Genomic DNA, 113,109 nt, shown 5'->3' on the forward strand with positions numbered 1-113,109 from the left:
GACGCGATCGTTGTCGCGCGCGCGCTCGAGGATTGCGCGGCGCTCCGGAACGGTCGCGTAATCCATGCCGTAGACCGGCGACGTCTTCGGCTGGGTCGAGTAGAACACCGGGAAATATTCGTCGGCCTGCGGCGCGGTCGCGAAGGTCTCGCCCTGGAGCGACTTGATGCGATAGCCGGACACGCCGTCCGCGACGGCGGCGGCCTCGTATTCGGCGCGCTCCTTGCGGTTGACGCGCGGCAGCCAGGCGATGCGCAGCATGCCGGGATGACGTTCGAACAGCCGGGAGCTGAAGGTCTCGAATTCGCTGCGGGTGATTTCCTCGTTGGTCGATTCGAACAGCGTACGTAGCGCGACGAGCCTTGAGATGTACTCGCTCATGCCGTTCTGCATGACGATGGCTTCGGTTTCGGCGGCGTTCTCGAACTCGATCCTGTTGACGCGGTCTTCCCATCGCGCCACGGCGGCGGCGCCGACGAGCGAGAACAGAAGACCGACACCGATTGCGACGAGCGCGGGGCGATAGAGTCCGAGCAGCGGCGCGGCAAGCCACCACCCCGTCCTACGTTCCCGATCCTGATTGTTCTGCCCCCGACCGCCCATCTTGATCCCGCAAATCCCCCTCGGCGCGGCAACCCACTTCTGGTTGAGCTGCCGGAACCGCTATCGGACAAGGATCGGGGTTAAGAACCGCACAATTTGAGAACCGGGTCGTCGCAGATTGCGCGGCTTAGTTAACGATTGGCCTGCAAGCAGGGCCCATTGTGCGAGTAATTTGCCGCTTTTCCCCGGAGTCTTACGGAGCACCGTTACATCAGCGGTTAGCGAGCTGTTCAGGACGACGGGACTATCGTTTCCGGCAGGTATTCCCTCATCCGGCAAGCATCCTCATGACACGATCGCGATCAGCGGCCTGCGTCGCATTGGCCGTCGCGCTACTCGCCGCCGCCAATCCTGCAGCGAAAGGCGACGAGGTCGGCGTCAGCGACGATGCGATCCTGTTCGGCCAGGCCGCCGCGCTCGAAGGCCCCTCCTCCGCGCTCGGACAGCGGATGCGGCAAGGCATCGTCGCGGCATTCACCGAGATCAACGAAAAGGGCGGCGTCCACGGCCGCAGGCTCCAGCTCATCAGCCGCGACGACGGCTACGATCCCGACCGCTCGGTGGCGCAGACGCTGCGGCTGATCGAGGACGACAAGGTGTTCGCGCTGATCGGCGCGGTGGGCACGCCGACCGCGATGGCGACGATACCGATCACCAGTACCAGGAACATTCCCTTCATCGGACCGTTCAGCGGCGCCGAATTCCTGCGCGACCTCGAGCTTGCGAACGTCGTCAACATCCGCGCGAGCTATGGCGCTGAGGCGGAAGCCTGGGTCAAGCACCTCACCGAGGATCGCCACTTCACCCGCATCGGCATCTTTTACCAGGACGATTCCTTCGGCCGCGACGGTCTCGCCGGCGTGAAGCGCGCGCTCGCCAGGCGCGGCCTCGAGCTCGCCGCCGAAGGCACCTTCGAGCGCAACACCCGCGCGGTCGGCTCGGCCTGGCGCATGATCAAGCGCGCCGAGCCCGAAGCCATCGTCATGGTCGGGACCTACGGCCCCTGCGCGGAGTTCATCAAGCTCGCGCATCGCAGCGGCTTCCATCCGACCTTCGTCAACATCTCCTTCGTCGGCGCCAATGCGCTCGCCCGAGAGCTCGGCCCCGACGGCGAAGGCGTCATCGTCTCGCAGGTCGTGCCGTTTCCCTGGGATCGCTCGCAAAAGCTCGTCGCCGACTACCAGGCGGCGCAGAGGGCGTTCGACCCGACGCTGACACCGGACTTCGTGTCGCTCGAAGGCTATCTCTCCGGCCGCCTCGCGGCCGCGGCGCTGGAGAAGGCCGGGCCGCAGCCGACCCGCGCGAGCCTGTTGCGCGCCATCAACGACGTCGGCCGCTTTGACATCAGCGGCAGCATCGTCACCGTCGGCGCGCGCATGACCGACGCGCCGCCGAAGGTGTTTTTGACCGTGATCCAGAAGGACGGAACGTTCCGGGCGGTCGATAGGCTTTAGGGCCGCCGCCTCCAGCGGTCGGCGTTGACGGCGCCTTGCGGGACCTCGCCTTTGACGATCGCCTCGACCTGCCGCACCGTTTCCAGCGACTGGTACTCGATCGCCTGCGGCGTCAGCCCGCCGACATGTGGCGTGGCGATAACGTTGGGAAGCCTCGCCAGCTCCGGGCTCGGCATCTGATCGGGCGCGCGGCCGACATCCATCGCCGCGCCGGCGATGCGGTTTTCGCGCAGCGCGCGTGCCAGAGCGGCCTCATCGACGAGATTGCCGCGCGAGAGATTGATGAACACGGCATGCTTCTGCATGCGCGCCAGCGCCGCCTCGCCGATCAAATTCTCGGTCTGCTCGTTGGCGATCGCGAGGCAGACGACGTAGTCGGACGCATCAAGAAGCTCCTCGAGACTGACCTGTCGGATCGCGCTGTCGCTGACATCAGCGAAGGGATCGGAGACCAGCACCTCCATGCGCATCACCTTGGCGATTTCGGCGAGATAGCGCCCGATGCTGCCATAGCCGATGATGCCGATCCGGCTGCCGGCGAGCTGGCGGCCCATCCGTGCCTCGACCTTACGGCCGGCCTGGTAATCCGCCGTCGCACGGGACACGCCGCGGGAGAGATCGACCATGAAGCCGAGCGCGAGCTCGGCCACCGCCTGCACGAAGCCGGGCCCGGCGCGGGTCACGAGCACGCCGGCGTTCGAGGCCGCTTCCACATCGACATTGCGAATGTCGACGGCGCAGCGGACGAAGGCACGCAGGCGCGGCAATTGCGCGAAGATCTCGCCGCGCCCTTCCGTCATGCGATCGGCGACGATGATGTCGGCGTCTTTGGCGGCGCGCACGAGGCCGGCGGCATCCAGCGTGTCGTCGCTCTCGTGCAGGATCACCTCGGCGGCTGCCCGCAGGCCGTTCAGGCTGCGGTCGCCGTAGTAATTGCGACGCATCTCCGGCGTATGGGCGAGCAACACTTTCAAGACAGGACTCCCTTAGTAGCCGAACGCCCGCGGCAGCGCGGTCGAGAGCCATGGCACGAAGGCGATGACGAGCAGGCAGAGGAACAACAAGCCGAGATAGCCCATGATCGGCTTCACCGTCTGCTCGATCGGCACATTGCCGATCAGGCAGGCGCCGTAGAGTCCAAGCCCGAGCGGCGGCGCGAACAGGCCGATGCCCATCGCGATGACCAGCACGACGCCGAAATGCAGGGGATCGACGCCGAGCTGCACAGCGACCGGCAGCAGCAGCGGCCCGAAGATGATGAGCGCGGCGGCGCCTTCCAGCACCGAGCCCATCACGATCAGCACCGCGATCGCGAGCAGGATGAACAGCCAGACGCCCGAGGTCTTGGACAATCCAAGCATGAAATCGCCGACCGCATGCGGCACCTGCTGCAAGGTCAGCGTGAACGCCAGCGACTGCGCCGCGGCGACGATGAACAGCACGAGCCCCGCGCGCGTCGCAGCCTGGACAAAACTGTGCGCGGCCGATTTGAAGCCGAGCTCGCGGAACACGAGACTGCCGACAACGAGCGCATAGGCGACGGCAAAGGCGGAGATTTCCGTGGCTGTGGCAAAGCCGCTCTTGAAGCCAAAGAAGATCATGAAGATCAGGCCGAACGAGGCGATCGCACCGCTCCAGAGGCCCGACACCGGCATCTGCGGCGCGACGTCCTCGGTATCCGCCGGCCGCTTGCCGAAGATGATCGAGACCGCGATCAGGACCAGCGCCATCAACGCCGCCGGCAACAGTCCCGCGACGAACAGGCCGCCGATCGACAGGTTCGCGACGAAACCCAGGATGATCAGGTTGATACAGGGCGGAATGGTTTCCGCCATTACCGCGGACGCGGCGAGCAGCGCCACCGCGCCGCCCGGATTCTGCTTCGAGCGGCGCGCCGCCGGGATCAGCACCGAGCCAACCGCCGCGACATCCGCCATCTTCGAGCCCGAGATGCCGGAGAATAGCACCATCGACGCCACCATCACGACGTTCAGGCCGCCGCGCATGCGGCCGACGCCGCGCTGTAGCAGCTCGATCAGCCGCACCGACATGCCGTTGGCTTCCATGAGGTAGCCGACGAGGATGAAGAAGGGAATCGCGAGCAGCACGAAATTGTCGATGCCGCGCGCCATCTGCTGGGCGAAAATCACGCCGGGCAGCGCGCCCTCGACCCAGATGAAGATCAGCGCGGCCAGCGCCAGCGCGAACCCGATCGGCAAGCCGCCGAACAGGGTTGCGAAGAAGCCGATAAACATCAGCGTGCCCGCCGACGGCACCGTGGACGGCGACAGATAATCCCAGGCGAGATAGAGGCCGCTGACGATGACGACCGCAACGAGACCCCTGACGATGTCGGGCAGCGGCCGCGCGCAGAGCTGGTCGATCGCGAACACCGTCATGAACAGCGCACCGACGCCCATCGGGTAGAAGGTCAATTCCAGCGGCAGGCCTGAGCCGGTGGTCTGGCCTGAAGTCAATGATCCCAGCTTGATCGCGTTGTAGGCGACATAGCCGGAGATCAGCACGACCAGAAGCGCGCTCCCGGCATCGACCAGCGTGCGCAGCCGCACCGGCAGCAGATCGCGGAAGAAGGACACGCCGACATTCTCGCCGCGCGCGAGCGCGCTCGCCGCGCCGAAGAAGGCCGAGCCGACCATCAGGCCGCGCGCGACGTCGTCGGACCATTCGACCGGCGCGTTGAAGCAGAAGCGCAGCAGCACCGACGCGCAGACGACCACGAGATCGGCGGCCAGGAGGATGGCCGCAATCGCGTCGCTGAGGCGAAGCAGCAGCGTAATGCTCCCGTGGCGGCCGCCCGAGAGGGGCACGGCGGCTGTCAACGCCATCTCAGACTTGGTCATCTCAAGCTTGCGTCGCGCGGATGATGTCGATGACGGCCTTGGACTCCGGCCGCGCCTTGATGAAATTCTCGTGCTGCGGAGCGACGCGCTTCTTGAAGGCTTCGCGGTCGCATTCGGCCACCGTCACGCCCTTCTCGGTCAAAGCCGTCAGCGCCTCCTTCTCGACCGCAAGCCCATGGGCGCGCGTGTCGGCCGCGGCCTTCTTGGCGGCATCGAGGAAACCCTCGCGCAGCTTCGGATCCATGCGGTTGTAGGTCACGTCGCTGAAGTAGATCGCGAGCGGCGAGAAATTGTGCTGCGTCAGTGCATAGAATTTTGCCGTCTCGAAGAACTTGCTGGCCAGGATCGTCGGCGGATCGTGCTCCAGCCCGTCGAGCACGCCGGCCTGCAACGCCGTGTAGATCTCGCCGAAAGCCAGCGGCGTCGCGGCGGCGCCCATCAGGCGGAGGCATTCCGTGATCACCGGATTCGGCAGCGTCCTGATCTTGAGGCCGGCGAGATCCTCCGGCGTCTTCACCGGCTTCTTCGCGAGCACACTGCGTGAGCCGAAATTATAGGCCCAGGCGATGATGCGGATATTGCCGCCCTTGAGCAGCGCGTCCTCGATCGGCTTGGCGGCGCCGGAATCGAACGCCTTGGTCTGCTGCGGGAAGCTCGAGAACAGAAAGCCGAGGTCGAAGGTGCCGACCAGCGGCACCAGATTGGCCGAGATCGACGAGCCCGACACCATGAGGTCGATGACGCCGAGCTTCACCGAATTGATGACGTCGATCTCCTGCCCGAGCTGGTTGTCCGGGAAGAAAGCGACCTCGACCTGCTCGCCGAGCCCGTTGCCCTTCAGGTTCTTGACCAGGTTGTCATAGTAGACGCGGCCGTTGGCGTATTTCGGATCGTTCGGCAGCGAGGAGGAGCATTTCAGCTTCAGCGTCGCCGCTTCGGCGCGACCGATGATGGCAGGAGTGAGAACGAGGCCGGCGGTGACCGCCGTCGACGACTTGATGAACGTGCGACGGCTCACGGGCACGATGGTCATGGCGCGGTCTCTCCCCGAATATTCTTGTTTACGGCCGAGATCGCTGCCACGGCCTGTTGCGCGGACTGTATGGCCAAAGCGACGGGGCAGGCAAGGGTTGCGGCCGGCCGCCGCAAAGCGGCGTGTTGCGAACATCGACGGCATCGGCGCGGTCAAAACAACCGTGTTTTTCAGGCATTCTCGATCAGATCGGCCTGCCGGCCGATGTGCGACAGGACGCTTCGCGCAGCAGCAGGGATCAATCCAATTGGTGCATGGATCAATGCGCAATTCACATGGATGCCGCCGGAGCGATACCCGGCGGCTCCGGCAGACGCCCTGCCCCATTTTGCCGCAGCTTGCAGCGTGACCCAGTGCACAGACAGACGCGTGGCTGCGACCTAGAAAAGGTGACATCATCGTGCGCATTGCCGATGGAGGTGACACCATGCGCCGTCCGGTCCTTCGCAATTTGTTTCTTGCATCCAGCCTTGTCGCGCTCGCGCAATTGATGACGCCGACGGACGCCGACGCCGAGGCGCGGCTCGCACTCGTGATCGGTCAATCGGCCTATCGAACCGTGCCGGCGCTGCCCAACGCCGCCAACGACGCCAAGGGCATGACGGAGCTGCTCGGCAATGCCGGCTTCACCGTCACCACGGCGGCCAATTTGGCGCAGAACGAGATGCGCGCTGCGATCTCCGATTTCGCCGGCAAGGTCAGCGCCAGCGGCGCCGACACCGTCGCACTGGTGTTCTATGCCGGCCACGGTCTCCAGATCGACGGCGAGAACTATCTGGTGCCGGTCGATCTCGATCCCAAGCGCGAGGCCGATATTCCGCTCCAGGGCGTGCGGCTGAACGATCTGCTCAACACGCTCGGCGCGCTGCCGACGCGGGCACGCATCTTCATGCTCGATGCCTGCCGCAACAATCCCTTCCCCGCGCTCAGCGGCGCCGGCCACGGGCTCGCGATCGTCGACACCAAGGCCGGCGCGCCCGGCTCCTTCATCTCCTATTCGACCTCGCCCGGCGCGGAAGCCGAGGACGGCAGCGGCATCGACAGCCCCTACACCACCGCAGCGCTGAGTGTTGCCAATCAGCCGAACCTGCCGATCGAGGAAGTGTTCAAGCGCATCCGCATCGCCGTGGCGCAATCGACCGACGGGCGGCAGATCCCGTGGGAAAGCTCGTCGCTGACGACCGACTTCAAGTTCTTCGGCGGCGAGAGCAGCGGCGGACAGCCTGCTCTCCCGGGCGCATCCGCCATGGCACTCGCCAGCGGCACGCGCAGCGTCGCGGACTGGCGCAAGGATTTGCAGGGCAAGGAGCCGAAGGCTGCCTATGAGCTGGTGATCGCCGACGACACTGTCGAGGCGTATCAGGCCTATGTCGAGCTCTACGCACAGGCCTCCTACACGCCGCGCCTGCGCACGATCCTGGAGCGCCGGCGCCAGATGCTGGCCTGGGAGCGGGCCACCGCGATCAACACCCGCGCTTCGTTCGAGGCCTATCTGGCCAACTGGGACAACAGCGATCTCGCCGCAACGGCGCGCCGGCTGCTGCTCCGCGTGCAGAACCGCAACTATGCCTTGCCCGTCACGGCCGCTGCGGCCCCTGCTCCGGTCGCCGTCGCAATGGCCCCGACCTGCCCGTGCTCGGCGCCGTCGACACCGGCAACGCCGGTCAATCCGGCGGTGGCGCCCGTCATCAAGAAACGCGTCGACGACACGCCGCCAAAGCGAAAGGTGGTGGAGACGCCGCCGAAGCAACGCCGGCCGCCTCCCGACGAAGTGGTCTACGAGCGCGCGCCGCCCCCTGGCCCGCCACCTGAAGCCGTGGGCGTCGGAATCGGTGTCGGGATTGGTCTCGGCATGGGCATGGGCGGCCGTGGCGGAGGCGGCTACGGACGCGGCGACTACAACCGCGGCAGGTATTGAGACCGCTCGCGCAATGCGGAGGACAAATGTGCCCTCCGTCATTGCGAGGAGCCCTTGCGACGAAGCAATCCAGACTCCCTCCGCGGTGGGATTCTGGATTGCTTCGCTTCGCTCGCAATGACGATGGAGAGGCTGACCACCAACGACTCTTCCCCCTTCCGGAAATGCTGTAGTCTGAGCGACGCCAGCCTTTCCGGGGATTCCATATCGATGCCGCACGACGCGCCCGCCAAGAACTCATGGCCGCTGTTCCGGTCGCTCGCGTCCTATTCCCTGCCCGGCGATCTCATGGCGGGGCTGACGCTGGCGGCGATTGCGATCCCCGAGCAGATGGCCACGGCGCGGCTCGGCGGTTTTGCGCCGCAGATCGGCTTCTTTGCGTTCATCGCGGGCTCGCTCGGTTTCGCGCTGCTCGGCGGCAACCGCTTCCTGTCCTGCGGCGCGGATTCCACGATCACCCCAATCTTCGCCGGCGGACTTGCCGCGCTCGCTGCCACCGGCTCGCCCGAGTATCAGGGGCTTGCCATCGCCCTGGCGCTGATGGTCGGCGCGATGATGCTGGCCGGCGGCGCTTTCCGCCTCGGCGGCATCGCCAACCTGTTGTCCGTGCCGGTGATGGTCGGCTTCCTCGCCGGCATCTCCGTCCACATCATCGTCTCGCAACTGCCGGGCGTGCTCGGGATTCCATCACCAAGCGGGCCGACGCTCGACCGCATCGGCGTGCTCGCGACCGAACTCGGCCGCACCAACCCCTTCACGCTCTGCATCGGTCTCGGTGTGCTCGCCGTGGTCTTCATCTCCGAAAAGATCAGCGCGAAAATTCCGGGTGCGCTGATCGGGCTCGTCGCCGCGACATTGGCCGTGATCGGCCTCGGCCTCGAAAGCAAGGGCGTCAGCGTCGTCGGCGCGGTGCCGGGCACGCTGCCGCGACCGACCTTGCCCGACCTTGCGCCGGAGCTGTGGGTGCGCCTGGTGCCGCTCGCCTTCGTCATCACCGTCGTGGTGATGGTGCAGACCGCCGCGACGACGCGGTCGTTCCCGTCCGATCCCGACAAGCCCGCCGATGTCGACCGCGACTTCCTCGGTGCGGGCGCCGGCAGCGTGCTGTCCGGCCTGTTCGGCGCGTTTCCGGTCGATGCCAGCCCGCCGCGAACCGGGATCGTTGCCGAGACCGGCGGACAATCGCAGCTCGCGGGCCTTGCGGCCGGGGCAATCGTGCTGGCGCTGCTCGCGTTCGGAACGGGGCTGCTGCAGCATGTTCCGGACGCCGCGCTCGGCGGCATCCTGCTGTTCGTGGCGCTGCGGATCATTCGGGTGAAGCAGATCGCCACGATCTACCGGCAATCGTTCAGCGAGTTCCTGCTGATCGTCGCCACTGCCGCGCTGATCATCGTGCTGCCGATCGAGCAGGGCGCCTTCCTCGGCATCGTGCTGTCGCTGCTGCACGGCATCTGGAGCACGACGCGCGCCAAGCTGGTCGAGTTCGAGCGCGTGCCGGGCACCACGATCTGGTGGCCGGCGCATCCGCACATCACCGGCGAGCGCATCGCCGGCGTCGCCGTGATCGGGCTCCAGGCGCCGCTCTCCTTCCTCAACGCGCCGGGTTTTCGCAGCGACGTGGCGAAAGTGCTCGGCACGTCGGCGCCGCAGCTGCTGGTGCTGGAGGCAAGCGGCATGGTCGAGATCGACTTCACCGCCGCGCAGATCCTGCTCGACGTCTTCAAGGCGTGCAGCGAACAGGGCGTCACGGTCGCGCTGGCGCGGCTGGAATCGGTGCGCGCGCAGAACGCGTTCGAACGTTTCAGACTGTTCGACGCCCTGCCCCGCGAGCACGTCTTCCACAGCGTCGACGAGGCCGTGCGCAAGCTGGCGAAATAACCACCGCCTTCACTCGGTCCGCCGCCCCAAAGGGGGCGATACTTTTGGTCGCCGGCCATTTTGGGGAGCGAGACCATGGCCGCCGCGTCAAAGCTAGCACTTGATTTCCTGCTGCGACGGGCGACAATGACGTCGCGTCAGCTTCCGGTATCGAACTTCATATAAGACGGGGAAAACCCGCTTGGCCACGGCTATACCGTCGCTGCGCGGGAGGGATCGTTATGACGGTGGGGTTCGAGCGCTCGCTGCAGCGCCGACATGATTCAGGCCGCCGGTCTTATCGCAGTAGGCTTGCGAACGATGCAATCGCGCCGCTGCTCCGCGAGCAATTCAACCTGTTTCGCGGCGCACTCGCCGCCGCAGTGCCGCAAAAGTGGCACCACCACATGATCATCGAGCCAACGTATTGCGCAGGCGACGCCGTGCGCATGCGTCGAACCACGGAGACGCAATAGACTGAAAGGGACTCCAAGCCGGCGCAAGACTGGCCGCAGGGGCATCAGGTCGGACACATCGAGGGAGGGATGCATGACGACAGTAACCCGACGTAGCGTCCTCAAGGGCGGTACCGCGCTTGCGGGCGGCATGGCCGGCATTCTGGCGACTGGCAGGGCGCCCGCCTATGCGCAAGCCGCCACGGTGCACTGGCTGCGCTGGACCGACTTCGTTCCGGCATCAGATCAGCTGCTGCGCACCGAAATCGCCAAGGAGTGCGAGAAGTCGCTCGGCATAAAGCTCAATATCGAGACCATCAACGCCAACGATATCCAGGCCCGCGTCACCTCGGCGATCCAGTCGGGGTCCGGCCCCGACGTCGTCTGCGTCCTCAACAATTGGGGGCAACTTTACGGCGAAAGCGTCGTAGACGTCAGCGACATCGCGGAAGCGCTCGGCAAGAGCCAGGGCGGCTTCTACGAAACGTCCCGCGCCGTCGCCAATGACGGCAAGAAATGGATTGGAGTGCCGTGGAGCATCGTCGGCCTGCAGATCGCGTACCGAAAGTCCTGGTTTGCCGAGATCGGCTACACCGACGGAAAATTTCCCCAGACGTGGGAAGAGTATCGCGAGGCCGGCAAGAAGCTGAAGGCAAAGGGACGGCCCATCGGCCAAACGCTGGGCCACACCTTCGGCGATGCCCCCGCCTTCGCCTACCCCTACCTGTGGTCCTGGGGCGGCAAGGAGGTCGAAGCAGACGGCAAGACGATTGCGCTGAATAGCCCGGCAACCGTCGAGTCGGTTAAATTCATGGCGGCCTTCTGGAAGGACGCCCTCGATGAAGGCGGGCTCGCCTGGGACGATTCCAACAACAACCGCGCTTTTCTGTCCGGGACATGCAGCGCCACGCTCAATGGCGCCTCGATCTACATCGAGACTCTGCGCAAACCGGATACCTACAAGACGGAGACCGGCGCGCCGCTGAAGGACGACATCCTGCATGCCGCGCTGCCCAAGGGCCCCGGCGGACAGTTCAGCTATCACGTCCCGTTCTCGAACCTCCTGATGGGTTATTCCAAGAACCAGGATGCGGCGAAGAAATTCCTTGGCTGGATTCACTCCAAGGACGTCTACGACAAGTGGTTCGTCTCCCAGAAGGGCTTCTCGGTCGGCCCGACCACGGATTGGGAAAAGCACAAGCTGTGGGGCGACGACCCGATCATGCTGCCCTACAAGCAAGCCGCCCGCACAGGGCGCTTCGCTGGCTACGAGGGACCGTCAACGCGCAGGGCAGCCGAAGTCGTAACCAAGTACGTCATCGTTGATATGTACGCAAAGGCCGTCCAAGGCATGCCCCCCGAGGATGCCGTGAAGTGGGCGGAAGCTGAGCTCAGGAAGGTCTACGTCTGAGGTTAAGCCGTCCCTCCCCATTTTTCCTGGGGCAAGGAATTCGGCCGACGAGGATCGAACATGGCGATTAGCGCGGTTTCCGACACCACGCTCCGCGAGGCGCCCCCTCCCCGGCGACAGCGTTTGCTCGAGGACGAGCGCTGGCTGGCGTTCGTGCTGTTGGTGCCGACCATCGTGCTGCTCGGCATGTTTATCGCCTATCCCTTCATGCGAGGGATATTGCTGTCGGTCACCAGCTCGCGCGTCGGTATTCCCGGCGACTTCGTCGGCCTCGCCAACTTCTACAAGATCTTCAATGACGGGATCTTTCGCACCGCCGTTTACAATACCTTCCTCTATACGGGCGTGACCACCGTCTTCAAGCTGGGACTCGGGCTGTGGCTGGCCATGCTGCTCAACCGTAATTTCCGCGGCAAGGCTTTTACCCGTGCCTTCATCCTGCTGCCATTCATTATTCCGACCGTGCTCTCGACTTTCGCCTGGAAGTGGATGTTCGACCCGACGTTCAGCGTTCTCAATTGGCTCCTCTACCATCTCGGCTTGATCACCGGGCGGATCAATTGGCTGGGCGATCCGGACCTCGCGATGATCTCGATTATCATCGTCAACATCTGGCGCGGGGTGCCGTTCTTCGCCATCAGCTTGCTCGCCGGCCTGCAGACCATCAGTCCCGAACTGAACGAGGCCGCCGCCATCGACGGCGCCAAGCCGTGGCAGCGGTTCTGGCACATCACCTGGCCGCTGCTGTTGCCCGTGACCATGGTCGTGATGCTGTTCTCGGTGATTCAGACGTTCGCCGATTTCCAGATTGTCTATGTGATGACGGGCGGCGGGCCGGCCAACGCAACGCACCTGTTCGCCACCTACGCCTATCAGATCGGCGTCGGCACAGGCCTCCTAAGCGAGGGCGCCGCCATCTCGCTCGCCATGTTTCCGGTCCTGTTTCTGGTCGTCGTCATGCAGCTTCTCTACATCCGCCGCGTGGAGGTTCGCTGAGCCATGATCGAAGGCGCAAGGTGGCGAAAGTGGGTGTTCTTCTACGTCCCCATGACGTTGTTCCTGCTTTTCCTGCTGTTCCCGTTTTACTGGATGGTGATCACTTCGGTGCGGCCGGACGGCGAGCTTTACCGACCCTGGAATTCGAGCAACTACAATCCGTTCTGGACCTGGAAACCGACCTGGGACCATGTCAGGTACCTGTTCGAGGAGACGCTGTTCGCATCGTGGCTGTGGAACACGACGTTCATCGCGCTCGCATCAACCGCCATCTCGCTCGTGTGCGGTGTGTTCGCCGGCTATGCTCTGTCGCGGCTGAACTTTCCATTTGCCGGCAGCCTGGGCACCGCCATCTTCATTACCTATCTGGTGCCTCAGACGCTGCTGTTCATTCCGCTGGCAGAGATCATACGCAACTATCGGCTGGGTGACACGCCTTGGTCATTGATCCTGACCTATCCAACTTTTCTTATTCCATTCTGCACCTGGATCATGATGGGCTACTTCAAGGCGGTACCCAAGGAGCTCGAGGAATGCGCGCGCATTGACGGCGCCTCGCGCTGGCAAGCGATGCTCTACATCGTCATCCCGGTGGCGATCCCGGGCATCCTCTCGGCCGGCATCTTTGCTTTCACGCTATCCTGGAACGAGTTCATCTATGCGCTCGTCTTCCTGTCCTCGCCAGAGCAGAAGACTGTGCCGGTCGGCGTCACATCGGAGCTGATCCGCGGCGATGTATTCTACTGGGGGCCGCTGATGGCTGGGGCCCTGCTTGGATCGATACCAGTCGCTATCGCATATTCGTTTTTCGTCGAGCACTACGTCGCGGGACTGACCGGATCGGTGAAGGGCTGACAGCACCACGGTCAAGGGAATTCGAAAGCGCGCATGCAGACTGCGCATAGACCCTTGGGAGGCAGGTGGAAGCGAATGGGCCAGGTCGTCCTCAAGGGGATCAACAAGTTCTTTGACAACGTGCACGCTGTCAAAGACGTCAATCTTCAGATCCGCGACAAAGAGTTCATGGTGTTCGTCGGCCCTTCTGGCTGTGGCAAGACGACGACGCTCAGGATGATCGCCGGGCTCGAAGCGATCAGTTCCGGCGATATCTCCATCGACGGCAACGTGGTCAATGAATTGGCGCCCATGGACCGCGACATCGCCATGGTGTTCCAGAATTATGCCTTGTACCCGCATATGACCGTGTACGACAACATGGCGTTCGGCCTGAAGATGCGCAAATTCGAGAAACCCGAGATTGACAAGCGCGTGGTGGAGGCAGCTGACGTCCTCGGCATTGGTGAATTGCTAACGCGCAGGCCACGCCAGCTCTCAGGCGGTCAGCGCCAGCGCGTGGCGTTAGGCCGTGCTATCGTGCGCCACCCCCGCGTGTTCCTGTTCGACGAGCCGCTGTCGAACCTCGATGCCAAGCTGCGGGTGCAGATGCGCGTTGAGCTGAAAAAGCTACATCTGCGTCTCGGCACCACAGCCATTTACGTTACTCACGATCAGGTCGAGGCCATGACGCTGGGTGACCGGGTCGTCGTCATGAGAGACGGCGTGGTGCAGCAAGTGGGGGAGCCGCTCGAACTCTACAATCATCCCTCCAACAAGTTCGTCGCCGGCTTCATAGGCTCCCCAGCCATGAATTTCGCGGCCGTTACGGTGACCGAGGCGAACGGATCGCTGATTGCCGAGAACTCCGGCCTGCGCATCAAGCTGCCGGACGAGACCGCGCAGCGGCTGCGCGGCCGTATCGGGCGCAAGGTCATGCTCGGCGTGCGGCCGGAGGACCTCACCGTGGCGGGTAGCACTGATGTCGGCCACCCATGCTTCGATGCTGTGATTGAGGTGGTCGAGCAACTCGGCTCGGAAATCCTGCTCGATATGAAGGTCGGCGAGAGTATCATGGTGGCGAGCGTCGAGCCGACCGCGAGGGTGAGGGTGGGCGACAAGCTGCGCGTTGCCATGCGGCCTTCCAGGCTTCATGTTTTCGACGCGCAGACCGAGGCGGCCATCTGACGCCGGCAGAGGATCAATTCCACCGGTGAGCGGGAATTCGCCTTCTTGTCACCAGCTTCGATGACGCCCGGAGAGCGCGATGGCACTTGGCTCGTTGCCGGGCATACCGGATTTACGAGTACACGCCCCTTCTGTAATGGGCCCGATGATGTCAAGCCTCCCGAGTGAACGTCACGCCGCCGAGCTCATGCTTCTGTCCGTGGTCGACGCCTGGCCGCCACATCATGCTGTCAGAGGGAGCGGTGAGCCTATCTAGATACGCGTGGTTCGTCAGACGACGGCCACTGGGCGTGTAACGGCTTCACCGGATCCACCGTCCCGGCGACGGGACTTCGGGCATTGGGCTTCAGTTCAGCCCGGTTGCGTTCTTAATTTCCTCCGCCTGTTCTATGCCGCTATCGGCCCCGCTTCAGCCCATCGGTAAGTTGTGCCGTCGACCCAGATCCGATGCAAGATCACTGCGAGCTTACGTGCCAGGGCGACTTTTGCGCGCTTCGAGCCTCGCCGTTTGGCGACGTCCATCCCCCAGCGCTTGAGTTTCGAGAACCGTGTGATACGCGATAGCAGAACGTTGGCGGCTTCATACAAGACCGTCCGCACCGTCTCATCGCCGGCCAGCGTGATTCCGCCCGTGACGTCCTTTTCTCCCGATTGATATTTCTTTGGTGTGAGCCCGAACAGCGCGCCTGCTGCCTTTGACTTTGCAATGCGCTTAGGATCATCAATCGCCGATTTGTAGGTAATAGCCACTAGGGGACCAACGCCTGGCACTGTCATCAGCCGGCGACAGACCGCATCGTCACGCACAGCTGCCAGCACAGCCTTGTGTAGCCTTCCGTATTCTGCCTTCAGGGTCGATCGCGCCGAAAGCATCGCATCGGCAATGCGCTCCAATGTCGCCTGGCCCGCAACCAGCTCTCGAATCCGCGCTTCGAAATTCCTTCGCGTCACCGGACCAACCTTCAGACCGAAGCCGCGCAAAATCCCTCGGATACTTAGTTCTACATCGATGAGCCGCCCGAGAAGCTGTTTGCGTGCGATCAGGAGTGCCCGGATCTCTTGCGCGTCAACCGACTTTACGTGTACCGATCGATACCACCCCATCCGGATCAACTGGGCGATCCCGCGGGCATCCTTCCGATCCGTCTTAACCGTCATTGCAGACAACGCGGCCTTCACGTGCCGCGTTTCCAGCAGAACTGTTTCGAATCCTGCACCTCTCAGGCCCGCATGCAGCCATTGCGACAGCGGCCCAGCCTCCAGCCCGATCCGCTTCACTGCAAAGCCGAGCGCCTCAAAAAGCTCAACTAAGGCGCCGGGCTCGCTTGCGACCTTTGCTTCCCTCAGGATCTTACCCTGGGCGTCCACAACACACACGCTCGACAGTTCCAATGACACGTCGATTCCGGCATAATTGTCCACGGCTGTCCTCCGTCTCCAGATGCTTGGGGCCGACTCAAATCGTGACCCCGTTTCATCATCTATCGGGGGACAGCCACCATCATGACCCCTTGCTCGGAGCCGGGCCCATTACCGCATCTAGGCCAGCGCAGGGTGATCCCGCTGCACCGCCTCGCGGATCCAGCTGGCATGGATCGCGCGAAACAGGATCTGCGCGGTCTTGAGATCGTCCGCCTTCATGCAGAGATCGACGATGCGATGGACCGCGGCGTCGCGCATCAATCCATCCGAGATCTTCATCGCGATTTCCATCGCCACCTTGGCCGCGCGCTCGTACCGCCCGCTTTCGCGCTTGTCGTTGCGCGCCGAACCGGCCGCGCTCGCGGCTGCGGCGTCACAGATCGCGCGGATGCGCTCGGCGGCCTCGATGTCGCCGAGCGGTGCTTCGATCGTCTCGTGCCAGATGTCCGCCGGCTTCTGCTTCGCGAACCACTTCATCGCCCCGTCACCAATGGTCCTCCAGCCGCCGTAGTTCCGCGCTCCCGCCTCGCCCAGCATAGAGAGGCCCATCGAGATCGGCGAGGCGATTTTCTGCCACACATCATCGATATGCATTCAGGACATCCGACGCGGTCCGATGGCCTCGAACTGCGCCTTCTGCTCGTCATTCAGCGTGGCGTAGAAATCCTCCAGCGCCGCGCGAACCGACTTGACGCCGTCGAGCATCGTGTCGAGCCGCTTGCGGACCGCCGCCATTCGCGCCGGCGGCGTCATCACGTCGCTGGGCTGGCAGGCTGCCTTGAGCGATGCGCTGACCTTGGCGCTGGTATCCTGGAGCACCTGTAGCGCAGCGCGCTGGGTGTCGTTGGGATGAAGCCTCGCCTCGATATCGGCGCTCGGCCAATCGAGCGCAGCAGACGTCGCGCAATTCTGGACCAGCGATCCCCCGGTGTTGGTGGAAGCCGTCGCACGACGCTGATCCTCGGCCAGCGCATTGAAGCGCGCCTTCTGCTCGTCGGTGAGCGAGCCGTAGAATCGATCGAGGGCGGGCTGAACGAGATCGACGGCTTTCTCCATCGCCTCGATGCGCTGCTGCATCGCCGTCAGCCGACCTGGCGCTGTCGCCGCGACCTGCGACGGGCAGGACGCGCGGATCATCTCGGACGCCTGGATCGAGGCGTTGCCGAGCTCGTCGAGGCTTGCGCCTTGCGCCTCGGTCGGCTGCACCGCGGCGGCGATCTGGTCGATCGGCAGGCCGACGATTTCGCGGCGATCGCTGCCGCAAAGCCGATCCAGCGGGACGCCACGCGCCTGGCGCCGTCCTTGCGGCCGCTGCGGCAGATAGGCCGAGAGACCATCATAGCCATAGGGTCCGAAGATGCCGGCGTAGATGTCCGGATAGCCATAGCCCCAGAAGCCGAGACCGTCGCCCCAGATCGTGTAGTCGTAGAGATCGTTGTAGGCGAACGGCCAGAACAGCGGTCCGACCCAGCCATAACCGCCACCCGCATGTTGCCACCACCCGCTGCTGGCGCCGTGCCAGCCGGCGAGTGCGGCCGCCGCCGCGATCTGGGCTCGTGCGGCCGGATTGCTGATCAGACGGCCGTTGCGGAAGGCGCTGGAATGCGCGTTGAGGGCGTTGCGAAAATTCGCAGGACGGACGGCCGCATTGCGGATCTGACCGAAGTTCGGCCCACGATGTCGGGCTCCCGTTGCGAAGCGAGGCCCGCCATGATGCCCGCCGCCATGCGCGTGTCCGAAGCCATGACCGCCAAAATGGCCGCCTCCATGATGACCGCCACCATGATGACCACCCCCATGATGACCGCCGCCGTGATGGCCGCCGCCGCCATGCCCGCCTCCGTGCCCACCACCATGGCCGCCACCGTGCCCGCCCTTGCCCAGAGCCGTGCCCGCCAGCATGCAGGCAAGCGCCATCACGGCAATTCCAATGACAGGTCGCAACATCGCATCCTCCCGCAGAGCCGCGCCAAGGTGGCATCGGAAATCGACGGGATTGGAACCGGCCTGACTGCCGAAAGTTCCGCGACCGCGACGCAGCCGGCCGCGCGCTATGCCTCCGGCACGATCTTGCCGGGATTGAAGATGTTCAGCGGATCGAGCGCATTTTTCAGCGCCCGCATCGCGTCGAGCGCTTCGGGGCCGAGTTCCGCCTTGAGATATTTCTGCTTGCCCTGGCCGATGCCGTGCTCACCGGTGCAGGTGCCGTCCATCGCCTGCGCGCGTTCGACCAGGCGATGCATGAACTCCTCGCCGCGCGCCATCTCATCGGCATCGTTGGTGTCGCAGACCAGCGAGCAGTGGAAATTGCCGTCACCGACATGGCCGACGATCGGCGACAGCAGGTTGAGGCGTTTGAGATCTTCCTCGGTCTCGCCGACGCAATCGGCAAGCCGCGAGATCGGCACGCAAACGTCGGTTGCAACCACGCCGATGCTGTCGCCGGGACGCAGCGCCTTCACCGACCAATAGGCGTCGTGTCGCGCCTGCCACAGCTTGGTGCGATCCTCCGGTTTGGTGGTCCAGGAGAAATCACCACCGCCGCAATCCTTTGCGATCTCGCCGAAGGCCTTGGACTGCTCGCCGACCTCGACCTCGCTGCCGTGGAATTCCATCAGCAGCAGCGGCGTTTCCGGCAGCGTCAGCTTCGAATAGGCATTGCAGGCCTTCACCTGCGCGGCGTTGAGCAGCTCGATGCGCGCCACGGGAATGCCGGTCTGAATCGCCAGGATCACCGCCTGACATGCCCCGTGCACGGTCTCGAACGACACCGCGCCGGCCGCGATCGTGTCGGGGATGCCGCGCAGGCGAATGGTCAGCTCGGAGATGATGCCGAGCGTGCCTTCGGCACCGACGAACAGATGCGTCAGGTCGTAGCCGGCGGATGATTTCTTGGCGCGCGTGCCTGTCGTGATGATCTCGCCGTCGCCGCGCACGACCTTCAGCGCGAGCACGCTGTCGCGCATGGTGCCGTAGCGCACCGCGTTGGTGCCGGAGGCGCGGGTCGAGGCCATGCCGCCGAGCGAAGCATCCGCGCCGGGGTCGATGGGGAAGAACAGGCCCTGGTCGCGCAGATGCTCGTTCAGCGCCTTGCGTGTGACGCCGGGCTGGATCACGCAGTCGAGGTCCTCGGCATGCACCGCGAGCACCTTGTTCATGTCGCGCAGGTCGATCGAGATGCCGCCGGCCGGCGCGTTGACCTGGCCCTCGAGCGAGGTGCCGGTGCCGAAGGCGATGACGGGGACGCGGTTCTTGGCGCAGATCCGCACCACGTCCTGGATGTCCGCGGTCTCCTGCGCCATCACCACGCCGTCCGGCGGCTGGTTGACGATCCACGTGGTGGTATGGCCGTGCTGCTCGCGAACGGCCTGCGAGGTGATGAGGCGGTTGCCGAACCGTGCGGCAAGCTGCTCCAGCGCGCTTGCGAGGGCTTTCGGCTCGACCCGCGGCGGATTATTGGTGATGGTCGTACCCACGGATAGTCCTCCCGACAGAAGAACCGTGGCAAAGGACATCTGACCGGTCAAGTCAAGCGACCGCGCGCATAGCAGGAAAGACACATGCCGGAGACCGCCGCCGAGCCGTTCCGCTCGTCGATCATGCAGATCGAGCCACAATGGATCGACTATAACGGCCATCTCAACATGGCCTATTACAACGTCATGTTCGACCGCGCGATCGACCAGATGTGGTTACAGCTCGGGATCGGGCCGGGCTACATGAAGGAGCGAGGCGGCTCGACCTTCACTGCCGAATGCCATGTACGGTATCTGCGCGAAATCCACCTCGGCGATCCCGTGCAGGTGTCGGTCTGGCTGCTCGAAGCCGACGACAAGCGGTTGCATACGTTCCAGGAGTTGCGGCACGCGACCGAAGGCTGGCTGTCGGCGACCTCCGAAAACATGTCGCTCCACATCGACATGGGCTCGCGAAAGGTGGCGGCCTTTCCGCCCGATATCCGGCAGCGCATTGCAGCCGTCGTGGGCGCCCACGGCGCCGTGCCGCGGCCCGAGGGCATCGGCCGGAACGTGGCGATGCCCTCGAAGCGGTAGTGCATGATCCGGAAAAGAAGCGGTTTTCCCTCGCGACAAACGCGGAATGCGTTTGCGCGGAGATCATGCACCCATCAGACCGCGCTATACCCTGTTGCGGCCGCGGGCGAGGCCGACCACGGCCGAGACCAGGAACAGCACGACCGCGATGAAGAAGATGATCTTGGCGATCTCGATCGAGGCGCCGGCGATGCCGCCGAAGCCCAGGATGCCGGCGATCAGTGCGATAACCAGAAACGTCACAACCCAGCCTAGCATGGTCAAACCCTCGTCTTGATGTCTGTCTGCGTCGGCGCGGCTGGCCGCGCCACCTGTCCAGACAATCTCGACGCGGGAACGATGGTTCCGGCACGTATAACGGTGAAATTCGCGCTTCTCGCTGGAACAAATCGGGCCGCCGCGCACGTGGAAAACCCCGCCCCGGCGCCCCATATAGGCACCAATCCCTGTTAAGAAGGCTCCCTCCCGCCACCCCGCGGTGCCAACGTGGGGCCAAATGATTCGCATGACCGAGCCGAGCAAGATCACCAGCGTCCCCGACCACCAGCCCGCAGCCGGCGGCATCGCCGCGCGTGCGCGCGCCTCCGTGGGCCCGAAATATCTGTCCGGGCTCAATCCCGAGCAGCGCGACGCCGTGGAGACGCTGGACGGCCCGGTCCTGGTGCTGGCCGGCGCCGGCACCGGCAAGACGCGCGTGCTGACCACGCGCATCGCCCACATCCTCAGCCAGGGCCGCGCCCGCCCCGCCGAGATCCTGTCGGTGACCTTCACCAACAAGGCCGCACGCGAGATGAAGCATCGGCTCGGCCAGATGCTCGGCCACGCGGTCGAAGGCATGCCGTGGCTCGGCACCTTCCACTCCATCGGCGGCCGCATCCTGCGCACCCATGCCGAGCTGGCGCAGCTCAAGTCGAACTTCACCGTGCTCGACACCGATGACCAGGTGCGCCTGCTCAAGCAGCTGCTGCAGGCCGACAACATCGACGACAAGCGCTGGCCGGCACGCATGCTGGCCGGCCTGATCGACGGCTGGAAGAACCGCGGCCTGACGCCGTCGCAGGTGCCGTCAGGCGAAGCCGCCGTCTTCGCCAACGGCAAGGGCGGCAAGCTCTATGCGAGCTATCAGGAGCGGCTGAAGATCTTGAACGCCGCCGATTTCGGCGACCTGCTGCTCGAGGACATCCGGATCTTCCGCGAGCACCCGGACATCCTGCGGCAATACCAGCAGCGCTTCAAATTCATCCTGGTCGACGAATATCAGGACACCAACGTCGCACAATATCTGTGGCTGCGGCTGCTGTCGCAGGCGCCGGCGTCTCCCTCCTTCACCGCTCCCCGCGTGCGGGGAGAGGTCGCATCGCAAAGCGATGCGGGTGACGGGGACTCTCCGCAGACTGAACTCGTGGAGACAGCTCCTCAGCCCGAGCCTCTCCTCGTAAAGGACGGGGAGAGGGAGAAGCCCCACGTCAAAAACATCTGCTGCGTCGGCGACGACGACCAGTCGATCTATGGCTGGCGCGGCGCCGAGGTCGACAACATCCTGCGCTTCGACCACGATTTCCCCGGCGCCAAGGTGATCCGCCTCGAGCGCAATTACCGCTCGACCGGCCACATCCTCGCCGCCGCCTCGCACTTGATCGCGCACAACGAAGGCCGGCTGGGCAAGACGCTGCGCACCGAGGATCATGACGGCGAGAAGGTCACGGTGACGGGCTCGTGGGATTCCGAAGAGGAAGCCCGCGGCATCGGCGAGGAGATCGAGCAGTTGCAGCGCCAGGGCGAGAAGCTCAACGAGATCGCGATCCTGGTGCGCGCTTCCTACCAGATGCGCGAATTCGAAGACCGTTTCGTCACGCTCGGCCTGCCCTACCGCGTGATCGGCGGCCCGCGCTTCTACGAGCGCGCCGAAATCCGCGACGCGCTGGCGTATCTGCGCGTCATCAACTCGCCTGCCGACGATCTCGCCTTCGAGCGCATCGTCAACGTGCCCAAGCGGGGTCTTGGCGACGCTACCGTGCAGATGCTGCACGACCACGCCCGCAAGCGCCGCATCCCGCTGTTCGAGGCGGCGCGCGCGGTGGTCGAGACCGACGAGTTGAAGCCGAAGGCGCGCGGAAGCTTGCGCGACGTCGTCGCCCAGTTCGACCGCTGGCGTGCCCAGCGCGAGGTCACCGCGCATACTGATCTCGCCCAGATCGTGCTCGACGAGAGCGGCTATACCGAGATGTGGCAGAAGGACCGCTCGGCCGACGCCGCCGGCCGGCTGGAGAACCTGAAAGAGCTCGTGCGCTCGATGGAGGAGTTCGAGAACCTGCAGGGGTTTTTGGAGCACATCTCGCTGGTGATGGATCGCGACGGCGGCGCCGAGGAAGACGCGGTGTCGCTGATGACGCTGCATTCGGCCAAGGGCCTCGAATTCGACAACGTGTTCCTGCCCGGCTGGGAGGAAGGCCTGTTCCCGAGCCAGCGCACGCTGGACGAACAGGGCCGCGCCGGCCTCGAGGAAGAGCGCCGGCTCGGCCATGTCGGCCTGACCCGCGCCCGCCGCCGCGCAAAGATCTACTTTGCGACCAACCGCCGGATCCATGGCACCTGGTCGACCACGATCCCGTCGCGCTTCCTCGACGAACTGCCGTCCGCCAATGTAGAGATCACGGAATCCAAGGGCGGCTCGGCCTGGGGCGGCACCGGCGGCTACGGCGCCTCGCGTTTCGACGACATGGAGGCGTTCGGCTCCACCTATTCGACCCCGGGCTGGCAGCGCGCCCAGGCCAACCGCAACCGGGGCGGTGGACGCAGTGGCGGCGGCCAGAGCGGCTTCGAGGAACAGTCCTCGTCGTTCTCCTCCTCATCCAGCCCGGATTTCGGCAGCTTCTCCTCACGCCGCCGTGGGCCGATGACGATCGAGGGCGAGCTGGTCGCCAAATCCACCGGCACCACCTCGGAATTTTCCCTCTCCGACCGCGTCTTCCACCAGAAATTCGGCTACGGCCGCGTCACCAAGATCGACGGCAACAAGCTCACCATCGCCTTCGACAAGGCCGGCGAGAAGAAGGTCGTGGACAGCTTTGTGCAGCGGGCGTGAGGCCTGCCATGCCTCAGTACATTGCGATCATCGAGGACGCAGGCCCGGACGACGCCGTCAGCTTGTGGTTTCCCGACCTGCCCGGCTGCATTTCCGGCGGCGACGACGTCGACGAGGCCCTGGAGAGTGCGCCCGAGGCGCTCGCATTTTATGCGCAGGAGCTGAGCGCGGACGGCCGCCAGCTTCCCGCGCCGCGGACGTTGGACGAGCTCAAGGCCGACCCTGCTGTGGCCGACGACCTCAGGAAACACACGGTCGCCCTGATCGAATGGCCGCCCCTCCCCGACGCGGAGTGAGGACTGTTCGCCGCACTGGCCGGACGTTCGACGGTTCTCGCCCGAACAGCCCTTGACCATCGCGAACTTCCCCGTATCAGATGCGCCCATGGTCCGGGGCTCCATCACACTGATCTTGCTGGCATTGGGGATGCCGTCGCTAGCGGCGGCGGAGACCATGAGCTTTGGCGATTCGATCGGGCTCCTGGCCAAGAGTTGCGGCGCGGAAATCGTCGCCAATTGCCGCGGCGTCAACCCGGACTCGACCCGGCTGAAAGAGTGCCTGTCCCGCAATCGCGACGTGCTCTCCCAGCAATGCCAGAGCGATTATCTCGGCGCCTTCGACGCCATCCAGAAGCGCGTCGCCGCGCGCGTCACGGTGGCGAACGCCTGCCAGCGCGAGATCGTCAAGGTCTGCGGCGGCTCGACCAAGGAGACCAGCAAGTCGATCCCCTGCCTGGTCTCGACGCCCAAGGGCATCAGCAACAACTGCCTGAAGGCCGTCGACGACGCGGGGTATCGGTGATGCGCGCGAACGGAATCGCCATCACGATGGTCCTGGCACTGCTCCCGGGCGCAGCAAGCGCGCAGACCGCGGCGCCGACCCGTGACGACATCGTCGGCAAGCTGAACCATTTCGAACAGGCCGCCGAGGCCGACCTTCCCGCGCTGAAGCAGCAGGTGATGGAGCGCGCCAAGGCCAGGATCAAGAACGATCCGGGTCCGGTGAACCGGCCGCTGATCGCGCCTGATCTGGCCAACCTTCCCGCCTTCAACGCGCAGATCCAGTTCGACGCCGACACGCCGATCATCCAGCCGACATCCTACCAGACCGTCGGCCGCATCGCGGACGCGCTGGTCCATTCCTCGCTGCTGCCCTACACCTTCCTGATCGTCGGCCACGTCGAATCCAATGCGAAGACGCGCGAGGCCAATGCGATCCTGAGCCAGCGACGCGCCGATGCGATCCGCGACGTCCTGGTGAACACCTTCAAGATCTCGACCAAGCGGCTGCATCCGATCGGCCTCGGCGAGGAGCAGTTTCTCGACCGGGCCAAGCCGACCTCGGCCGTCAACGGCCAGTTGCAAATCCTGACCTATGCCAAGGTGCCGGAGGACGCGCCTGCGCATCCGGCTGCGGCGCCTGGGCCTGCGGCGAAAAAGCCCGCCAAGAAGCGCTGAGCGAGATCGCTTCCCCTGACGGAACTCTTTGAAGTTTCGACCATTTTGCGGCCTGTCGAGAGCGCAACAGCCATGCTTTGCGCGACATGCGAGCCGGTTTGTGCACTGCTCTATCAGGTGCTATAGCCTCTTTTCGCCCATCCCCGACCCCATGCTGCACGAGACCGAGATGGCTGGTTATTTTCAACGCCAACTGGCCGATTACGTCGAATATCATCGCGATCCCTGGAACTGCGCGATGCACGTGGTCGGAATCCTCCTGCTCTTCACCGGTGCCGTGCTGCCGCTCACTCTCGTGCGTTTTCCCATCTTCGGGATCGAGGTGAGCCTGGCCGTGGTTGCGGCCCTGCCGGTGCTGGTCTACTGGCTGATGTTGGACGCCGGGATCGGACTCGGCATCCTCGCCGCGATGATCGTGCTGCTTTCGGTCGCAACCGCAATCGGCAATCAGGCCTCGATCGTCATGATGTGGTCGATTTTTGCGGTGCTGATCGGATTTGGCGTCGCAGCGCAGATCGTGGGCCACAGGGTTTTCGAGGAACGGCAGCCGTCGATGGTCGACCACCCCGCGCATTTCCTGCTTGGACCGATGTTTGTCATGGCGAAATTATTCATTGCACTGGGCTTCCGTCGCGACCTTGCCGCGATTCTGGCGCCTGTTCCGACCAATTCCCTTTCAACCCGATAGCTCTAGAAGCGAAACAGTAAACCTTCTGCATGGCTCTCGTACTGGTTACCGGTGGCAGCGGCTTCATCGGACATCATCTCGTAGAAGCGCTCCGCGCCCGTGGGCAGCGGGTACGCGTTCTCGATGTCCGCGCGCCGGCCGCAGCGAACGCGGACGTTGAACACATCCACGGCTCGGTGCTGGACGGTACCGCGGTCGAGGCCGCGATCGCCGGTGTCGATCAGGTCTATCACCTCGCCGGCCTACCCGGCATGTGGGTCGCCAACAAGCAGGACTTCCACGACGTCAATTGCCGCGGCACCGAAATCGTGCTTGCCGCGGCGATGAAGCGCGGCGTGTCGCGCTTCCTGCACTGCTCGACGGAATCGATCCTGTTCCCCTATTCCGACCTCAACGGCGTTGCCGCCGAAGAGGCGCTGCAGCCGGCCGATGCGATGCCCGGCGCCTATACGCGGTCGAAGTCGCTCGCCGAGCACCACGCCGCGAAGGCTGCGGCCGCGGGCTTTCCGCTCGTGATCGGCACGCCGACCATGCCGATCGGTGCCGCCGACCACAATCTGACGCCGCCGACGGCGATGCTGTGGTACTTCCTCCAGAAGAAGGTGCAGCCGCACCTCAACTTCCTGGTCAATCTCGTCGATGTCCGTGACGTCGCGATGGGTCTCGTGCTGACCATGGAGCGCGGCCGCATCGGCCAGCGCTACATCCTCGGCGGCGACTGCGTCCCGCTCGGCAACATCCTGCGGATGATGTCGGCGATGAGCGGCCGCCGGCAGTTCCCGGTCGTCGTGCCCGGCAAGATCGCCGAGCTCTCCGCGATCATGCTCGAATCCATCTCCGATCGCATCACGCGCCGGCCGCCCAACGGTACCGCCGAGGGCGTTCGCATTGCGCTCGCCGCAAGCGACCTCTCGATCGGCAAGGCGCGCACTGAGCTCGGCTACGCGCCGCGCCCGATCGAACCGGTCTTGCGCGAAACCATCACCCATCTGCTCGCCCGCAACGGCCAGCGGCCCTCCGGCGCCATCGAGCATCACGCGCTGTCCTCGCGCGCGAGCTGAAGCCGCCGCCCAAACGCAAAGAACCTTCATGTCCTTCGATTTCAGCAAGCTTCTCTCCGTGGCCTGGGGTGGCTGGACCACGACCTGGCCGACCGAACTTCTGGCCCTGATCTGGCTCGCCTTTCTCGCCAGCTGGGTCGGCGCCTCGTTTTGGCAGGGGCGGACCAAGAAGCAGGTTATGACACTGGAGTCGCAGCGCTATCGCCTGCCGATCCTGGTCGGCGGCATCCTGTACACGCCGTGGGTTGCACAGGTCCTGGGCTGGACGCCGCTCTGGGTGCTCGGCAACACCGGCATCGCCGTTGCCGCGGTCCTCTCGGCCGCCGGCATCGCCTTCGCCTGGTGGGGCCGGCTGCATCTCGGAAAATTCTGGTCCAACACCATCACCCACAAGGAAGACCACCGCGTCATCGATACCGGTCCCTATGGCATCGTGCGCCACCCGATCTACACCGGGCTGATCTTCGGCATGCTGGTGACCGGCGTTGCGATCGGCCTGGTGACGACGATCCTTGGCGCCATCCTGATCTCGCTCGGCATGTGGCAGAAGGGCCGGATGGAAGAGGTGTTCCTGTCGAAGGAGCTCGGCGAGGATGCCTACGGCGCCTATTGCCGCCGCGTGCCGATGATCATTCCGTTCCTGTCGCCGCGCTGAGGCGCCCCGAAGGCGCAGTCCCTGCCGTCCGCTTTCTCTGCACGACGTTACTGCTAATGTGGGACTTGCGCCCGATCCAGGCGCTTGCTTGTCAGCCAAGCAAGCGACAATACGAAATATCTCGCCGGACGAGAGCAGATCTGCGAGGGCATCCGCCCAGCCGGGGTGCCAGAGGAGTGATGTCCGTAAACTGACAACACTGTGGAGAGCCTATCATGCAGTTGTCAAAGGTCGCTGCGTTGGCGCTTGTTGCTAGCTGTCCAAGCCTACTGTCTGTATCTCGGGCGGGGGCCGCTTCCGAATGCTCAATCTCAGGGACACTAGCGGATTGGGGCGAGAACTCGACGGCCGACATTGACCTCACGTCTGGAGGAAGTTGCCAATTTCCAATCAAGATGCGCGGCACCTTGAGTAGCGCGGACATCTCTCAAAAGCCGTCACACGGCAAGCTGAAAAGGCTCAACCTGTCTACGTTCGAATACAAGGCGAAGGCGAGATATAAGGGGAGCGATACTTTTGCCATCAGAGCAACGGGGCAGGGCCCGACGGTTTCCGGCACGTCGGTAATCACTGTGCACGCGACGATCAAATAGCGTTCCGCGCATCGATTGCGTGGTGAACGCGTAAGCGAGAGCCACGCGATGTCTCGCGCCAATGGCAACACAATGAGAAGGGACCATCGGAGCGACCGATGGTCCCAAACGCTTCAAAGGTTCTTCGTTAGCAAAGGCTTTGCTGTGTCTTGCCAAGTTTGGCTGCGAGCAGACTTGGCGGGCTGCCTGCAGGGTTGATGCTCGCTTTACGCTGGCCTTCTGGACCCTGGCCTCTTTGACGCTGGCCTTACGGACACTGGTCCCGTCGGACACTGGTTGCCATCGGCTCTGGTCAGGTCGGCGCTCGTCGCTCTCGGCGCTGGATGGTGCGAGAAACCGGCTCGATCAACCAATGCCAATTGAACTGCCACCCCAACAAATAGTCTAGGTGTTGTTGTCTGTTCCTCTCGAAGAAATTTGGGTTAGCGAGGCTGCCAATTCCCGCATCGTCGGATGAACGACAACCGGCAGCCCGCCGACCGAATTGCGAACGGCGCACGTCCTCGCGCTGGACCAGTCAGCGCGAGTTTTGCTTTTTCGGGGATCGCGCCCTCCTGGCGGGTCTTGTCATTGCAATGTCAGCCGCGGCAGGGCTTGCAACTGACGCCGCGAGAATTTCGTGTTGAGCATACATCCAATGGACTTCCGCCTTTCCGTCGGGTTGACCATCGGCGACCCAGAGGTGGTAGGCGCGCTCGCGAATTGCCTCTTCCAGATTTGGCATGGGATTTTCCTTGCGAATGATCCGCCCGGCCCCGGCCAAAAGACTTGCTCTCGTAAGGTTAATGAAATCTTAACGGGGAAGCGGAAGCCAAGCGTCGCGCGGGTGCGGCCCAAGGGCAGTCGGCGCTGCGAGAAATCTCGGCAGCCCTCGTGGCGGCCGGTCGCAACGAACGGTAATCCGCATGCGGCTACCGGCATCACACTCAAGCTTACAGAAAGGCGACGGGACCGTGCACTCGCCGCCCCTTTGGGAGGCGCGGGGGCCGTACAGCCAAACTAGTCAGTCGAGTGGCACGAGCCGTTCGTGCCACTGCGCCGCAAGGTTTTTGATCTGTTCGAAATTCAGGATCGCCGGTTCACCCTCGCGGACGATTGTCGTCCGCTTGCGTTCCTTGGGTGGCAACGTCATCGCGCGCGATACAGCCGCGCGCAGTTTCATCAAGCCATGATCTGTCAGGGTAACGAGTTCTTCCGGGTCAAGGGCCATGGGTCCACGCCTACGCTACCGGCTGGCCGCAAGCCAGCACACGCGCCCCGAGTGCCCAATTCTCCAGATAGCCCAACATGGTTAATAGTTCGTTATCGTTTAGCTCTGTCATTGGAATTGGCGCGCGCAGGTAACGCAGCGTGTTGTCTCGTAAGTAAAATGAGCCTCTCAGGCTGCACCGGCCCCTCTTTGGGCCGAACCCCATCCCGCCCGATTTCAAATGCTAAATGCGTTGGCTCCCGCCAGGCTCACTGCAGGGTGAGTTCGCCCGCTCCGCGCCTGCCCGCGCACCAGTGAGCCATTGCAGTCGCAATTGGTCAGGCTACCGCTGCCAACGTGCCATCGGCATGGGGGCTTGCGCAAAGCAGACGCTTGCGAATGGCCTCTTCAACGAGCGCGAGCGCTTCCTTGGCTTGTCGCGCTTCGGCTTCCGCAACTTCGGCGCGAAGCTCTACGGCCGTCAACTTATCCTTCTGAGCTTCAATGCAGCACTGGGCTTGCTCCAGCGCTCGGCAAGCATCTTGCAGCTTAGTTTGGGTGGCTACGGTGAGTTCACGCTGTGCCCGCTCGGCGGCCTCCGCTCGCCCTTCGGCCAGCCGCAATCTTTCTATGGCGCTCGTGCAAAGTGATTGGGCGCGGGCTTCGGTCTCGCGGGCGTGCTTCTCCATATCGCGGAAGACATCGGCCGCTTGATATACCAGATCGAGAGCTGTTGCTCCCTTGTCTGGTGCCAGCGGTGAGGGAAAGCTCAGGACGCCCTCATCCCCTCCAACTGGCGCTCTGGAACCACGCTGCGCCATGCAGATCAAGCTCATCGCGAACACACATACGAGCAGTATCATGAGTAGGTATGGTTAACGGATGGTTAAACAGTTGCATGCCTGGAGATGTCGCGACTGCGCGCGGCGGGCAAGGCATGCAAAATCAGTCAGCAATGTGCTTTGGGCGTGCCTAACGGAGGAACAGAGGCTCGCGCCGGCGGCTGGAACGGCAGATCGGCCGCTGATCTTCCTCTCTCCATGCAAATTTGGTCGGCTGCCATTCCACGGGAATAGGCGTCGGTCGAGTTCCGCAACGGTTGACCTTTGTCCCACGACCCAGTTGGATGCGCGCGCAACGAGGCACGACGACATTCATCGTGGATCTGGAGAGGTCGACGATCAGGCCTGAGCCCGCGCGGGGCTTGGTGCGATCCGGTGTTGGACTGTGCACTGTGCCTAGGGTTCGACAGGGGTTCTCATGACTTTTTCCAGCATCTTTGCGCAGTTCGTTGCGCTCCTCGGTGGCATCGCGCTGCAATGGCGGAAGTTATCGGGCACCGTGCCTGCGCCGGCCTGGGGCCAGACGCCCTCCATTCCCGAAGCCAAGCCGCAAGGCGCGATCCCGACGCTGAAGATGCCGACGGCCAGGGGCTGGAGCGAGGGGCAGAAGCCGACGGTCGCCCCCGGGCTCAAGGTCAATGCGTTCGCGACCGGGCTCGACCATCCGCGCTGGATCGAGGTGCTGCCGAATGGCGACGTGCTGATCGCGGAGGCGACGCAGATCGCGGGCGCGCCGAGGTCGGTGTTTCACTATGCGATGCAGGCGACGATGCGACGCGCCGCAGCGCTCGGCGTCAGCGCCGACCGCATCACGCTGCTGCGCGACAAGGACGGCGACGGCGTCGCGGAAGTGCGCGGCGCCTTCATGGAGAACCTCAGCCAGCCGTTCGGCATGGCGCTGGTCGGCAACACATTCTATGTCGGCAACACCGACGGCGTGATGGCCTTCCCCTATGTCGCCAATGCCGACCGCATCACCGCGCCGGGCAAGCGGCTCACGACGTTCAAGCCGAGCGGCCACTGGACGCGCAGCCTGCTCGCGAGTCCCGACGGCAAGAAGCTCTATGCCGGCGTCGGCTCGCTCAGCAACATTGCCGAGATGGGCATGGAGGTCGAGCAAGGCCGCGCCGCGGTCTATGAACTCGATCTCGCCGCCGGCACGCATCGCATTTTTGGTGCGGGCCTGCGCAATCCTGTTGGTCTTGCCTGGGAGCCCAATACGAACGTGCTCTGGACCGTCGTCAACGAGCGCGACGGGCTCGGCGACGAGACGCCGCCGGACTATCTCACTTCGGTGCGCGACGGCGGCTTCTACGGCTGGCCCTATTGCTACTGGGGCAAGACGGTGGACGACCGCGTGCCGCAGGATCCCGCCATGGTCGCCAAGGCGCTTCAACCGGACTACGCGCTCGGCGGCCACACCGCTTCGCTCGGCCTGTGCTGGATGCCGGCGGGGACCCTGCCCGGCTTCCCCGACGGCATGGTGATCGGCCAGCACGGCTCGTGGAATCGCAGCACACTCTCGGGCTACAAACTGGTGTTCATCCCGTTCGAGAACGGCAAGCCCTCCGGCCCCGGTCGCGACATCCTGTCGGGCTTCCTGTCCCCGGACGAGAAGGAATCCTACGGCCGTCCGGTTGGCGTCGTGATCGGACCCGACAAGAAGTCGCTGCTGATGGCCGACGACGTCGGCAACGTGATCTGGCGCGTCACGGGCGCGTAGAGGTTACGTTCCGACGCAAAGCGTGGCGCGCTGCTTGCGCAGCAGCGCGATCACGGACAGCGCCGTGATCAGGCCCGTCTTGGGATTCTCCGACGGGATGTTCTCGATAGACATCGAGAAGCGCGCGGAATCCGCCTCGACCTCGATGCGGTGAACGTTGCGCGTCACGGTCGGGTCGGCCCAGATCTGCACGGATGTGCGGTCCGGCCCGACGCCCGCGAGCGACAGCGCCACCGCGACATTGAGATTGGCCGGAAAGCCCTTTGCGGCTTCACGCGCGGTGCCCTCGAACAGCTTGAGCGGCTCGCGCAGATTGTCGATATCGATGTTGTTTTCGACGATGAAGGGCGCTCCCTTCAGACCGTCGATCGGCTTGCGCGTCACCATCTTCACCGAATGAATGGTGCCGATTGCGGCGGCGTTGACGGCGTCCAGCCCGATCAGCGCGCCGGTCGGCACGATGATGCGGCCCCCATTGGCGCGGGCGAGATCGACGAGATCGAAATTGTCGAGCAGCCCGCCGACGCTGACGACGACCGCGGCCTTGCCGCGTTTCACCGCGGGCTCGACGATCGCGCGCAATTGGCTGCTCGGCGCGCATTCGACCACGATGTCGGCGACTTCGCCGAGCTGCCCGATCGGCACGATTTGCGGCGGACGGCGCAGACCGCTGATAAGGGCCTGATGCTTTGCGGGATTGCGCACCGCGACGGCCGACAGGGTCAAGCCCTCGATACCCTGATCGAGCGCCGACGCGATCTTGGTGCCGATCGAGCCCAGGCCTGCGATGGCAACCCGCAATTCGTTCGAAGCTTTCTGTCCCGTCATCGCATCCCACCTTCTCGCCAGGCCAATGTCATAGCCGCTCAAGCCTCCCGCGCATAGCTGCGCAGGCGCGCCTCCAGCACCGCCAGCATGGCATCGCGGGCCGGGTCGCGCGAACCGCGCAGCCACGCGGCGGCAAGCGGCAGCCGGCCGATGGGCCCGCTCTGCTTCGGCCGGAGCGGCACGAAGCGCACGCCTGATACCGCCATCCGCGTGGTCCAGCGCGGCACGATCGCAACGCCGAGCTTCGTTGCCACCAGATGGATGATGGTCTGCTTCTCGTCGGCGACCTGCACGATGCGCGGCGTCAGCCCGGCCTGCTCGAACAGCTTGATCGTGAGGTCGTGGCTGTGTGGCCGCGAGCGGCGGTCCGGCACCAGCATCGCCTCGTCGGCGATCTGCGCCAACGTGATCGACTTGCGCTCGGCCAACGCATGGCGCTGCGGAAACGCCACGATCGCGGTCTCCTGGAGCAGATCGCGGAATTCGAGCCGCTTGTCCGCACTGTCGGGCGGGCGGACGAAGGCGAGGTCCAGCGCGCCGGTCAAAATCTTCGGCAGCAGCCGGACGGTTTTGTCTTCGAGCAGCTGCACCGCGATCTCAGGATGCTTGTCGCGGAAATCGCGCAAGAGCGGCGGCAGCAATCCAGCCGCCGCGCTGTCGACGGCGCCGACCCGCAGCCGCCGCGCGGCGCCCGCGCGCGAGCGGTTGCGCAGATTGCTCTCGACCGCCTCGACCCGGGCGAGGATCGCGCGCGCATCGCGCAGCAGCGTCGTGCCGTCTTCCGTCAGCGACACCGCGCGCGTGGTCCGTGCGAACAGACGCGTTCCCAGATCTTCTTCCAATAGCCTGATCTGCCGGCCGAGCGCGGAGGGCAGCATCTGGAGCTGCTGCGCCGCATGGCCGAAATGCAGCTGCTCGGCCGCCGCCACGAAGCATCGAAGCTGATGCAATTCCATCCAAGGTCCTCTCGTCTCGCCCGATCGCGCTTGAAGATCTACGCGAGGTCGTCGTCATGCCCGGGCATTGCCGTCCGAAGGACCGCGTCGCTTCCGCTCGCCTACGCCCGGGCATCCACGTTCTTTGCGCCCGCGGGGAACGTCGTGGATGGCCGGGACAAGCCCGGCCATGACGCTGTGGCAGCCTTCCCGGCGGGGATTATATCATTTTTTTGTATAAACCAGCGCCAATTGAGTATGCCTCCTTCCCCCGCCTAGGCTCGTTGCCGGCGTGGACCTCCGGGTCCGCCGATACAACAACAAACCGGAACTCGAGGAGGCCAGGGTGGCGAGCGAGATTCAGACGCGCGTGCTGCGCAAGATCACCTGGCGCATCGTTCCCTTCATCATGCTGCTGTACTTCGTGGCCTTCATCGACCGCGTCAATATCGGCTTTGCCTCGCTGACCATGAACAAGGACATCGGCCTGTCGCCGACGGTCTACGGCTTTGGCGCCGGCATCTTCTTCTGGGGCTACTTCCTGTTCGAGGTGCCGTCCAACATCATCCTGCACAAGGTCGGCGCGCGGATCTGGATTGCGCGGGTGATGATCACCTGGGGGCTGGTCTCGGCCGCGATGGCGTTCGTGCAGGGCACGACCAGCTTCTACGTGCTGCGCTTCCTGCTTGGTGTCGCCGAAGCCGGCTTCTTTCCCGGCATCATCCTCTACCTCTCCTACTGGTTCCCGGCGCGCCAGCGTGCCGCGGTGACCGCGCTGTTCATGGCCGCCGCGCCACTCTCGACCGTGCTGGGCTCGCCGATATCGGGCGCGCTGCTGGAGATGGACGGCCATCTCGGCTTCAAGGGCTGGCAATGGCTGTTCGTGCTGGAGGCGCTGCCGGCCGTGGTGCTCGGCTTCGTCGTGCTTGGTTTCCTGACCGATCGCCCCGAGAAGGCGAAATGGCTTGCGGAGGACGAGCGGCGCTGGCTGGTCGAGACCATGAATGCGGAGACCACCAGCAAAGCCGCGACCGCGAGCCACAGCATCTGGCGCGGGCTTGCGGACCCACGGGTGCTGGCGCTGTCGCTGATCTATTTCGGCACCTCGGCCGGCCTCTACACGCTCGGCGTCTGGGCGCCGCAGATCATCAAGCAGTTCGGCCTGTCCACGCTCCAGGTCGGCTTCCTCAATGCGCTGCCGGCAACCGCCGCCGTCGTCGCCATGGTGCTGTGGGCGCGGCATTCGGACCGCACCGGCGAGCGCACCTGGCACGTCGTGCTCGCCTGCCTGCTCGCGGCCGCGGGCCTCGCCTATGCCGGCCTTGCGACCGGCGTTGTCGCTGTGCTGGTCGCACTGGCGCTCGTGAACATCGGCATCTCTTCGGCCAAGCCGCCACTGTGGAGCATGCCGACGCTGTTCCTGTCCGGCCCAGCAGCCGCGGCAGGGATCGCCACCATCAACTCGATCGGCAATCTCGGCGGCTTCGTTGGTCCGGCCATGATCGGCTGGATCAAGGAGCAGACCGGCAGTTTTGTCGGCGGCCTCTATTTCGTCAGCGGCCTGCTCGTTCTCTCGGCGGTCCTGACCCTGCTATTGTCGCGCGCGCAGACCGCGCCCGTCGAACCCGTCCCGCAATCCCACTGACATCTCAAACGGAGCATCTTCATGCGCACCCATTCGATCGCAGCAATTCCGGCCGACGGCATCGGCCCCGAGGTCATCTCGGCCGGCGTCCGCGTGCTGGAGGCTCTGGCAAAACGCAGCGGCGACCTCGCCTTCAACGTCAAGACGTTCGACTGGGGCTCGGACTATTACAAGAAGCACGGCGTGATGATGCCGGCCGAGGGCCTTGCTGAACTGAAGAAGTTCGACGCGATCTATTTCGGCGCGGTCGGCGCGCCTGACGTGCCCGACCACATCACGCTGTGGGGCCTGCGCCTGCCGATCTGCCAGGGCTTTGACCAATACGCCAATGTGCGGCCGACCAAGATCCTGCCCGGCGTCGCCTCGCCATTGCGCAATGTCGGCGTCGGCGATCTCGACTGGGTGATCGTGCGCGAGAACTCGGAAGGCGAATATGCCGGCATGGGCGGCCGCGCCCACAAGGGCCTGCCGGAAGAGGTCGGCACCGAGGTCGCGGTGTTCACCCGCGTCGGCGTCACCCGCATCATGCGCTACGCCTTTCAGCTCGCGCAGTCGCGCCCGCGCAAATTCCTGACCGTCGTGACCAAGTCGAACGCGCAGCGCCACGGCATGGTGATGTGGGACGAGATCGCCGCCGAAGTCGCGTCCGAATTCCCCGATGTGACCTGGGACAAGATGCTGGTCGACGCCATGACGGTGCGCATGACGCTGCATCCGAAGAGCCTCGACACGATCGTCGCGACTAACCTCCACGCCGACATCCTCTCCGATCTTGCCGGCGCACTCGCCGGCAGCCTCGGGGTGGCGCCGACCGGCAACATCGACCCGCAGCGCCGCTTTCCCTCGATGTTCGAGCCGATCCACGGCTCGGCGTTCGACATCACCGGCAAGGGCATCGCCAACCCGGTCGCGACCTTCTGGACCGGTGCCCAGATGCTTGAGCATCTCGGCGAGAAGGACGCCGCGGTGCGATTAATGGCGGCGGTGGAGAAGGTGTGTGCGGCCGGCGTGCTGACGCCCGATGTCGGCGGCAAGGCGACCACGAAGGAAGTCACGGATGCCGTGATCGACGCGATCCACGGGTCGAATGTTTAATCGCTACTCTACGTCATGGCCGGGCTTGTCCCGGCCATCCACGATCTTTCGCGCGACACCAAGAGCGTTGATACCCGGGACAAGCCCGGGCATGACGAGTTTGTGGATCAATTACTTCCGCCCTTGCGGCGGAGGCGCCGGCGCCGCCATCGCGGCCACAGGCTCCGGCGGCGTCAGATGGCGCGGGACGATGATGGACTGGCCGGGGGTGAGGGTCGCGTTCTCCGCCAGCGAATTGCTCTGCGCCAGCGTCCACAGCGGCACGCGGCGGGCGGCAGCGATGCTCTCCATGGTGTCGCCGGCGCGCACGGGCACCCGCACGCCAGAGTCCCACAATTCCACCGGCGTGTTCGGCGGCACGAGATAGCGCAGCGGCACGGCATCGGCCTGGCTCTGCGCGGGGATGCGCGGCAGCTGCGTCACCATCTCGACGATCTGGCGATGGATGTCGTCCGACTTCTCGATGTTGATGTGCGAGACGCGGCTGTTGTCCTTCAGATCATAGCTCGCGTAATGGCCGCGATAGCCGGGCACGGCCACGACGTCGCCGCCGCCGAGCACGCTGTCGGAGAGGAAGATGTTGATGAAGCGCTCGACATTGAGCGGCACGTCTCCAGTCGCATGCGCGGGATCGATGATGATGACGAGGCTGATCTTGATGTTCTCCTTGGCCGCCATCTCGGAGATCACGATCGAGCACAACCCGCCCATGGAGTGGCCGATCAGCACGATCGGCGCCGGGTTTTCCTTGTAGCTGGAGATGGCACGCTCGCCGATCCACCGGCAGATGGTGAATTCATAGACGTCGGCCGAGAAGCCGGCCTTCGTCAGCTTTTCGCCGAGCCGGTCCATGCCGGTCGAGAAGATCGGCCCCATGGCGCCACGGAACAGGTAGATTTTTGGCGGCGGCAGCGGTTCGACCGGCGGTGCCGGAGGCGGCGGCACGGCGGTCGCGACCGCGGGGCGCTTCGGCTTCGCAGGTGAGGCAACGGCCACGCCGGTGCCTAGGGCGAGCAGCGCAACCGCTGCCAGCACGACTAGCCGCCTCAAATCGATCATCAGTCCAGCAGTCCCACCATGGGAGGCAAAGGCCTCCTCCGCGGGCTTAGTGACCACCGATTGGGTGGATTTTGGGGCACGGAACCGGGCCCCTGACGCCCGTCGGTCGAGGTTCTCATTCTGCCCCCTTGCATCCCCGGCATCAATTGAACGGAACCCATGGCTGGGCTTCGCAGGTATCGAGGATCACCGAGATCTGGATTCCCTTGTAGGCGTCATCGTCGAAAAAGACCGAATAGGCCGGGCGTCTGTCAGACGGACTACCGCGCTGCCTCAGGCAGACGAAATACGACCCCGGCCCGTGGTCGGTAGGACGGACGGCGGATGTCTCGAGTCCCCCGGTCAGCTTGACTTCAGCGGCTGCCTTCCTGACGCCCTCCTGCACCGCCTTGGCTCCAGGCGGCCGCGGAGGATGATAGACAGGAGGCAAATTCCCGCTCGACGCACATCCCGCCAGCAGCAGCGTCAAGACGGCGGACAAGGCCGCCAGAGATCTGCGGCGGCCGAAGACGGAGCTTCGCTGGCCGCACCGCGCCAACTCATATCGTGGATGCATCGCTTGTCCCCGGTGCGGCGCTCGCTGCGCGCCTCATCCCTGGGTCAGGACGAGATAGAGGCAGCCCGCGACCGTGGGCAGGCACGCGACGAGGGCCGTCATCCAGAAGCCGGGCTCGAGCATCGAGTCCTGGTCATCCCTCTCGTCGGCTGCACGCCGATCAACGTTCGTCCGGCTCCAAGCTTCATCGGCCGTGAACAGGGGAACGCTCTTCGCGCGCGCATCGTCGCGCGCTGCGCCTTGGCGCAAAGCGCGTTGGGAAGGGCGAGTTATTCCGGATGTCAGCATGTCATCAACTCTGATCGGCGACCAATGCGTCGGGTTCGGATGTTGCGGGGCGCGCAACCGCATCACTGTGTCAGCGCCTGCTCTGAATTCGCTCCGGGCACGGGCGGCGGGGCCGCATTGTTGGCCGGGCTCTCCTTGGCGCCGGAATCGGTCCAGGCCGGCGGCAGGCCGAGCCCCTGCCCCGCGAAGCCGGTGATGCCGGGAAACCGTCCGAACGCTTCGCAGGCGACATATTTGGGCGCTCCGCCGAGCCGCACGGGAATGCTGTCGATCGGAGGCAGCGCAGGGATGCCGCCGAACGGCGATTCTCCGGTCGAAACCAGTTTTGCGAAGTCCGTGCCGAAATCGGCGGCGAGATCGTAGGCATCGCCCTCATTGGCGACCCGCGGAGAGTTCGTAATCGAGTTGGCGCCGCGCGCCCAGACCATGGCCGCCTTCTGAAATCCTGCAAAGTCGCGCGCTTCCGCCTCGACCGACAGGCTGCCGAGCCCGACCGGAAGCCTCGGCACCGGTACAGGCACCCCGGGAAGCGCAACGGTCTTGGCAATCGACAGGGCTTTCGATGCGCCGGAGGCGGTCGGGCTGGTCGGCGCGGCATGCGTCACCGTCGCCTGCACCGTGAGATCGGCGTCGTCATCGGATGAGACGATACGGAAGCGCTCGCTCAGGCGGAGACACAGCTCGCGGCTGATGGCGTTCGCAACCAGGCGACGTTCCTTTTCGTTCAACACGACATCGGTGCGCGCGGGAAAGACGGTCGATGCGATCCGGATCGTCTTCGCCGCCAGCACATCCTGCTTGTTCACGCGGATTTTCGATCGCGTCACCAGCCCGTTCGCCTCCGACATCCGGTCGTAGCTCCTGAGCGAGCCGGCCTGTTCGAGCGGCGCGGTCGCACACCCTCCGAGCGCAAGCGCGGCACCCATCAGGGCCGTCCGTGGAAAGCGCATGGTCCCATTCCCGCATCGGCAGTTTATTAGAGAGATCGCTCTAATAATAACTTCTCACGCCTCGCAACATCCGTCAACATAAATAGATGGAACTCTCTAATTTTGATTTTCTCGTGGCGAACCGTCGTGCTAAACGGGGCGAGTGTGAATGGAGATGTCCGGTTTGAGGAAAGTCGACCCCGTCAAGCATGAGCAGAAGCGCGGGGAAATCCTCGGCGCGGCGATCCGCTGCTTCATCAGGGACGGCTTCCGCGGCGCCAGCACGACAGATATCTGCACCGAAGCCGGCATCAGTCCGGGCCACCTCTATCACTACTTCGCGAGCAAGGAGGCGATCATCGAGGCGATGATCGACCTCGGTCTCGCGCGGTCGGCGGAGCGGTTTGAAAAGATTCTCGCGGCCACCGACGTGATCGAGGCGCTGCTCGTCGATATCGAGGAAACCAGCCTGCGGTTTCGTCCCGCCCAGATCCTCAATCTGGACGGCCTCGCGGAGGCCGCCCGCAATCCGGAATTCGCCGAGATCATCGAACGCCACACCGGGGCGGTCCGCCGCATGTGGAGCGACTTCCTGCGCCGGGCGCAGGAGCAGGGACGGGTGGATCCAGGGTTAGATCCGGAGGCGACGGCGAACATCCTGATCGCCCTCATCGACGGATCCCGCGCCATGCCGATCCGCAATCCCAAGCTGGATATCAAGCAGAACGTGGAGCACTTGAGGACAATGCTCGCGCGCTTCCTGAACCCGCCCGACGCACAGAGCGTTGCGATCAAGCCCCGCATTCAGAAGGCCGGTCGTCCCCTGAAGCTGGTCAGGAAGCGATAGAGCCCGATCTAGAGCGGCAGGAGCCGGTTCAGCAATTCCAGCAGCGTGCGCTGCTCGGCCGCGTTGAGCGGGGCCAGCATCTTTTCGTTGTAGGGGTCGGTCAGCCTTGCCCCCTCGACAATGAGCTTTGCGCCCTTCGGCGTCAGCATCAGTTCGACGGCGCGGCGGTCCGCCTTCGAGCGGTTGCGCTTGATGAAGCCGGACGATTCGAGCTCGTTCAGGATCTTGATCAGGTTCGGCAGGCGCAGCCGAAGCAGGCTGGCGAGGCTGCTCGGCGGCACGCCGGGATTGTCGCGAATGACGGCGAAGATCGCATAGGTCGCCGGCGTCAGGCCCAACGCGGCGAACTCCTCGTAAAAGCCTTCGAAGAACTTCAATTGCGCGAGGCGCAGCATGAAGCCGGGCGTCCGCCGGAGCGCGCGCAGGTCCAGCGATTTCTCCGGCTGCTGATCGGACTTCAACCCGGGTCTTACGGTTTTCGAGCTCATGATCCTCAATCCCCGGCGGCCACAGCCGAATTGACACTCTCAAAAATAGCTATAAAATATAACTATTATTTAGCGGCACCAAGACCGCATATGGGAGGGACACAATGAACAGCAAATTCCTGCACAAATTGTGCATTTTGGCCTCAATGCTGGTTGCCGCGCCGGGCTTTGCCCAGGATGCCGTGAAGATCGGCATCCTGAACGACCAATCCGGTCCGTTCGCGAGCTATCAGGGGATCGGCTCGGTCGTCGCCGCAAAAATGGCGGTCGAGGATTATGGCGGCAAGGCCGCCGGCAAGCCCGTCGAGGTCGTCGCGGCGGATCACCAGAACAAGACCGACATCGGGATCGGCATCGCCAGGCGCTGGTACGAGAATGACGGCGTGGACGCGACCTTCGACATCCCCAACTCCTCGATCGCGCTCGCTGTCGCCGGCATGAGCGCCGAGAAGAACAAGGTCTTCGTCGGATCGGGCGCTGGAACGGTGCTGTTGACCGGCGAGAAATGCACGCCGAACACCGTGCACTGGACCTACGACACCTATGCCTACGGGCGCGGCCTCGGCAAGGCGATCGTGCAGCAGGGCGGCAAGAAGTGGTTCTTCATCACCGCCGACTACGCGTTCGGTCACGATCTGGAGAAGCAGGCCGCGGAGGCCGTGAAAGCGTCCGGCGGCGAGGTGCTTGGCAGCGTGCGGCATCCGCTGGGAACGGCCGACTACGCCTCCTTCCTGCTCCAGGCCCAGGCTTCGGGCGCGAACGTCGTCGGCTTCGCCAACGCCGGCGACGATACCATCACCTCGATGAAGCAGGCCGCCGAATTCGGGCTGACCAAGGACCACAAGCTAGTCGGATTGATCCTGGGGATGAACGGCCTTCCCTCACTCGGACTGAAGTTTGCGCAGGGCGCGCAGATCATGAACCCGTTCTACTGGGATCTGAACGACGGCACGCGGGCTTTTGCCAAGCGGTTCGCCGAGCGCATTCCCTCGAAGGCTTATCCCAACGACATGCAGGCCGGCGTCTATGCCTCGGTCATTCACTACCTCAAGGCGGTCGACAAGGTCGGCGGCGCCAAGGACGGCAGGGCCGTCGTGGCGGCGATGAAGGAGATGCCGACGGACGATCCGCTGTTCGGCAAGGGCACCATCCGCAAGGACGGGCGCAAGATCCACCCGCTCTATTTGCTCCAGGTCAAGGCGCCCGAGGAGTCGAGTTCGGCCTGGGACCTGCTGAAGGTCGTCGCCACGATCAAGGGCGAGGACGCATTCCGCTCGGAGAGCGAAGGCAAGTGTCCACTCTCCAGTCAATAAGCGGCATCAGGAGTTCACGATGACCGGCATCGCGTGCAGCCAGGCCGACCCATTTGCGCCTGATTTCCTGATCGATCCGTATCCTGCCTACGAAACCTTGCGTGCGCTGGGGCCCGTGTTCAGGCTCGCGCGTTACGACGTGTGGGCCATGGCGGGCTATGCCGGGGTCGAGGCGGCGCTGAAGGACTGGAAGACCTTCATCAGTGGCGAGGGTGTCGGGCTTCACGGGATGAATCCTGCCCTGCCGAAACCGCTGACGCTCCAGATCGATCCCCCCGATCACGACAAGGGTCGCCGCGTCCTTGGCCGCACCCTGTCCCCGGGCGTCGCAAGGAAGCTGCGCGAGACGTTTCAGCAGGAAGCGGAGAGGAAGGTCTCCGAGCTGATCGACAAAGGCACCTTCGATGCCGTGACCGATCTTGCGGAGGCCTATCCCATGAAAGTGTTTCCGGATGCGATCGGCATCCGGCCGGATGGCCGCGAGAAGCTGCTGGCCTGGAGCACCTTCGTGTTCGACAGCTTTGGCCCGGAGAACGAGATGCTGGCCGCATCGCGCAAGGCGGGCCTCGCCGCGCAGACCTGGATCATGGAATGCTGCGCCCGGGACGCGTTGCAGCCCGACGGGCTCGGCATGATGATCTACCACGCCGCCGACGACGGCGAGATCACCGAGCACGAAGCAACGCACCTGGTGCGGCCGTTCCTCACCGCCGGGATCGACACCACCGTCAATGGCATCGGGAATACCCTGCTGGCACTCGCCACGCATCCGGATGAATATCGCAAGCTGCACCACAAGCCGGAGCTGGCGCGCAACGCTTTCGAGGAAGGCCTGCGCTACGACTCACCGGTGCAGACGTTCTTCCGAACCACCTCGCGCGACGTCGAGACGGGTGGCGGCGTGATCCCAGCGCACCGCAAGGTGCTGCTGTTCATGGCCTCAGCCAACCGCGATCCGGCGCGCTGGGACCGACCCGACCGCTTCGAAGTCGAGCGGGTCGCGACCGGACATGTCGGCTTCGGCGCCGGCATTCACGCCTGCGTCGGCCAGATGATCGCACGTCTGGAAGGCGAATTGATCTTCGGCGAGCTCGCAAGGCGCGTGAAGACCATCGAGCTCACGGCAGAGCCGAAACGCAGGCTCAACAATTCCCTGCGTGGGCTGGAGAGCATGCCGGTCCGCGTGACGGCTGCCTAGGCTGCGCCGCATCTGGCGCTGCCCTCGGTCAGTGCCTGCTCTTGAGCCTGTCGCGGTGTGCGGCCTGCTTGGCGCGGTTGCCGCAGATCGCCATCGTGCACCATCGCCGCGCGCGCCTGCGGGTGTGGTCCGCGAACAGCATCGTGCAGTTATGGCCCTCGCACGCCTTCACGTCGGAAAAGTCTTCATCGCAGACGAATTTCGCCATTGCCTCGCCGACCGGCAGCAGCAGGGATTCAGGCGATCGCCAGCGCCGCGTCATCCGTAGCGCGAGGCCGGGATTGCCGTCATCATGCCGGGATTCGATCCGGCGAAAAGCTTCGTCACGCGCCAGGAGGCTATTGAGCGGATCGAGTTCGCGGAGTGCATCCGAACCGAGCGGCCCGCCGGCATGCTTGCGAACGAACGTCCTGAACCACTCGCGCAACGCCCTCGCCTGATCGGCGACCGCGTCCAGCTCGTCTGGCCTTGTGCGCGCCCTCAGCGACTCCAGTTCGTCCGCGGGGACAAGCTTTGCCTGCGCCAGCCAGTCGACCAGGCCGTCACCGTCGCTGATCCAATCGACGGCCACATCAACCGGCGTCGCGATGGAGTTCAGGAAATCGAGGCCGAGCGAGTCGGCAATGAACATGGCGGGCGGTCTGTTTGGCATGCGTCGCTTCCCTGCCGGACGGAATGCCGCTCATGTAACCTGTTAAATGCCTACTGACAAGTTACGAATACGCCAAGTAACCTCTTTGTAGCTTTTAACAGGTTACAAATGGGGAAGCGAAGATGGCCAAAGCGGATGTGACCGTAGTCTTGGCCCATGGCGCATGGGCTGACGGCTCAAGCTGGGCGCGCGTCATCACCGCGCTCGAGGCCGAGGGCGTCAAGGCGCAGGCGGCCCCGCTTCCGCTGACCTCGCTTGCCGACGATATCGCCGCCCTCAACCGGAGCCTGGACCGCACCGAGGGCCCGGTGGTGCTGGCCGGACATGCCTATGGCGGCGCAGTCATCGCGCTTGCGCGTCCTGCCCGCGTGAAGGCGCTGGTCTATGTCGCAGCGCTCGCGCCCGACGAAGGTGAGAAGGTCGCGGACGTGTTCTATCGCCTAACCCCGCACCCGCTCGCGCCGAAGCTTGCTCCCGATGACGATGGCCTGATCTGGCTGCCCAAGGACGCCTTTGCCGCGGCGTTCGCGCAGAACGCCTCGACGGAGGATCACACCGTACTCGCAGCCGTGCAGCGGCCGATCTCGCTCAATTGCATCACGGTCCCGGCCGGGCGCCCGCTCTGGAAGGACATGCCGAGCTGGTACCTGATCGCCGAGCAGGACCGCACGATCGTGCCCGAGACGCAGCGCTTCATGGCGGAACGCATGAAGGCGAACAGCCGCTCTCTCGCCGTCGATCATACACCGAGCGTCACCGCGCCTGCGGCTGTTGCCGACATCATTCGCGATGCGGTCCGCGCCGTGAGCGGGAATTAGCGCGTCCGGCATCCGGATCAAACCGCCTCAAATCAATAACACCCATTACCAGGAACGGAGACTGCCATGACCTCTACGAGATATCGCACGGCCGACATCGATGGCTTCAACGTGTTCTATCGCGAGACCGGGCCCTCGGGCGCGCCGAAGCTTCTGTTGCTGCACGGATTCCCGAGTGCCGGCCACATGTTCCGTGATCTGATCCCGTTGCTCGCGGACACGTTTCACATCGTGGCCCCGGACTTGCCCGGGTTCGGCCAGTCCGACATGCCTTCGCGCGAAAACTTCCGCTACACCTTTGACAACGTCGCGCACGTGATCGAGCGCTTCACTGAAGTGATCGGCTTTGATCGCTTTGCTGTCTATGTCTTCGATTACGGTGCGCCCACCGGCTTCCGGCTTGCGCTCAGCCATCCCGAACGGATTACTGCGATCATCTCGCAGAACGGCAACGCCTACGAGGACGGGCTGAGCGACGGCTGGACTCCGATCAAGGCCTATTGGCAGGACCCCTCGCCGGCCAATCGCGACGCGCTGCGCGGCTTCCTCACGCCCGAGGCGACGCGCTGGCAATACACGCATGGCGTTCCCGATGTGACCATCGTGTCGCCGGACGGCCAGAACCTCGACAATTTCTATCTCGCGCGCCCCGGTTCCGACGACGTGCAGCTCGACCTGTTCGGCGACTACAAGAGCAACGTCGCGCTCTATCCGTCATTCCAGGACTATTTCCGCAAGCACAAGCCGCCCTTCCTCGCGGTCTGGGGCAAGAATGATCCGTTCTTCATCCCGCCCGGGGCCGAGGCGTTCAAACGCGACAACCCCAATGCCGTGGTGCAGTTCTTCGACACCGGCCATTTCGCGCTGGAGACGCATGCACGCGAGATCGCCGACAGCATTCGCGATTTCCTGGGCCACCTCCGATAGGACGAGGACATCACCATGACGAGATCCGTCGCCATCGTGACAGGCGCAAGCTCGGGGATCGGCCGGGCCACCGCGGTTCGGCTTGCGCGCGACTTCGGCGCGATCGCCATCGCGGCGCGTAGCGCCGAAAAGCTCGACGAGGTCGGCCGCGAGATCGAGGCGGCCGGTGCCGAACCGCTAGTGCTCGATCTCGTCCTGGCGGAAGCTGCATCGGCAGACACGCTTGTGAGCCGGACGCTGGATCGCTTTGGCCGTATCGATGCGCTCGTCAATGTCGCCGGCGCCGTCGCCGGTCTCGACCTCTTCGAGATGACCGACACGCAGTGGGACGCCGGCATGGCGCTCAAATTCCACGGTGCGCGCCGGCTGACGATCCGAGCCTGGGACGCCCTGAAGCAAACGAGGGGAAGCGTCGTGTTCATGTCCGGCAACGCGGCGGTGATTCCGAAGCCTGGAGCAGCGGCCGTCGGCACGATCAACGCCGCCATCGAGGCCCTTGCCAAGACATTTGCGGAGCGCGGTATCGCGGACGGTGTCCAGGTCAACAGCATCTCGCCGGGCGCCATCATGACCGGTCGCCGGTTGTCGATGATCGAAAAGGCCGCGGCGTCCCGCAAGATCGCGCTCGACGACGCCAGACGGCAGGTGCTCGATCAGGCCTGCATCACGCGCTTCGGCGAGGCGGGCGAGGTCGCCGAGCTGATCGCATTCACCGTCTCGCCCCCGGCGCGCTGGATGACCGGCACGGTGCTGCGCATGGACGGCGGCGAGGTGAAGTCCGTGTGATCCAGGAGGCGCCGGGCTTCAAATACGACAAGGCGAGCACCACCTGGGTGCCCGAGAAGAAATAAGGCCGTCCAGACTGACACTTCGAAAGGGCTCGCCGCTACTGCGGCGGGCCCTTCCCACATCTGGCGGTCATGCTTCCATCGCCGACAAGACATCGCCGCCGCCGACAATGAAGTCGACGGCGGCGTGATCGGATCAGCGATTTCCAGGCTGACGCCTCAGTTCCGCGCCGGCGCCGTCGCCGCCGCCGAGCGTGCCTGCCGCGGGGCCCTGGGCGCGCCGGGTTCGGCGACCGGACTTGCCGGGGCGCGCGAGCGCATGATGGCGGCGTCGATCTCGCCGATGACGCGGCGCTGGATCGCCTCGCTCTTGTCGATCGAGATGTGGCCGACGCCAGTGCCGCGCACGTCGACATTGTCGAGTTTGCCGCGGAGGCCAGACGCGGCCCGCACGGGTTCGCCGGGGCCGTCGCCGATATAGATGTTGATGTAGCGTTCGGCGCCGGTCGACAGCCTGGTCTTGAACACGGAATCGAGGCCGATCGCGAGCTTCACGGGAACGCCGAGCTGGTTGAGCTTGGCGATCATGTCCGGCAGCGCAGTCGCACCGGAGGAATGGCCGACCAGGATGATGGTCTTGACGCGGCCGGCCCGGTAATTGGCCGCGGCTTCATCGGCGAGCGAGGACCAGGACACGAAGTTCGCGACGGTTACCGGGATGCCCTGCGCCTGGAGCCGGGCGCCGATCGTGTCGAGGCCGAGCGAGAAGACGTTGAGCACACCACGGAGCAGGTAGACATGCGTCGTGGCGGCGGCCTGGCTGGGCGCGGCCTTGGCGGTGGTCGGGCTGATGGCAACAGCTGACAGCAGGAGCAGGCAGATTGCCCACACACGGAGGGCGGACAACTGGCTGGCGCCGGCGGTGTGACGGCCGTTCGGTCTCATCGATCTTTTCCCTGGGGACAATACGCTTTGCGATTGGCCGGAATCGTAGCCACGGCCTGCTCGCAGACGCAACAAAGAGGCGCGTGAGCGGCAATCTTAGCCACAGCCCGTGACCATCGCGCAACACTTGCCTGGAACCTGCCGCCGAAGGGCCTGTTTTGAGACCATTTTTCCCCAGCCAATTGCGGCCGGGCAAGTGCATTCCTATTTCAGGGCTCCGCTGACCTCCTCCCGGGACGGTTCCAGCCTCCCCTCCCCAGTCTTTGCCCCCCAGCCCTGCGGCCATCATGTCCTCCATCATTTCCGTCGCCAATTTGTCGAAGACCTATGGGTCCGGCTTCAAGGCGCTCAAGAACGTTAATCTCGAGATCAAGCGCGGCGAGATTTTTGCGCTGCTCGGCCCCAACGGCGCCGGCAAGACCACGCTGATCTCGATCATCTGCGGCATCGCCAACCCAAGCGAAGGCACGGTCCTGGTCGGCGGCGAGAACATCCAGACCTCGTACCGCAAGGCCCGCTCGCTGATCGGCCTCGTGCCCCAGGAATTGCACACCGACGCCTTCGAGAGCGTGTGGGCGACGGTGAGCTTCTCCCGCGGCCTGTTCGGCAAGCCGAAGAACCCCGACCATATCGAGAAGGTGCTGAAGGACCTCTCGCTCTGGGACAAGAAGGACAACAAGATCATCACGCTCTCCGGCGGCATGAAGCGCCGCGTGATGATCGCGAAAGCGCTGTCGCACGAGCCGCAGATCCTGTTCCTGGACGAGCCGACCGCCGGCGTCGACGTCGAGCTGCGCAAGGGCATGTGGGAGGTGGTGCGCACCCTGCAGCAATCCGGCGTCACCATCATCCTGACCACGCATTACATCGAGGAAGCCGAGGAGATGGCCGACCGCATCGGCGTCATCAACAAGGGCGAGATCGTGCTGGTCGAGGAGAAGGCGACGTTGATGGAGAAGCTCGGCAAGAAGCGGTTGACGCTGCATCTGCAGGGCAAGGTCACGGCGCTGCCGGACAGCCTCAGCCATTACGAGCTCGACCTCTGCGACGGCGGCGCGACGCTCGTCTACGACTACGACACCAAGGGCGAGCGCACCGGCATCACCAGCCTGCTCAGCGACCTCCGCAACGCCGGCATCCGCTTCAACGATCTCGACACGACGCAATCGTCGCTCGAGGACATCTTCGTCGACCTCGTGAGGACGTCATGAACCATCGCGCCATCCGCGCCATCTATCTGTTCGAAATGGCGCGCACCTGGCGTACGCTGCTGCAAAGCATCGTCTCGCCTGTCGTCTCGACCTCGCTCTATTTCGTGGTGTTCGGTGCTGCCATCGGCTCGCGCATCAGCCAGGTCGAGGGCGTCAGCTACGGCACCTTCATCGTGCCAGGGCTGATCATGCTCTCGGTGCTGACGCAGAGCATCGCCAACGCCTCGTTCGGTATCTACTTTCCGAAATTCACCGGCACGATCTACGAAATCCTGTCGGCGCCGATCTCCTATGTCGAGATCGTGCTCGGCTATGTCGGCGCCGCCGCGACCAAATCGATCATTTTGGGCCTCATCATCCTGGCGACAGCCGGCCTGTTCGTGCCGCTCCATATCCACCATCCAATCTGGATGCTGACCTTCCTGGTGCTGACGGCAGTGACGTTCAGCCTGTTCGGCTTCATCATCGGCATCTGGGCCGACGGCTTCGAAAAGCTGCAGATGATCCCGATGCTGGTGGTGACGCCGCTGACCTTCCTCGGCGGCAGCTTCTATTCCATCGACATGCTGCCCGCAGGCTGGCGCACGGTGGCGCTGCTGAACCCGGTCGTCTATCTGATCTCCGGCTTCCGCTGGAGCTTCTACGAGATCGCGGATGTCAGCGTGTCCGTCAGCATCTGCATGACGACGACGTTCCTGGTGATCTGCCTCGCCGTGATCTGGTGGATTTTCCGCACCGGGTATCGGCTGAAGAACTGACCGCAGTTCCGTAGCCCGGATGGAGCGCAACGAAATCCGGGACGAGCGTCAACTCACGCACCAGCGGTCCCGGATTGCGCTTGGCTCCATCCGGGCTACGGCGCTACCTCACCTGTAGCAGTGGAAGCGATGGTAGCCGTCATAGTAGCCGCGGCAGCGGTAATGGCGGTGATGTGGAATGCCGAACACGCCCTCGACCGCACCGACGGCCCCTCCAACACCGGCGCCGACCGCGCCGCCAACTACGCCACCGACAGGCCCGGCGATCCGGTTGCCTTCATAGGAGCCCTCCTGGGCGCCGCGCACGATGCCCTGGGCGTGGCCGGCTTGCGGCAGCGACAACAGCGCGAGCAGCATGGCGGTGGCTGCGAACAGCAGGCGGATGGGCAAACCGGCCGGCATTTGCGCGGCGGCGACACGGGTTTTGTTCATCTTCGGTCCCAAGGGAAGTAAAGGGGAAAGGGCAGCGGAAGCCGCCCGTCGAGGCTGCCACGATCAACGCCTGAAGCGGCCGAATGGTTGCGTCTTTGTGACGAATTGTCGGCGTTGTGACTGCTCGGCACGCTCGCGAAAATGTCAGCACCGCCGCCAGCCACGCGGCACAAAGCGGCCTTGCTTACGCCCGGCATCGCGTTAACGATGGACGGGCAGCCCGCTGGAACGATAGCCGGATTGCAGGCATATTGCACGCCGGGGGACGGAGAGCCGCGGCGCCTAGCGTGAACAGGCCGGAGGCCAGAACTCAAATGCGTTTCCCTCAAATGCGTTTCCAGATGCGTTCCTTTTTCATCGTTTTTTCCTCATTGATGCTTTTGAGCGCGGGCACCGCGCAGGCCAAGGTCGAGATCACCGTCGACAAGGACAATCAGCAGATGACCGTCGCCGTCGACGGCGTCGCGCGCTATCACTGGCCGGTGTCAACAGGCATCCCCTCGCGCGAAACGCCGAGCGGCGGCTTCCGCGCCTTCCGGATGGAAGAGGATCACTACTCCAAGGAATTCGACGACGCGCCGATGCCGCACGCGATCTTCTTCACCAAGGTCGGGCACGCCATCCACGGCACCGACTCGGTCGGCCGGCTCGGCTCGCCGGCGTCGCATGGCTGCGTGCGGCTGTCGCGCCAGAATGCCTCGACGCTCTACGCACTGGTGCAGCAGCAGGGCGTGCTCAACACCACGGTGACGCTGACCGGCTCGGCGCAGGTCGCGCTCGCCCGCAATCCGCGCGGCCGCAACCCCACAGCGGTGGCCCGCGCGCCGCAACCCGCCGAAGAGCAGTACGCCACCTCAGGCGATCCCGTGAATCTCGCACCGCCGGCGCAGCCCGCCCGCCGCTACATGCCGCAGGACGACAATTACATCTATCCGGCCGACGGCAGCGACACCGGCACGCGCTATCCCGCGCCGCGCTCGGCCAGCCGCCCGCTGTATGACGCGCAGGTCTATCAACAGCAGCAGCCGCAGCAGTACTACAATCAAGGCTACGGCCAGCAGGGCTACTATCAGCCACAGCCCCGGCAATACTATCAGCCGCGCGGTTACTATCAGAACTGACGCTACCGGAACGCGGCGTTGCCGCGTTCGACGATCTTTCGCGCAGCATCGACAAAGGCGCGCGCGACCGGCTCGAGGATCTCGGGCCCGGTCGCGGCGAGATCGTCTGACGGCGTATGAAACGTCCGATGGCGCCCAGCCATGCCGAGGAAATTGGCGTAGCCCGCTGCATGCACGTCGCGCAGCTCACCGACCGCCTGCTTCTCCGTCACAAGACGTTTGGCCTCGACTTTTGCAAAAGTCTCGTCGGTCAGCGCGACGGCGGATTTGCTCAGCACGAGGTAACGCTCTTGCTCGGACCGATCGGTGCGGGCGCCTTCCGCGAAGGCATAGCAGGCGTTCGACGAACCGAAATGAATCCACGCCAGCGTGTCCTTCGGTGCCGGCGCTCCGTGCTTCAGAAACAGCTCCATGCCGCCATGGCCGATCTCGTGGCCGGCGGTGGCGATGAAAACAAGATGCGCCGGCCATTTCTCGGCGGCGACGGTGCGCGCCAGCGCGAGAAAGTTGGCGATGCCGGGGCCGCGCTCGCATACGCACGAGTACCAGCCGGTCATCGGCGTGGAGACGACGATGACCGGCCCACGGCCGGCCCCGATCTCGGCGATGACGTTGCGGCCAACGACATCGCGCTCGTAATGGCCCCTGACGTCGAAGGTGACAGGCGCGCCTGAGGCGAGCGCGCGCTCGAACACCGCTCGCGACGCCGCGCCGACCACGATCACCGGCACCGGCCAGGGCGCATCCTCCTGCGTGACGTTATAGGCGAAGCGGTCATCGGCGGGATTGCCGATCATCAGCAGGATGGCCGCCGGCTTCCTTGCCGCGGCTTCCGCGATCGCCGCACGATGGCTCGGCCCCAGATAGGCGCCGCGATCGAACGGCAGGTCGAGCAGAAGGATCTTGCCGGTGACGTCGCCATCGCGCGCGAGCGGCGCGGCGAGATGGAAGCTGGCCTTGTCCTCCGGCGGCCACCAGAATGGCGTCGCCTCGACAGAGATGCCGGCAGCTTCAGCGCTGGCCCGCTCGACGACATATTGCCGCCCGAGCACGACGGGCTGGAAGCTGATTTCGAAACCCGCCTGCTTCATCTCGCCGGCGACCCAGTCGGCCGTCGCGCGATCGCCCGCAGAGCCGAAGCGGTGCAGACCGAAGGATGCATAGCGCGCCACATCTTCATAGAGGCTCGCGCCCGAAAGCACATCCTTGGCTAGCGCCTGTCCGACCATGAAAACCGCCATCGTTGCGATGAAGATAAGCCGCATATCAATGGCTCCCTGAACCGATGCTTTTTTGAGAGCCAGTTTCCGCCTTCGCCGGCCGCCGTCAAGCACCTGTCGACCAGCTGGACGAACCGGGCGAAGATTTCATAAGCTCCTCCTTTCACCTGGGCTGCGAACCTCGATGCCGTCACGTGCCGCGACAATCCTGATCGTGCTCTCGGTTCTCACTGCGGGACAAGCCATGACCTTACAAGCTATGGCCTTTGATCTCGAAGCGCATCGCGGCGGGCGCGCGCTGTTGCCGGAAAACACCCTGCCGGCCTTCGCCAACGCGCTGTCGATGGGCGTGGACACGCTGGAGCTCGACGTCGGCGTGACCGCGGATGGCGAGGTCGTCGTGTCGCATGAACGCGGGCTCAATACCGACCTCGCGCGCGATGCAGGCGGCGCCTATGTCGCCCCGCCCGGCACGCCGTTCGTGAAGCTGCGCTTGGCCGACGTCAGGACCTATGACGTTGGCCAGATCCGGCCCGACAGTTCCTACGCGAAGCAATTCCCCGACCAGCGGGCCGTGCCGGGGACACGCATTCCCACCCTGGGCGAGCTGTTCGCGCTGGTGCGCAAGGCCGGCAACACGCGTGTGCGTCTCAATATCGAGACCAAGATCGATCCAAACCATCCGGACGAGTCGCTCGATCCGCGAGGCTTTGTCGCAAAGCTGCTCGGGCTGATCGAGGCCGAAGGATTTTCCGATCGCGTCATGATCCAGTCGTTCGACTGGCGGACCCTGCTGCTCGTCCAGCAACAAGCGCCCAACATTCCGACGGTCTACCTGACGCTCCAGCGCGGCTCGGGCCAGACGGTGTCGTTGGACAAGGCGACGAACTGGACGGCGGGTTTCAGCCCGGCCGATCACGGCGGCTCGCTACCGCGGACGATCAAGGCTGCGGGCGGCACCGTCTGGTCGCCCTATTACGGCGATGTGACCGAGGCGGTCATCTCTGAAGCGCACACGCTCGGACTGCGCATCGTGGTCTGGACCGTCAACAAGCGCGAGGACATGGCGCGCATGATCGAGCTCGGCGTCGACGGCATCATCTCGGACAGGCCGGACCTGCTGCGGCAGGTCGCGGGCGAGAAGGGAATTGCATTGCCGGCGGGAACGCCGGTGATGCCGTGAAGTCTATCCGGGCATGACGGCCTCTCGTAAATCTGCGCGCCGTATCTTTGGCGTCCCTACTCCCCATCCCGCAGACGCCGGTACAGCGCGCCCAAAATATTGGAATAGTCGTCGGTCCAGACCCGCACCCGGTCGTCGGCTTCGGTCTGCTCCCATGACTTGGAGGAGGCGAGCCGGCCGACGTCGGCCTCCTCGCGCGCTGAGATGACGACGTCGGTCGAGAAGATGTAGTCCCCGTCGCGTCCGGAATCCTCGTTGAAGACCCAGCTCTTCAGATCGTTGGCATCGGCAATACCGACCACGACGGTCTCGAGATCGAGGTGCCGGTTGGAGACGTGCATCACCACGGCGCCGTGCGGCGCCAGCTTGTCCTTGTAGATACTCATCGCCTCTTCGGTGGCGAGATGAATCGGGATCGCATCCGACGAATAAGCGTCGACGATGATCAGATCATACGCGCCGTCGGGCTCTTTCGCGAAGGTGAGGCGAGCATCGCCGATCACCGGCTTCAGGCCCGGCATGCAGCTCGATATGTAGCGAAAGTTCTTCGGATCGCTCGCCGCGTCGACCATGGACTGGTCGATCTCGAAGAAGGTCCAGCTTTCGCCGGACTCCGCGGCGCACGCGAGCGTGCCCGATCCGACGCCGATGGCAGCGACCTTCAGCGGCGCGCCCTTGCGCTCGCGGATCGCGGTGATGGCCTGCCCGATCCCGCCGTCCTTGTGATAGTAGGTGATCGGCTCGGGCCGGCCGACGACCGGCGTGCCGTCATTGTTGCGGAAGCGTTCGGCGCCGTGGATCGTGGTGCCGTGCATCAGCACATGGAAATAGCCGCCGGGCGTCACCACGATCTTGTGCACGCCAAAGAAGCTGCGCACCGTCGTGACGCGGCCTTCGTCCGCCGGATAGACGCGGATCAACGCCAGCGCAAGCGCGGCGGTGGCGAAGATCTTCCAGCGGCTGGCGTTGAGCGCGAGCGCCAGAAGCGCTGCGAGCACGCCGACGGCCCCCGCGACCCAGACGCGATGATCCTCGAACCAGGTCGAAAGACCGCCGGTCATGTAAGACGGCGCGACCAGCGCCACTGCGAGCACGGCGAGTGCCAGCCAGTACCATCTGACGATGCCCGCCAGCCGCTCGTTCGCCGGCGGCCGGCACAGCGCCGCGAGCGCAACCAAGATCGGATATTCGGCGATCCAGGAGAAGGTGAATGGAGCGACGAGGCCGGCAAAGAGTCCGCCGACCATGCCGCCGAACGACAGCGCGACATAGAAACCCGTGAGATATTTGGCGGCCGGGCGTGTCCGCGCCAGCTCGCCATGGCAGGCCATGGCGATGACGAAGAAGCACAATTGGTGACCGCCGAGGGTCAGCAGCAGATTCTGTTCGCCGCCGAAGGCCAGCAGGACGATGACGCCAGCGATCGCGACCGGCTGGAGCATCAGCATCCATTTGTGCGGCAGCAGCGGCCGCGACTGGAACACCACCACCCAGGTGAGCAGATACAGCGACAGCGGCAGCACCCAGAGCAACGGCGCCGCCGCGACGTCGGTCGAGATGTGCGCCGTGACGGCGATCAGCAGGCCGGACGGCACCGCGGCAAGGAAGATCCAGCGCAGCCGCGTCACCATGTCAGGCGCGGGCGCATTGACGTCCTCGGTTTTTGCGTCGATCACGGCCAGCTTCTGCGAACGCAGCAGCAAAACGCCGCAGGCTGCGATCAGGAGGATCAGGAGGCCATAGCCAAGGGTCCAGAACCGGTTCTGCGTGTGCAGCGTGAAAATCGGCTCCAGCAGGAACGGATAGGACAACAGCGCGAGGAAGCTGCCGATGTTGGAGGACGCATAGAGGAAATAGGGATCGTGTCCGGCAGGGTGGCCGGTGCGGACGAACCAGGCCTGGAGCAGTGGATTGTTGGCGGCGAGCGCGAAGAACGGCAAGCCGATCGAGACCACGAACAGGCCGAGCAGCCAGAACGCATAGCCGGAGGCCGGTGGATCGCCGTAGGCGGTGGCGATGCCGAGCGGCAGCGTGGCGAAGGCTGCGATCAGCAGAACCACATGCACCGCGACCGGAACGATGCGATTCCTGATCTGCATCAAGAGATGCGCGTAGGCATAGCCCGCCAGCAGCAGCGACTGGAAGAACACCATCGCCACCGACCACACCGCCGGCGAGCCGCCGAGCCGCGGCAGCACCATCTTGGCGAACAGCGGCTGCACCGAGAACAGCAGCAGCGCGCTGACGAAGATCGCGGCGGTGTAGACCGTCAGCAGCAGCCGGTTGCGTGACGAGGACGGCTGCTCCGTGGCGGCGGGTTGCACGATCGAATCCATGGAAGCTCCGGCTTAAACCCCGGCGGGCGCCGGACGCGCGCAATGGAGCACAGGGCGCATGAACGGGCAATAAAGGGTCTCGTGATGTTGCAGCGACGATTGCTTGATATACAGATGTCATTCCAGGCCTGGTCCTTCGGACCATCCCGGAATGACCGTGGAACATTTTGAATCCTTCATGACCGAAACCGACGTCATCATCATCGGCGCTGGCCATAACGGCCTCACCTGCGCGGCCTATCTCGCGATGGCGGGCCTGCGCGTGCGCGTCGTCGAGCGCCGCAAGGTGGTCGGCGGGGCCGCGGTCACGGAGGAGTTTCACCCCGGATTCCGCAACTCGGTCGCGGCCTACACGGTAAGCCTGCTCAATCCGCAGGTGATCCGCGACTTGGGCCTCACTGAACAGGGCCTGCGGATCGTCGAACGGCGCGCCCAGAATTTCCTGCCCGCGCCCGACGGCAGCTATCTGCTCACCGGCGAGGGGCGGACGAAGGAGTCCGTCGCGCGGCTGAGCACACACGACGCCAGCGCGCTCGACGGGTTCTCGCGCGAGCTCGAGGATATCGCCGACGTGCTGCGGCAGTTCGTGCTGCGTGCGCCGCCGAACCTGCTCGACGGTTTTGGCACGAACGCGATCCGCGAAGCGGTGAACGCGTTCCAGAGCGCCAACATCCTGCGTGGGTTGACGCTGGAGCAGAGCCGCAGCCTGCTCGATCTCTTCACCCGCTCGGCCGGCGAGATGCTGGACGAGCGCTTCGAGCACGATCTGGTCAAGGCGCTGTTCGGCTTCGATGCCATCGTCGGCAATTATGCCAGTCCGTACGCGGCGGGCTCGGCCTATGTGATGCTGCACCACGCCTTCGGCGAGGTGAATGGCAAGAAGGGCGTCTGGGGCCACGCCATCGGCGGCATGGGCGCGATCACGCAGGCGATGGCGCGCGCCGCGCAGGGCCGCGGCGTCACGATCGACACGGATGCGGGTGTGCGCGAGATCATCGTCGAGCGCGACCGCGCGGTGGGCGTGGTGCTGGAGAACGGCACGTCCATCCGCGCAAAATATGTCGCGGCCAACGTCAATCCAAAGCTGCTCTATACGCGGCTGATCGCGGCCGACGCCCTGCCCCCGGACTTCCTCGCGCGCATCCGGCACTGGAAGAACGGCTCCGGCACCTTCCGCATGAACGTGGCGCTGGACCGCCTGCCCTCCTTCACCGCGCTCCCGGGCGACGGCGATCACCTCACCTCCGGCATCATCCTGGCGCCAAGCCTCGGCTACATGGACCGCGCCTATCTCGACGCGCGCGCGCTAGGCTGGAGCCGGGAGCCGGTCGTCGAAATGCTGATCCCCTCCACGCTCGACGACACGCTCGCACCGGCGGGCCAACACGTCGCGAGCCTGTTCTGCCAGCACGTCGCGCCCGAACTGCCCGACGGAAAGTCCTGGGACGACCATCGCGAGGAGGTCGCCGATCTCATGATCGCGACGGTGGACAAATACGCACCCGGCTTTGCGGCAAGCGTGCTTGGCCGCCAGATCCTCTCCCCGCTCGACCTCGAACGGCAATTCGGTCTGTTGGGAGGCGACATCTTCCACGGCGCACTGACGCTGAACCAGCTGTTCTCGGCGCGGCCGATGCTGGGCCATGCCGACTATCGCGGGCCCCTGAAGGGCCTCTACCATTGCGGCTCCGGCGCCCACCCCGGCGGCGGCGTCACCGGCGCCCCCGGCCATAACGCCGCGCAGATGATCTTGAGGGATCACCGCTCGCTGTTCGGAAGCCGTGGATAGGTCTGTGGAAAGAGCTGTGGACAGGCTGTTGGCAAGGCTGTGAGAAAGCAGTGGGTCGCCTGCGCGCGGCAGGCCCGGCGCGCCCCGCACAAGGCGGTGGAAAAGCTGGGGACGAGTGGCGGGATAAAGCCGTGGACAACTTTGGCGAAACGAGTGGAGGGCCGTGGGCATTCCGGGCCCCCCCAAAACGACCTCGCCCGCCGGGGGGCAACTCCCCCAGCGGGCGGTGATCAGGAAACAGCCTCTAAAGAAAAACAGCCCCCGCCGGGAAATGGGAGGCGGAAATTACTTCAAGGAACTGCTAATCGAACCGAACTTCTCGTTCATGCTGGTGCCCAGGCTGTTCACCACGGTGATGATCGCCAGCGCGATACCCGCTGCGATCAGGCCGTACTCGATCGCGGTCGCACCGGATTCGTCCGACCAGAACTTCAAAACCATGCTCTTCAAGACTCGCCTCCGTTTCAATTCCAGGATGCGTTGGCTGGATCCAACACCCGGAAATCTACGGGACACAACCTGCAGTCAGGTTAAATCGGAACCTGCAAGTTGTACGGAAAATTGGGAACAAAAGTTCCAAAAATTGAACTGACGGAACCCTAGAATGCAGCTTTCTCCCACTCATCGCGTCTGCTTTTCGATCGGCACCGAGGCCGCGGCCAAGCGCGTCGTCGACGTGCTCACGGAGGTCTTTTTCGACGGCGATGCGGCAGTCGCCGCCTTCGAGCGGCCGGACGGACAGTGGGATGTCACGCTCCATTTCGCCGACGCGCCCGATCAGGCATGGCTGCGCGAACTCGTTGTAACTACAGCAGGAAACGACATCGCCGAAACACTCATCTTCGACATCGTCGAGGCCAAGGACTGGGTCAAGGCGAGCCTCGAAGATCTCGTCCCGGTGCCGGCCGGCCGCTTCGTCGTGCACGGCAGCCACGACCGCGACCGCGTCGCGCCGAACAAGCTTGCCATCGAGATTGAGGCAGCGCTCGCCTTCGGCACCGGCCACCACGGCACCACCCGCGGCTGTTTACTGTTGCTTGACCACGTCCTGAAGAGTTCCCGGCCGAGGAACCTGCTCGACCTCGGCACCGGCACCGGCGTGCTGGGCATCGCCGCAGCGAAGGCGCTGCATCGCGGGGTGCTCGCCTCCGACATCGACCCGCCGTCGGTGCGGGTGGCAGCCGAGAACGCGACGCTGAACCACGTCGGCAACCAGGTGCGGGTGATCCGCGCCACCGGATTTGCCGCACCGGACTTTGCCAGATGCGGCCCGTTCGACCTGGTCCTGGCCAACATCCTTGCCAACCCGTTAAGGCAATTGGCCGGCCCGATGGCGCGGCACCTCGCGCCCGGCGCGCGCGTCATCCTCTCCGGCCTCTTGACCCACCAGGCCCCCGCCGTGACCGCCGCCTACCGCGCACGCGGCCTCGTGCCGCTGCGGCACCTGCGGATCGAGGGGTGGAGCAGTTTGTTGCTGAGGAAGGTTGGTTGAGCTGCGTCCGCGGCGGTACTGCGCCCCTCGCCCCGTTCTTACGGGGAGAGGGTTGGGGCAAGGGGCTGCCTCCGCAGCGACGGTGAGAGTTGGACTCGCGGAGAGTCCCCCTCACCCGGATTGCTTCGCAATCCGACCTCTCCCCGCAAGCGGGGCGAGGTGAACGAACACCGCCCTACTCCGCCGGCTTCTCGTCCCGCCTCATCGTGCGTTCGTTTTGCAAGGCACGCCTGGCGCGGCGCTCGGCGAAACGGTCGATCATCTGGCTGATGAGGCCGCGCGGCTTCTTCGGTGTCGTTGCGGCCGGGGCGCGGTGGGCCGGCGGCGAAATCTTCTCAAACATGAACGCTGGCATCGTGTGTCCCCTCGCCGTTGAGATGAACCACTCGCTCGAATTTCCCTGTTATCCGGACGAAGCGCAACTGCTGCATCCTGTACTCCACTCAATTCGAATGGAACATTTTCAAGCACGGTCCGTGCCAGATGCGACCCCAAATGCGTCTACATTGCGGACTGATCGTCATGATCCTAAACTGAGCCATGTTCGAAGCACACTTCCAGACATTCGAGGAGCCCGAGGCCGGCGTCGCATTGACAGCGCGCCTGGCCGCGCTCCGTGAGGAACTCGCCCGCCGCAAGCTGACCGGCTTCGTCGTTCCGCGCGCCGACCAGCAGCAGAACGAATATGTGCCCCCCTCGGAGGAGCGGCTGGCGTGGCTGACCGGCTTTACCGGCTCGGCGGGATTGGCGGTGGTGCTGACGCATGAGGCCGCGGTCTTCGTCGACGGCCGCTACACGATCCAGGCGGCCAAGCAGGTCGACGCAAAGGCCTGGGCGGTGGAATCGCTGATCGATCCGCCGCCGGAGAGCTGGGTGTCGACGCATCTGAAGGCCGGCGACCGCCTCGGATTTGATCCGTGGCTGCACACTTCTTCGGCAGCCGAGCGCCTCGCCGCCGCCTGCGCCAAGGCCGGCGCCGAGCTCGTCGCGGTCGACAGCAACCCGGTCGACGCGATCTGGCAGGACCGGCCACAGCCGCCGCTGGCCCCGGTCGCCGTGCACAGCCTGCAAAACGCCGGGGTCGCCGAGGCCGAGAAGATCACGCAAATCAAAAGCGAGATCGCCAAGCTCGGCGTCGACGCGCTGGTGCTCTCCGACAGCCACGCCGTGGCCTGGACCTTCAACATCCGTGGCGCCGACGTCGCTCATACGCCGTTGCCGCTGTCCTACGCGCTGGTGCCGAAGGACGGCCGCCCGACCGTGTTCATCGACCACCGAAAACTCTCCAATTTGACCCGCGACCATCTGGAGCAGTCCGCCGACGTGCGCGAGCCCGATGCGATGGCGCCGACGCTGATGGCGCTGGCCAAGAGCGGCGCCGCGATCGCGCTCGACAATGCCACCGCGGCCGACGCGCTCAGCCGGCTGATTGCAAGCGCCGGCGGCAAGCCGGTGCGCGGCAGCGATCCGATTGCGCTGCTGAAAGCGGTCAAGAACGCGACCGAGATCAAGGGCACACGGACGGCGCACCGCCGCGACGCCGTGGCGCTGGCGCGCTTCCTCGCCTTCGTCGACCGCGAGGCGCCAAGCGGCAAGCTGACCGAGATCGACGCGGTCGAGGCGCTTGAGACGTTCCGCCGCGACACCGGCGCGCTGAAGGACGTCTCGTTCCCGACCATATCAGGCACCGGCCCGAACGGCGCCATCGTGCACTACCGCGTCACTCGCAAGAGCAACCGGCGCATCGCACCGGGCGATCTGCTGCTGATCGATTCCGGTGCGCAATATGAAGACGGCACCACCGACGTCACCCGCACGATGGCCGTGGGCGAACCGACCGGCGAGATGCACGACCGCTTCACCCGCGTGCTGCGGGGCCACATCGCGATCGCGCGCGCGGTGTTTCCCGACGGCACCACCGGCGCGCAGCTCGACACGCTGGCGCGGCAATATCTCTGGGCCGCCGGCGTCGATTTCGAGCACGGCACCGGCCACGGCGTCGGCAGCTATCTCAGTGTGCACGAAGGACCGGCGCGGATCTCGAAGCTCGGCACGACGCCGCTGAAGCGCGGCATGATCCTCTCCAACGAGCCCGGCTATTACAAGACCGACGGCTTCGGCATCCGCATCGAGAACCTCGAGCTGGTGGTCGGCGCCGACATCGAGGGCGCGGAAAAGCCGATGAACGCGTTCGAGACGCTGACGCTGGCACCGATCGACCGCCGGCTGATCGATGTCGCGATGCTGAGCAAGGACGAGCTCGACTGGCTGAACGCCTACCACGCGCGCGTGAGGGCCGAGGTGCGACCGGCGCTGGACGAAGCGACGAAGGCCTGGCTCGATCAGGCGACGGCGGAGCTGAAGGCGTAAGCTCACCATTCCGAGACGCATAGCGCTACGCGATTTGCGCACGGCTCCTTTGCCACCATGACTGTCATGCCCCGCGAAGGCGGGGCATCCAGTATTCCAGAGGCAGAAACCGTATGCGGAGAAGCCACGGCGTACTGGATTCCCCGCTTTCGCTGGGAATGACATCTCATTTCTGGAGCGAGACGCGCGCCCAATCGGTCGCCATCGTGCCCTCATCGTAACCGTCCCGAAATCCGAATAGCCGCATTCCGAAACGCAGATATCCGTCTTGTGCGAGCACGCTACAGTCGATTCGACTTCGAAAGACGGACGACTATGCACGGCATGATCAGCAGGCCGCCGGACGCGGCGACGAAAAACATCGCGACCTCGCGCGTGGTGTTGCTGCTGCTGGTCGTCATGACCGGGATCGCGCCGATCTCGCTCTACATCCTGGTTCCGGCGCTGCCCGTGCTGGCGACGACGTTCGGCCGCGACATCTCGATCGCGCAGATGACGGTGTCGCTGTACATGGTCGGCATCGCACTGTCGCAGCTCATCATGGGACCGCTGTCGGACAAATTCGGCCGGCGTCCGGTGCTGCTTGGCGGCCTCGCGCTGATGGTCGCGGCGAGCATCGCCTGCATCTTCGCCGAAACCCTGCCGCAACTGATCGCGGCGCGCTTCTTCCAGGCGCTCGGCGGCGCCTCCGGCATGGTGGTGAGCCGCGCCATCATCCGCGATATCTACGAGCGCGACCGCGTCGCCTCCATGATCAGCCTCGTCGTCGCAGCGCTCATGATCGGCCAGATGGTCTCACCGCTCACCGGCGGCTTGATCGAGACCGCATTCGGCTGGCGGACGATCTTCTACGCCGTCACGATCGGCGCGATCGCGGTCGCCGTCGGCATCGCGATCGCGCTGCCCGAGACCCGCCGCGATCGCGCGGTCGGCAGCGGCGGCTTTCGCAGCGACGTCGGCACCCTGATCAAGAGCCGCGCCTTCATCGGCTATGTGATGTGCCAGGTGCTGGCGTCCCAGATTATCTTCACCTTCGCCGGCGGCGGCCCCTACATCGTCGTCACGCAGATGGGCCGGACCAGCGCTGAATATGGCGCCTGGTTCGCCACGACCGGCTTCGCATATCTCGTCGGCAATCTGCTCTGCGTCCGCTTCGCGCCGCGACACTCGCTGGAAAGGCTGATCTGGTTCGGGCTTGGCCTGCAACTCTGCGGCAGCCTGTTGAACCTGCTCTGGAGCTTCACCGGCTGGAACGAGGCGCCCGCCTGGCTGTTCGGCACGCAGATGATCGTGATGGTCGGCAATGCCTTCGTGATGGCGAACTCGGCCGCCGGCGCCATCAGCATCCGCCCTGAAGCCGCAGGCACCGCGTCAGGCGCGATGGGCTTCCTCCAGCAGGGCATCGGCGCGCTGATGTCGCAATTCGGCGCCTATCTCGGCGGCCACTCCGCCACCACGCTGCCGCTGACCTCCGCGGTGCTGGCGATCTCGCTGCTCTGCGCCTGCATGATGATCTTCGTCGTCCCCCGCCGCGAATTGGTGGTGAGCGAGGAGTTGATCGAGCAGGCGGAAGAGGAAGAGAGCGGGATGATGTGAGGGGCGCAGGAGCGCAAGCCCCGTCATTGCGAGCGCAGCGAAGCAATCCAGACTGTGACCGCGGATATAGTCTGGATTGCTTCGTCGCTGCGCTCCTCGCAATGACGAAAGAAAACCTCACTCCCCGATCAGCGTCAGCCACTCGTCCTCGGTCAACACCTTGACGCCGTGTTTGTTGGCTTCCGCGAGCTTGGAGCCCGCGCCGGGGCCGGCGACGACGAGGTCGGTCTTCTTCGAGACCGAGCCCGACACCTTCGCCCCCAGACGCTCCGCGGTGGCCTTAGCCTCGTCGCGCGTCATCTTCTCCAGCGCCCCCGTGAACACCACCGTCTTGCCGGCGACGGCGGAGTTGCTCTTCGGCTTCTCGGCGTCGATGATCTCGACTTCCTTGGTCAGGCGCTCGACGATGCCGCGATTGTGGCTCTCGCCGAAATAGTCGGCGATGCTCTTGATCACGGTGTCGCCGATCTGGTCCAGCGCGTCCATCTCGGCCATCGCCTCCTCGTCGCCCTTGGCGACCTTGAGACAGGCGTCGTGGAAAGCGTCCCACGAGCCATAGCCGCGTGCGAGCGCCAGCGCCGTGGTCTCGCCGACATGACGCATCCCGAGCGCATAGACGAAGCGCTCCAGCGCGATCTTGCGCCGGCTCTCGATGGCGCCGAACAGGTTGCGCACCGACGTTGCGCCGTAGCCCTCGATCTCCTCGAGCTTCAGCTTGGCATTGCGCTTCTCCAGCGTGAAGATGTCGGCGGGCTCCTTCACCCACTCCTCGTCGAAGAAATACTGGAGCTGCTTCTCGCCAAGACCGTCGATGTCGAAGGCGCGCCGCGACACGAACAGCTTGAGGTGCTCGATCTTCTGATAGGGACAGGCGAACTCGCCGGTGCAGCGGGCGCGCGAGCCCTCTTCGCCGGCCGCCGTCTCCTCGCGCGTGACGTCGGTGTGCAGCGGGCACGGGCACGTCGTCGGGAAATGGAATTCCTTGGCCGTCTTCGGCCGCTTGTCGAGAACGACGTCGACCACCTGCGGGATGACGTCGCCGGCACGCTGGATCACGACGGTGTCGCCGATCCTGATGTCGCGCCCCTCACGCAGCACCTCACCCTTGTTGCCGATGCCCTTGATGTAGTCCTCGTTGTGCAGGGTGACGTTCTGCACGATCACGCCGCCGACGCCGACCGGCTCGAGCTTGCCGACCGGCGTGAACGAGCCGGTGCGGCCGACCTGGATCTCGATGTCGCGCAGCACCGTCACGGCGCGCTCGGCCGGAAATTTGTGCGCGATGCCCCAGCGCGGCGTGCGTGAGACGAAGCCGAGCCGTTCCTGCCAGTCGATGCGGTCGACCTTGTAGACGACGCCGTCGATGTCGTAATCGAGTTTTGCGCGCTGCTCCTCGATCGAATGATGGAACGCGAGCAGTTCTTCGACGGAATGACAGAGCCTGGTCAACGGATTGGTCTTGAAGCCGCAGCGCTCGAACCAGCCGATCATGCCGCTCTGCGTACCCTCAGGCATCGCGCTCATCTCGCCCCAGGCATAGGCGAAGAAGCCCAGGGGGCGCGAGGCGGTGATGGTCGGGTCCTTCTGCCGGAGCGAGCCTGCGGCCGAATTGCGCGGATTGGCGAAGATGGTGCTGCCTTCCGCCTTCTGCCGCTCGTTGAGCGCAAGGAACGCCTTCTTGGTCATGTAGACCTCGCCGCGCACCTCGCAGACGTCGGGGACGTTGCGGCCTTTCAGCTTCTGCGGCACGTCTTCGAGCGTACGGATGTTGGCGGTGACGTCCTCGCCTTCAGCGCCATCACCGCGGGTCGCCGCGGTGACGAGCTCGCCGCCCTCGTAGCGCAGCGACATCGAGAGGCCGTCGATCTTCGGCTCGGCCGAGAAATCGACCTTGTCGTCGTCGAGCTTCAGGAAGCGCACGATGCGGCCGACGAAGTCGCGGACGTCCTCTTCGGCAAACGCGTTGTCGAGCGACAGCATCGGAACGGAATGGCGGACTTTCCTGAAGCGACCCGACGGCGCCGCGCCGACTTTCTGGGACGGCGACTCCGCGCTGACGAAATCCGGAAAGCGCTTTTCGATCGCGTTGAAGCGCTGGCGCAACGCGTCGTACTCGGCGTCGGTCACGGTGGGCGCGTCCTCTTGATAGTAGCGCCTGTCGTGCTCTTCGAGTTCGAGCGCGAGCCGCATGTGCTCGACCTTGGCCTGCGCCTTGGTGAGGTCGGCGACGTCGCGAAGCGGCCTTGCTTTGGATTTTGCTGCTCTTGCCATGGTGCTTGGATACGACGGAGCGGGCGGGAGGGTAAAGGCGGTTGGTCTCGTGCCCCGGACGCTGCGCAGCGCGGAGCGGCGCGCTGCAGAGCCGGGGCCTATGTGGCGGCATTCCGGGTCCCGGCTCGCGCTACGCGCGCCCGGGACACAAGTCTAACTCGCCGCCTTGAGCAGCCGTTCGGCGGCCGCTCTCGCCTCGGCCGTGATCTCGGCGCCGGCGAGCATGCGGGCGATCTCCTCGCGGCGGTGGTCGGCGGCCAGCGCATTGACGCGGGTGGCGACGCGCTTGCCCTTGTCGAGGGCGTCCTTGGAGATCAGCAGATGCTGGCCGGCACGGGCGGCGACCTGCGGGGCGTGGGTCACGGCCATCACCTGCACCTTGCCGGCAAGCCGCGCGAGCCGCCCACCGATGGCGTCCGCGACCGCACCGCCGACCCCGGTGTCGATTTCGTCGAACACCAGCGTCGGCGCCGAGCCGCGGTCGGACAGCACGACCTTGAGCGCCAGCAGGAAGCGCGAGAGCTCGCCGCCGGAAGCGACCTTCATCATCGGTCCCGGCTTGGTGCCGGGATTGGTCTGCACCCAGAACTCGACGCGGTCGAAACCTTGCGGGCCCGGCGCGGCCTCATCGGTCTCGACCTGCGTCATGAACTTGGCGCGTTCGAGCTTGAGCGGCGCGAGCTCGGCGTTGACCGCCTTGTTGAGCTTGTCCGCCGACTTCTGCCGCGCCATCGACAGTTTCTTGGCGGCAGCGGCATAGCGCGCGTCAGCCTCGATCGCCGCCTGCTCCAGCTTCTTCAACCGCGAAGCACCGGCATCGATCAGGACGACATCGGCAGCGTATTTGGCGGCAAGCGCGGCGAGGCCATCGACCGGCGTCGAATATTTGCGCGAGGCGGCACGCAGCGCGAACAGCCGCTCCTCGATGCGCTCGAGCTCGCCCGGGTCGAAGTCGGTCGCGGCGAGGGCGGCCAGGAGATGCTGATCGGCTTCCTCCAGTGCGTTGATCGCGGCGTCGATCGCCTTCACGGCAGGTTCGACCAGCGCCGGCGAGTTGACGCCGCGCCGCTCCAGCCGGCGCACGGCGGCCGACAGCGAGGCGACCGGCGAATGATTGCCGCCGACGGCTTCCTGCGCCTCGCGCAAATCGGAGGCGATCTTCTCGCCCTGCATCATGGTGGTGCGGCGACCGGCCAGCGAGGTCTCCTCGCCTTCCTTGGGCGCGAGCTGCTTCAGCTCGTCGGAGGCGTGGCGCAGATAGTCCGCCTCGCGCGCGGCGCGCTCCATGGCGGCGCGGTGCTCTTCCAGCGCGGCGCTGGCCGTGCGGCGCGCGTCCCAGAGCGCTTCGACCGCGGTGACGTCCTTTTCGAGCCCGGCAAAGGCGTCAAGCAGGCGGCGGTGGGTGGCGGCGTCGACCAGTGCACGCTCGTCATGTTGGCCGTGGATCTCGACCAGGGCGGCACCGACCGCCTTCAGCGTCTGCACGCTGATCGACTGGTCGTTGATGAAGGCGCGGGTGCGGCCGTCGGCGAGTTGCACCCGGCGGAGAATCATCTCGCCGGTATCATCCAGGCCGTTCTCGGCCAGAATCTTCGTCGCGGGGTGATTTTTGGGGATATCGAAGACGGCGGTGACCTGCCCCTGCTCCGCGCCATGGCGCACGAGCCCGGCGTCGCCGCGGCCGCCGAGCGCCAGTGCAAAGGCATCGAGCAGGATGGATTTGCCCGCACCGGTCTCACCGGTCAAAACCGCAAGTCCGGTGGCGAATTCGATATCGAGCCGCTCGATCAGGACGATGTCACGGATCGACAGACGCGCCAGCATGGAATCAAATTTCCTAGCCGAGACTATAGGCCTATCTTCTTGAAGGCCCTGCTCATCCAGGAACCCTGATTCTCGCTCGGCTCGAGACCCCCGGATTTTACAAGATTATAGGCGTCCTTGTACCAGCGGCTGTCAGGAAAATTGTGGCCAAGCACCGCGGCTGCGGTCTGCGCCTCGGCGACGATGCCGATCGTCATATAGGCCTCGGTGAGCCGGAACAGCGCCTCCTCGACATGGCGGGTGGTCTGGTACTGCGTGACGACGGCCTTGTAGCGGTTGATCGCCGCCGTGTAGTCGCGCTTCTGCATGTAGTAGCGACCGACATTCATTTCCTTGCCGGCGAGCTGGTCGCGCGCACCCTCGATCTTGGCCTTGGCCGAGGTCGCATATTCCGAGTTCGGATATTTGCGGTTCACCTCTTCCAGCGCGGCGATCGCTTTCTCGGTGCGGGCCTGGTCGCGGCTGATGTCCGGGATCTGGTCGTAGTGGGAGGCGGCGATCAGGTACTGCGCATAGGCCGCGTCCGGGCTGCCGGGGTGCAGCGTGACGTAGCGGGTCGCGGCGCCGATGCAGCCATCATAGTCTCCGCCCTGGTAGGAGGCATAGGCCGACATCAGCAGCGATTTGCGGGCCCAGTCGGAATAAGGATGCTGGCGGTCGACCTCTTCGAACTTCTTGTTCGCCCCCTTCATGTCTTTCTTCTCGTTCATGAGGTACAGGCCCTCATTATAGATCTTGTCGGCGGGCTCCTCGACGAAGGTGTCGTCCTTGGCGGTGAACTTGTCCCAGAGTGCGCCGGTGCCGCAGCCGGCCAGCGGCAGCGCGAGCACCACGAAGGTGGCGGCTTGAAGCAGCCCGCGGACTCCAGGCGACACCGAGAGATATCCGCGCGTCATACGCTGTGCCGACATGAATTTAAGCCCTGACGCCCTGTGATGCGGTGTCCGCCAGCCCATGAACCCCGTCATGGGCGCGAAATGTAGCCGTGGCGCCTGCCATGCGACCACGCCGTGTAACCGAAAAACGATCTCGAACCAACCGGATAGGCAGGCATTTCGCCCGGATTAAGGCGAACGCGCCGCAATCCTAGCCGATCATCGTTACCAGGAGTTTCCCGGGGAAAGCCGCCGCCAAACGCAGGCGGCAACAGAGCGCCAGTGGCGACAGGTCTCGTCAGGACACGTCCGGCCCGTAGGCCGCGGCGATCCGGCCGCCGACGATGCCACGACCGACTTCGCCCACGGGACGCGTGGTGCGGCGGACCGCCTCGCCCTCGACCACCCGCCAGGCGGTACGGTCGGCGAGCAGCGCGGTCAGGACAGCGTGGTTGAGCTTGTGGCCGCCGCGCACCGAGCGGTAGGCGCCAAGCAGCGGCAGGCCGGCCAGCGCGAGATCGCCGATCACGTCCAGCACCTTGTGGCGGGCGCATTCGTCGGCGTAGCGCAGGCCCTCGGTGTTGAGCAGCCGCTCGTCGTCGAACACGACGGTATTGTCGAAGGAAGCGCCGAGTGCGTAACCCGCGCTCCAGAGCCGGGCGACGTCGCACATCAGGCCGAATGTCCGGGCGCGGCCGACTTCGCGGCGGAAGCGCTCCGGGCTCAGGTCGAAGCCGTAGCTCTGCTGGCCGATGACGGGATTCGTGAAGTCGATCTCGATATCAACGCGGAACCCGTTGGCGTAGGGCCGGATCTCGCCGAAGGAGTCACCGACCTTGGCCGAGATCGGCTTCAAAACCTGAATGAAGCGGCGCTGTGCCGGCTGGCTGACGATGCCGGCCTGCTCGATCGCGGCAATGAAAGCCGCGGCGCTGCCGTCCATGATCGGCACTTCCGGACCGTCGATCTCGATGGTGGCGTTGTCGACGCCCATGCCCCGCAGCGCAGCGAGCACGTGCTCGGCGGTGGAAACCAACGGGCCGTCACGATCGCCGAGGACGGTGGCGAAGTCGGTCGCGATCACCTGGTCGGCGGTCGCCTGGATCTCACGGTCACTTCCCTCAAGGCCGGTGCGGACAAAAACAAACCCCGCATCGACGGGCGCAGGCCCAACCGTGAGAGTGACGGGAAGACCGGAATGAACGCCTACGCCGGCCACGGTGGCTTGCGCACGAAGCGTTGTTTGCCGGCTAAATTTCATCAGGAATCCGCCCCACTACGACCCACTGCGACTTATACCAGGCCCGCTTGGCCGGCCAGTGCCGACGGTTGCGAATCTCCGTATCCCCAAGTCACGGCAAACCATAGTCACAGCCTCAAACAGCGCCAACTCACGCTTTTTTACCGATTGTTACCCCAAACCTGCCGTATTCGCGCCAAGGCTTAACCAAATTGCGCCGGAGTTCGGGACCGTTATCGGCAGTTTTACTGAACCACCAAATGCGTAATTAATGATTTAAAATCAGTTGTTTGGTGCCGCAATCCGGACATGCACGGGACTAAAGGAAAGGTCCCGGCGAGCTTCCCGCCGGGACCTTTTTTCGTCAGCCTTATTGTAACAATCCTCACGTCGCCTGACGTCTCAGGAAGGCGGGGATATCAAGATGGTCGTCACCCTGTGGCGCCGGCGCAACAGGCGCCGGGCGGCCATGCATGTCCAGGCCCTGAGGCGCAGGACGGCGGGCATACTCCGATACCGGTTCGCTCGCCGCGATTTGCTGTGCCACGGTCTTCTGGGGCCGGCGATCGGGGAGCGGCGGCATCGCGGGACCGGTGGTGCGGGCTGCGACCGGCGCCTCACTCTCCTCGTCGCGACGGCCGAGGCCGACATTGGCGAGGCGCTGGAGCAGCGACAGGCGGGTCTTCTGCGGGGTCTCTTCTTCAACCTCGCCGCGGGCCTGACGAAGCTCGGCCTGGGCCGGCATCGGCAGTTCGTCGATACGCGGCATCCGAGGGGCACGGACCGGCCCTCGCTCGGCCTGCGGCGGGATGAAGGTATCCGGCGTCATCGGTTCCTGCATCGCGACCGGGGCCATGTCAGGCTCCGGAAACAGCGTCGGCTTCTGCGCGATCGGGCGCACCGTGACGTCGCCATAGGTCTGCATCGGCGCGGGCGCCTGCGGGACCTCGGCAACGGCAGCCGCGATGGCGGCCAGCGCGGCGCGCTCGACATTCGGACGCGGCGCGGTCGGCGCGGCAGCACCCGGGGTTGCGGCCGGGATCTGGGCTTCCAGCCTCTGGGCGCGCTCGGCCATGCGCTGATTGTCGGCACGCAGACGCGCGGTCAGGTCGGCGAGACGGCTCTCGGCAGCGGCGGCCGGAGCAGCGGGAGCCTGCTGCACCTGCTGGATCTGCTGCGGCGCCGCGTTCGCGACCGGGGCGCTGGTGGCCTGGGTGTTGCGGGCGATCGTTGCCTGCTCGATGCCGGTGGCAACGACCGAGACGCGGATCAGGCCGTCGAGCGCTTCGTCGAAGGTGGCACCGACGATGATGTTGGCGTCCTGGTCGACTTCCTCGCGGATGCGGGTCGCGGCTTCGTCAACCTCGAACAGAGTCAGGTCCTTGCCGCCGGTGATCGAGATCAGGAGGCCCTTGGCGCCCTTCATCGAGCTATCGTCGATCAGCGGGTTGGCGATCGCGGCTTCAGCGGCGGTCAGCGCGCGCTTGTCACCGGAAGCTTCGCCCGTGCCCATCATCGCCTTGCCCATCTCGCGCATGACGGCGCGAACGTCGGCGAAGTCGAGGTTGATCAGACCTTCCTTGACCATCAGGTCGGTGATGCAGGCAACGCCGGAGTAAAGCACCTGGTCGGCCATCGCGAAGGCGTCGGCGAAGGTGGTCTTCTCGTTGGCGACCCGGAACAGGTTCTGGTTCGGGATGATCAGGAGCGTGTCGACGACCTTGTGCAACTCGTTGATGCCGGCCTCGGCGGTGCGCATGCGGCGGCCGCCCTCGAAGTGGAACGGCTTGGTCACGACGCCGACGGTGAGGATGCCCATGTCGCGCGCGGTCTTGGCGATGACGGGTGCAGCACCGGTGCCGGTGCCGCCGCCCATGCCGGCGGTGACGAACACCATGTTGGCGCCCGAGAGATGGTCGCGCAGTTCGTCGATCACCTCTTCCGCCGCCGCCGCGCCGACGTTCGGCTGCGAACCCGCGCCGAGGCCTTGCGTGACCGCCGTGCCCATCTGCACGATGCGCTGCGCCTTCGACATCGTCAGCGCCTGCGCGTCGGTGTTGGCGACCACGAAGTCGACGCCCTGGAGACCCGCCGTGATCATGTTGTTGACGGCGTTGCCACCGGCGCCGCCGACGCCGAACACGGTGATCCGGGGCTTCAATTCGTGAATATCAGGAACATTGATGCTGATGGTCATGTTTGCCTCTCGATCACGCGCGCGTGGGTTCGCCCCGGCCGGCGGCCGCGGGAGTTGGTGAAATGCGAAGGTTGCGGAACCGGTTCATCAGAAGCCCTCGCGTAGCCATCGTCCGACCTTTCCAAAATAACCGCCCGTCCCTGTCTTGACCTGCTGCCGCGTATGCCGCGGTTCGACATGCTCGTGATGAACATATTGCGGGTAGACGAGGAGCCCGGCCGGCACCGCGAACGCGGCGTTCTTCGCCTCGTTGGGCAGCCGGCCGAAACCGAGCGGACGTCCGACCCGCACGGGCCGGCCGAGAATCTGGGTACCGAGTTCGACGAGTCCGGTGAGCTGCGAGGCGCCGCCGGAGAGCACGACGCGGCCGTTCGGCTCTGAGGCGAAGGGCGAATCCTTCAGCTTGTCCCGAACCATTTCGAAGACTTCCTCGGCACGGTGCTTGACGATGTTGGCGATGGTCGCGCGGGAGACGATCTGCGGCAGATCCTGCTCGTCACCGGCTGTCGGTACAGACATCAGCTCACGCGAGTCCGATCCGCCGGTGATGACGGTCCCATATAACGTCTTGATTCGCTCGGCATCGGCAATGGTCGCGGAGAGTCCGCGCGCGAGATCCATCGTGATGTGTTGCCCGCCGACCGCAAAGCCCGCCGCATGCACGAAGCGGCCGCCGGAATAGACCGCGATGGTGGTGGTGCCCGCGCCCATCTCGACGACCGCGGCGCCGAGATCGGCCTCGTCGTCGGTCAGCACCGACAGGCCGGCCACATAGGGGCTCGCCGCCATGGCTTCGACATTGATGTGGCAGCGCTCCACCGCCAGCATCAGGTTGCGGGCAACGGTTGCCTCGCAGGTGACGACGTTCATGTCGACGCCGAACTGATGCGCGACCATGCCGCGCGGATCGCGGATGCCCTTGACGCCGTCGAGCGTATAGCCGACCGGCAGCGCGTGCAGCACGGTGCGGCCCTCGCCGGTGGCGTGACGCATGCCGGTGGAGGTGACGCGGCTGACATCGGCCGGCGTCACGGCGCCGCCGCGGATGTCGGCGGCAGCTTCGACCAGCTGGCCGGAAAGCCGGCCGCCGGAGACCGACAGCAGCACGGACTCGACCCGCACCTTGGCCATCTTCTCCGCCAGCCCGACGGCCTGGCGCACCGCCTGCTCGCATTCGGCAAGATCGATCACCGCGCCGGCCTTCATGCCGCGCGACTGGATCTGGCTGTAACCGATCAATTCCACCGCATGGGTACGGCCGCGCAAGGCGTCGCTCGCCGCCGACGGCTTCAGCCGCGCAATCATGCAGGCGATCTTGCTGGTGCCGATGTCGAGGCAGGCGACGATGCCGCCGCGCTTGTGCGGCATCGGGCGTGTCTTCGGGGTCTGGGTGCGATCAAGACCGGTCATGCGGCGTCCCCGGCCTTCTTTTTCTTCTTGTCTTTGAACAGGTCCTCGCGCGCCTTGGCGGCGTCGTCGGACAGCTGCACCACCAGGCGATCGGGCAGGCGCATGTCGACGGCGACGATGTCGCGGGAGAACAGCTTGTCCTCCTTGTCGAGCCTGGACAGCGTCGCGAGGGCGTTGCCGACGTCCTGCTCGGGCAGACGGATGTCGAGGCCATCCTTGAGCCTCAGGTTCCAGCGCCGCTCACCGACATAGATCGCGGCCTTGGTCACCGAATTGATCTGCGGATAGCGCGCCAGCAGCGCCAGGAAATCGCGCGCCTGGGTGTCGGCACCCTTGCCGACCACGAGCGGCAGCGACAGGAACCGGCGCGAGACGTAGGGCTCGAGCACCGCACCATCATCGGCGATGACGGAGAGCCGGCCGGCCTCCTGCCACAGCGCGAACGCCTGGCGCTCGGTGATGTCGATCATGAGCCGGCCCGGATAGAGCTTCAGCACGGTCGCATCCGCAATCCAGGGATTGGCCTTGAGCTTGTCGCGCACGACGTCGGCGTCAAGGAACAGCAGCGAGGAGCGGCCGCTGACCCCGCCGACCGCGAGGATCTCGTCCTGGCTGAGCTGCTTGCGGCCGTTGATCACGACCGAGGTGATGCGGAAGCCCGCGGAATTGGCCAGCGCGTTGCGGGTGTCGCTGACCGCGGCGATGAAATCCTGGAGGTGGCCCCCCCTGACGATGCCGAAGCCGCAGCTTCCGGCCAGCAGCAGAACGGTCATGGTGATCCCGACCCGGCGCGGCGCGTAGCGCTCGACCAGCGCAACCACGCGCGGCGGCGGCTCGCGCTCGACGACGGGCTTGGCCTTGGTCTTGGACCTGATCTTGTTCTGGGCGACAGCGCGCTTCTGGTCACGCTTGTCCTGCACCCACTCGCGCAGAAGCACGACCGCTCCGATAGCGGCCGCCTTCAGGTCAGCTTGGGGCCTCAGCGATCTCAGAAACGACCGGGTGAGGCTGCCTGCACCATCCATTGCACGAGCTCGTCAACAGTTAGCCCGCGACATCGCGCGGGTCCTGGCGAACATGACGTCTCGGACTTGCCGGGCCGGGTGCTGGTCTTCAGAAGAAGAAAACCTCTCCCCTTCAAAGCGTTCGCTGGAGGTGACATCACCCGCAACAGCCCACGCGCCGGCAGCCAAAGCGTCATATGCGCCGCCAGCGTTAACCTTCGGACGTCCTGGTAAACAAAAGGTAAACTTCGTTAACGCCGGATGCGTTTTGCCCAGGCTTGTGAGGCATTTATGCCGCGATGTCCGGCATTTTACCGGTTTTGGGTTCCAAAACCGGCCGTTTCGCCGGTTCGGCCGTTAACCAGTCCTAATTATTTTCTCACGCCCCGCCCGGCGAGCTCGACCAGGCCGCGCAGGAAGTCGACGAACTCGATGCCTTCGGCTTTCAGCGCCTTCGGGTAGAGCGAGGACTTGGTCAACCCGGGCAGCGTGTTGGTCTCGAGATAGATCAGGCCCCTGTCGGAGACGATGAAGTCCGAGCGGGAATAGCCGGTGCAGGACATCGCGCGATGCGCCAGCATTGCCTGCTCCTTCAGCGCAGCGGTGATCTCGGGTGAAAAACGGCCGGGGCAGATCTCCTGGGTCGACTTCAGGAGATATTTTGCGGCGTAGTCGAAATTGCCCTCGCCCGGAATGATCTCGATCGGCGGCAGCGACATGATCGAGCCGTCGGTACGCTCCAGCACGCCGCAGGTGGCCTCGACGCCCGCGATGTAGGGCTCGATCACATAGTCTTCGTGCTTCGCGGCATTGCGGACGGCGACGAGATCCTGCCTGGCGTTGACGAAGATCAGGCCGTAGCTCGAGCCGTCGCGCGCCGGCTTTGCGATCAGCCGGCCGTATTCGGCGAAGGCCTCGTCGATCTTGTCCAGCGCAACATTGGCCGGCGGCGTCACGCCGCCGAGCGCGGCGAAATGCTTGGCCGCGATCTTGTCGAAGGCGAGATGCGAGGAAGCCGAGCCCGATCCGGTGAAAGGCACGCCGCGCGCCTCGCACATCACCTGCAATTCGCCATTCTCGGCGCGCCCGCCATGCAGGCCGAGCACCAGCACGCGGCCCTCCGCCTTGGCCTGGTCGAGCGCCTGCCCCAGCGGAATGCCTGATGTGCCGGGCTTGAACTCGTCCTCGAACGGACGGGCGTGCTCGAGCAGTTGCTTCGACTGCACGACATGCACCTTGTCCTCGACGTCCCACCACCAGAGATCGGCCTCGGGCAGCGCCTGATGTAGCGCCTGGGCTGAGGCGACCGAAACCAGACGCTCGCGGTTGGAGCCGCCGAAGAGGATGGTGATGCGCATGTTCATAGTCCGCAATCTCTCCAGTTCGTCATTCCGGGACGCGACGAAGTCGCGAGCCCGGAATCCATTTCTCCACCGTCTCTGCAGACCGATGGATTCCGGGCTCTCGCTTCGCGAGCCCCGGAATGACACTCACGCAGAAACACCAATCCGCTTGATTTCCCAATGTAGCTCAATTCCGGAGTTTGCCTTCACCCGTTCGCGCACGGTCTCGCCCAGCGTCTCGATGTCGTGCGCGGTGGCATCGCCCGTGTTGATCAGGAAATTGCAGTGCATCTCCGAGACCTGCGCGCCGCCGACGCGCAGGCCGCGGCAACCGGCGGCGTCGACCAGCTTCCAGGCGGAATGGCCGGGCGGGTTCTTGAAGGTCGAGCCGCCGGTCTTTTCGCGGATCGGCTGCGCGGTCTCGCGATGGGTCTGCACCTCCGCCATGCGCGCGCGGATCGCATCAGAATCCCTGATCTCGCCGCGAAAGCGCGCGGAGGTGAAGATGATGGAGGGATCGACGCCGCTGTTGCGGTAGACGAACTTCATGTCGGCGTTGGAGAACACGTGTTTCGTGCCGTCGCGCCCGATACCTCGCGCCTCGATCAACACGTCCTTGGTCTCGCCGCCATTGGCGCCCGCATTCATGCGCAGCGCACCGCCGATGGTGCCGGGAATGCCGAAGTAGAATTCGAGCCCGCCGATATTGGCGGAGGCCGCCACTTCCGCCACGCGCTTGTCGAGCGCGGCAGTTCCAGCGGTGACGACATCGCCGCTCGCGCTCGCCTCGCCAAAGGCGCGCGGCGCCAGCCGAATCACCACGCCAGCAATGCCACCGTCGCGCACGATCAGGTTGGAGCCGACGCCGACGACATAGACGGGAATGTCGGACGCAAGATGCGCGAGGAAGTAAGCGAGATCGTCCTCATCCGCCGGCGTGAACAGCAGCTGCGCGGGACCACCGACCCGAAACCAGGTGAGTTCGGCCAGCGACTGGTTGGCCAGCATCCGGCCGCGCAGGTCCGGCATCGCGGCTTTGAGTTCAGGGGTGATGTCGGGAAATCCCACCGCCCTACCCCAGCGCCTTCAACTCGCCGGGCAGCGCATACGCCCATTGCGTGATGTTGCCGGCGCCAAGGCACACGACGAGATCGCCCGGCTTCGCCAGGCCCTTGACGATACCTGCGAGCTCCGGCGCTGCCGGCAGCGGGATCACCTCGCGGTGGCCATGGGCGCGCAGGCCGGCGACGAAATGATCGCGGTCGATGCCGTCGATCGGCGCCTCGCCGGCGGCATAGACATCGGCGACAACAACCGCATCCGCATCGTTGAAGCAGGTGCAGAATTCCTCGAACAGCGATTGCAGGCGGGTGTAGCGATGCGGCTGCACCACGGCGACGATCTTGCCGTTGGTGGATTCCCGCGCCGCCTTCAGCACGGCCGCGATCTCGACGGGGTGATGACCGTAATCGTCGATCACGGTGACGCCGTTCCACTCGCCGGTCTTGGTGAAGCGGCGCTTGACGCCGCCGAAGCCTGCGATCGCCTTGCGGATCGCCTCGTCCGACACGCCGAGCTCGCGCGCGACCGCAATCGCGGCCGTCGCGTTGGAGGCGTTGTGGCGTCCCGGCATCGGCAGCATGAGGTCGGCGATCTCGTGCACGGCGCCGGTCTTGCGATCGCGGAACGCGACTTTGAACTTCGAACCTCCGCCCATCGGGGTGAGATCGACGAGCCGCACATCGGCCTGCGGATTTTCGCCGTAGGTGATGATGCGGCGATCCTCGATCTTGCCGACGAGGCTCTGCACGACGGGATGGTCGATGCACATCACGGCGAAGCCGTAGAACGGCAGGTTCTCGACAAAATGCCGGAACGCGTCCTGCACCGCCTCGAAGGTCTTGAAGTGATCGAGATGCTCGGGGTCGACATTGGTGACGATCGCGACATCGGTCGGCAGCTTCAGGAACGTGCCATCGCTCTCGTCCGCTTCGACCACCATCCAGTCGCCGGCACCGAGGCGTGCATTCGAGCCATAGGCATTGATGATGCCGCCATTGATCACGGTGGGATCGAGGCCGCCGGCATCGAGTAGCGTTGCGACCATCGTGGTCGTGGTGGTCTTGCCATGGGTGCCGGCTATGGCGACGCAGCTCTTCAGCCGCATCAGCTCGGCCAGCATCTCGGCGCGGCGCACCACGGGAATGCGGCGTTCGCGCGCCGTCATCAGTTCCGGATTGTCGCGCTTGATCGCGGTGGACACGACGACGACCGCAGCGCCGTCGACATTCTCGGCCTTGTGGCCGACCGAGACTTTTGCGCCCGCCTTGCGCAGACGGTCGAGATTGTAATTGTCGGAGGCGTCCGAGCCCTGCACGGCATAGCCGAGATTGACCAGCACCTCGGCGATACCGCTCATGCCGATCCCGCCGATCCCGACGAAGTGGATGGGTCCGATCTCGCGCGGCAGTCTCATGCTCTGTTCCCTGACCTTGCCGCCGGAAAGGCGGCATCTGGCGAAGGTCACGGCCAAATCAGCCGCGCCGTTGGTACTGGATGCCCCGCTTTGGAAGGCCAAGACAAGGGCTTTTTCGCGTCAGATTCCCGCGACTTTGACCACCAGATCGGCCAAACGTTCGGCCGCATCGAGCCGCCCCGCCCCCTTCGCGGCTGCGGCCATGGAGGCAAGACGCGCGGGCTCTGCGGCGAAGGCGGAAATCTCGGCGGCGAGCCGGTCGGAGGTGAACTCGGTCTGCGGGATACGGATCGCGCCGTCGACCTTGGCCAGCACGCCGGCATTGGCGAACTGGTCCTGGTCGATCGAGCCGGGCAGCGGCACCAGGATCGAGGGCCGTCCGATCGCGGCGAGTTCGGCGACCGTGCCGGCGCCGGAGCGCGACACCACCAGATGGTTGGAGGCGAGCCGTGCCGGCAGGTCGGTGAAGAAGGGCGCGAGCTCGGCGTTGATCCTGAGCTTGTCGTAGACCGCGCGCACGCGAGTGGTGTCCTCGTCGCGCACCTGCTGGGTCAGGACGAGCCGGCTCCACAGCGCAGGCTCAAGGCGCTCGATCGCACCCGGGACGATGTCGGCCATGATGCGTGCGCCCTGGCTGCCGCCGACGACGAGCAGGCGCAGCGGTCCGTTCGCTTCAGGCGCGACATAGGGCACGGCCGCTGCCGCGAGGATCGCCGGACGCATCGGCGTGCCCACGGTCGTGGTCTTGCCTGCCAGCGCCGGATCGCGGTCGAGCACGCCGGGCAGCGACGTCGCGATGGCACGGACGCGGCTCGACAGGAACCGGTTGGCGCGGCCGAGCACCGCATTGGCGTCGTGGATGATGCCAGGGACGCCCGCAAACTTCGCAGCGACCAGCGGCGGCAGCGTCGGATAGCCGCCGAAGCCGACGACCGCGACGGGCTTCAATCGCTTGATCAGGCCGTAGGCGGACAGCGTGCCGGCGGCGAGCGTGAGGCCGGCATAGGCGAGCTGCAATGGATTGCGGCCACGCGCGGTCTCGCTCGAGACGACGTCGATCATGTCCTTGCTGAACAGCCCGCTATAGCGCAGCGCCCGCTCGTCCGTGACGAGGCGGACGCGAAAGCCGCGCCGGATCAGCTCGACACCGAGCGCCTCGGCTGGAAACAAATGGCCGCCGGTGCCGCCCGCGGCGAGAAGAATCAGGGGGGAAGTGTCCATGAAGACGCCTTTTACAAGGTCTTTCTCGTCATTGCGAGCGAAGCGAAGCAATCCAGAATCCCTCCACGGGGACAGCCTGGATTGCTTCGCTTCGCTCGCAATGACGAAGAACTACGCGTAACTGCGCATCGCCTCGGCGTGGCCGCTCGCCTCGACTTCGGTGCGCGGGCGCAGCCGCGTCAGCGCCAGCATCATGCCGACACCATAGGCCAGCGACACGATCGAGGAGCCACCATAGGAGATGAAGGGCAGCGTCATGCCCTTGGCGGGGATGAGCTGGAGGTTGACCGACATGTTGATCGCGGCCTGCACGCCGAACAGGATCGCAAGGCCGGACGCGGCGAAGCGCGAGAACATGTCCTCATTGGCGTAGGCGCGCGACAGCGTGCGGATCACGACGAAGGCGAACAGCGCCAGCATCGCGAGGCACAGAATGATGCCGAACTCCTCGGCGGCCACCGCGAACACGAAGTCGGTGTGACTGTCCGGCAGGCTGCGCTTGGCGATGCCCTCGCCCGGCCCGAGCCCGAACCATCCGCCGTTGTAGAAGGCTTCCATGGCGGTATCGACCTGGAAGGTGTCGCCGGAAGCCGGATTCATGAAGCGCTTGATGCGGCCGGCGACGTGCGGAACGAACAGATAAGCGCTGAACAGACCGGCCGCGGCGGCGCCAGCAAGGCCGAACACCCAGATCATGCGCATGCCCGCGATGAAGAACAGCGAGCCCCACACCATCAGGACCAGCATGGTCTGGCCGAAATCGGGCTCCATCACCAGCAGCGAGACCAGCATCAAGAGCAGCACCAGCGCCATCGAGGTCGCCGGCATCTCCGGCCGCCTGGTGGATTCCGCGAACAGCCAGGCGGCGACAACGACGAAGGACGGTTTTGCGATTTCGGAGGCCTGGATGTTGACGCCGAGCAGCGTGATCCAGCGCCGCGAGCCCTTCACTTCGGGGCCGATCGCGAGCGTCAGCACGATCAGGATGATGCTGGCCGCGAAGATGATCAGGGCCGAGCGACGGATCGCGCGCGGCGACAGGAAGGACACCCCGAGCAGCACCAGGCAGGACGGCGCCAGGAACATCACGTGGCGGCTGAAGAAGTGGAAGGGATCGAGCCCGATGCGGGTCGCAACCGGCGGGCTCGCCGCCAGCGACAGGATCACCCCGGTCAGCATCAGCGCCAGGATGGCACCCATCAACGGCTTGTCGACGGTCCACCACCACTCGGAAAAGGGGGTGCGTTCTTCACGGGAGAGCATGGGCGGCCGCTTTCGGACAGAGGTCGGTCCATTGGTCGCCGAGGTTGGTTACCGGGGGGTTAAGGAAACGCGGATGTTTCGAGATAGGGGCGAGCGCCGACCTCACATGCTCGTCATGCCCCGGCTTAACCGGGGCATCCAGTACGCCGTGGCCTCCCGGCTCAAGCACCGCCTCTGGGATATAGGTCGCCCGGTCAAGCCGGGCGACGACAGCGGAGCAAGAATAGCCGTGCCCTACACCACCGGCTTCACACCCGGCAGCGCCTGCACCAGTTCGCGGAACTTGGTGCCGCGGATCTCGAAGTTGCGGTACTGGTCGAAGGACGCGCAGGCGGGTGACAGCAGCACCACCGCATCCGTGAGTCCCGAGGCTTCCGCGTCGCGCGCGGCGTGCTCGACGGCGACGTCGAGGGTCTGACTGATCTCGTGCGCCACTTGCGTGCCGAGCGTTCCCGAAAACTCCTGCGCGGCCTCGCCGATCAGATAGGCCTTGCGGATGCGCGGGAAGTAGCCGGTCAGGCCAGTGATGCCGCCCGCCTTCGGCTTGCCGCCGGCGATCCAGAAGATATCGGCAAAGGACGACAGCGCATGCGCGGTGGCATCGGCGTTGGTGCCCTTGGAGTCGTTGACGAACAGCACGTTGCCGCGGCGGCCGACCTGCTCCATGCGATGTGCAAGGCCGGGAAAGCTGCGCAGGCCGTTCTGAAGCACATCGAGGCTGATGCCCATCGCGAGCGCGGCGGCGGCGGCGCAGGCCGCGTTCTGCGCGTTGTGCTGGCCGCGGAGCGAGCCGATGCCGCCGAGCTTTGCAACCTCGCTCCTCGCGCCGCCCGCGGTGCGCACGATCGCGCCGTGCTCGACATGGATGCCGGAGGCCAGCGGGTTCTTGACGGAGATGCGCACCACGTTCTTGCCGGCGCGGTCGAGCCGGTCGGCGATGTCGCGGCAGAAACCATCGTCGACGCCGACGATCGAGGTGCCGCCGGCCTGCACGCTGGCGACAAGGCGCTCCTTGACCGCAGCGTAATGCGCGATGGTGCCGTGACGGTCGATATGGTCCTCGCTGACATTGAGCAGGATGCCGACGGAGGGATCGAGCGAGGGCGTGAGGTCGATCTGGTAGGACGACATCTCGATGACGTGGACGCGGCCCGTGCGCGGCGGCTCCAGCGACAGGATCGCGGTGCCGATATTGCCGCCCATCTGGGTGTCGTAGCCGGCGACCTTTGTGAGATGCGCGATCAGCGCCGTCGTGGTCGACTTGCCGTTGGTGCCGGTGATCGCGACGAACGGGGCGTTGGGCGCGTGCCGCCGCCGCTCGCGGCAGAACAGCTCGATATCGCCGATCACCTCGCAGCCCACCTCGCGCGCCTTCAGCGCGCTCCAGTGCGGCACCGGATGCGTCAGCGGCACGCCGGGCGCGAGCACCAGCGCTGCGAAATTCGCCCAGGAGACGTTGCGCAAATCGGCGGTGATGAAACCCGCTTGCGCGGCCTTGGCGACGTTCTCGGCATTGTCGTCGGCGGCGATCACCTCGGCGCCACCCGCCTTCAACGCGTGACAGGACGCAAGCCCCGAGCCGCCGAGGCCGAACACCGCGACCGTCTTGCCGGCGAAGGACGTGACCGGGATCATCGATCGATCACCGCAGCTTCAGCGTGGACAGGCCGGCAAGCGCCAGCATCACCGAGATGATCCAGAAGCGGATCACGATCTGCGGCTCGGTCCAGCCGAGCTGTTCGAAATGGTGATGGATCGGAGCCATCCGGAAGATGCGCTTTCCCGTGAGCTTGAAGGACACCACCTGCACGATAACGGAGACCGCCTCCAGCACGAACAGGCCGCCGATCACTGCGAGCACGATCTCGTGCTTCACCGCGACCGCGATTGCGCCGAGCATGCCGCCGAGCGCGAGCGAGCCGGTGTCGCCCATGAAGATCGAGGCCGGCGGGGCGTTGAACCAGAGGAACCCGAGGCCGGCGCCCAGCAGCGCGCCGCAGAGCACCGCGAGCTCGCCGGTGCCGGCGACATATTTGATCTGGAGATAGTCGGCGAACACCGCGTTGCCGGCGAGATAGGCGATCATCGCAAAGCTCGCGGTCGCTATCATCACGGGAACGATGGCAAGGCCGTCGAGACCGTCGGTGAGGTTCACCGCATTACCGGCGCCGACGATGACGAAGGCGCCGAACACGACGAAGAACCAGCCGAAATGCAGCACGGTGTCCTTGAGGAAGGGAATCGTCAGCGCGGTCGACGCGGGATCGCGATTCAACCGCACCAGCGCATAGCAGGCGACCAGCGCAATGGCGGCCTCGATCAGCAGGCGCAGCTTGCTGCCGAAGCCCGTCGTGGTCTGCTTGGTCACCTTGAGGTAATCGTCATAGAACCCGACGAAGCCGAAGCCGAGCGTCACCGCCAGCACGATCCAGACGTAGGGGTTGAGCGGATTGGCCCACAGCACGGTGCCGACCGTGAGGCCGGACAGGATCATCAGCCCGCCCATGGTGGGCGTGCCTTTCTTGGCGAGATGCGATTGCGGGCCGTCGGTCCGGATCGGCTGGCCCTTGCCCTGACGGATGCGCAGATGGTCGATGATCCAGGGCCCGAACAGGAACACGAACAGCGCGCCGGTGACGACGGCGCCGCCGGTGCGGAAGGTGATGTAGCGGAAGACGTTCAGGAAGGTGCGAACGGCACCGAAGCCGGGAAATGTGTTGGAGAGCTCGATCAGCCAGTAAAACATTCAGACGGTCCTATGGCGCCTTTGCACGCGGCCCTGGTGTTGGCCTTGACTTGCCTCACGCGCATTCGCGGGTCTTCTTCATGGGGTCGGGCGACCTCTGGGAAAACGGACGGCTTCGCGCCGCAAAGGGTGGGATTCGGGAACTGCGCCTTCCAAGCAGTTTACGCCTTTGCCTGCAAGGCGGCCACTAGGCCCGGCACAAACTTGTTGACCCAGAACATCTTCTTGCTGCCCTTGACAACCACAACATCGCCTGCCCTCAACAGATTTGCGACCTCGCCCGGCTTCAGCGTGGCGGGGTCGTCGTGCCAGCCCAGGCCCTTGCCCGCCGGCAACTCGTCGTAGAGATGGCGCATCAGGGGACCGACGCAGTAGACGCCGTCGATGCCGTCGAGATGCTTGGCGAGGGCCGTGTGGTAGCTTGGTGCGTCATCGCCCAGTTCCAGCATGTCGCCGAGCACCGCAATGCGACGACCGCCGGTCACGTTGCGCGCCTGGAGGCTTTGCAGTGCAGCAGCCACGCTGGCCGGATTGCCGTTGAAGCTGTCGTCGATCACGGTGACGCCGCCGATCGCCTGCTCGACGCCGCGGCCGGTCATGATGCCGACCCGGTCGAGCTTGATCGCGAGCGTCGCAGCATCGAGGTTCGCGGCGCGGACCGAGGCGAGCGCAGCGAGCGCGTTCTGCACGCGGTGCGGTGCGCCCGGCGTCAGACTGAAGGCGATCTCCTTCTTGCCGAGCGCGGCCACGACCTGCCAGCTCTCGCCATGCGGCGCGTGCGCGACCTCGTGCACCTCGGCCTTCTCACCGAACCGTACGACCTTGCCCTTCCAGTCCGGCGCCTTGATCCCGGCAGGCAGCACCAGCACGCCATCCTCGGGCAGGCCGAGCGCGATCGACACCTTCTCGCGCCTGATGGCTTCGAGCGAGCCAAGCTTTTCCAGATGCACCGGCTGAACGTTGACGACGAGCGCGACGGTCGGCCGCGTGAGCTCGCTGAGCCGCGCGATCTCGCCGGTCTGGTTCATGCCCATCTCGACGACCCAGAGGCTGGCGTCGGGCCTCGCGTTGCACAGCGTCAGCGGCACGCCCCAGAAATTGTTGAAGCTCGACGGGCTCGCATAGGCACCGGGGTAGGCCGCGAGGAATTCCTTGGTGCTGGTCTTGCCCGCGCTGCCGGTGAGCCCGATCACCGGTCCGTTGAAACGGGCGCGTGCGGCGCGTGCGAGGCCCCAGAGACCGTCGATCAGCGTGTCCTTGACGACGATCTGGGGAATGCGGATGCCGGCGATCTCGTGCGGCACGATCATCGCGACAGCGCCCGATGCTTCCGACTTGTCGGCGAATTCCCAGCCGTCACGCGCGCTGGCGAAGGCCGAGATGAAGCCGCCGCTCGGCGTGCCGCTGAGCGCGATGAACAGGCTACCCGGCTTCACCAGGCGGCTGTCCTGGGTAACGAACTCGATCGGCGTGTCCGGAAATGATCCCGCAGCGCCCAGCGCACGTGCCACTTCGGCAACCGTCCATATTGGCGCGCTCATGCATCCCTCGACGCTAATGCGGCGGCGACCGCCTCGTGATCACTGAAGGGCAGCACCTCGCCGCCGACGATCTGCCCGGTCTCGTGGCCCTTGCCGGCGACGAGCAGCGCATCGCCGTCTTCCAATTCCTCGATCGCGGCGCGGATCGCCGCGGCGCGGTCGCCGATTTCGCGGGCACCTTTTGCAGTCGCGAGGATTTCGGCGCGAATGGCTTCCGGCTTCTCGCTGCGCGGATTGTCGTCGGTGATGATGACGCGGTCGGCGTTCTCGGCCGCGATCTCACCCATGATCGGGCGCTTGCCGGCATCGCGGTCGCCGCCGGCGCCGAACACGACGACCAGCCTGCGCCTGGCGTAGGGACGCAACGCCTGCAGCGCCTTCGCCAGCGCATCGGGCTTGTGCGCATAATCGACGAAGATCGGCGCGCCATTGCGCTCGCCGACGCGTTCGAGACGTCCCTTGGCGCCTTCGAGATGTTCGAGGCTCGCGAACACGTTGGCCGCGTCACTGCCGGTGCCGATGGCAAGTCCGGCCGCCACCAGCGCGTTCTCGATCTGGAATTCGCCGACCAGCGGCAGCCGGATCGCATGGCGCTTGCCGCGATGCTCGACGGCCAGCACCTGCGAAAAACCTTCGACCTCGGCGCCGGCGAGACGAATGCCCTCGCCTGCCCCGTCGCCGTTGCGGCCGACCGCCATCACGCGCAGGCGGTGCGACCTGGCAGCATTGATTGCTTCCGCCGAGCAATCATGATCGGCGGAGATCACCGCCGCCCCATCCGCCGGGACCAGCTCGCGGAACAGGCGGAGTTTTGCTGCGAGATAATGCGCGACGGTTGGATGGTAATCCATATGGTCGCGCGAGAGATTGGTGAAGCCACCGGCGGAGACACGCACGCCGTCGAGACGGTACTGGTCGAGCCCGTGCGAGGACGCCTCGAAGGCGAGATGCGTGACGCCTTCGCGCGCGATCTCATCGAGCTGCCGGTGCAGCGCGATCGGATCCGGCGTCGTCAGCGAACCATAGACGGTGCGCTTGGGCGAGACGAGACCGATGGTGCCGATGCTGGCGGAGGCATGCCCGAGCCGCTCCCAGATCTGGCGCGTGAACGCGGCGACCGAGGTCTTGCCGCTGGTGCCGGTCACCGCCGCGATGGTCGCGGGCTGCGCGGGGAAGAACTTGGCCGCGGCCAGCGCCAGCGCGCGGCGCGGATTGGCCACGGTAACGAACGGCACCTTGCTGGCCGCTGGCGCATGGTCGCCGACGACGGCCGCCGCGCCTGCGGCAATCGCGGCATCGATGAAGCGTGCGCCGTCGGTCTTGCTGCCCGCGAGCGCGAAGAAGAGATCGCCGGGCTTGACCACACGGCTGTCGAGTGCGACGCCCGTCACATCGAGCGCCGCGACAGCGGGCTCGATTGCGGCATCATTGCCTGGAACGTCCTGACCTAGGAGGTCGCGCAGCTTCATGGTCTTCCAGTCGACACGCCGTGCCGGAAAGCCGAATCTTCGGAAAAGTCCCGACTCAGCAGCGGCGACGGCCTCCCCCGTTGATTACTGGGTTGTCCTGGATGCTGCAAGAATAAGGCGGTCGGACGGCGGCAGGTCAAACCGCGGCTCGACGCCCAGGAGCGGCGCGATCCGCTCGATCACCTTGCCGCCGGTCGGCACCGCGTTCCAGCCCGAGGTGATGAAACCCTTCGTTTCGGGAATCGCCTGCGGCTCATCCAGCATGATCAGGATCTGATACTTCGGATCGTCGCAGGGCATGATCGCCGTGAACGAGTTGAGCACGCGCTTCTTGGCATAGCGGCCGTTGATGACCTTCTCGGACGTGCCGGTCTTGCCGCCGACATAGTAGCCCTTGACGTCAGCGGTCTTGGCGGTTCCGATTTCGGCGTTGAGCCGCATCAGGAACCGCATCTTGTCGCTGGTCTCCGGCTTGATGACGCGCTTGGCCAGCGCCGCGGCTTCCTCGGGGGTGCGCTTCATGAAGGTCGGCGGAATCAAATAGCCGCCGTTCACCAGCGCGTTGATGCCCATCACCGCTTGCAGCGGCGCCACCGACATACCCTGGCCGAACGCGATGGTGACCGTGTTCAGCTCGCCCCAGCGGCGCGGCACCAGCGGAGCCGCGCTCTCCGGCAGCTCCGTGCGCAGCCGCGTCAGCTGGCCCATCTTGGCGAGGAACGCCTTGTGCGCCTCCACGCCCTGGCCGAGCGCGATCCGCGCAGCGCCGATGTTGGACGAGTAGGTGAACACTTCCTTGGTGTTGATGAAACGCCCGAGCGGATGACTGTCGTGGATGGTGAACTTGCCGTAGTGCAGGTTGCCACGTGCATCCCACGGCGTGTTCAGATTGATCTTTCCGGAATCGAGCGCCATCGCCAGCGTGAACGCCTTGAAGGTCGAGCCCATCTCGTAGACGCCGGTGGTCAGGCGATTGATGCGGTCGGGGTCGTGCGCTTCCTTCGGATTGTTGGGATCGAAGTCCGGCAGCGACACCATCGCCACGATCTCGCCGGTCTTGACATTGGAGACGATGCCGGAGGCGGCCTTGGTGTGGAACTTCTCCTTGGCCTTCAAGAGCTCGTCGCGCAGCGCATGCTCGACGCGCAGATCGATCGAGAGCTCGATCGGCTTCTGCAGCCGGTCGGTGGCAAAGCCCGCGCGGTGGAGATCGGCGAGCCCTTGATTGTCGAGCCACTTCTCCATGCCGGCGATGCCCTGGTTGTCGATGTTGACGAGACCGATGAGGTGGGCGACCTCGTTGCCGGTCGGATAGACGCGCTTGTTCTCGCGCAGGAAACCGATGCCGGGAACGCCGAGCTTGTGGATGTCCTGCTGCTGCTTCGCCGTGACCTCGCGCTTGAGCCAGACGAAACCCTTGCGCGACGACAGGCGCTCGCGCACCTCGGCTTCGTCGAGATCAGGCACGGTCGCCGTGAGCAGCTCGATCGCCTCGTCCTTGTCGATGATGCGGCGCGGCTCGCCGAACAGGCTCGCCGCCTTGACGTCGGTTGCGAGGATCGCGCCGTTGCGGTCGACGATGTCGGGCCGCGCGGTCGCGACCACCTCCTGCGCCGCAGCACGGCGCGCGCTGTGGGCGTCGGCACCGATCGCGAACATCACGAGCCGGCCGCCGATCAGGACGTAGACCGAGGTAAAGGCGAGCATCGCGAGGCCAACACGCGCCCGCGCCTTCGCGGCACGGTCGACGTTGCGCCCGTAGAGCAGGCTGCGGATCAGCCGCTGCCGCCAGGGCTCGGTCTGCTTTTGAGTCGGCTTGGCCGGGGTCACAGCGCTCATTGCTTGTCCTCGGGCTGAGGCACGGAGCCCGTCACCGTATCCGGATCGCTCGCGGCTTCGATGGTGTTGAGCATTGCCCCGATCGGATCCGGCTCGCCCGGCCTGAACATCCGCGGCGGACGCTCCGGCAGGTTCTTCAGCGAGTCATATTGCGTGCCGTTGACCGGCTTGAGCGGCAGATGTCGATCGGACAGGCCCTGCAGACGCAAGGGCGCATCGAGCTTGGCCCATTCGGAGCGCAGCGCCGCGATCGCATCGCGCTGCTCGCGGATCTCCGCATGCAGCCGCAGCACCTTTTCGGTGCGCGCCGTGGAGTCCATCTTGATCCGGTAGACATAGGCCGCCGCGAAGATCAGCGCGCCGATGACGAGGAGGTGGATGAAGCGCATGCGCTAGCCGCCCCTCATCACATCGGAGAGCTTTGGCCAGGACGAGGTCTCGCCGTCGTCGTGCGCGGGCGCGGACGTGCGCTCGGCGGCACGCAATTTTGCGGAACGCGCGCGCGGGTTATGGGCGACTTCCGCTTCGCCAGCGATCACCGGCCGGCGCGTCAGCAGCTGGAAGCTCGGCGGGACTTGCGCGACTTCCGGCAGATGCCGCGAGCCGCCGCCGGTCTTCGAACGCAGGCTAAGGAAATTCTTGACGATGCGGTCTTCGAGCGAATGGAACGAGACCACCACGAGGCGGCCGTCCGGTCTGAGCACGCGCTCGGCCGCGGCGAGCGCGGTCTGGAGTTCGTCGAGCTCTTCATTGACGAAGATGCGCAGGGCCTGGAACGTTCGCGTCGCCGGATGAATATCGCCGGGTTTTGAGCGCACGACCCTGCCGACGAGATCGGCCAGCGCGCGCGTTGTCGTGAACGGCGTCTCCTGGCGGTCGGCAACGATGGCGCGGGCGATGCGGCGCGACTGCCGCTCCTCACCAAGGAGATAGATGATGTCGGCGAGATCGCTTTCCGAGGCGCGCGCGACGATGTCGGCCGCCGTCGGCCCCGCCTGCCCCATCCGCATGTCGAGCGGACCGTCGAGACGGAAGGAGAAGCCGCGACCGGCCTGGTCGAGCTGCATCGAGGAGACCCCGACATCCATCACGACGCCGTCGACGGCATCGACGCCTTGCGCCGCACAGACCTCTGCGAGATTGGAGAAGCGGTCCTCGACCAGTGTCAGCCGGCCCGCGGAGCGTTCGACCACTTCGGCCCCGCCGGCGATTGCCGTGCGGTCGCGATCAATCGCAATCAGGCGGGTTCCAGGCACGTCGAGAATGGCGCGGCTGTAGCCGCCGGCGCCGAAGGTGGCGTCGATATAGATCCCACCCGCGCGCGGCGCGAGATGATCGACCGCCTCACGGCCAAGAACGGGGATGTGCGGAACCGAGCTCATGCGCCACACCCGCAGAGCGTCCATGCGAGATCTGGGACGAGCGAGTCCATAACGCCTCGAATAATTCCGCGTCGCGGCGGTTCCACGACCCAACCCTCGTCCAGCATGGTTACCGAGCCCGGTCATCCCGGGCCGCAAACCCAGAGTTCCCAGTGGAATTTGTCGGGCAGCCATGGGATTTCGAGCCAAAATACGCTTTGGCCGCCTCCGGACGCGGGTCGGCTCTTCAATCCTCAGTAACGGCCCTTAGCGTTAAGAAAGCGTTGATCGGCTGGTTACAAGTCGAAAAGGTGACGCGTCGGTGATGCTCCATCCACACACACGCGCCAAAATGCATCCGTTAACCGCGCCGCGCGATTGCGTGCGGCGGAGGGTAAAGGAATAGTAAAGAGAAGGGCTTGGCCCACTCTCCGACTTGAGCTGTCTATGTCGTCCGGTCCGTCCACTCCGTCTGGATCTGATTCGAAGCGTCAACGCGTTCTCCCGGTTCCCAAGGCCGCGGCGAACACGCGGACGTTCGAGCCGGATTCCTCGATCGTCTCCGACATCATCCCTTCGCCGAACCATGGCGACCGCAGCAAGGGACGGCAGCCGGATATGATCGTGCTGCACTATACCGGCATGCCCGACGTTGAGGGCGCGCTGGCGCGGCTGTGCACGGCGGGCACCGAAGTGTCGGCGCATTACGTCGTGCTGGAGGACGGCCGCATCGTGCAATGCGTGCCCGAGGCCAAGCGCGCCTGGCATGCGGGCGTCTCGTCCTGGGCCGGCGAGGACGACATCAACTCCTGCTCGATCGGCATCGAGATCATCAATCGCGGCCATGACTGGGGTTATCCGGAATATCCGCTGCGCCAGATCGCCGCCGTGATCACGTTGTGCCGCGGCATCATGCTTCGCCGCAAGGTGGCCGCACACCGGGTGCTCGGCCATTCCGACGTCGCGCCCGCACGCAAGAAGGATCCCGGCGAGAAATTTCCGTGGCATTCGCTGGCCAATTCCGGCGTCGGACACTGGGTGACGCCCGCGCCGGTCGTGCGCGGCGAGAGCCTGATGCTCGGCACCATCAGCGACGAAGTGCTGAGCCTGCAGCAGGCGCTCGCCCGATACGGCTACGGCGTGCCGCTGACCGGCAAATACGACGCCGCGACGATGGAAGTCGTCACCGCCTTCCAGCGCCATTTCCGCCCGGCGCGGCTCGATGGTGTCGCGGATCACTCGACGCTATCGACATTGCAGGCATTGCTCGCGAGCCTGCCGGCGGATGCAACGGCTGTCGCGGCGAAGTAACGGCGCAAGCCACACACTCCGTCATTGCGAGCGCAGCGAAGCAATCCAGACTGCCTCCGTGGAAAGAGTCTGAATTGCTTCGTCGCTACGCTCCTCGCAATGACTGAGTATGTAGCAACTACTCCATCTCCCTCATCCGTCGCGCATAGAGCCGCCGCAACGGCTCCAGCTGCGTCGCCTCCGTCGCTGCGCGATACGCCGCGCGCGCCTCGTCCTTGCGGCCGAGTCGCCGCAGCAGATCCGCACGCACCGCCGGCAACAGCTCATAGCCACGAAGCCCGCCGCGCGCGGCGGTCGCATCGACGAGATCGAGCGCGCGTCCCGGACCGTCGACCATCGACACCGCCGCGGCGTGGTTGAGCTCGATGACCGGAGACGGACTGATGCGCAGCAGCACCTCATAGAGTCCGGCGATCTGCGGCCAGTCGGTCTGCTCGAAACTCGGCGCACGCGCATGCAGCGCGGCGATCGCGGCCTGCACCGCATAGGCTTGCGGCGGGCCGGGCACGCGCAGCGCATCGTCCACCAGCCGCAGGCCGGCCTCGATCTGCGCGCGATCCCAGAGCGAGCGGTCCTGCTCTTCCAGCAACACGATGTCGCCGGCCGGCGTCTCGCGCCCGGCGCGGCGCGCATCATGAAGCAGCATCAAGGCCAGCAGGCCCTTGATGCTGCTGCGATCGGGCATCAGCCGGTCGAGCAAGCGGCCGAGCCGGATGGCCTCGGCGGCGAGATCGGGCCGCATCAAATCCGCCCCCTCGGTTGCGACATAGCCTTCGGTGAAGACCAGATAGATCACCGCGAGCACTCCATCGAGCCGCGGCGCCATCGCGTCGCGCTCGGGCACTTCATAGGGAATGCCGGCGAGCCTGATCTTCTGCTTGGCGCGGACGAGGCGCTGCGCCATCGCCTCTTCGCTGACCAGGAAGGCGCGCGCGACCTGCGCGGTCGAGAGTCCGCCGACGGTGCGCAGCGTCAATGCGACCTGGACCTCCTGCGCGAACGCGGGATGGCAGCAGGTGAAGATCAGCCGCAGCATGTCGTCGTCGAGCATCGCCGGCGGCTCGTCCGGCGCTTGGGCGTTGAGCTCGAGCTCGTGCACGAGCGCCTGCTGCTTGCCGCGGAACGCGATCTGGCGGCGGACCCGATCGATCGCCTTGTTGCGGGCGACGTTGACCAGCCAGGCGCGCGGATTGTCCGGTATCGCGCACGCCGACCAGTGCTCGAGCGCGACCGCAAAGGCATCCTGGAGAGCATCCTCGGCGAGATCAAAATCGCCGACGAGGCGGATCAGGGTGGCCAGCGCCCGCCCCGCCTCATCACGGAAGATCTTGTCAATCTCGCCTGGATTCATGCGTCGATGCGTGGCCCGGCCGTCACTTGTCGTAGACCCAGATCGGCCGCACCTCGATCGACCCGATGCGCGCGCTTGGAATGCGCGCCGCGATCTCGATCGCAGCATTGAGATCCTTGGCCTCGACCAGATAGTAGCCACCAAGCTGTTCGCGCGTCTCTGCAAACGGCCCGTCGGTCGCCAGCATCTTGCCGTCGCGGATGCGCACCGTCGTCGCGGTCGTGGTCGGCCGGAGCCGGTCGCCGGCCTTGAAATTGCCGCTCTGGATGATGTCCTGAGTAAAAGTCTGATATTCGGCCGTCATCTTCTGGACCGTGGCAGCGTCGTGCTTCGCGTATTCGACTTCGTTCTGGTAGATCATCAGCAGATACTGCATTGCTCAACTCCTGTTGTTCGGCTGCATCGCCGACATCCAGTCGAACGGGGCATGCTCCAAACGACATCTTCAGGATAAATTATTTCAGCCGATGCCTGCCCGTCGATATCGGCTTGACGGAACCGTCACAAATGCTCCATGCGTACCCGGTCAGTCGGCCGGACGGCCGCTCCGGCAGGTGCCGAAAGGCCGCCGGGGAGGAAAGTCCGGGCTCCCTTGACATACGGTGCCGGATAACGTCCGGCGGGGGCAACCCCAGGGAAAGTGCCACAGAGAACGAACCGCCCGCCGTCGCAGCGCAAGCTGCGTAGGCAGGTAAGGGTGAAAAGGTGCGGTAAGAGCGCACCGCGGCTCCGGCAACGGAGCCGGCATGGTAAACCCCACCGGGAGCAAAACCGAATAGGGACGGCGTAGCGGGCTGTTCGCGCAAGCGATAACGCCGCGGGGCGATGTCAGGCCCGCCGTCCGGGTAGGTTGCTCGAGGTCATGTGCAAACATGGTCCCAGAGGAATGGCCGTCGCGTATCGTTCGCGCAAGCGGACGGTACCCTACAGAACCCGGCTTACAGGCCGGCTGATATTCTGAAGCGTTTTCGAGCGAAGTGGTTTTCCGGTTCGCGTAGAGAAAACGCGTCTTACTAAGAAAGTGACGAGGGGTTCGGTGCTAGCGCATCGGACCCCTCACCATTTTGGGCCGAGCGTGCGGCCATTCAAATGGTGTCATTCTGGGGCGTGCGAAGCACGAACCCGGAATCCATTGTGCCGCAGAGTTTGTCGATAAATGGATTCCGGGCTCTCGCTTCGCGAGCCCCGGAATGACGGCGGAGAATTAGGCCACGATCTTCTCCAACACCGCCATCAAAGCCTCGGGCGCCGTGACGTTCGGCGCATGACTCGCATCGAGCTCGAAATATCGCCAGCCGTCTTCGCTCTTCGTGCGCTTCGCGAACTGCCCGAATACGTCGCCCGGCGGAATGCGCTTGCAATAGATGTAGCTGCGCGGCATGGCGGGCTCGCCATGCTCGACCTTGAGCCTGGTCTCGAAACATTTGACCGGCATGTTGATGCGTCGCGCATTGAGCCAGTCGAGATCGGCCTGCGGCGTATCCGGCGGCGGCGGGTTCGGCGGGATGCGGTAGCCGTCGCCCGCGGCAGCCGCCTTGCGCATCGGCTCGCGCCCGCCCTCGTTGAGATCGAACAGCGACTGGCCGTCACGCGGCACGAAGGCGTCGAGATAAATCAGTTGGGTGACGCGCCCGCGCGCGCGATCGGCAATACCGGTCGCGACCATGCCGCCATAGCTGTGGCCGAGCAGCACGATGTCGTTGAGGTCCTCGAACTTGATGACGTTGAGGATGTCCTGGATGTGCGTGTCGAGATCGATCGCGGGACTGGCCAGATGCGCGCGCTCGCCGAGCCCGGTGTAGGTCGGCGCCACCAGGCGGTGGCCGGCCTGCGCCATCAGCGGATGCATCTTCTTCCAGGCCCATCCGCCGGACCATGCGCCATGACAGAGCAGAAAAGTCTTCGCGCGTGCGGCCATCGGCGCTTCCATCGTTCTTGTTTCTACGATGGAGTGTAGCGGCCGCGCGCGCGATGTAAACGCTGCGGCCTCTCAGGCCGCGCGGGTGTTCACCTTCACAAGGACGGGCGCAACCGCCTCGCGCCGCAGCTTGTCCGCCTCAAAACCATGCATGCCGATCTGCCATTGCAGCCCGACGATGGCGCCCTTGGTCGGCTGCAGCAGCGCGAGCGAAGCGAACAGCGTCACCGGCAACCACACGGCCAGTTGCAGCCAGACCGCCGGCGCGTAAGCCGTCTCGACCGCGAGGATCGCCGGCACGACGAGATGGCCGACTACGACCATCACCAGATAGGCCGGGAAGTCATCGGCGCGCTGGTGGAACAGTTCCTCGCCGCAATGGTCGCAGCTGTCGGCCACTTTCAGGAAACGCCCGAACATATGCCCTTCGCCGCAGTTCGGGCACTTGCCCAAGAAGCCGCGCCACATCGCCTTCGTGAGAGAGACTGAACCGGTTGCCATCACAGCACCTCTTCCTTTTCGCTGATCCATACAATAATATCTTGCATCCATACATTCAAAGGATATGGGCCTAAATTGCATGGATTGGACCCCTACAATCTCGGAGCTGAGCGGGCCGCGCTACCAGCGCATCGTCGAGGCCATGGAGGCCGACATCGCCGCGGGCCGGCTGGTGCGCGGCCAGCAGCTACCGACGCAACGTGCGCTGGCCAAGGCCCTCGGCATCGACCTCACCACGGTGACGCGTGCCTACACCGAGGCGCGGCGCCGCGGCATCATGGAAGCCCGGGTCGGACAAGGCTCATTCGTATCCGAGACCAGCGCGCGTCGCGCGGTCGACCTGCCGCATCCGGTCGCGATCGATCTCTCGATGAACGTGCCGCCGCATCCGCTGGAAGCACAGCTCGACGAGCGGATCATTGCCGGGATGGAAGCCATCCGCGCGCAATCAGGCCTGACGGCGCATCTCAACTATCAGCCGCCCGGCGGCAGCACGCATGAGCGCGAGGTAGCGGCCCGCTGGATGCGTGCACGCGTTCCGCACGCGCACGCCGACAGGCTCGTGATCTTTCCCGGCACGCAGACGATCCTGTTCAACCTGCTCGCGCACTTTACGCGGCCAGGTGATGTCGTGCTGACGGAAGCGCTCACCTTCCCTGGCATCAAGGCCGCCGCGGCGCGGCTCGGCGTCAAGCTCGTCGGTGTCGCCATGGATGACGCCGGCATCCTGCCCGACGCGCTGGCGAAGGCGTGCCGCACATACAGGCCCAAGGCCGTCTATCTCATTCCGACGCTGCACAATCCGACCACCGCCACGCTTTCCGCCGAGCGGCGCAACGCCATCGCCAAGATCATCAGCGATGCCGATACGATTCTGATCGAGGACGATGCCTACGGGCTGCTCGACCGTTCGGCATCGCCGATCGCAAACCTCATTCCGGAGCGGACCTATCTCGCGACCACGCTGTCGAAGTGCATCGCGCCGGCGCTGCGCGTCGCCTATCTCGTGACGCCCGACAACGCCGCGCAGCGCGACATGCGTGCCGGCTTGCAGGCCACCGTGCAGATGCCGGCGCCGCTGATGGTCGCGCTGGTGACGCATTGGATCGAGACCGGTATCGCCGATCGCATCATCACCGCCATCCGCAACGAGGCGGTCGGCCGCCAGCAGCTTGCGCAGCGCGCGCTGAAAGGCATTCAGTTCCTGGCCAAGCCCACCGCCCATCATCTCTGGCTGCGGCTGCCGGATGGCCGTCCTGATGTCGCGGCACATCTCTTGCGGAATGGTCTCGCAGTCGTCGCCGGCGATGCCTTCACCGTGGACGGAACACCGCCGCATGCCGCGCGCGTCTCGCTCGGCGCCGCGCGCAACAGGGCCGAATTGACCGAGGCGCTGCGCATCCTGGTCGGCGCGCTGCACAGGCCCGCCGACACCAGACAGATCGTCTAGATCAATTGTGGTGACGGCGATGACGCGGACGGACGACCGGCGCAACAGGTGACGGATAGGCCTGCGATGCGAAGGCATCGCTCGGCACTCCCTGCAGCCCTTGCGCCGCTCTGCCCGCAGGCGTGAGCTGGCCGCCGTTCAACACATCGCGGTCGGGATGGGCCGCCTGATAGGCCGCGGGTTCGGAGAACTGCGCCTGCGCCATTGTCGGCATCAGGGCCGCCGCAGACAGCAGCGCGGCTGCAACGGCAATCTTCGTGCGGGTCATGGTCGTTCTCCATCAGCTCGTTCGGGGAAGCGGCCAATCGGAGCGCATCATGGCGTCGGGCAGGCCCCCGCATTGAAGTATGGTCATCATGTAGGCCTGTCTTTGGCGAATGCCCGCGGTTGGGGATCACGCTTGCGTGCGGTTTTGGAATTGACCTGCATGGCCGCAGCCGTGCTATGCGGGCGTTGGCGATCAACAGTTCGGGATCGCCCATTGCGACAAGGACAATCTGTTGGAAACGCTCACTTATGCGCTGCTGCTGTTCGGCGCACTGGCCGGCGGCTTCGTCTCGGGGCTGGCCGGATTCGGGACCGCGCTGATGGCGCTCGGCATCTGGCTCTACGTCCTGCCGCCCTCGCTCGCGGTGCCCCTGGTGCTGATCTGCTCGGTGATCGCGCAGACCTCGACGCTGCCGTCGATGTGGAAGAGTTTTGACCTGTCGCTGGTCTGGCCGTTCCTGATCGGGGGCCTGATCGGCGTGCCGCTCGGCACCATGCTGATCGCCTCCGCCGATCCAAAAGTGTTCAAGCTGAGCGTCGGCGTGCTGATCCTGATCTTTTCGACCGCTCTCTATCTCAACAAGAGGCCCCTCGCCGTGACGTTCGGTGGCCGCATTGCCGACGGCGCGATCGGCTTTGCCGGCGGCATTCTCGGCGGCCTCGCCGGATTGTCCGGGCCGCTGCCGATCCTCTGGGCCAATATCCGCGGCTGGAACAAGCACGAGCGGCGCGGCATCTTCCAGCTCTTCAATTTCACTGTGCTTGCGACCGCGCTGGTGTTGCAGACGGCGTCGGGTCTCGTCGAATTCAAGGTGGTCTGGCTCGCGCTGGTCGCCTTCCCGGGCACGCTGATCGGCGCCTGGGCCGGCGCCCGCGTCTATCATGCGCTGAACGACAAGCATTTTGGCGATGTCGTGCTCGGCCTGTTGTTCCTGTCGGGCCTCACCCTCGTCTGGAACAGCATCGGCGCGCTCTAGCTCGATGCTCTCTTCGCGGCGAGCGCCATGCCGCCGGCGACGCCGACACCGAGCACGTAGATCCAGCCCGAGGTGAAATCGAACAGATGCGTGTTGAGCAGTGAGGACAGCATGTTCTGCACCACAACCAGCATGCCTATCCAGCAGGCCAGCCCCTCGCCGCGAAACATCAAGAGGTGCGCGATCCACAGCGCGTAGAGGATCAGCACGCCGACGATGCCCCACTGCACGGCATTGCCGAGGGTCTGATTGTGCGGGTTGCTGACGATCTCGCCGCGCAGCGGGTCGTCGTGCGGATTGGCGGCCACGCCGGCGAACAGACCGCGGATCGAGCCGGTGCCGTGGCCGATCAGAGGCGCGTCGGCGATGAACCCGAGGGACTTCCGCCAGTATTCGAGACGCGAGCCCATGCCGCTGATCGAATTGTTGTCGGCCTCCAGGCTCCTTTCATAATCGCTCTGGAACTTGCCGACGGTCGCGCGCAGATGCGGCGAGACGGCCCAGAGCGATACGGCGATCAACGCCGTCGCAGCGCCGGCGACGAGCGCCGTCCGCCAGCGCAGATGCAGCAGTGCAAACACCACGAGCAGCACCGGCAGCGTCACCAGCGCCGTGCGCGAGACCACGACGAGCATCATGTTGGCGAGGAAGCCGAGCGCCAATATGGCGAACAACGCCGCGGTCCGAACGCGGCCCTGCCGGACCAGCGTCACGATCGGGTAGACCAGCGCGATCGCACAGAGCGCGAATTCCTGGCTCTGGTCGATATAGTTGCGCACGGCAATCCCGCTCTCGACCTGGTAGGGCCCGCGCGACAGATAGAGCTTTAGCGAGAGCCTGGGATCGATCGCAACAGTGAAGGAATACAGCATGAGCAGCGCGCAGGAGACCAGGAACGCCGCAAAAACCCATTTCCCGTAGGGCCAGCGCTCGAACTGGTAGATCAGCAGCGGGATCACCAGCAGTTTTGCCGGCGGCCCGAGCGCGTGCAGCCGCTCGGCCCAGGGCGCAACCGACCAGAGCGTGCCGACGAGTGCCAGCACGAACAGCGCGGTCGGCAGCAGGCAGATCGGGCGCAGCAGCGAGCGCGGGAGCTCGCGAAGGTCGATGAAAGCAAAGGCGATCAGCCAGGGCACGAGCGCAAAAGTCACGCCGGTGGTGCTCCAGGGCAGCAGCAACGCGACCAGCGCAACGAAGCGGGCCGGTGTGCGGTAGCGCGCCGCCCAGATCGCGGAGAGCCAGGACGCTCGACCCTGCTCGTTCAACACCTCGGTCATTCATATCCCCGGCAGATTCGCGGCCCACCCACGGCGCGGCAAACTAGCCGGAGCCGTGGGTGGGGTACAAGCGCGCGTCCGTTCGATCTGCTACGCGGGCTCGCGCATGGGAGGCACAACCGGCTCGGGATTTGCCGGCTTCGCGACCTTCTCCTGTGCCGGCAGCGCAAGGCGTTTTCTGAACTCCCGGAGCAACAGCCACACGCTCAGGGCGGCCTGTAGCGTGGTCGTCGCGATCGACAAATACCAGACATGCTCCATCCGGAAGCCCGGCCACGTCGAGAGCCAGATCGACGGCAGGGAATAGGTGAGAACCCGCGTCGCCGAGGTCCACAACACCGGCTTGGTGTTGCCAAGCCCCTGAAACATGCTGGAGCAAGTAAAGATCAGCCCCTGCGCCACCATGTTGAGCGAGACGAGGCGCAGAAACAGCGACGCAACCGCCATCGTTTCCTGATCCCTGGAGAACCCGGCAAGCAACAGACCGGGCGCGAGCTGCGCGAGGATCATGAAGACAATCATCACGGCGGTCGCGATAAGCGACGCCTTGACAAAGGTCTCCCGCACACGTGCGCCATTGCCGGCGCCGAAATTCTGGCCGGCGATGGGCCCTGCAGCAAGGGCGATGGCGAGCGCCGGCATCTGGATCAGCCCGAGGAGACGCGTCCCGATGCCAAACCCCGCCTGCGCCGCCGGGCCAAAAATGCTCAGCACGTAATAGCCCACGGCCATGATGATGAAGACCATCGCAAATTCCCCGCCCGCGGGCAGGCCGACATTGAGGATTCTCTTCCACTGCCACAGCTGCGGCCGCCATTGCTCGGGGTGAAACGCGACGTAGCGCTCCAGCTTGAGGAAATAGCCGAGCAGCATCAGCACGCCGACGAAGACGGCGATCGAGCTGGCAAGGCCGGCACCGGCGACACCGAGCGCATGTCCGGTGCCCCAGCCCGTGATCAGGACCGGCGCCAGCGCGATGTTGATGACCACGGCAAGCGCCTGCACCAGCATGCTCGGCCGCACGATGCCGGTCGCCCGCAATGCGGACGCCATCACTTGCGTGGCGAATTGCAGCGCCAGCGCCGGCATGAACCAGAGCAGATAAACGGTACCGGCTTCGACCGTAGCTTCGTCGGCTGCAACCGCGCGCATGTAAGGGCGCGACAGCGCGAAGCCCGCGACCAAAGTCAGGATCCCGAACAGCACCGACAGGACGACCGACTGGTTGAAGACCAGATTGGCGTCGCCGCGGTCCTTCCGCCCCACGGCGTGCGCCATCAGCGCAACCGTGCCGACGCCGAGCACCTGCATCAGCGCATTGACCAGAAAGCCCGCATTGCCGGCCGCCGCGACGCCGGCGATCGCCGCCTCGCCCAGACCCGAGACGAAATACAGATCGACGAGCTGACAGATCATGATCGTGATCATGCCGACCACGATCGGAGGCGCCATGCTCAGGATGTGGCTCACGATGGAGCCGCGCGTCAGGTCCTTCATCTCATTCCATCCTCAACGGCGTGACCGCGGGACTTGCGTCCCGCCGTCACGCGCCAGTCACTCCGCTGCTGCGATATGTCCGAGCTCCACCACCTGGCGCTCGAACAGGCCACGATAGATGCCCCCTGGCTTGCCCGCGAGCATGGCATGGGTACCTTGCTCGACGATCTCGCCGCGGTCGAACACCAGGATCCGATCGAGGCTGCGCACCGTCGACAGCCGGTGTGCGATCACGATCGAGGTGCGGCCCTTCATCAGCCGCTCCATCGCCTGCTGGATCAGCGCCTCCGATTCCGAATCGAGGCTCGACGTCGCCTCGTCCAGGATCAGCACCGGCGCGTCCGCCAGGAAGGCGCGCGCCAGCGCGACGCGCTGCCGCTCGCCGCCCGACAGCTTCACGCCGCGCTCGCCAACCAGCGTGCCGTAGCCCTTCGGCAGGCGCAGGATGAAGTCGTGCGCATTCGCCAGCCGCGCCGCGTGCTCGATTGCCTCCAGGCTGGCACCGGGCCGGCCATAGGCGATGTTCTCCGCAAGCGTGCGGTGGAACAGGATCGGCTCCTGCTGCACGATCGCGATCTGGCTGCGCAGCGATTGCTGCGTAGCGAACGCGATGTCCTGCCCGTCGATCAGCACGCGGCCACCGGAGACGTCGTAGAGCCGCTGCACCAGCTTGACGAAGGTCGTCTTGCCGGAACCGGAGCGGCCGACCAGGCCGACTCGCTCGCCGGCGCGGATCGTGACCGACAGTCCGTCATACAGTGGCGCGCGATGGCCGCCATAGTGGAACGTGACGTCGTCGAACACGATCTCGCCGGCCTCGATCGCGATCGGTCGCGCACTGGCCGCATCGGCAATCCCGATCGGCTCGCCATGGATCGCCACCAATTCGTCCATGTCGTTGACCGAGCGCTGGAGGTTGTTGATGTGCATGCCGACGTCACGCAGATAGGCGTGGATGACGTAGTAGCTCGTCAGCACATAGGTGACGTCGCCGGGCGAGGCGTGCCCGGACATCCACAGCAGCACCGCGCCGCCGATCACGGACGCACGCAGGCATAGCAGCAGCGAGAGCTGCGCCATGGCCGTGTAGTTGTAGCGGAACCAGGTCCGCCGCACGCGCGCGCGCCAGCGGTTGATGACGCGGCCGAGCCGCGTATCCTCGCGCGCTTCGGCGCCGAAGGATTTCACCACGGCGTTGCAGGTCAGCGCGTCCGCCAGCGTGCCGCCGACCTTGGTGTCCCAGGCGTTGGAGACGCGCGCGGCCGGCGCGATGTAGCGCGTCGAGAACAGCACGGTGATGGCGACGTAGAAAAGCGCTCCCACCGCGATCACCGCGCCGAGCGACGCCCAGTGCAGGCCGATCAGGACCATGGAGCCGATCAACACCAGCAGAGACGGCGCCAACGCCATCAGGATGGTGTCGTTGAGCAGGTCGAGCGCCCACATGCCGCGGGTGATCTTGCGCACCGTGGAGCCTGCAAAGGAGTTGGCGTGCCAGTCGGTCGAGAAGCGCTGGACGCGCGTGAAAGCCTCCTGGGCGACATCCGACATGATCTTGAGCGTGAACGGGACGATCGCCTGGAGACCGATCAACCTCAGCACCACGGACGCCGCACCGAGCGCCACGATGGCGCCGAACGCAACCAGCGCCGCGCGGCGCGCGTCGGGATCGGACGCGCCGCGCGTCAGCGCATCGACCAGATGTCCGGAGAATACCGGCATGAACAGGTCGGCGATGGTTGCGCCCAGCAGGCCGCCGGCCACGATCAGGCCGCGTCCGGGCTGCTTCAGCCAGTGCCGGAATACGAACGGCAGCACCACGCGTATGGCCGCAGGCCTTTTTGACAGAGAGTTCATGACATTATCCGGCCGCTTTCGGAGCGGGCCGGCTCCATCGACGGACGCAAGTCCGCCACGGAGGGCTGACCGGCATCACTCACAGCTGATTTTGACTTGGGAAGTAGAGAGATCGGGACTCGTGACCCGATCGAATCTGGCGGAAGGGGCCTCTAACAGGCCGCCGACATACCGAACCAGAACATCGAACGCGGGCGTACGATCTGCGAGTGCGACGAAATCATGCAAATCTCTCCCTGGCTCGATTGAATGAGGTGCGCTTTATAGATGTGTCACGGCTGATTTGCAACGGGGCTTCCGCGAATTCACGGACGAGTGTTGCAATTTGGTGCGTGGCGCCTTGGTCCAGCATCGCCGCCGCCTCAATCTCCCTGTCATGCCCCGGCTTGGCCGGGGCATCCAGTACTCCGCGGCGATAGTTAGCTCGCACAACTTCCGCCGCGGAGTACTGGATCGCCCGCCTCCGCGGGCGATGACACATCGTAAGCCGCTTGCCTAATGCGCGTCACCGCCACCGGCCAGCGAGGCCGGTTTGCTCAGCAGCGTGACCAGCAGGCTGAGGCCGAGATAGAACAGCGTCAGCACGAAGAAGGCATCGCCAAAGCTCATCACCACGGCCTGGCGGTGCACGATCTGGCTGAGCTGCTTCATCGCCATCAGCGTAGAATCGCCGAGCCCCTGGAATTTCTGCATGAACATGGTCAGGGTTTCGGTCGCGGTCGCATTGCCCCAGGTCACCCGCTCCTGAAGGCGGGTGATGTGCAAATCGGTGCGGTTGTTGAGCACGGTGTTGATGACGGCAAGGCCGACCGCGCCGCCGAGATTGCGCATCAGGTTGAACAGGCCGGAGGCGTTCTTCACCCTGTCCGGCGCCAGCGTGCCCAGCGCGATATTGTTGGTCGGCACCATCGCGAACATCATGCCGATGCCGCGCAGGATCTGCGGCACCAGCAGCTCGTAGAAATCGTAGTCGCGCGTGATCCAGGTCATCTGGTAGGAGCCGATCGCGAACACGACGAGACCGAACGCGATCATGTAGCGCATGTCGAGCTTGACCATGAGCCGGCCGACCAGCGGCGCGACCAGGAACATGGTGATGCCCGAGACGAACATGGTCTCGCCGATCATCAGCGCGCTGTAGCCGCGCACCTCGGCGAGATAGCGCGGATAGATGTAGGTCAGGCCGTAGAGGCCGATGCCGATGCAGAACTGCAGGACGCAGCCGATCGCGAAATTGCGGTTGGAGAAGGTGCGCAAATTGACGATCGGCTCGGCCGCCGTGAACACGCGCCAGAAGAAGGCCATGGCCGAGATCACGCAGATCCAGGCGCAGATCGCGACGGACGTGTCCTGCATCCATTCATATTGCGGACCTTCCTCCAGCACGTATTCCAGCGTGCCGAGGAAGCCGGCCATGAAGAGCAGGCCCCACCAGTCGAAACGGTCGAGCAGCTCGAAATGCGGCTCGTCGAAATCGACCAGCGCCAGCACGCCCAGGGTAATGCCGATGCCGGGCACGACGTTGATGAAGAACAGCCAGTTCCACGACATCAGATCGGTGATGTAGCCGCCGACCGTCGGGCCGATCGTGGGAGCCAGGGTCGCAACAAGCCCGATGATGGGACCGACGATGTGGAATTTGGAGCGGGGGAACACGGTGTAGGCCGAGGCGAACACGGTCGGGATCATGCCCGCGCCGAGGAAGCCCTGGAGCGCGCGCCAGAGGATCATCTCCTCGATCGTGGTGGCGAAGCCGCACAGCAGGCTCGAGGCGGTGAAGCCGGCGGCCGAGATCGCGAACAACAGTCGCGTGCCGAACGCACGCGACAGGAATCCCGACAACGGGATCGCGATGACTTCGGCGATCAGATAGGCGGTCTGGACCCAGGAGACCTCGCTCGAGCTCGCCGACAGGCCGGCCTGGATTTCGCTCAGGGACGCCGAGACGATCTGGATGTCCAGGATCGACATGAACATCCCGAACACCATGATGATGAAGGCGAACAGCCGCTTCGGCGCGATGCGCTCAGAAGCGGGGTTCGCCGTCATGGCGGGTGAAGCGGTGGTGGCGTTGGCCATGGTCTGACCTCGCAGCGCTCGATTTATGGCTACTGCGGGTGGATCGCGGTGGGATCGTCGAGATCGATCTCGCTGTCGGCGTCGGCCGCGCCCTTGTTGGTGTCGACGGTCGCATAGACCGACATGCCGGCGCGGAGAAGGTTCTGCTTCGCCACCGACTTCGGCACGCGGATGCGCACCGGCACGCGCTGCACGATCTTGGTGAAGTTGCCAGTGGCGTTGTCAGGCGGCAGCAGCGTGAACACCGAGCCGGAGCCCGCCGCGATGCTGTCGACGATTCCGGAGAACTTGCGCATGCCGTAGGCATCGACCTTGATCGTCACCGGCTGGCCGGGACGGATGCGCTTGAGCTGGGTTTCCTTGAAATTGGCGTCGATATAGACGTCGTCGAGCGGCACGATGTTGCCGAGGCGCTGGCCGACCGCGACGAAATCACCGGCGCTGACCAGGCGGTTCGAGAACGTGCCGTCGACCGGCGCGCGCACCGCGGTGAAGGCGAGATCGCGCTCGGCCTTGGCGAGCGAGGTCTTGAGCTCGGCGAGCTGCGCCTGCGCTTCGGCCTGCTGCGCCTTGGTGACGTCGACATTGCTGACCGCGACGTCGTAGGCGGCCTGCGCGGCCTTGACCGCGGCGGCGCCCTGGTCGCGGCCGGCTTCCGAGCTTTCGAACGTGGCGCGCGAGGCAAAGCCCTTGCTGCTCAGCGCCTGCTGGCGCTCATAATCGAGATCGGCGCGCTTGAGGCCCGCCTCGGCCGAGACGAGCTGCGCCTTGGCCTGTGCAACCTGGCTCTCGAGCGCTGCAATCTGGCGGCCGATGCGATCGATGGTCGCCTGCTGGGTCGCGATCCTGGTCGCGGCGGCATCGACCGCGATCCTGTAGTCGCCGTCATCGATGCGGAAGACGACGTCGCCGGCGCGCACGATCGTGTTGTCGCCGGCGAGGATCGAAGAGATGTGGCCGGCAACGCGCGCGCCCAGCATGGTGTTGTTGGCGCGGACATAGGCGTCGTCGGTCGAGACGTAGAAGCGGCCGACCAGCGTGTAGTAGCCGGCATAGCTCGCGGCCGCGAGCGCCAGCACGAGGCCAACACCCATCAAGACGAATTTGCGCTTGCCGGGCTTCGGCGCGCCGGCGGCGGACGCATCCGGTGCGGCCGGCTTATCGGTCACGGGCTTCTCCGGCGCCTCAGCGGTGCGGCGCTTGGTCTCCTCGGCCACATGAGAGCGCAACTGCTCGGCAAGGGCGACGGATTTCTCGGTCGCAGCCTCACTGCCGGCCTGCTCCGACGTCGCCTCCACCGCTTCCTGGCGAAGGACGCGCGCAGCCTGGTCTCTCGATACGGCCATAAAGGCCTCCCCAACAAAAAAGCGGCGACCAGGGACGGCCGTCCTGCGGCCGGTTCCCTCTCGCCCATCCCAAATATCATTGACCGAACGGTTCGGTCAACATAGATAATATTCCTGGCGGGACCCTACTGGCCCGAATCCTTTATTTGGGTTTCATGGGTCGGGCCCGATCCAGAAACCTTCCGAGACGCTGAACCAATGGTTGTAGCCGGCCGCGAACATCTCCACGTCGTCCAAGAGGAGGACAGCACCAAGCGCCGCCAGATCCTGGACGGGGCCCGCAAGGTGTTCATGGATCTCGGTTTCGACGGTGCCAGCATGGGCGAGATCGCGCGCGCCGCGCAGGTCTCCAAGGGCACGCTCTACGTCTACTTCGCCGACAAATGCGCGCTGTTCGAAGCCATCCTCGAGCAGGAGGCGCTCCAGCACGGCCAGGTCGTTTTCAATTTCGATCCCGCGCGCGACGCCGAGACCACGCTGAAGGATTTTGGCCAGGCCTATATCCATCTGCTGTGCCGGCCCGGCGGCGGTTCGGCGATTCGCACCGTGATGGCGATCGCCGAGCGCATGCCCGATGTCGGCCGCCGCTATTATCTGCGCGTGCTGGACAAGACCATCAACCGGCTCTCCGAATATCTCAAGATCCATGTCGCCTCCGGCGATCTCAAGATCGACGATTGCGACCTTGCGGCGTCGCAGTTCATGGAACTGTGCAAGGCCTCGCTCTTCCTGCCCTTCGTCTTCCAGGCCGCGCCCGCGCCGTCGGAAGAGCGCATGACCGAGGTGGTTGACAGCGCGACGCGGATGTTTCTGGCGGCGTACCGGGCGACGTAGCAGCAGCGGGCCGCGTTGCGCGGGCCGCTCCCGCGGCACTATATTAAGTGCCATGTCCCGTGATCTTCGCCCGCCCGTCGATATCCTCCATTACGAGATCGTCCAGGAACAGGCCTCAGCGCTTGGACGGATGGGCAGCGCACTCGAACAGAGCCTTGCGCGCTTGCGCGAATTCGACGCCGCTCACGCGCACGCGGAGGCGCCGGCATCAATGCAACCGGCGAGGCGCAAGCTGGTGATGGAAGCCGGCCAGGCGCTCTGGATGTTCGTGGTGCAACGTGAGGCGTCCGGCTTGCGCGACAGCCGCCATATCATGCGGACCTACAACGTCCCGGGCGAGGTACAGCGGTGCATGGGGCTGGTCCCCGCACCGTCGAAGCCGGCCCCGAAGTGACTGCCCGGCACTGGAGCTAAGTCCCGATCTCTTCCATCTTGCGCCACCCATGCAGGACGCGGCGACCCTCCCGGGTGAATGCGAAACAATTGCCGCCGCCGGCCGCCTGATCGTGAACGCGATCGATGGCATGACCGGCATGGTGGCAGAACAGCAGCGTGCCGACGGCTCCGTGGCCGACGAAGAGAACGTCGCCGGGACGATGGCGGGCGAGTACTGCCTCGGTCTCGCGCACGATGCGCGCCTGCGCATCGACGGCGCGCTCCCAGCCGCGGACGCTGAGATGTGGCTGCGCGAAAAACTGGTCGGCGACCTCTTCGAACTCGGCCGGTTTCAGGAAGCCGGTCGCCGAACGGTCGTTCTCATGCATGGCCTCGCGGATCTCGATCATGAGTCCGAGCGGGCCTGCGATGATCTCCGCGGTCTCGATCGCCTTGCGCTCGGCGCTCGAGACGATCTGCGTGGTGCTCGCGAGCCAGCCCGCATTCACGAGCGCTTCGGTGCGCGTTCGACCGAGCGGGCTGAGGCCCCATTGCGGCACGGGCACCGCGGGATCGATTTGCACCTGCGGGTGGGTGAGATAGCGGACGATATCGGCGGGCATCTTACTCGTCGCCGTACTCGTCTTCTTCCTGCTTGCGCGTCGTGCTCTTGCGCGTTCCGAGCGAGCCCGTGACATACGGATCGCGCCGACCGGCGTAAGGGTTGCGCTGCTGGGCGCGGCCGGCGACCTCGTCGCCCGAGACGGCGGCGGGCTGGCAGATCAGGCGGCGGCTGGCGCGACGCATCAGGTCCACGTGGATATGATCGTAGTGATAGACGTTCGAGCCCGGCGCGAGCACCGTGGTGAAATGCGCGCACGCGCCCGACTGCACGTCGCGCAGGAACCCCTGCTCTTCCGGCATGCCGCGCCAGCCGTCCTTCACGGTGACGCGACGGCCGTCGGCGAGCACGAAGGCGGCGATGTCGAGCGCGTTGCCAAAGGCGTGCTCGGAAATGTGGGCGTGCGAGTTGCCGTTCATGCCGCGGCAGGAATAGGCGGAGATCTGCTTGATCTCGACGACGCGGGCACCGAACCAGCGCACCGCCGATGGCTGCACGGTGTCGGCGAGCCAGCGATCGAGCTCGGAAACGATCGGACAGGCGAGCGTCGCGGTCGGCTTGATCGCGACGGGGCCGACGGCGATGACGGGATTGCCCTGCGCCGGACCAAGACGCGGCAAAGGTTGCTGCGCGGGCGCCTGGGAGTAAGGCGCGGGACCGGGCTGCCGCGCCGGATAGCTTGGCGCATTCATGTAGCGCGCCGCGCCCGCGGCATCGGTGCCTTCGGGCGGCAGGTCGATCTCGTCCTCTTGCTGTGCCACGCCGGGCGCGTTCAGCGACATCGGGCCGGGCGCGTTGCCATAGCCGGAGGGCTGGCGCACCGCGCTCTCGGGATAGTTCGACCGCTGCGGATAGGAGGATGACGGATAGTTCTGGCTCTGCGGAGCGTTCGATCGCGGCTGCGCGACCGGCCACTTCGGCTGGTTGCCGACATTCCCCGGCGGGCGCAGTGCCTCGTCGGCAAAGCCATAGCTGCCGGAGGCTTCGCCGATGGCGGCGACCTTCAACGGGAACTCGGCGCCGCACATGCCGGGGCCCGAGATCGGGTCGATGCGGACGAGATCCGGCCCCTCTTTCACCGAGCCCGATTTCAGGCATGCGGCTTCGGCCTCGGCCCGCCACGGTTCACGTTCGGCCTGGAAAAAGCCGCGTCCGCAACCCGCAAGCGAAACAAGGACGATGGAGCCGACGAGATACAAACGAACTCCGCGCGTCATGCACGCACGTTCGGTGAATTTACTTAAAGACTCTTCAACGTGTTGATTTCAGTGTTCTTTAACCATACCGGCGCGCACGCGCATACGCCGCCCGGCAGCCGCGGAAGCAAGGCTGACTTTTTCGGAGAGAGACTCTCTGTTAACCATGATGCGCTCGCACGGGGGGCAACCGCGGGAGCGATCTTATGACGTTGGCCGGGAGACTGAGCGTGATCACCGCGTGCCTCGCCATGGCCTTTGTCGGCGCCATCGTGCTCGGCATGATCTAGAGACATCACCGACCGCATCACCGGCTTGCCCGGCGCCGCCGGATCATCCGGCCGCCGGGCCTATTGCCGTGCTCAGAAATTCGAGCAGGACGATCCCGTGACGCCGCCGATCTTGAAGTCGTGGCAGACGAGGCCGGGATTGTCAGGATCGGGATAGCCGTCGTCCTTCTCGCGAACGCTATGACTGAAACGCCAGCCCCGCGCGCGCATGCAGCGCATCGTCGCCGCGCTGCTGCTTCAGCATGTTGTTCCAGATGTCGGTGTCGGCGTGGGCCGGGATCGCGCCGCCGATCAGCAGCGCGGCGATGAAGCCGAGACGTTTCATGTTCGCTCTCCTTGCATGCGTCGTCAGCCATCGGTCGCGTGCAAGCGAGAAGCAGGTTCGGTGCGGGACGATTACAAATTGGACAGGGGATGCCGTCTTTCACCCTCCCCTGGAGGGGGAGGGTAAGAGAAACGCTACGACCTTGCCCCCCACTGCCGTGATGTCGTGATCACCGTCTGCTGCCGCTCCTCGACGCGCGTCCAATCGTTGCCGGAGCACCAGAAGTGGCCGAGCGCGCAGGCTTCGACGCGAAGCCTGCCGGAAGCCGTCAGCGTCATCGTCGCATAATAGGTGCTGCCGCTGGAACGGCTGTAGATGCTGCCGCTCCAGGCGTCGTGCGTTTTCGGCTTCATGTTGACGAGCACGCTTTCGCCGCGGCTCGAGGCTTCGGTCAGCGCATAGCCGCACAGCGCGGCGCCGCAGCGTTCGATGCGAACCGTGCCCTTGGCGCCTGCGCTCTCCCATTCGCCGAGCGGCGAATAAGCCGGCTCGTCATCGCTGCGCCGTGCGATCGCTGATGTTTCGCCGATCTCGGGCCTCGGAGCGACAGCCGTCGCCTCCATGCGCGGCGGATCGAGCAGGACCGTCTTCGGCTGATCCATGCGCGGCAGCTCAACGCGCGGCAGATTGGGGCTTGGCGCCTCGAATCTTGGCGGCGGCAGGACCACAGGCTGCGACGTGGCCGCGGCCATGACGGGGGCCGGCGGCGCTGGCGGTGCCACGACGACGGCCGCTGGCGCCGGCCTGACCGGAGCTGCCGGACAAGCCGGTTGCGACGGCGCGACCGCGGGCGGCGGAGCAGGTGTCGTGTCGACGTCGTTCGTCGGCCGGAGGCTGCGCTTGGATGAAACCGACACACAGGAAGCAGACCGGCAATTCCGCGGCGCCTCGACATGAAAGCGGTGGCCGCCGATCGAGAAGGTGTAGGAACCGGCGTAGGAACCGGCCTGGGCCGACGACGCCATCGCCACCAAAGCGATCAATGTGCCAAGCGATGTCGCAAGCCGCTTCATCGGCGCCTCCCCTCTGTGTCGCGACGAGGTTACGCGGGACGACCCGCCGCTGAATGTGCGCTGCCTCACCCAGCTGGCGCGGACTGTTGTGACGTCCATCACAGAAGTCGGGACGGGCCCGGCATAGGGTCGAACCACGCTTCATCCACCAGCGACACCAGTTCAGACCGGCACAATTTTCGGAGGTTGTCATGAACAAGCTCACCATCGCCGCCACCGCGCTCTTCCTCGCTTCGACCGCCGCCGCGCATGCCGGCAACTCGATTGCGTTCCAGATCGAAGGCCAGCACATCCGCATCGAGACGCCGCGCAACTGCGCCTCGCTCGATTGCGTCACCATCGTGGCCCCTGGCCTGTCAAACAAACCGATCAAGCTGAACAACATCAATCTCAACGGCCTTGGCGGCTCCAAGGACGATGACGACACCACACCGGCGACGACGACGGCAAAGCCCGCGCCGGCTCCGGTGCAGCAGCAGCCTGTGGCGCCCGCGCCGGTGCAGGCCACCGCGCCAGTCGCGCCCGCCGTTGCTGCCGCCGCCCCGGCCACGACCGTTGCCGCCGCGCCGTCCGTCGACACGACCACGCAGCCTGCGCCGGTTGCCGCCCCTGCTCCGGTTGCAGCCCCCGCGCCGGTCGCCGCTGCTCCTGCTTATGCGCCGGCGCCGGCACCTGCTCCTGCTCCCGTCTCGCCCGTGCTAGCCGCCAATACGCCGATCGGCGTCTGGGCGACCGAAGAGAACAAGGGCAATGTCCGCGTCGAACAGTGCGGCGCCAATCTCTGCGGTTACGCCGAGAAGTCCAACGAGCGCATCCTGATCAACATGAAGCCCGACGGCGCGAAGTGGAGCGGCCGCATCCACGATCCCGACTCCGGCCGCAACTACGACTCCACGATCGCGATGAAGGGCCCGAATGCGATGCGCGTGCAGGGCTGCGCCTTCGGCGGCATGTTCTGCGGCGGCCAGACCTGGAAGCGCGTGAGCTGACATCAGCGATGTCATCCCGGGGGCGATGCGAAGCATCGCAATTGCGCACCTGAGGATCTCGCGCGACACGCACAAGCGTTCGTCATGCCCGGGCTTGTCCCGCCTGCGCGGCCGAAGCCGCTTCGGCGAGGCGAAGGCCCGGGCATCCACGTTCTTTAATACCGCGCGTCAAGACGTGGATGGCCGGGACAAGCCCGGCCACGACGCAGTGGAGAGGGCCGAGCCCGTTCGCTCGTATCGCGCGCCGTTTGCACGCTCGCCCCTCCCATGCGACACATGTTCATCCGCCATTCAGCTAGCCCCAGCTGATATCGGCCGATCTCGCCTCGCGTTCTCACCGGGACTTCCTCGTGACATCAATGGTGGCTTGGCGCCGCTTCGTCTTCGCGCTTCCGTTGCTGGCGTTACAGCTGGCCGGCGCGAGCGTGGCGCTCGCATCTGATGCAATCGAGCTTGCGCAGGCCCAGCCCCAAGCGCAGCCAAATCCCGCCCCCTCCCCGACGCCGTCGGCTTCACCTGCGCCCGCCACGGACGCGCAACCTGCCGCCGTCGAGCCGATCGGCAACGTCGCAACAGTCACGGGGATCGCAACCGTGGTCCGCGACAAGAACTCGTATCCGCTGCGCGCGCGCGACGACATCTATCTCAACGACGTCGTGCAGACCTCGTCGAACTCCTCGCTCGGCATCACCTTCAACGACGCCACCACGTTCAACCTCTCCGCCAGCGCGAAGATTACCATCGACAATTACGTCTATGAGGACGGCGGCAAGCAAAATTCGGCGATCTTCGACATCGGCAAGGGCACCGTTGCCTTCGTTGCGGCAGCAGTGGCGAAAACCGGCGACATGAAGATCGCGACGCCGACCGCAACGCTCGGCATCCGCGGCACCACCGGCGTCGTCGACGTTCCCGAAGGCGCGGCGGCCAGTGCTGCGAACAACGTCAACATCAAGCTCTATCCCGACGCCGACGGCAGGGTCGGCCACATCGAGGTCAACGACCGCAGCAGCGGCACGCGACTCGGCGCGCTGACGCAGGCCGCAAGCGGCTTTGCGATCCGCCCGGGCGCCGGCGGCACAGGCGGCATGCGCTTTGCGGCCGTGCCGATCGCGATTGCCCCGCAGCAGATCGCGCGCGACCGCGGCTTCGTCAGCCAGGTGCATCTGGCGCAGACCACGGGCCGGCAGATCGTCACCGAGCAGCGCGACTTCCGCCGCGCCAATCCGACCGCAATCAGCCGCATTCCGCGGCCGACCCAGCCACCGCAGCAGCAGCAATTGCGGCCGACGACAGCGCCCGGCCAGCAGCCGCAGCGCCCGAATGGCCAGCCCGGCCAGAACAACCGTCCGGGCCAGCAGCAGCCGGGTACACCGGGCCGCCAGGGCGCGCAGCCGCCGCAGCGGCAAGGACAAGGCGGCGCCGTGCAGCCGGGCGCGCCGCGCGCGGGCCAGGGGCAGCAGCAGCAAGGCCAGCAACGAGAAGGCCTGCAGCAACCAGGTCAGCGGCAAGGTGCGGGACAGCCGGCAGGTGCACCGCGCGCTGGACAAGGCACGCAGCCCGGCGGCGCGCTGCAGACGCAGCCACAGCGAAACGGACAGACCCCGGCGCAGCCCGGCGGAGTCGTGCCGTCGCAGCCGGGCACGACGCCGCAGCCGCAAACGCCGCGCACCGGATTGCAGCCGGGCCAACCGCCCGCGGCTCAGCAGCCAGGCGGCATCCAGCGCCAGGGCGGATTCCAGCAGCGCCTCCCCGCCGCGCAACGTCCCGCAGCACCGCGCAAACCGTCGCCAGCTCCGAAGGAGAAGAAAGAGCGGCGGTGAACGGTGCCTCCCCTCACCCTGAGGAGCTTGCGAAGCAAGCATCTCGAAGGGCGAGGCCACAGTCGGGCCGCATGGCTCGAGACGCTCGAGACGCGCGCGATGCGCGCTCCTCACCATGAGGGTCGACGTCGAGTGCGCGGCCCTCTCCTCCGTCATTGCGAGCGAAGCGAAGCAATCCAGAATCTTTCCGCGGAGGGACTCTGGATTGCTTTGCTTCGCTGCGCTCGCAATGACGACTTGGAGGGAACTAAGGCTCCCACAAACTTGCTAGCTCGCGGATGTTTCCAAATTCGCGAGCAGAGCAGCGTGAAGACGACTCACGCTTCGCCGCGCAGCCAGGCCTTCACCTTTTGCAACAGGCCATGAGGCAGCTCGCCAACTGACGCGGCTTCGGCGGGCGTCAGCGTCTGCAAGGCTGTATCGGTCTCGTCGGTCGCCGGCGCCGGCTCGGGCGCCAGCGAAGAGGCGAGCCCGGCGGCGGCAAGCGCGATCGGACCGACCTGCACCAGGAACGCGCGCTCATATTCGCGCGACAGGCGCGCGAGCGCATCCTCCAGCGTCAGCCAGTCGACCGCCTTGATGTCGTTCATCAGCTTGCGAACGGGACCGCCCTCGGCCTCCATGCGCCAGAAATGCACGACCTTGGAGCGCCCTCCCGATTGGTAGACGAGGGTGCCGAGGAATTCGTGGATGGCCACATTGTGGCCGGTCTCCTCCAGCACCTCGCGATGCGCGGCTTCCTTCGGCGTCTCGCCGTCGTCGAGCTTGCCCTTGGGCAAGACCCATTCGTTGCGCTTGCGCTGGCGCACGACCGCAACCAGCGGCGGCGCGCCACGCCGCAGCACAATACCTCCCGCCGCCATCACCGGCGCCCGCGCCATCACAAAATTCCGTGTCGATCCAATCGTCCCCGCGGACGATATAGGCTGCCGACGCGGCGGATTGAAGGCTAGTTTTTCTTCAACAGCGCTTGACCTGCGCGAATACGGGTGCCCTCGCCGATGCCGTCGCAGAAGTTGAAATCACTGGGCGCCAGGATGATGATGGTTGAACCGTGCTCGAACCAGCCGAGCTCCTCGCCCTTGGTCACGTTGACGTCGCAGGGGAAATTAACCGGGCCGCGGGTCTGCGCGTTCAGCACCATATCGAGGAAGTGCAGCCGGATGCTCGCGACCAGGATCGCGGCGACCGGCACCAGCGTCACGGCCTCGCCGGTCGACAAACGCGTGCGGATCACCGCGCGCTCGTTCTTGCAGAAGAGACGCTCGACCCGCTTCAGCGCGATCGGGTTGACGTTCCAGACGTCGCCATGGATCAGCGTGACGCGTTCGATATGCGCGTCAAAGGGCGCGTGGAAGCGGTGATACATGCTCGACGTCAGCCGCAGCGTGACGAAGCTTCCGTTGCGGTGCTGATCGACCAGCGCGGAATCGCCGAGCAGGTCGAGCAACGAATAGGGCGCGCCCTTGACCTGGAACAGTTCGGTGTCGGCGATCCGGCCATGGGCGCCGACGATGCCGTCCGAGGGGCTGGCG

Annotated in this window: 102 protein-coding genes and 1 other RNA gene (2 of these 103 cut by a window edge); 41 read left to right on the forward strand and 62 right to left on the reverse strand. The window is 65.3% G+C overall.

The features are described 5' to 3' along the window. Nucleotides 1-603 carry the beginning of a bifunctional diguanylate cyclase/phosphodiesterase gene (locus ACKWRH_RS34915; RefSeq protein WP_445217218.1) on the reverse strand. Its footprint begins 1,827 nt before the window's first position, so 603 of the gene's 2,430 nt are visible here — the first part of the coding sequence; it begins with the start codon at nt 601-603; its stop codon lies beyond the left edge, outside the window. 287 nt (nt 604-890) lie between these two features. Here ACKWRH_RS34915 and ACKWRH_RS34920 point away from each other — a divergent pair, with 287 nt between their 5' ends. Beyond that, nucleotides 891-2,057, forward strand: coding sequence for an ABC transporter substrate-binding protein (locus ACKWRH_RS34920; protein ID WP_445217219.1), 1,167 nt, complete (start codon nt 891-893; stop codon nt 2,055-2,057). Here ACKWRH_RS34920 and ACKWRH_RS34925 read toward each other — a convergent pair. Genes ACKWRH_RS34925 through ACKWRH_RS34935 form a run of 3 tightly spaced genes read right to left on the reverse strand, consistent with a single transcriptional unit; the run spans nt 2,054 to nt 5,951 of the window. Next, complete coding sequence (locus ACKWRH_RS34925; RefSeq protein WP_445217220.1) at nt 2,054-3,031, reverse strand: hydroxyacid dehydrogenase; 978 nt, start codon at nt 3,029-3,031, stop codon at nt 2,054-2,056. The two genes, ACKWRH_RS34920 and ACKWRH_RS34925, sit on opposite strands and share 4 nt — an antisense overlap. A gap of 12 nt (nt 3,032-3,043) precedes the next feature. Then, complete coding sequence (locus ACKWRH_RS34930) at nt 3,044-4,918, reverse strand: TRAP transporter large permease (RefSeq protein ID WP_445217221.1); 1,875 nt, start codon at nt 4,916-4,918, stop codon at nt 3,044-3,046. Nucleotide 4,919: 1 nt separating this feature from the next. Continuing rightward, complete coding sequence (locus ACKWRH_RS34935; RefSeq protein ID WP_445217222.1) at nt 4,920-5,951, reverse strand: TRAP transporter substrate-binding protein; 1,032 nt, start codon at nt 5,949-5,951, stop codon at nt 4,920-4,922. A 427-nt stretch (nt 5,952-6,378) separates the two neighbouring features. Here ACKWRH_RS34935 and ACKWRH_RS34940 point away from each other — a divergent pair, with 427 nt between their 5' ends. The 7 genes from ACKWRH_RS34940 (at nt 6,379) to ACKWRH_RS34970 (ending at nt 14,610) form a co-directional block, all read left to right on the forward strand. Continuing rightward, nucleotides 6,379-7,869, forward strand: a complete 1,491-nt coding sequence (locus tag ACKWRH_RS34940; protein ID WP_445217223.1) for a caspase family protein — start codon at nt 6,379-6,381, stop codon at nt 7,867-7,869. A gap of 210 nt (nt 7,870-8,079) precedes the next feature. Beyond that, complete coding sequence (locus ACKWRH_RS34945) at nt 8,080-9,747, forward strand: SulP family inorganic anion transporter (RefSeq protein ID WP_445217224.1); 1,668 nt, start codon at nt 8,080-8,082, stop codon at nt 9,745-9,747. Nucleotides 9,748-9,968: 221 nt separating this feature from the next. Continuing rightward, on the forward strand, nt 9,969-10,202 hold the full coding sequence (locus tag ACKWRH_RS34950; RefSeq protein ID WP_445217225.1) for a hypothetical protein: 234 nt from the start codon (nt 9,969-9,971) through the stop codon (nt 10,200-10,202). A 73-nt stretch (nt 10,203-10,275) separates the two neighbouring features. Further along, nucleotides 10,276-11,592, forward strand: coding sequence for an ABC transporter substrate-binding protein (locus ACKWRH_RS34955; protein WP_445217226.1), 1,317 nt, complete (start codon nt 10,276-10,278; stop codon nt 11,590-11,592). A gap of 60 nt (nt 11,593-11,652) precedes the next feature. Next, nucleotides 11,653-12,588 (forward strand): carbohydrate ABC transporter permease, encoded by a 936-nt coding sequence (locus tag ACKWRH_RS34960; protein WP_445217227.1) that lies wholly within the window; start codon nt 11,653-11,655, stop codon nt 12,586-12,588. Between the two features lie 3 nt (nt 12,589-12,591). Continuing rightward, nucleotides 12,592-13,443 carry a carbohydrate ABC transporter permease gene (locus ACKWRH_RS34965; protein ID WP_028147670.1) on the forward strand — a complete coding sequence of 284 codons (852 nt, stop codon included), beginning with the start codon at nt 12,592-12,594 and terminating at the stop codon, nt 13,441-13,443. Between the two features lie 75 nt (nt 13,444-13,518). Continuing rightward, a complete protein-coding gene (locus ACKWRH_RS34970; protein WP_445217228.1) occupies nt 13,519-14,610 on the forward strand; it encodes an ABC transporter ATP-binding protein in 1,092 nt (363 codons plus the stop codon). A gap of 387 nt (nt 14,611-14,997) precedes the next feature. Here ACKWRH_RS34970 and ACKWRH_RS34975 read toward each other — a convergent pair whose 3' ends face one another. The 4 genes from ACKWRH_RS34975 to ACKWRH_RS34990 form a co-directional block, all read right to left on the reverse strand. After that, nucleotides 14,998-16,032: an IS110 family transposase gene (locus ACKWRH_RS34975; protein WP_445216185.1), complete on the reverse strand. Its 1,035-nt coding sequence runs from the start codon at nt 16,030-16,032 to the stop codon at nt 14,998-15,000. A 117-nt stretch (nt 16,033-16,149) separates the two neighbouring features. Continuing rightward, on the reverse strand, nt 16,150-16,509 hold the full coding sequence (locus tag ACKWRH_RS34980) for a hypothetical protein (RefSeq protein ID WP_445222532.1): 360 nt from the start codon (nt 16,507-16,509) through the stop codon (nt 16,150-16,152). 117 nt (nt 16,510-16,626) lie between these two features. Continuing rightward, complete coding sequence (locus tag ACKWRH_RS34985) at nt 16,627-17,979, reverse strand: Spy/CpxP family protein refolding chaperone (RefSeq protein ID WP_445217229.1); 1,353 nt, start codon at nt 17,977-17,979, stop codon at nt 16,627-16,629. A 104-nt stretch (nt 17,980-18,083) separates the two neighbouring features. Then, nucleotides 18,084-19,508 carry an FAD-binding oxidoreductase gene (locus ACKWRH_RS34990; RefSeq protein ID WP_445217230.1) on the reverse strand — a complete coding sequence of 475 codons (1,425 nt, stop codon included), beginning with the start codon at nt 19,506-19,508 and terminating at the stop codon, nt 18,084-18,086. Nucleotides 19,509-19,592: 84 nt separating this feature from the next. Here ACKWRH_RS34990 and ACKWRH_RS34995 point away from each other — a divergent pair, with 84 nt between their 5' ends. Then, nucleotides 19,593-20,084: a thioesterase family protein gene (locus ACKWRH_RS34995; RefSeq protein WP_445217231.1), complete on the forward strand. Its 492-nt coding sequence runs from the start codon at nt 19,593-19,595 to the stop codon at nt 20,082-20,084. An 84-nt stretch (nt 20,085-20,168) separates the two neighbouring features. Here the strand turns inward: ACKWRH_RS34995 and ACKWRH_RS35000 are convergent, their stop codons facing one another. After that, complete coding sequence (locus ACKWRH_RS35000; protein WP_018319670.1) at nt 20,169-20,342, reverse strand: DUF1328 domain-containing protein; 174 nt, start codon at nt 20,340-20,342, stop codon at nt 20,169-20,171. Nucleotides 20,343-20,580: 238 nt separating this feature from the next. Between ACKWRH_RS35000 and ACKWRH_RS35005 the strand changes: the two genes are divergently transcribed. The 7 genes from ACKWRH_RS35005 to ACKWRH_RS35035 all read left to right on the forward strand — a co-directional run bounded on the left by ACKWRH_RS35005 (nt 20,581) and on the right by ACKWRH_RS35035 (nt 27,030). Continuing rightward, the gene (locus ACKWRH_RS35005; RefSeq protein WP_445217232.1) at nt 20,581-23,169 is read left to right on the forward strand and encodes an ATP-dependent helicase; all 2,589 of its coding nucleotides are present in this window, start codon (nt 20,581-20,583) and stop codon (nt 23,167-23,169) included. 8 nt (nt 23,170-23,177) lie between these two features. Then, nucleotides 23,178-23,465: a type II toxin-antitoxin system HicB family antitoxin gene (locus ACKWRH_RS35010; protein WP_445217233.1), complete on the forward strand. Its 288-nt coding sequence runs from the start codon at nt 23,178-23,180 to the stop codon at nt 23,463-23,465. 88 nt (nt 23,466-23,553) lie between these two features. Then, nucleotides 23,554-23,970: a hypothetical protein gene (locus ACKWRH_RS35015; protein ID WP_063921531.1), complete on the forward strand. Its 417-nt coding sequence runs from the start codon at nt 23,554-23,556 to the stop codon at nt 23,968-23,970. After that, a complete protein-coding gene (locus tag ACKWRH_RS35020) occupies nt 23,970-24,626 on the forward strand; it encodes an OmpA family protein (RefSeq protein ID WP_445217234.1) in 657 nt (218 codons plus the stop codon). The genes ACKWRH_RS35015 and ACKWRH_RS35020 overlap by 1 nt, the downstream gene beginning before the upstream one ends. Before the next feature lie 28 nt (nt 24,627-24,654). Further along, the gene (locus tag ACKWRH_RS35025; RefSeq protein WP_445217235.1) at nt 24,655-25,314 is read left to right on the forward strand and encodes an Mpo1 family 2-hydroxy fatty acid dioxygenase; all 660 of its coding nucleotides are present in this window, start codon (nt 24,655-24,657) and stop codon (nt 25,312-25,314) included. A gap of 29 nt (nt 25,315-25,343) precedes the next feature. Continuing rightward, entirely contained in the window at nt 25,344-26,375 is a 1,032-nt protein-coding gene (locus tag ACKWRH_RS35030) for an NAD-dependent epimerase/dehydratase family protein (protein ID WP_071910445.1), read from the forward strand. 28 nt (nt 26,376-26,403) lie between these two features. Continuing rightward, nucleotides 26,404-27,030, forward strand: coding sequence for a methyltransferase family protein (locus ACKWRH_RS35035; protein ID WP_445217236.1), 627 nt, complete (start codon nt 26,404-26,406; stop codon nt 27,028-27,030). 1,110 nt (nt 27,031-28,140) lie between these two features. Here the strand turns inward: ACKWRH_RS35035 and ACKWRH_RS35040 are convergent. The 3 genes from ACKWRH_RS35040 to ACKWRH_RS35050 form a co-directional block, all read right to left on the reverse strand. Next, nucleotides 28,141-28,347: a DUF2934 domain-containing protein gene (locus ACKWRH_RS35040; protein WP_445217237.1), complete on the reverse strand. Its 207-nt coding sequence runs from the start codon at nt 28,345-28,347 to the stop codon at nt 28,141-28,143. A 279-nt stretch (nt 28,348-28,626) separates the two neighbouring features. Next, nucleotides 28,627-28,833, reverse strand: coding sequence for a hypothetical protein (locus tag ACKWRH_RS35045; RefSeq protein ID WP_445217238.1), 207 nt, complete (start codon nt 28,831-28,833; stop codon nt 28,627-28,629). A gap of 317 nt (nt 28,834-29,150) precedes the next feature. Beyond that, nucleotides 29,151-29,675 carry a hypothetical protein gene (locus ACKWRH_RS35050; protein ID WP_445217239.1) on the reverse strand — a complete coding sequence of 175 codons (525 nt, stop codon included), beginning with the start codon at nt 29,673-29,675 and terminating at the stop codon, nt 29,151-29,153. Nucleotides 29,676-30,072: 397 nt separating this feature from the next. Here ACKWRH_RS35050 and ACKWRH_RS35055 point away from each other — a divergent pair, with 397 nt between their 5' ends. After that, nucleotides 30,073-31,377: a PQQ-dependent sugar dehydrogenase gene (locus tag ACKWRH_RS35055; protein ID WP_445217240.1), complete on the forward strand. Its 1,305-nt coding sequence runs from the start codon at nt 30,073-30,075 to the stop codon at nt 31,375-31,377. Nucleotides 31,378-31,380: 3 nt separating this feature from the next. Here the strand turns inward: ACKWRH_RS35055 and ACKWRH_RS35060 are convergent, their stop codons facing one another. Then, nucleotides 31,381-32,205, reverse strand: a complete 825-nt coding sequence (locus ACKWRH_RS35060) for an aspartate dehydrogenase (RefSeq protein WP_445217241.1) — start codon at nt 32,203-32,205, stop codon at nt 31,381-31,383. Between the two features lie 38 nt (nt 32,206-32,243). Further along, nucleotides 32,244-33,161: a LysR substrate-binding domain-containing protein gene (locus ACKWRH_RS35065; RefSeq protein WP_445217242.1), complete on the reverse strand. Its 918-nt coding sequence runs from the start codon at nt 33,159-33,161 to the stop codon at nt 32,244-32,246. A gap of 325 nt (nt 33,162-33,486) precedes the next feature. Between ACKWRH_RS35065 and ACKWRH_RS35070 the strand changes: the two genes are divergently transcribed. Continuing rightward, nucleotides 33,487-34,785 (forward strand): MFS transporter, encoded by a 1,299-nt coding sequence (locus tag ACKWRH_RS35070; protein WP_445217243.1) that lies wholly within the window; start codon nt 33,487-33,489, stop codon nt 34,783-34,785. Between the two features lie 21 nt (nt 34,786-34,806). Continuing rightward, a complete protein-coding gene (locus tag ACKWRH_RS35075) occupies nt 34,807-35,880 on the forward strand; it encodes a tartrate dehydrogenase (RefSeq protein WP_445217244.1) in 1,074 nt (357 codons plus the stop codon). A 111-nt stretch (nt 35,881-35,991) separates the two neighbouring features. On the opposite strand, the gene ACKWRH_RS35080 is transcribed toward ACKWRH_RS35075, so the two are convergent. The 4 genes from ACKWRH_RS35080 to ACKWRH_RS35095 form a co-directional block, all read right to left on the reverse strand. Then, nucleotides 35,992-36,939, reverse strand: a complete 948-nt coding sequence (locus ACKWRH_RS35080) for a LysM peptidoglycan-binding domain-containing protein (RefSeq protein WP_445217245.1) — start codon at nt 36,937-36,939, stop codon at nt 35,992-35,994. Nucleotides 36,940-37,081: 142 nt separating this feature from the next. Beyond that, nucleotides 37,082-37,324: a hypothetical protein gene (locus tag ACKWRH_RS35085; RefSeq protein WP_445217246.1), complete on the reverse strand. Its 243-nt coding sequence runs from the start codon at nt 37,322-37,324 to the stop codon at nt 37,082-37,084. A 204-nt stretch (nt 37,325-37,528) separates the two neighbouring features. Continuing rightward, the gene (locus tag ACKWRH_RS35090; RefSeq protein ID WP_445217247.1) at nt 37,529-37,783 is read right to left on the reverse strand and encodes a hypothetical protein; all 255 of its coding nucleotides are present in this window, start codon (nt 37,781-37,783) and stop codon (nt 37,529-37,531) included. A 62-nt stretch (nt 37,784-37,845) separates the two neighbouring features. Then, nucleotides 37,846-38,709 (reverse strand): DUF3313 domain-containing protein, encoded by an 864-nt coding sequence (locus ACKWRH_RS35095; protein WP_445222533.1) that lies wholly within the window; start codon nt 38,707-38,709, stop codon nt 37,846-37,848. Between the two features lie 172 nt (nt 38,710-38,881). Here ACKWRH_RS35095 and ACKWRH_RS35100 point away from each other — a divergent pair, with 172 nt between their 5' ends. Then, entirely contained in the window at nt 38,882-39,559 is a 678-nt protein-coding gene (locus tag ACKWRH_RS35100; RefSeq protein ID WP_445217248.1) for a TetR/AcrR family transcriptional regulator, read from the forward strand. Nucleotides 39,560-39,567: 8 nt separating this feature from the next. Here the strand turns inward: ACKWRH_RS35100 and ACKWRH_RS35105 are convergent, their stop codons facing one another. Beyond that, the gene (locus ACKWRH_RS35105; RefSeq protein WP_445217249.1) at nt 39,568-40,047 is read right to left on the reverse strand and encodes a MarR family winged helix-turn-helix transcriptional regulator; all 480 of its coding nucleotides are present in this window, start codon (nt 40,045-40,047) and stop codon (nt 39,568-39,570) included. Nucleotides 40,048-40,151: 104 nt separating this feature from the next. Between ACKWRH_RS35105 and ACKWRH_RS35110 the strand changes: the two genes are divergently transcribed. After that, a complete protein-coding gene (locus tag ACKWRH_RS35110; RefSeq protein WP_445217250.1) occupies nt 40,152-41,360 on the forward strand; it encodes an ABC transporter substrate-binding protein in 1,209 nt (402 codons plus the stop codon). A 19-nt stretch (nt 41,361-41,379) separates the two neighbouring features. Then, nucleotides 41,380-42,558 (forward strand): cytochrome P450, encoded by a 1,179-nt coding sequence (locus ACKWRH_RS35115; RefSeq protein ID WP_445217251.1) that lies wholly within the window; start codon nt 41,380-41,382, stop codon nt 42,556-42,558. Between the two features lie 28 nt (nt 42,559-42,586). Here ACKWRH_RS35115 and ACKWRH_RS35120 read toward each other — a convergent pair whose 3' ends face one another. Then, nucleotides 42,587-43,210 (reverse strand): CGNR zinc finger domain-containing protein, encoded by a 624-nt coding sequence (locus tag ACKWRH_RS35120; protein WP_445217252.1) that lies wholly within the window; start codon nt 43,208-43,210, stop codon nt 42,587-42,589. A 122-nt stretch (nt 43,211-43,332) separates the two neighbouring features. Here ACKWRH_RS35120 and ACKWRH_RS35125 point away from each other — a divergent pair, with 122 nt between their 5' ends. The 3 genes from ACKWRH_RS35125 (at nt 43,333) to ACKWRH_RS35135 (ending at nt 45,741) form a co-directional block, all read left to right on the forward strand. After that, nucleotides 43,333-44,028 (forward strand): alpha/beta fold hydrolase, encoded by a 696-nt coding sequence (locus ACKWRH_RS35125; RefSeq protein WP_445217253.1) that lies wholly within the window; start codon nt 43,333-43,335, stop codon nt 44,026-44,028. Between the two features lie 66 nt (nt 44,029-44,094). Next, entirely contained in the window at nt 44,095-44,955 is an 861-nt protein-coding gene (locus tag ACKWRH_RS35130; RefSeq protein ID WP_445217254.1) for an alpha/beta fold hydrolase, read from the forward strand. Between the two features lie 15 nt (nt 44,956-44,970). Then, nucleotides 44,971-45,741 carry an SDR family oxidoreductase gene (locus ACKWRH_RS35135; RefSeq protein ID WP_445217255.1) on the forward strand — a complete coding sequence of 257 codons (771 nt, stop codon included), beginning with the start codon at nt 44,971-44,973 and terminating at the stop codon, nt 45,739-45,741. 221 nt (nt 45,742-45,962) lie between these two features. Here ACKWRH_RS35135 and ACKWRH_RS35140 read toward each other — a convergent pair whose 3' ends face one another. Then, nucleotides 45,963-46,688: a hypothetical protein gene (locus ACKWRH_RS35140; RefSeq protein ID WP_445217256.1), complete on the reverse strand. Its 726-nt coding sequence runs from the start codon at nt 46,686-46,688 to the stop codon at nt 45,963-45,965. Nucleotides 46,689-46,975: 287 nt separating this feature from the next. Here ACKWRH_RS35140 and ACKWRH_RS35145 point away from each other — a divergent pair, with 287 nt between their 5' ends. Together ACKWRH_RS35145 and ACKWRH_RS35150 are read left to right on the forward strand one after the other, a co-directional pair. Next, a complete protein-coding gene (locus ACKWRH_RS35145) occupies nt 46,976-47,899 on the forward strand; it encodes an ABC transporter ATP-binding protein (protein WP_445217257.1) in 924 nt (307 codons plus the stop codon). Beyond that, nucleotides 47,896-48,657, forward strand: a complete 762-nt coding sequence (locus ACKWRH_RS35150; RefSeq protein WP_445217258.1) for an ABC transporter permease — start codon at nt 47,896-47,898, stop codon at nt 48,655-48,657. The genes ACKWRH_RS35145 and ACKWRH_RS35150 overlap by 4 nt, the downstream gene beginning before the upstream one ends. A gap of 108 nt (nt 48,658-48,765) precedes the next feature. Here ACKWRH_RS35150 and ACKWRH_RS35155 read toward each other — a convergent pair whose 3' ends face one another. Then, nucleotides 48,766-49,089 carry a hypothetical protein gene (locus ACKWRH_RS35155; RefSeq protein ID WP_445217259.1) on the reverse strand — a complete coding sequence of 108 codons (324 nt, stop codon included), beginning with the start codon at nt 49,087-49,089 and terminating at the stop codon, nt 48,766-48,768. Between the two features lie 341 nt (nt 49,090-49,430). Between ACKWRH_RS35155 and ACKWRH_RS35160 the strand changes: the two genes are divergently transcribed. Further along, on the forward strand, nt 49,431-50,210 hold the full coding sequence (locus tag ACKWRH_RS35160; RefSeq protein WP_445217260.1) for a L,D-transpeptidase: 780 nt from the start codon (nt 49,431-49,433) through the stop codon (nt 50,208-50,210). A 2-nt stretch (nt 50,211-50,212) separates the two neighbouring features. On the opposite strand, the gene ACKWRH_RS35165 is transcribed toward ACKWRH_RS35160, so the two are convergent. Continuing rightward, entirely contained in the window at nt 50,213-51,475 is a 1,263-nt protein-coding gene (locus tag ACKWRH_RS35165; protein WP_445217261.1) for a hypothetical protein, read from the reverse strand. Nucleotides 51,476-51,674: 199 nt separating this feature from the next. On the opposite strand from ACKWRH_RS35165, the gene ACKWRH_RS35170 reads away from it, so the two are divergent. Then, complete coding sequence (locus tag ACKWRH_RS35170) at nt 51,675-52,613, forward strand: glycerophosphodiester phosphodiesterase (RefSeq protein WP_445217262.1); 939 nt, start codon at nt 51,675-51,677, stop codon at nt 52,611-52,613. Nucleotides 52,614-52,669: 56 nt separating this feature from the next. Here ACKWRH_RS35170 and ACKWRH_RS35175 read toward each other — a convergent pair whose 3' ends face one another. Then, nucleotides 52,670-54,949 (reverse strand): fused MFS/spermidine synthase, encoded by a 2,280-nt coding sequence (locus ACKWRH_RS35175; protein WP_445217263.1) that lies wholly within the window; start codon nt 54,947-54,949, stop codon nt 52,670-52,672. 178 nt (nt 54,950-55,127) lie between these two features. On the opposite strand from ACKWRH_RS35175, the gene ACKWRH_RS35180 reads away from it, so the two are divergent. After that, nucleotides 55,128-56,738 (forward strand): phytoene desaturase family protein, encoded by a 1,611-nt coding sequence (locus tag ACKWRH_RS35180; protein WP_445217264.1) that lies wholly within the window; start codon nt 55,128-55,130, stop codon nt 56,736-56,738. Between the two features lie 285 nt (nt 56,739-57,023). Here ACKWRH_RS35180 and ACKWRH_RS35185 read toward each other — a convergent pair whose 3' ends face one another. After that, entirely contained in the window at nt 57,024-57,179 is a 156-nt protein-coding gene (locus tag ACKWRH_RS35185) for a Flp family type IVb pilin (protein WP_085965691.1), read from the reverse strand. A 163-nt stretch (nt 57,180-57,342) separates the two neighbouring features. Between ACKWRH_RS35185 and ACKWRH_RS35190 the strand changes: the two genes are divergently transcribed. Further along, the gene (locus ACKWRH_RS35190) at nt 57,343-58,230 is read left to right on the forward strand and encodes a 50S ribosomal protein L11 methyltransferase (RefSeq protein WP_445217265.1); all 888 of its coding nucleotides are present in this window, start codon (nt 57,343-57,345) and stop codon (nt 58,228-58,230) included. A 175-nt stretch (nt 58,231-58,405) separates the two neighbouring features. Here ACKWRH_RS35190 and ACKWRH_RS35195 read toward each other — a convergent pair whose 3' ends face one another. Next, on the reverse strand, nt 58,406-58,585 hold the full coding sequence (locus tag ACKWRH_RS35195; protein WP_445217266.1) for a hypothetical protein: 180 nt from the start codon (nt 58,583-58,585) through the stop codon (nt 58,406-58,408). 185 nt (nt 58,586-58,770) lie between these two features. Here ACKWRH_RS35195 and ACKWRH_RS35200 point away from each other — a divergent pair, with 185 nt between their 5' ends. After that, nucleotides 58,771-60,600, forward strand: coding sequence for an aminopeptidase P family protein (locus tag ACKWRH_RS35200; RefSeq protein ID WP_445217267.1), 1,830 nt, complete (start codon nt 58,771-58,773; stop codon nt 60,598-60,600). 315 nt (nt 60,601-60,915) lie between these two features. Continuing rightward, nucleotides 60,916-62,196, forward strand: coding sequence for a multidrug effflux MFS transporter (locus tag ACKWRH_RS35205; protein WP_445217268.1), 1,281 nt, complete (start codon nt 60,916-60,918; stop codon nt 62,194-62,196). A 117-nt stretch (nt 62,197-62,313) separates the two neighbouring features. Here ACKWRH_RS35205 and ligA read toward each other — a convergent pair whose 3' ends face one another. The 19 genes from ligA to rsmH all read right to left on the reverse strand — a co-directional run bounded on the left by ligA (nt 62,314) and on the right by rsmH (nt 88,297). Next, nucleotides 62,314-64,467: an NAD-dependent DNA ligase LigA gene (gene ligA, locus ACKWRH_RS35210; RefSeq protein ID WP_445217269.1), complete on the reverse strand. Its 2,154-nt coding sequence runs from the start codon at nt 64,465-64,467 to the stop codon at nt 62,314-62,316. A 153-nt stretch (nt 64,468-64,620) separates the two neighbouring features. Continuing rightward, the gene (recN, locus tag ACKWRH_RS35215) at nt 64,621-66,291 is read right to left on the reverse strand and encodes a DNA repair protein RecN (protein ID WP_282525401.1); all 1,671 of its coding nucleotides are present in this window, start codon (nt 66,289-66,291) and stop codon (nt 64,621-64,623) included. Nucleotides 66,292-66,314: 23 nt separating this feature from the next. Continuing rightward, entirely contained in the window at nt 66,315-67,202 is an 888-nt protein-coding gene (locus ACKWRH_RS35220) for an outer membrane protein assembly factor BamD (protein ID WP_039153039.1), read from the reverse strand. A gap of 262 nt (nt 67,203-67,464) precedes the next feature. Further along, nucleotides 67,465-68,427 (reverse strand): UDP-3-O-acyl-N-acetylglucosamine deacetylase, encoded by a 963-nt coding sequence (gene lpxC, locus ACKWRH_RS35225; RefSeq protein ID WP_445217270.1) that lies wholly within the window; start codon nt 68,425-68,427, stop codon nt 67,465-67,467. Between the two features lie 364 nt (nt 68,428-68,791). After that, a complete protein-coding gene (gene ftsZ, locus ACKWRH_RS35230) occupies nt 68,792-70,603 on the reverse strand; it encodes a cell division protein FtsZ (RefSeq protein WP_445217271.1) in 1,812 nt (603 codons plus the stop codon). Between the two features lie 87 nt (nt 70,604-70,690). Then, nucleotides 70,691-72,013: a cell division protein FtsA gene (ftsA, locus tag ACKWRH_RS35235; RefSeq protein WP_445217272.1), complete on the reverse strand. Its 1,323-nt coding sequence runs from the start codon at nt 72,011-72,013 to the stop codon at nt 70,691-70,693. Further along, the gene (locus ACKWRH_RS35240; RefSeq protein WP_445217273.1) at nt 72,010-73,038 is read right to left on the reverse strand and encodes a cell division protein FtsQ/DivIB; all 1,029 of its coding nucleotides are present in this window, start codon (nt 73,036-73,038) and stop codon (nt 72,010-72,012) included. The genes ftsA and ACKWRH_RS35240 overlap by 4 nt, the downstream gene beginning before the upstream one ends. A 350-nt stretch (nt 73,039-73,388) precedes the next feature. After that, entirely contained in the window at nt 73,389-74,375 is a 987-nt protein-coding gene (locus ACKWRH_RS35245; protein ID WP_282525396.1) for a D-alanine--D-alanine ligase family protein, read from the reverse strand. A gap of 132 nt (nt 74,376-74,507) precedes the next feature. Further along, complete coding sequence (gene murB, locus ACKWRH_RS35250) at nt 74,508-75,428, reverse strand: UDP-N-acetylmuramate dehydrogenase (RefSeq protein WP_445217274.1); 921 nt, start codon at nt 75,426-75,428, stop codon at nt 74,508-74,510. A 4-nt stretch (nt 75,429-75,432) separates the two neighbouring features. Next, nucleotides 75,433-76,836 (reverse strand): UDP-N-acetylmuramate--L-alanine ligase, encoded by a 1,404-nt coding sequence (gene murC / locus ACKWRH_RS35255; protein ID WP_445217275.1) that lies wholly within the window; start codon nt 76,834-76,836, stop codon nt 75,433-75,435. Between the two features lie 120 nt (nt 76,837-76,956). Then, on the reverse strand, nt 76,957-78,057 hold the full coding sequence (gene murG / locus ACKWRH_RS35260; protein WP_445217276.1) for an undecaprenyldiphospho-muramoylpentapeptide beta-N-acetylglucosaminyltransferase: 1,101 nt from the start codon (nt 78,055-78,057) through the stop codon (nt 76,957-76,959). A 111-nt stretch (nt 78,058-78,168) separates the two neighbouring features. Further along, nucleotides 78,169-79,320, reverse strand: a complete 1,152-nt coding sequence (gene ftsW, locus ACKWRH_RS35265) for a putative lipid II flippase FtsW (RefSeq protein WP_445217277.1) — start codon at nt 79,318-79,320, stop codon at nt 78,169-78,171. Nucleotides 79,321-79,554: 234 nt separating this feature from the next. Next, nucleotides 79,555-80,955: a UDP-N-acetylmuramoyl-L-alanine--D-glutamate ligase gene (gene murD / locus ACKWRH_RS35270; RefSeq protein WP_445217278.1), complete on the reverse strand. Its 1,401-nt coding sequence runs from the start codon at nt 80,953-80,955 to the stop codon at nt 79,555-79,557. 7 nt (nt 80,956-80,962) lie between these two features. Beyond that, nucleotides 80,963-82,066, reverse strand: coding sequence for a phospho-N-acetylmuramoyl-pentapeptide-transferase (gene mraY / locus ACKWRH_RS35275; protein ID WP_014492955.1), 1,104 nt, complete (start codon nt 82,064-82,066; stop codon nt 80,963-80,965). 161 nt (nt 82,067-82,227) lie between these two features. Then, nucleotides 82,228-83,607 carry a UDP-N-acetylmuramoyl-tripeptide--D-alanyl-D-alanine ligase gene (locus ACKWRH_RS35280; protein ID WP_445217279.1) on the reverse strand — a complete coding sequence of 460 codons (1,380 nt, stop codon included), beginning with the start codon at nt 83,605-83,607 and terminating at the stop codon, nt 82,228-82,230. Next, nucleotides 83,604-85,076: a UDP-N-acetylmuramoyl-L-alanyl-D-glutamate--2,6-diaminopimelate ligase gene (locus ACKWRH_RS35285; RefSeq protein WP_445217280.1), complete on the reverse strand. Its 1,473-nt coding sequence runs from the start codon at nt 85,074-85,076 to the stop codon at nt 83,604-83,606. Before ACKWRH_RS35285 ends, ACKWRH_RS35280 begins: the two co-directional genes overlap by 4 nt. An 84-nt stretch (nt 85,077-85,160) precedes the next feature. Next, nucleotides 85,161-86,915 (reverse strand): peptidoglycan D,D-transpeptidase FtsI family protein, encoded by a 1,755-nt coding sequence (locus ACKWRH_RS35290; protein ID WP_445217281.1) that lies wholly within the window; start codon nt 86,913-86,915, stop codon nt 85,161-85,163. After that, on the reverse strand, nt 86,912-87,304 hold the full coding sequence (gene ftsL / locus ACKWRH_RS35295) for a cell division protein FtsL (protein WP_014492951.1): 393 nt from the start codon (nt 87,302-87,304) through the stop codon (nt 86,912-86,914). Before ftsL ends, ACKWRH_RS35290 begins: the two co-directional genes overlap by 4 nt. Before the next feature lie 3 nt (nt 87,305-87,307). Next, nucleotides 87,308-88,297 (reverse strand): 16S rRNA (cytosine(1402)-N(4))-methyltransferase RsmH, encoded by a 990-nt coding sequence (gene rsmH / locus ACKWRH_RS35300; RefSeq protein ID WP_445217282.1) that lies wholly within the window; start codon nt 88,295-88,297, stop codon nt 87,308-87,310. Nucleotides 88,298-88,723: 426 nt separating this feature from the next. Here rsmH and ACKWRH_RS35305 point away from each other — a divergent pair, with 426 nt between their 5' ends. After that, nucleotides 88,724-89,587, forward strand: a complete 864-nt coding sequence (locus tag ACKWRH_RS35305; protein WP_445217283.1) for an N-acetylmuramoyl-L-alanine amidase — start codon at nt 88,724-88,726, stop codon at nt 89,585-89,587. A 118-nt stretch (nt 89,588-89,705) separates the two neighbouring features. Here ACKWRH_RS35305 and ACKWRH_RS35310 read toward each other — a convergent pair whose 3' ends face one another. Together ACKWRH_RS35310 and ACKWRH_RS35315 are read right to left on the reverse strand one after the other, a co-directional pair. Then, the gene (locus ACKWRH_RS35310; RefSeq protein WP_445217284.1) at nt 89,706-90,938 is read right to left on the reverse strand and encodes an RNA polymerase sigma factor; all 1,233 of its coding nucleotides are present in this window, start codon (nt 90,936-90,938) and stop codon (nt 89,706-89,708) included. Nucleotides 90,939-90,960: 22 nt separating this feature from the next. After that, nucleotides 90,961-91,314 carry a YciI family protein gene (locus ACKWRH_RS35315; RefSeq protein WP_445217285.1) on the reverse strand — a complete coding sequence of 118 codons (354 nt, stop codon included), beginning with the start codon at nt 91,312-91,314 and terminating at the stop codon, nt 90,961-90,963. 150 nt (nt 91,315-91,464) lie between these two features. Here ACKWRH_RS35315 and rnpB point away from each other — a divergent pair. Beyond that, an RNA gene (gene rnpB / locus ACKWRH_RS35320) (RNase P RNA component class A) lies at nt 91,465-91,895 on the forward strand. Nucleotides 91,896-92,142: 247 nt separating this feature from the next. On the opposite strand, the gene ACKWRH_RS35325 is transcribed toward rnpB, so the two are convergent. Together ACKWRH_RS35325 and ACKWRH_RS35330 are read right to left on the reverse strand one after the other, a co-directional pair. After that, nucleotides 92,143-92,856 carry an alpha/beta fold hydrolase gene (locus tag ACKWRH_RS35325; RefSeq protein WP_445217286.1) on the reverse strand — a complete coding sequence of 238 codons (714 nt, stop codon included), beginning with the start codon at nt 92,854-92,856 and terminating at the stop codon, nt 92,143-92,145. A 72-nt stretch (nt 92,857-92,928) separates the two neighbouring features. Continuing rightward, nucleotides 92,929-93,357 (reverse strand): DUF983 domain-containing protein, encoded by a 429-nt coding sequence (locus ACKWRH_RS35330; protein WP_445217287.1) that lies wholly within the window; start codon nt 93,355-93,357, stop codon nt 92,929-92,931. Between the two features lie 79 nt (nt 93,358-93,436). On the opposite strand from ACKWRH_RS35330, the gene ACKWRH_RS35335 reads away from it, so the two are divergent. Beyond that, nucleotides 93,437-94,807: an aminotransferase-like domain-containing protein gene (locus tag ACKWRH_RS35335; protein WP_445217288.1), complete on the forward strand. Its 1,371-nt coding sequence runs from the start codon at nt 93,437-93,439 to the stop codon at nt 94,805-94,807. A gap of 1 nt (nt 94,808) precedes the next feature. Here ACKWRH_RS35335 and ACKWRH_RS35340 read toward each other — a convergent pair whose 3' ends face one another. Further along, nucleotides 94,809-95,075 carry a hypothetical protein gene (locus ACKWRH_RS35340; protein ID WP_304491094.1) on the reverse strand — a complete coding sequence of 89 codons (267 nt, stop codon included), beginning with the start codon at nt 95,073-95,075 and terminating at the stop codon, nt 94,809-94,811. A 232-nt stretch (nt 95,076-95,307) separates the two neighbouring features. Between ACKWRH_RS35340 and ACKWRH_RS35345 the strand changes: the two genes are divergently transcribed. After that, nucleotides 95,308-96,051, forward strand: a complete 744-nt coding sequence (locus ACKWRH_RS35345) for a sulfite exporter TauE/SafE family protein (protein ID WP_445217289.1) — start codon at nt 95,308-95,310, stop codon at nt 96,049-96,051. On the opposite strand, the gene ACKWRH_RS35350 is transcribed toward ACKWRH_RS35345, so the two are convergent. The 5 genes from ACKWRH_RS35350 to ACKWRH_RS35370 form a co-directional block, all read right to left on the reverse strand. Further along, complete coding sequence (locus ACKWRH_RS35350) at nt 96,048-97,328, reverse strand: O-antigen ligase family protein (protein ID WP_445217290.1); 1,281 nt, start codon at nt 97,326-97,328, stop codon at nt 96,048-96,050. The genes ACKWRH_RS35345 and ACKWRH_RS35350 overlap by 4 nt on opposite strands. A 90-nt stretch (nt 97,329-97,418) precedes the next feature. After that, nucleotides 97,419-98,825 (reverse strand): MATE family efflux transporter, encoded by a 1,407-nt coding sequence (locus tag ACKWRH_RS35355; protein WP_445217291.1) that lies wholly within the window; start codon nt 98,823-98,825, stop codon nt 97,419-97,421. A 57-nt stretch (nt 98,826-98,882) separates the two neighbouring features. Continuing rightward, a complete protein-coding gene (locus ACKWRH_RS35360; protein WP_445217292.1) occupies nt 98,883-100,682 on the reverse strand; it encodes an ABC transporter ATP-binding protein in 1,800 nt (599 codons plus the stop codon). A gap of 495 nt (nt 100,683-101,177) precedes the next feature. After that, nucleotides 101,178-102,761 carry a DHA2 family efflux MFS transporter permease subunit gene (locus ACKWRH_RS35365; protein WP_445217293.1) on the reverse strand — a complete coding sequence of 528 codons (1,584 nt, stop codon included), beginning with the start codon at nt 102,759-102,761 and terminating at the stop codon, nt 101,178-101,180. Nucleotides 102,762-102,790: 29 nt separating this feature from the next. Then, entirely contained in the window at nt 102,791-104,107 is a 1,317-nt protein-coding gene (locus ACKWRH_RS35370) for an HlyD family efflux transporter periplasmic adaptor subunit (protein WP_445217294.1), read from the reverse strand. 198 nt (nt 104,108-104,305) lie between these two features. Between ACKWRH_RS35370 and ACKWRH_RS35375 the strand changes: the two genes are divergently transcribed. Together ACKWRH_RS35375 and ACKWRH_RS35380 are read left to right on the forward strand one after the other, a co-directional pair. Beyond that, nucleotides 104,306-104,941: a TetR/AcrR family transcriptional regulator gene (locus ACKWRH_RS35375; protein WP_445217295.1), complete on the forward strand. Its 636-nt coding sequence runs from the start codon at nt 104,306-104,308 to the stop codon at nt 104,939-104,941. 52 nt (nt 104,942-104,993) lie between these two features. After that, on the forward strand, nt 104,994-105,335 hold the full coding sequence (locus tag ACKWRH_RS35380; RefSeq protein ID WP_445217296.1) for a DUF6665 family protein: 342 nt from the start codon (nt 104,994-104,996) through the stop codon (nt 105,333-105,335). A 16-nt stretch (nt 105,336-105,351) separates the two neighbouring features. On the opposite strand, the gene ACKWRH_RS35385 is transcribed toward ACKWRH_RS35380, so the two are convergent. The 5 genes from ACKWRH_RS35385 to ACKWRH_RS35405 all read right to left on the reverse strand — a co-directional run bounded on the left by ACKWRH_RS35385 (nt 105,352) and on the right by ACKWRH_RS35405 (nt 108,762). Next, entirely contained in the window at nt 105,352-105,939 is a 588-nt protein-coding gene (locus ACKWRH_RS35385; RefSeq protein WP_445217297.1) for a histidine phosphatase family protein, read from the reverse strand. Nucleotide 105,940: 1 nt separating this feature from the next. Next, nucleotides 105,941-107,155 carry an extensin family protein gene (locus ACKWRH_RS35390; RefSeq protein ID WP_445217298.1) on the reverse strand — a complete coding sequence of 405 codons (1,215 nt, stop codon included), beginning with the start codon at nt 107,153-107,155 and terminating at the stop codon, nt 105,941-105,943. A gap of 341 nt (nt 107,156-107,496) precedes the next feature. Then, the gene (locus ACKWRH_RS35395; RefSeq protein ID WP_445217299.1) at nt 107,497-107,634 is read right to left on the reverse strand and encodes a hypothetical protein; all 138 of its coding nucleotides are present in this window, start codon (nt 107,632-107,634) and stop codon (nt 107,497-107,499) included. Beyond that, nucleotides 107,603-107,749: a hypothetical protein gene (locus ACKWRH_RS35400; protein ID WP_445217300.1), complete on the reverse strand. Its 147-nt coding sequence runs from the start codon at nt 107,747-107,749 to the stop codon at nt 107,603-107,605. The genes ACKWRH_RS35395 and ACKWRH_RS35400 overlap by 32 nt, the downstream gene beginning before the upstream one ends. A 134-nt stretch (nt 107,750-107,883) precedes the next feature. Further along, the gene (locus ACKWRH_RS35405; protein ID WP_445217301.1) at nt 107,884-108,762 is read right to left on the reverse strand and encodes a DUF2147 domain-containing protein; all 879 of its coding nucleotides are present in this window, start codon (nt 108,760-108,762) and stop codon (nt 107,884-107,886) included. 191 nt (nt 108,763-108,953) lie between these two features. Between ACKWRH_RS35405 and ACKWRH_RS35410 the strand changes: the two genes are divergently transcribed. Continuing rightward, on the forward strand, nt 108,954-109,751 hold the full coding sequence (locus ACKWRH_RS35410; protein WP_445217302.1) for a DUF2147 domain-containing protein: 798 nt from the start codon (nt 108,954-108,956) through the stop codon (nt 109,749-109,751). Between the two features lie 359 nt (nt 109,752-110,110). Further along, entirely contained in the window at nt 110,111-111,574 is a 1,464-nt protein-coding gene (locus tag ACKWRH_RS35415; protein ID WP_445222534.1) for a FecR domain-containing protein, read from the forward strand. A 317-nt stretch (nt 111,575-111,891) separates the two neighbouring features. Here the strand turns inward: ACKWRH_RS35415 and ACKWRH_RS35420 are convergent, their stop codons facing one another. Both ACKWRH_RS35420 and asd read right to left on the reverse strand, forming a co-directional pair. Next, nucleotides 111,892-112,455: an NUDIX hydrolase gene (locus tag ACKWRH_RS35420; RefSeq protein WP_445217303.1), complete on the reverse strand. Its 564-nt coding sequence runs from the start codon at nt 112,453-112,455 to the stop codon at nt 111,892-111,894. Between the two features lie 68 nt (nt 112,456-112,523). Beyond that, on the reverse strand, nt 112,524-113,109 hold the 3' portion of the coding sequence (gene asd, locus ACKWRH_RS35425) for an archaetidylserine decarboxylase (protein WP_445217304.1). It continues 278 nt past the right edge of the window; 586 of the gene's 864 nt are visible here — the last part of the coding sequence; the start codon falls outside the window, past its right edge; it ends in the stop codon at nt 112,524-112,526.

Source organism: Bradyrhizobium sp. Pa8 (assembly GCF_052588265.1).

Bases quoted from the DNA above. Each gene is read 5' to 3' on its own strand.
- ACKWRH_RS35205 (WP_445217268.1), top strand. From the start codon at position 60,916: ATGCACGGCATGATCAGCAGGCCGCCGGACGCGGCGACGAAAAACATC.
- ACKWRH_RS35160 (WP_445217260.1), top strand. From the start codon at position 49,431: ATGCGTTCCTTTTTCATCGTTTTTTCCTCATTGATGCTTTTGAGCGCG.
- ACKWRH_RS34970 (WP_445217228.1), top strand. From the start codon at position 13,519: ATGGGCCAGGTCGTCCTCAAGGGGATCAACAAGTTCTTTGACAACGTG.
- ACKWRH_RS35035 (WP_445217236.1), top strand. From the start codon at position 26,404: ATGTCCTTCGATTTCAGCAAGCTTCTCTCCGTGGCCTGGGGTGGCTGG.
- ACKWRH_RS35415 (WP_445222534.1), top strand. From the start codon at position 110,111: ATGGTGGCTTGGCGCCGCTTCGTCTTCGCGCTTCCGTTGCTGGCGTTA.
- ACKWRH_RS35365 (WP_445217293.1), bottom strand. From the start codon at position 102,761: ATGGCCAACGCCACCACCGCTTCACCCGCCATGACGGCGAACCCCGCT.
- ACKWRH_RS35355 (WP_445217291.1), bottom strand. From the start codon at position 98,825: ATGAAGGACCTGACGCGCGGCTCCATCGTGAGCCACATCCTGAGCATG.
- ACKWRH_RS35325 (WP_445217286.1), bottom strand. From the start codon at position 92,856: ATGGCCGCACGCGCGAAGACTTTTCTGCTCTGTCATGGCGCATGGTCC.
- ACKWRH_RS35155 (WP_445217259.1), bottom strand. From the start codon at position 49,089: ATGAACAAAACCCGTGTCGCCGCCGCGCAAATGCCGGCCGGTTTGCCC.
- murD (WP_445217278.1), bottom strand. From the start codon at position 80,955: ATGATCCCGGTCACGTCCTTCGCCGGCAAGACGGTCGCGGTGTTCGGC.
- ACKWRH_RS35095 (WP_445222533.1), bottom strand. From the start codon at position 38,709: ATGGGTGCCGCGCTTGCGCTCGGAGGGTGTGCGACCGCGCCGCTCGAA.
- ACKWRH_RS35390 (WP_445217298.1), bottom strand. From the start codon at position 107,155: ATGACGCGCGGAGTTCGTTTGTATCTCGTCGGCTCCATCGTCCTTGTT.
- ACKWRH_RS35055 (WP_445217240.1), top strand. From the start codon at position 30,073: ATGACTTTTTCCAGCATCTTTGCGCAGTTCGTTGCGCTCCTCGGTGGC.
- ACKWRH_RS34960 (WP_445217227.1), top strand. From the start codon at position 11,653: ATGGCGATTAGCGCGGTTTCCGACACCACGCTCCGCGAGGCGCCCCCT.
- ACKWRH_RS35370 (WP_445217294.1), bottom strand. From the start codon at position 104,107: ATGGCCGTATCGAGAGACCAGGCTGCGCGCGTCCTTCGCCAGGAAGCG.
- ACKWRH_RS35050 (WP_445217239.1), bottom strand. From the start codon at position 29,675: ATGATACTGCTCGTATGTGTGTTCGCGATGAGCTTGATCTGCATGGCG.
- ACKWRH_RS35170 (WP_445217262.1), top strand. From the start codon at position 51,675: ATGACCTTACAAGCTATGGCCTTTGATCTCGAAGCGCATCGCGGCGGG.
- ACKWRH_RS35245 (WP_282525396.1), bottom strand. From the start codon at position 74,375: ATGCGCATCACCATCCTCTTCGGCGGCTCCAACCGCGAGCGTCTGGTT.
- ACKWRH_RS35130 (WP_445217254.1), top strand. From the start codon at position 44,095: ATGACCTCTACGAGATATCGCACGGCCGACATCGATGGCTTCAACGTG.
- ACKWRH_RS35105 (WP_445217249.1), bottom strand. From the start codon at position 40,047: ATGAGCTCGAAAACCGTAAGACCCGGGTTGAAGTCCGATCAGCAGCCG.
- recN (WP_282525401.1), bottom strand. From the start codon at position 66,291: ATGCTGGCGCGTCTGTCGATCCGTGACATCGTCCTGATCGAGCGGCTC.
- ACKWRH_RS35075 (WP_445217244.1), top strand. From the start codon at position 34,807: ATGCGCACCCATTCGATCGCAGCAATTCCGGCCGACGGCATCGGCCCC.
- ACKWRH_RS35315 (WP_445217285.1), bottom strand. From the start codon at position 91,314: ATGCAGTATCTGCTGATGATCTACCAGAACGAAGTCGAATACGCGAAG.
- ftsA (WP_445217272.1), bottom strand. From the start codon at position 72,013: ATGACCGGTCTTGATCGCACCCAGACCCCGAAGACACGCCCGATGCCG.
- ACKWRH_RS35200 (WP_445217267.1), top strand. From the start codon at position 58,771: ATGTTCGAAGCACACTTCCAGACATTCGAGGAGCCCGAGGCCGGCGTC.
- ACKWRH_RS35285 (WP_445217280.1), bottom strand. From the start codon at position 85,076: ATGAAGCTGCGCGACCTCCTAGGTCAGGACGTTCCAGGCAATGATGCC.
- ACKWRH_RS35195 (WP_445217266.1), bottom strand. From the start codon at position 58,585: ATGCCAGCGTTCATGTTTGAGAAGATTTCGCCGCCGGCCCACCGCGCC.
- ACKWRH_RS35010 (WP_445217233.1), top strand. From the start codon at position 23,178: ATGCCTCAGTACATTGCGATCATCGAGGACGCAGGCCCGGACGACGCC.
- ACKWRH_RS35165 (WP_445217261.1), bottom strand. From the start codon at position 51,475: ATGCGGCTTATCTTCATCGCAACGATGGCGGTTTTCATGGTCGGACAG.
- ACKWRH_RS35290 (WP_445217281.1), bottom strand. From the start codon at position 86,915: ATGAGCGCTGTGACCCCGGCCAAGCCGACTCAAAAGCAGACCGAGCCC.
- ACKWRH_RS35000 (WP_018319670.1), bottom strand. From the start codon at position 20,342: ATGCTAGGCTGGGTTGTGACGTTTCTGGTTATCGCACTGATCGCCGGC.
- murC (WP_445217275.1), bottom strand. From the start codon at position 76,836: ATGAGACTGCCGCGCGAGATCGGACCCATCCACTTCGTCGGGATCGGC.
- ACKWRH_RS35240 (WP_445217273.1), bottom strand. From the start codon at position 73,038: ATGGATGGTGCAGGCAGCCTCACCCGGTCGTTTCTGAGATCGCTGAGG.
- ACKWRH_RS35140 (WP_445217256.1), bottom strand. From the start codon at position 46,688: ATGAGACCGAACGGCCGTCACACCGCCGGCGCCAGCCAGTTGTCCGCC.
- ACKWRH_RS35335 (WP_445217288.1), top strand. From the start codon at position 93,437: ATGGATTGGACCCCTACAATCTCGGAGCTGAGCGGGCCGCGCTACCAG.
- ACKWRH_RS35115 (WP_445217251.1), top strand. From the start codon at position 41,380: ATGACCGGCATCGCGTGCAGCCAGGCCGACCCATTTGCGCCTGATTTC.
- ACKWRH_RS35080 (WP_445217245.1), bottom strand. From the start codon at position 36,939: ATGATCGATTTGAGGCGGCTAGTCGTGCTGGCAGCGGTTGCGCTGCTC.
- ACKWRH_RS35405 (WP_445217301.1), bottom strand. From the start codon at position 108,762: ATGAAGCGGCTTGCGACATCGCTTGGCACATTGATCGCTTTGGTGGCG.
- ACKWRH_RS35135 (WP_445217255.1), top strand. From the start codon at position 44,971: ATGACGAGATCCGTCGCCATCGTGACAGGCGCAAGCTCGGGGATCGGC.
- ACKWRH_RS35020 (WP_445217234.1), top strand. From the start codon at position 23,970: ATGCGCGCGAACGGAATCGCCATCACGATGGTCCTGGCACTGCTCCCG.
- ACKWRH_RS34955 (WP_445217226.1), top strand. From the start codon at position 10,276: ATGACGACAGTAACCCGACGTAGCGTCCTCAAGGGCGGTACCGCGCTT.
- ACKWRH_RS35150 (WP_445217258.1), top strand. From the start codon at position 47,896: ATGAACCATCGCGCCATCCGCGCCATCTATCTGTTCGAAATGGCGCGC.
- ACKWRH_RS34980 (WP_445222532.1), bottom strand. From the start codon at position 16,509: ATGAAGTGGTTCGCGAAGCAGAAGCCGGCGGACATCTGGCACGAGACG.
- ACKWRH_RS35090 (WP_445217247.1), bottom strand. From the start codon at position 37,783: ATGCTGACATCCGGAATAACTCGCCCTTCCCAACGCGCTTTGCGCCAA.
- ACKWRH_RS35100 (WP_445217248.1), top strand. From the start codon at position 38,882: ATGGAGATGTCCGGTTTGAGGAAAGTCGACCCCGTCAAGCATGAGCAG.
- ftsW (WP_445217277.1), bottom strand. From the start codon at position 79,320: ATGCTCTCCCGTGAAGAACGCACCCCCTTTTCCGAGTGGTGGTGGACC.
- ACKWRH_RS35190 (WP_445217265.1), top strand. From the start codon at position 57,343: ATGCAGCTTTCTCCCACTCATCGCGTCTGCTTTTCGATCGGCACCGAG.
- ACKWRH_RS35220 (WP_039153039.1), bottom strand. From the start codon at position 67,202: ATGTCGGCACAGCGTATGACGCGCGGATATCTCTCGGTGTCGCCTGGA.
- ACKWRH_RS35065 (WP_445217242.1), bottom strand. From the start codon at position 33,161: ATGGAATTGCATCAGCTTCGATGCTTCGTGGCGGCGGCCGAGCAGCTG.
- ACKWRH_RS35420 (WP_445217303.1), bottom strand. From the start codon at position 112,455: ATGGCGCGGGCGCCGGTGATGGCGGCGGGAGGTATTGTGCTGCGGCGT.
- ACKWRH_RS34995 (WP_445217231.1), top strand. From the start codon at position 19,593: ATGCCGGAGACCGCCGCCGAGCCGTTCCGCTCGTCGATCATGCAGATC.
- ACKWRH_RS35400 (WP_445217300.1), bottom strand. From the start codon at position 107,749: ATGAAACGTCTCGGCTTCATCGCCGCGCTGCTGATCGGCGGCGCGATC.
- ACKWRH_RS35310 (WP_445217284.1), bottom strand. From the start codon at position 90,938: ATGAATCCAGGCGAGATTGACAAGATCTTCCGTGATGAGGCGGGGCGG.
- ACKWRH_RS35060 (WP_445217241.1), bottom strand. From the start codon at position 32,205: ATGACGGGACAGAAAGCTTCGAACGAATTGCGGGTTGCCATCGCAGGC.
- ligA (WP_445217269.1), bottom strand. From the start codon at position 64,467: ATGGCAAGAGCAGCAAAATCCAAAGCAAGGCCGCTTCGCGACGTCGCC.
- ACKWRH_RS34985 (WP_445217229.1), bottom strand. From the start codon at position 17,979: ATGTTGCGACCTGTCATTGGAATTGCCGTGATGGCGCTTGCCTGCATG.
- ACKWRH_RS35040 (WP_445217237.1), bottom strand. From the start codon at position 28,347: ATGCCAAATCTGGAAGAGGCAATTCGCGAGCGCGCCTACCACCTCTGG.
- ACKWRH_RS35410 (WP_445217302.1), top strand. From the start codon at position 108,954: ATGAACAAGCTCACCATCGCCGCCACCGCGCTCTTCCTCGCTTCGACC.
- rsmH (WP_445217282.1), bottom strand. From the start codon at position 88,297: ATGAGCTCGGTTCCGCACATCCCCGTTCTTGGCCGTGAGGCGGTCGAT.
- ACKWRH_RS35045 (WP_445217238.1), bottom strand. From the start codon at position 28,833: ATGGCCCTTGACCCGGAAGAACTCGTTACCCTGACAGATCATGGCTTG.
- ACKWRH_RS35395 (WP_445217299.1), bottom strand. From the start codon at position 107,634: ATGCGCGCGCGGGGCTGGCGTTTCAGTCATAGCGTTCGCGAGAAGGAC.
- ACKWRH_RS35005 (WP_445217232.1), top strand. From the start codon at position 20,581: ATGATTCGCATGACCGAGCCGAGCAAGATCACCAGCGTCCCCGACCAC.
- ACKWRH_RS35380 (WP_445217296.1), top strand. From the start codon at position 104,994: ATGTCCCGTGATCTTCGCCCGCCCGTCGATATCCTCCATTACGAGATC.
- ACKWRH_RS35375 (WP_445217295.1), top strand. From the start codon at position 104,306: ATGGTTGTAGCCGGCCGCGAACATCTCCACGTCGTCCAAGAGGAGGAC.
- lpxC (WP_445217270.1), bottom strand. From the start codon at position 68,427: ATGAAATTTAGCCGGCAAACAACGCTTCGTGCGCAAGCCACCGTGGCC.
- ACKWRH_RS35340 (WP_304491094.1), bottom strand. From the start codon at position 95,075: ATGACCCGCACGAAGATTGCCGTTGCAGCCGCGCTGCTGTCTGCGGCG.
- ACKWRH_RS34940 (WP_445217223.1), top strand. From the start codon at position 6,379: ATGCGCCGTCCGGTCCTTCGCAATTTGTTTCTTGCATCCAGCCTTGTC.
- mraY (WP_014492955.1), bottom strand. From the start codon at position 82,066: ATGTTTTACTGGCTGATCGAGCTCTCCAACACATTTCCCGGCTTCGGT.
- ACKWRH_RS35120 (WP_445217252.1), bottom strand. From the start codon at position 43,210: ATGCCAAACAGACCGCCCGCCATGTTCATTGCCGACTCGCTCGGCCTC.
- ACKWRH_RS34935 (WP_445217222.1), bottom strand. From the start codon at position 5,951: ATGACCATCGTGCCCGTGAGCCGTCGCACGTTCATCAAGTCGTCGACG.
- ACKWRH_RS35110 (WP_445217250.1), top strand. From the start codon at position 40,152: ATGAACAGCAAATTCCTGCACAAATTGTGCATTTTGGCCTCAATGCTG.
- ACKWRH_RS34950 (WP_445217225.1), top strand. From the start codon at position 9,969: ATGACGGTGGGGTTCGAGCGCTCGCTGCAGCGCCGACATGATTCAGGC.
- ACKWRH_RS35305 (WP_445217283.1), top strand. From the start codon at position 88,724: ATGTCGTCCGGTCCGTCCACTCCGTCTGGATCTGATTCGAAGCGTCAA.
- ftsZ (WP_445217271.1), bottom strand. From the start codon at position 70,603: ATGACCATCAGCATCAATGTTCCTGATATTCACGAATTGAAGCCCCGG.
- ACKWRH_RS34930 (WP_445217221.1), bottom strand. From the start codon at position 4,918: ATGACCAAGTCTGAGATGGCGTTGACAGCCGCCGTGCCCCTCTCGGGC.
- ACKWRH_RS35185 (WP_085965691.1), bottom strand. From the start codon at position 57,179: ATGGTTTTGAAGTTCTGGTCGGACGAATCCGGTGCGACCGCGATCGAG.
- ACKWRH_RS35145 (WP_445217257.1), top strand. From the start codon at position 46,976: ATGTCCTCCATCATTTCCGTCGCCAATTTGTCGAAGACCTATGGGTCC.
- ACKWRH_RS34920 (WP_445217219.1), top strand. From the start codon at position 891: ATGACACGATCGCGATCAGCGGCCTGCGTCGCATTGGCCGTCGCGCTA.
- ACKWRH_RS35125 (WP_445217253.1), top strand. From the start codon at position 43,333: ATGGCCAAAGCGGATGTGACCGTAGTCTTGGCCCATGGCGCATGGGCT.
- ACKWRH_RS35385 (WP_445217297.1), bottom strand. From the start codon at position 105,939: ATGCCCGCCGATATCGTCCGCTATCTCACCCACCCGCAGGTGCAAATC.
- ACKWRH_RS35015 (WP_063921531.1), top strand. From the start codon at position 23,554: ATGGTCCGGGGCTCCATCACACTGATCTTGCTGGCATTGGGGATGCCG.
- ACKWRH_RS34965 (WP_028147670.1), top strand. From the start codon at position 12,592: ATGATCGAAGGCGCAAGGTGGCGAAAGTGGGTGTTCTTCTACGTCCCC.
- ACKWRH_RS35175 (WP_445217263.1), bottom strand. From the start codon at position 54,949: ATGGATTCGATCGTGCAACCCGCCGCCACGGAGCAGCCGTCCTCGTCA.
- ACKWRH_RS35280 (WP_445217279.1), bottom strand. From the start codon at position 83,607: ATGAGCGCGCCAATATGGACGGTTGCCGAAGTGGCACGTGCGCTGGGC.
- ACKWRH_RS35330 (WP_445217287.1), bottom strand. From the start codon at position 93,357: ATGGCAACCGGTTCAGTCTCTCTCACGAAGGCGATGTGGCGCGGCTTC.
- ACKWRH_RS34945 (WP_445217224.1), top strand. From the start codon at position 8,080: ATGCCGCACGACGCGCCCGCCAAGAACTCATGGCCGCTGTTCCGGTCG.
- ACKWRH_RS35030 (WP_071910445.1), top strand. From the start codon at position 25,344: ATGGCTCTCGTACTGGTTACCGGTGGCAGCGGCTTCATCGGACATCAT.
- murG (WP_445217276.1), bottom strand. From the start codon at position 78,057: ATGGACACTTCCCCCCTGATTCTTCTCGCCGCGGGCGGCACCGGCGGC.
- ACKWRH_RS35350 (WP_445217290.1), bottom strand. From the start codon at position 97,328: ATGACCGAGGTGTTGAACGAGCAGGGTCGAGCGTCCTGGCTCTCCGCG.
- ACKWRH_RS35180 (WP_445217264.1), top strand. From the start codon at position 55,128: ATGACCGAAACCGACGTCATCATCATCGGCGCTGGCCATAACGGCCTC.
- ftsL (WP_014492951.1), bottom strand. From the start codon at position 87,304: ATGCGCTTCATCCACCTCCTCGTCATCGGCGCGCTGATCTTCGCGGCG.
- ACKWRH_RS35360 (WP_445217292.1), bottom strand. From the start codon at position 100,682: ATGAACTCTCTGTCAAAAAGGCCTGCGGCCATACGCGTGGTGCTGCCG.